Source organism: Methanoculleus sp. 10, from assembly GCF_913757945.1.
GTDB lineage: Archaea > Halobacteriota > Methanomicrobia > Methanomicrobiales > Methanoculleaceae > Methanoculleus.
Genome location: NZ_CAJYDP010000004.1, coordinates 110,733 through 221,967, shown reverse-complemented (window position 1 = coordinate 221,967; position 111,235 = coordinate 110,733). Strand labels below are relative to the sequence as shown.

110 protein-coding genes and 1 tRNA gene (2 of these 111 only partly in view) are annotated in these 111,235 nt (G+C 63.7%); 56 read left to right on the top strand and 55 right to left on the bottom strand.

Translation table 11 applies throughout. The features are described 5' to 3' along the window. The 8 genes from sepS to QZ408_RS06355 all read right to left on the bottom strand — a co-directional run. Positions 1 to 1,022, bottom strand: the 5' portion of a protein-coding gene (gene sepS, locus QZ408_RS06390; protein WP_292490396.1) for an O-phosphoserine--tRNA ligase. 574 nt of this gene lie to the left of the window's left edge; 1,022 of the gene's 1,596 nt are visible here — the first part of the coding sequence; its start codon is at positions 1,020 to 1,022; its stop codon lies beyond the left edge, outside the window. Continuing rightward, positions 1,019 to 1,912, bottom strand: a complete 894-nt coding sequence (gene twy1, locus QZ408_RS06385; protein WP_292490394.1) for a 4-demethylwyosine synthase TYW1 — start codon at positions 1,910 to 1,912, stop codon at positions 1,019 to 1,021. Before twy1 ends, sepS begins: the two co-directional genes overlap by 4 nt. Next, the gene (gene argS / locus QZ408_RS06380) at positions 1,893 to 3,557 is read right to left on the bottom strand and encodes an arginine--tRNA ligase (protein ID WP_292490393.1); all 1,665 of its coding nucleotides are present in this window, start codon (positions 3,555 to 3,557) and stop codon (positions 1,893 to 1,895) included. The genes twy1 and argS overlap by 20 nt, the downstream gene beginning before the upstream one ends. Further along, positions 3,557 to 4,828 (bottom strand): peptide chain release factor aRF-1, encoded by a 1,272-nt coding sequence (prf1, locus tag QZ408_RS06375; RefSeq protein WP_292490392.1) that lies wholly within the window; start codon positions 4,826 to 4,828, stop codon positions 3,557 to 3,559. The genes argS and prf1 overlap by 1 nt, the downstream gene beginning before the upstream one ends. 69 nt (positions 4,829 to 4,897) lie before the next feature. Continuing rightward, positions 4,898 to 5,458, bottom strand: coding sequence for an NUDIX hydrolase (locus QZ408_RS06370; RefSeq protein ID WP_292490391.1), 561 nt, complete (start codon positions 5,456 to 5,458; stop codon positions 4,898 to 4,900). A gap of 2 nt (positions 5,459 to 5,460) precedes the next feature. Further along, positions 5,461 to 6,126, bottom strand: coding sequence for a 7-cyano-7-deazaguanine synthase QueC (gene queC, locus QZ408_RS06365; protein ID WP_292490494.1), 666 nt, complete (start codon positions 6,124 to 6,126; stop codon positions 5,461 to 5,463). Continuing rightward, on the bottom strand, positions 6,126 to 6,734 hold the full coding sequence (locus QZ408_RS06360) for a radical SAM protein (RefSeq protein WP_292490390.1): 609 nt from the start codon (positions 6,732 to 6,734) through the stop codon (positions 6,126 to 6,128). Before QZ408_RS06360 ends, queC begins: the two co-directional genes overlap by 1 nt. Beyond that, positions 6,721 to 7,134: a 6-carboxytetrahydropterin synthase gene (locus tag QZ408_RS06355; RefSeq protein WP_292490389.1), complete on the bottom strand. Its 414-nt coding sequence runs from the start codon at positions 7,132 to 7,134 to the stop codon at positions 6,721 to 6,723. The genes QZ408_RS06360 and QZ408_RS06355 overlap by 14 nt, the downstream gene beginning before the upstream one ends. A gap of 173 nt (positions 7,135 to 7,307) precedes the next feature. On the opposite strand from QZ408_RS06355, the gene QZ408_RS06350 reads away from it, so the two are divergent. The 5 genes from QZ408_RS06350 to ppcA all read left to right on the top strand — a co-directional run bounded on the left by QZ408_RS06350 (position 7,308) and on the right by ppcA (position 13,203). Next, positions 7,308 to 7,736, top strand: a complete 429-nt coding sequence (locus tag QZ408_RS06350) for a 30S ribosomal protein S12 (RefSeq protein WP_214077967.1) — start codon at positions 7,308 to 7,310, stop codon at positions 7,734 to 7,736. A gap of 5 nt (positions 7,737 to 7,741) precedes the next feature. Then, complete coding sequence (locus QZ408_RS06345; RefSeq protein WP_292490387.1) at positions 7,742 to 8,341, top strand: 30S ribosomal protein S7; 600 nt, start codon at positions 7,742 to 7,744, stop codon at positions 8,339 to 8,341. A 27-nt stretch (positions 8,342 to 8,368) separates the two neighbouring features. After that, positions 8,369 to 10,561, top strand: a complete 2,193-nt coding sequence (locus QZ408_RS06340) for an elongation factor EF-2 (protein WP_292490386.1) — start codon at positions 8,369 to 8,371, stop codon at positions 10,559 to 10,561. Positions 10,562 to 10,877: 316 nt separating this feature from the next. After that, the gene (locus QZ408_RS06335) at positions 10,878 to 11,648 is read left to right on the top strand and encodes an MBL fold metallo-hydrolase (RefSeq protein ID WP_292490385.1); all 771 of its coding nucleotides are present in this window, start codon (positions 10,878 to 10,880) and stop codon (positions 11,646 to 11,648) included. A 97-nt stretch (positions 11,649 to 11,745) separates the two neighbouring features. Then, positions 11,746 to 13,203: a phosphoenolpyruvate carboxylase gene (gene ppcA, locus QZ408_RS06330; protein ID WP_292490384.1), complete on the top strand. Its 1,458-nt coding sequence runs from the start codon at positions 11,746 to 11,748 to the stop codon at positions 13,201 to 13,203. Positions 13,204 to 13,267: 64 nt separating this feature from the next. Here ppcA and QZ408_RS06325 read toward each other — a convergent pair whose 3' ends face one another. Next, positions 13,268 to 13,729, bottom strand: coding sequence for a protease inhibitor I42 family protein (locus QZ408_RS06325; RefSeq protein WP_292490383.1), 462 nt, complete (start codon positions 13,727 to 13,729; stop codon positions 13,268 to 13,270). Between the two features lie 227 nt (positions 13,730 to 13,956). Here QZ408_RS06325 and QZ408_RS06320 point away from each other — a divergent pair, with 227 nt between their 5' ends. Next, entirely contained in the window at positions 13,957 to 14,565 is a 609-nt protein-coding gene (locus QZ408_RS06320) for a hypothetical protein (RefSeq protein ID WP_292490382.1), read from the top strand. A gap of 116 nt (positions 14,566 to 14,681) precedes the next feature. On the opposite strand, the gene QZ408_RS06315 is transcribed toward QZ408_RS06320, so the two are convergent. From QZ408_RS06315 to QZ408_RS06295, 5 genes are all read right to left on the bottom strand, one after another. Continuing rightward, a complete protein-coding gene (locus tag QZ408_RS06315) occupies positions 14,682 to 15,245 on the bottom strand; it encodes a class I SAM-dependent methyltransferase (protein ID WP_292490381.1) in 564 nt (187 codons plus the stop codon). Between the two features lie 109 nt (positions 15,246 to 15,354). Further along, entirely contained in the window at positions 15,355 to 15,531 is a 177-nt protein-coding gene (locus QZ408_RS06310) for a DUF1059 domain-containing protein (RefSeq protein WP_292490493.1), read from the bottom strand. Between the two features lie 148 nt (positions 15,532 to 15,679). Next, positions 15,680 to 16,390, bottom strand: coding sequence for an ABC transporter ATP-binding protein (locus QZ408_RS06305; protein ID WP_292490380.1), 711 nt, complete (start codon positions 16,388 to 16,390; stop codon positions 15,680 to 15,682). Between the two features lie 3 nt (positions 16,391 to 16,393). Then, positions 16,394 to 17,596 carry an FtsX-like permease family protein gene (locus tag QZ408_RS06300; RefSeq protein ID WP_292490379.1) on the bottom strand — a complete coding sequence of 401 codons (1,203 nt, stop codon included), beginning with the start codon at positions 17,594 to 17,596 and terminating at the stop codon, positions 16,394 to 16,396. Between the two features lie 5 nt (positions 17,597 to 17,601). Beyond that, positions 17,602 to 18,873, bottom strand: coding sequence for a CARDB domain-containing protein (locus tag QZ408_RS06295; protein WP_292490378.1), 1,272 nt, complete (start codon positions 18,871 to 18,873; stop codon positions 17,602 to 17,604). A gap of 485 nt (positions 18,874 to 19,358) precedes the next feature. On the opposite strand from QZ408_RS06295, the gene QZ408_RS06290 reads away from it, so the two are divergent. Together QZ408_RS06290 and QZ408_RS06285 are read left to right on the top strand one after the other, a co-directional pair. Then, positions 19,359 to 19,559 (top strand): hypothetical protein, encoded by a 201-nt coding sequence (locus QZ408_RS06290; protein WP_292490377.1) that lies wholly within the window; start codon positions 19,359 to 19,361, stop codon positions 19,557 to 19,559. A 90-nt stretch (positions 19,560 to 19,649) separates the two neighbouring features. Beyond that, positions 19,650 to 20,309, top strand: a complete 660-nt coding sequence (locus tag QZ408_RS06285) for a hypothetical protein (protein WP_292490376.1) — start codon at positions 19,650 to 19,652, stop codon at positions 20,307 to 20,309. Between the two features lie 11 nt (positions 20,310 to 20,320). On the opposite strand, the gene QZ408_RS06280 is transcribed toward QZ408_RS06285, so the two are convergent. Continuing rightward, the gene (locus QZ408_RS06280) at positions 20,321 to 20,713 is read right to left on the bottom strand and encodes a hypothetical protein (protein ID WP_292490375.1); all 393 of its coding nucleotides are present in this window, start codon (positions 20,711 to 20,713) and stop codon (positions 20,321 to 20,323) included. A 348-nt stretch (positions 20,714 to 21,061) separates the two neighbouring features. Here QZ408_RS06280 and QZ408_RS06275 point away from each other — a divergent pair, with 348 nt between their 5' ends. Continuing rightward, the gene (locus tag QZ408_RS06275) at positions 21,062 to 21,901 is read left to right on the top strand and encodes an MBL fold metallo-hydrolase (protein ID WP_292490374.1); all 840 of its coding nucleotides are present in this window, start codon (positions 21,062 to 21,064) and stop codon (positions 21,899 to 21,901) included. On the opposite strand, the gene QZ408_RS06270 is transcribed toward QZ408_RS06275, so the two are convergent. The 3 genes from QZ408_RS06270 to QZ408_RS06260 all read right to left on the bottom strand — a co-directional run bounded on the left by QZ408_RS06270 (position 21,902) and on the right by QZ408_RS06260 (position 25,744). Beyond that, a complete protein-coding gene (locus QZ408_RS06270) occupies positions 21,902 to 24,736 on the bottom strand; it encodes a M1 family metallopeptidase (protein ID WP_292490373.1) in 2,835 nt (944 codons plus the stop codon). It lies immediately after the preceding gene. A gap of 8 nt (positions 24,737 to 24,744) precedes the next feature. Further along, positions 24,745 to 25,275 (bottom strand): HEAT repeat domain-containing protein, encoded by a 531-nt coding sequence (locus QZ408_RS06265; protein ID WP_292490372.1) that lies wholly within the window; start codon positions 25,273 to 25,275, stop codon positions 24,745 to 24,747. A gap of 115 nt (positions 25,276 to 25,390) precedes the next feature. Continuing rightward, positions 25,391 to 25,744: a hypothetical protein gene (locus tag QZ408_RS06260; protein ID WP_292490371.1), complete on the bottom strand. Its 354-nt coding sequence runs from the start codon at positions 25,742 to 25,744 to the stop codon at positions 25,391 to 25,393. A gap of 261 nt (positions 25,745 to 26,005) precedes the next feature. Between QZ408_RS06260 and QZ408_RS06255 the strand changes: the two genes are divergently transcribed. Both QZ408_RS06255 and QZ408_RS06250 read left to right on the top strand, forming a co-directional pair. Continuing rightward, the gene (locus QZ408_RS06255) at positions 26,006 to 26,491 is read left to right on the top strand and encodes a GTP-binding protein (protein WP_292490370.1); all 486 of its coding nucleotides are present in this window, start codon (positions 26,006 to 26,008) and stop codon (positions 26,489 to 26,491) included. Positions 26,492 to 26,533: 42 nt separating this feature from the next. After that, complete coding sequence (locus tag QZ408_RS06250; protein ID WP_292490369.1) at positions 26,534 to 27,358, top strand: hypothetical protein; 825 nt, start codon at positions 26,534 to 26,536, stop codon at positions 27,356 to 27,358. A 33-nt stretch (positions 27,359 to 27,391) separates the two neighbouring features. Here the strand turns inward: QZ408_RS06250 and QZ408_RS06245 are convergent, their stop codons facing one another. The 4 genes from QZ408_RS06245 to QZ408_RS06230 form a co-directional block, all read right to left on the bottom strand. Beyond that, positions 27,392 to 28,132: a hypothetical protein gene (locus QZ408_RS06245; protein WP_292490368.1), complete on the bottom strand. Its 741-nt coding sequence runs from the start codon at positions 28,130 to 28,132 to the stop codon at positions 27,392 to 27,394. Between the two features lie 53 nt (positions 28,133 to 28,185). Then, positions 28,186 to 28,773: a transposase gene (locus tag QZ408_RS06240; protein ID WP_292490367.1), complete on the bottom strand. Its 588-nt coding sequence runs from the start codon at positions 28,771 to 28,773 to the stop codon at positions 28,186 to 28,188. Positions 28,774 to 28,866: 93 nt separating this feature from the next. Further along, positions 28,867 to 29,529 (bottom strand): HAD family hydrolase, encoded by a 663-nt coding sequence (locus QZ408_RS06235; RefSeq protein ID WP_292490366.1) that lies wholly within the window; start codon positions 29,527 to 29,529, stop codon positions 28,867 to 28,869. Further along, on the bottom strand, positions 29,505 to 30,437 hold the full coding sequence (locus QZ408_RS06230; protein WP_292490364.1) for a phosphotransferase: 933 nt from the start codon (positions 30,435 to 30,437) through the stop codon (positions 29,505 to 29,507). Before QZ408_RS06230 ends, QZ408_RS06235 begins: the two co-directional genes overlap by 25 nt. A 149-nt stretch (positions 30,438 to 30,586) precedes the next feature. Between QZ408_RS06230 and QZ408_RS06225 the strand changes: the two genes are divergently transcribed. The 3 genes from QZ408_RS06225 (at position 30,587) to QZ408_RS06215 (ending at position 32,214) form a co-directional block, all read left to right on the top strand. Continuing rightward, on the top strand, positions 30,587 to 31,522 hold the full coding sequence (locus tag QZ408_RS06225) for a polyprenyl synthetase family protein (RefSeq protein WP_292490362.1): 936 nt from the start codon (positions 30,587 to 30,589) through the stop codon (positions 31,520 to 31,522). An 88-nt stretch (positions 31,523 to 31,610) separates the two neighbouring features. Beyond that, positions 31,611 to 31,796 (top strand): 4-oxalocrotonate tautomerase family protein, encoded by a 186-nt coding sequence (locus QZ408_RS06220; RefSeq protein WP_292490361.1) that lies wholly within the window; start codon positions 31,611 to 31,613, stop codon positions 31,794 to 31,796. Between the two features lie 70 nt (positions 31,797 to 31,866). Then, entirely contained in the window at positions 31,867 to 32,214 is a 348-nt protein-coding gene (locus QZ408_RS06215; protein ID WP_292490360.1) for a hypothetical protein, read from the top strand. A gap of 250 nt (positions 32,215 to 32,464) precedes the next feature. Here the strand turns inward: QZ408_RS06215 and QZ408_RS06210 are convergent, their stop codons facing one another. After that, entirely contained in the window at positions 32,465 to 32,674 is a 210-nt protein-coding gene (locus QZ408_RS06210) for a hypothetical protein (RefSeq protein ID WP_292490359.1), read from the bottom strand. Between QZ408_RS06210 and QZ408_RS06205 the strand changes: the two genes are divergently transcribed. After that, on the top strand, positions 32,673 to 33,155 hold the full coding sequence (locus QZ408_RS06205) for a DUF2124 domain-containing protein (protein WP_292490358.1): 483 nt from the start codon (positions 32,673 to 32,675) through the stop codon (positions 33,153 to 33,155). The genes QZ408_RS06210 and QZ408_RS06205 overlap by 2 nt on opposite strands. Here the strand turns inward: QZ408_RS06205 and QZ408_RS06200 are convergent. Beyond that, entirely contained in the window at positions 33,139 to 34,557 is a 1,419-nt protein-coding gene (locus QZ408_RS06200) for a HAMP domain-containing sensor histidine kinase (protein ID WP_292490357.1), read from the bottom strand. The two genes, QZ408_RS06205 and QZ408_RS06200, sit on opposite strands and share 17 nt — an antisense overlap. A 627-nt stretch (positions 34,558 to 35,184) precedes the next feature. Between QZ408_RS06200 and QZ408_RS06195 the strand changes: the two genes are divergently transcribed. From QZ408_RS06195 to QZ408_RS06185, 3 genes are all read left to right on the top strand, one after another. After that, the gene (locus tag QZ408_RS06195; RefSeq protein WP_292490356.1) at positions 35,185 to 37,485 is read left to right on the top strand and encodes an ATP-binding protein; all 2,301 of its coding nucleotides are present in this window, start codon (positions 35,185 to 35,187) and stop codon (positions 37,483 to 37,485) included. 43 nt (positions 37,486 to 37,528) lie between these two features. Continuing rightward, a complete protein-coding gene (locus QZ408_RS06190; RefSeq protein ID WP_292490355.1) occupies positions 37,529 to 38,122 on the top strand; it encodes a DNA polymerase ligase N-terminal domain-containing protein in 594 nt (197 codons plus the stop codon). A 654-nt stretch (positions 38,123 to 38,776) separates the two neighbouring features. Then, positions 38,777 to 39,223 carry an S-adenosylmethionine decarboxylase gene (locus tag QZ408_RS06185; protein WP_292490353.1) on the top strand — a complete coding sequence of 149 codons (447 nt, stop codon included), beginning with the start codon at positions 38,777 to 38,779 and terminating at the stop codon, positions 39,221 to 39,223. 455 nt (positions 39,224 to 39,678) lie between these two features. On the opposite strand, the gene frhB is transcribed toward QZ408_RS06185, so the two are convergent. The 5 genes from frhB to mptA all read right to left on the bottom strand — a co-directional run bounded on the left by frhB (position 39,679) and on the right by mptA (position 44,625). Then, on the bottom strand, positions 39,679 to 40,566 hold the full coding sequence (frhB, locus tag QZ408_RS06180) for a coenzyme F420 hydrogenase subunit beta (RefSeq protein WP_292490352.1): 888 nt from the start codon (positions 40,564 to 40,566) through the stop codon (positions 39,679 to 39,681). 10 nt (positions 40,567 to 40,576) lie between these two features. After that, a complete protein-coding gene (frhG, locus tag QZ408_RS06175) occupies positions 40,577 to 41,338 on the bottom strand; it encodes a coenzyme F420 hydrogenase subunit gamma (protein ID WP_292490351.1) in 762 nt (253 codons plus the stop codon). Positions 41,339 to 41,540: 202 nt separating this feature from the next. After that, positions 41,541 to 42,080 (bottom strand): coenzyme F420-reducing hydrogenase, FrhD protein, encoded by a 540-nt coding sequence (frhD, locus tag QZ408_RS06170; protein WP_292490350.1) that lies wholly within the window; start codon positions 42,078 to 42,080, stop codon positions 41,541 to 41,543. A gap of 10 nt (positions 42,081 to 42,090) precedes the next feature. Then, a complete protein-coding gene (gene frhA / locus QZ408_RS06165) occupies positions 42,091 to 43,458 on the bottom strand; it encodes a coenzyme F420 hydrogenase subunit alpha (RefSeq protein ID WP_292490349.1) in 1,368 nt (455 codons plus the stop codon). A gap of 225 nt (positions 43,459 to 43,683) precedes the next feature. After that, on the bottom strand, positions 43,684 to 44,625 hold the full coding sequence (mptA, locus tag QZ408_RS06160) for a GTP cyclohydrolase MptA (protein WP_292490348.1): 942 nt from the start codon (positions 44,623 to 44,625) through the stop codon (positions 43,684 to 43,686). Between the two features lie 127 nt (positions 44,626 to 44,752). On the opposite strand from mptA, the gene ilvC reads away from it, so the two are divergent. After that, the gene (ilvC, locus tag QZ408_RS06155; protein WP_292490347.1) at positions 44,753 to 45,742 is read left to right on the top strand and encodes a ketol-acid reductoisomerase; all 990 of its coding nucleotides are present in this window, start codon (positions 44,753 to 44,755) and stop codon (positions 45,740 to 45,742) included. 63 nt (positions 45,743 to 45,805) lie between these two features. Further along, entirely contained in the window at positions 45,806 to 46,300 is a 495-nt protein-coding gene (locus QZ408_RS06150; protein ID WP_292490345.1) for a flavodoxin, read from the top strand. Here the strand turns inward: QZ408_RS06150 and purL are convergent. Beyond that, positions 46,294 to 48,366, bottom strand: coding sequence for a phosphoribosylformylglycinamidine synthase subunit PurL (purL, locus tag QZ408_RS06145; RefSeq protein ID WP_292490344.1), 2,073 nt, complete (start codon positions 48,364 to 48,366; stop codon positions 46,294 to 46,296). The genes QZ408_RS06150 and purL overlap by 7 nt on opposite strands. A 94-nt stretch (positions 48,367 to 48,460) precedes the next feature. Between purL and QZ408_RS06140 the strand changes: the two genes are divergently transcribed. Further along, positions 48,461 to 49,078, top strand: a complete 618-nt coding sequence (locus QZ408_RS06140) for a translation initiation factor IF-2 subunit beta (RefSeq protein ID WP_292490343.1) — start codon at positions 48,461 to 48,463, stop codon at positions 49,076 to 49,078. 7 nt (positions 49,079 to 49,085) lie between these two features. Here QZ408_RS06140 and QZ408_RS06135 read toward each other — a convergent pair whose 3' ends face one another. The 3 genes from QZ408_RS06135 to QZ408_RS06125 all read right to left on the bottom strand — a co-directional run bounded on the left by QZ408_RS06135 (position 49,086) and on the right by QZ408_RS06125 (position 50,666). Further along, entirely contained in the window at positions 49,086 to 49,697 is a 612-nt protein-coding gene (locus QZ408_RS06135; protein WP_292490342.1) for a class I SAM-dependent methyltransferase, read from the bottom strand. A gap of 40 nt (positions 49,698 to 49,737) precedes the next feature. Then, on the bottom strand, positions 49,738 to 50,022 hold the full coding sequence (locus QZ408_RS06130) for a DNA-directed RNA polymerase subunit L (protein ID WP_292490341.1): 285 nt from the start codon (positions 50,020 to 50,022) through the stop codon (positions 49,738 to 49,740). A 248-nt stretch (positions 50,023 to 50,270) separates the two neighbouring features. Next, positions 50,271 to 50,666 carry a hypothetical protein gene (locus QZ408_RS06125; RefSeq protein ID WP_292490340.1) on the bottom strand — a complete coding sequence of 132 codons (396 nt, stop codon included), beginning with the start codon at positions 50,664 to 50,666 and terminating at the stop codon, positions 50,271 to 50,273. A gap of 515 nt (positions 50,667 to 51,181) precedes the next feature. Here QZ408_RS06125 and QZ408_RS06120 point away from each other — a divergent pair. The 3 genes from QZ408_RS06120 to dapF all read left to right on the top strand — a co-directional run bounded on the left by QZ408_RS06120 (position 51,182) and on the right by dapF (position 53,502). Next, positions 51,182 to 51,628: a pre-peptidase C-terminal domain-containing protein gene (locus tag QZ408_RS06120; protein ID WP_292490339.1), complete on the top strand. Its 447-nt coding sequence runs from the start codon at positions 51,182 to 51,184 to the stop codon at positions 51,626 to 51,628. Positions 51,629 to 51,668: 40 nt separating this feature from the next. Continuing rightward, a complete protein-coding gene (locus QZ408_RS06115; RefSeq protein WP_292490338.1) occupies positions 51,669 to 52,484 on the top strand; it encodes a winged helix-turn-helix transcriptional regulator in 816 nt (271 codons plus the stop codon). Positions 52,485 to 52,683: 199 nt separating this feature from the next. Next, positions 52,684 to 53,502 (top strand): diaminopimelate epimerase, encoded by an 819-nt coding sequence (gene dapF / locus QZ408_RS06110; protein ID WP_292490337.1) that lies wholly within the window; start codon positions 52,684 to 52,686, stop codon positions 53,500 to 53,502. Here the strand turns inward: dapF and radB are convergent. Together radB and larC are read right to left on the bottom strand one after the other, a co-directional pair. After that, positions 53,489 to 54,166 carry a DNA repair and recombination protein RadB gene (radB, locus tag QZ408_RS06105; RefSeq protein WP_292490336.1) on the bottom strand — a complete coding sequence of 226 codons (678 nt, stop codon included), beginning with the start codon at positions 54,164 to 54,166 and terminating at the stop codon, positions 53,489 to 53,491. The two genes, dapF and radB, sit on opposite strands and share 14 nt — an antisense overlap. Continuing rightward, positions 54,163 to 55,356 carry a nickel pincer cofactor biosynthesis protein LarC gene (gene larC / locus QZ408_RS06100; protein WP_292490335.1) on the bottom strand — a complete coding sequence of 398 codons (1,194 nt, stop codon included), beginning with the start codon at positions 55,354 to 55,356 and terminating at the stop codon, positions 54,163 to 54,165. The genes radB and larC overlap by 4 nt, the downstream gene beginning before the upstream one ends. 46 nt (positions 55,357 to 55,402) lie before the next feature. Between larC and QZ408_RS06095 the strand changes: the two genes are divergently transcribed. Beyond that, the gene (locus QZ408_RS06095) at positions 55,403 to 57,820 is read left to right on the top strand and encodes a CDC48 family AAA ATPase (protein ID WP_292490334.1); all 2,418 of its coding nucleotides are present in this window, start codon (positions 55,403 to 55,405) and stop codon (positions 57,818 to 57,820) included. A 151-nt stretch (positions 57,821 to 57,971) separates the two neighbouring features. On the opposite strand, the gene QZ408_RS06090 is transcribed toward QZ408_RS06095, so the two are convergent. Together QZ408_RS06090 and QZ408_RS06085 are read right to left on the bottom strand one after the other, a co-directional pair. Further along, positions 57,972 to 58,580 (bottom strand): plasmid pRiA4b ORF-3 family protein, encoded by a 609-nt coding sequence (locus tag QZ408_RS06090; RefSeq protein WP_292490333.1) that lies wholly within the window; start codon positions 58,578 to 58,580, stop codon positions 57,972 to 57,974. Positions 58,581 to 58,766: 186 nt separating this feature from the next. After that, the gene (locus tag QZ408_RS06085; RefSeq protein WP_292490332.1) at positions 58,767 to 60,209 is read right to left on the bottom strand and encodes a transposase; all 1,443 of its coding nucleotides are present in this window, start codon (positions 60,207 to 60,209) and stop codon (positions 58,767 to 58,769) included. Positions 60,210 to 60,252: 43 nt separating this feature from the next. Here QZ408_RS06085 and QZ408_RS06080 point away from each other — a divergent pair, with 43 nt between their 5' ends. Further along, on the top strand, positions 60,253 to 60,753 hold the full coding sequence (locus QZ408_RS06080) for a type I-C CRISPR-associated protein Cas8c/Csd1 (RefSeq protein WP_292490331.1): 501 nt from the start codon (positions 60,253 to 60,255) through the stop codon (positions 60,751 to 60,753). After that, on the top strand, positions 60,750 to 61,673 hold the full coding sequence (cas7c, locus tag QZ408_RS06075; protein ID WP_292490330.1) for a type I-C CRISPR-associated protein Cas7/Csd2: 924 nt from the start codon (positions 60,750 to 60,752) through the stop codon (positions 61,671 to 61,673). Before QZ408_RS06080 ends, cas7c begins: the two co-directional genes overlap by 4 nt. Before the next feature lie 120 nt (positions 61,674 to 61,793). Here the strand turns inward: cas7c and QZ408_RS06070 are convergent, their stop codons facing one another. Further along, the gene (locus QZ408_RS06070) at positions 61,794 to 63,419 is read right to left on the bottom strand and encodes a S41 family peptidase (RefSeq protein ID WP_292490329.1); all 1,626 of its coding nucleotides are present in this window, start codon (positions 63,417 to 63,419) and stop codon (positions 61,794 to 61,796) included. A gap of 366 nt (positions 63,420 to 63,785) precedes the next feature. Between QZ408_RS06070 and QZ408_RS06065 the strand changes: the two genes are divergently transcribed. After that, entirely contained in the window at positions 63,786 to 65,336 is a 1,551-nt protein-coding gene (locus QZ408_RS06065; RefSeq protein WP_292490328.1) for a class I adenylate-forming enzyme family protein, read from the top strand. A 60-nt stretch (positions 65,337 to 65,396) separates the two neighbouring features. After that, a complete protein-coding gene (locus QZ408_RS06060) occupies positions 65,397 to 65,981 on the top strand; it encodes an ATPase domain-containing protein (RefSeq protein ID WP_292490327.1) in 585 nt (194 codons plus the stop codon). On the opposite strand, the gene QZ408_RS06055 is transcribed toward QZ408_RS06060, so the two are convergent. From QZ408_RS06055 to QZ408_RS06045, 3 genes are all read right to left on the bottom strand, one after another. Then, positions 65,978 to 66,880, bottom strand: coding sequence for a methionine synthase (locus tag QZ408_RS06055; RefSeq protein WP_292490326.1), 903 nt, complete (start codon positions 66,878 to 66,880; stop codon positions 65,978 to 65,980). The two genes, QZ408_RS06060 and QZ408_RS06055, sit on opposite strands and share 4 nt — an antisense overlap. Further along, positions 66,877 to 68,166, bottom strand: coding sequence for an aspartate--tRNA(Asn) ligase (gene aspS / locus QZ408_RS06050; RefSeq protein ID WP_292490325.1), 1,290 nt, complete (start codon positions 68,164 to 68,166; stop codon positions 66,877 to 66,879). The genes QZ408_RS06055 and aspS overlap by 4 nt, the downstream gene beginning before the upstream one ends. Before the next feature lie 145 nt (positions 68,167 to 68,311). Beyond that, complete coding sequence (locus QZ408_RS06045) at positions 68,312 to 68,854, bottom strand: arginine decarboxylase, pyruvoyl-dependent (protein WP_292490324.1); 543 nt, start codon at positions 68,852 to 68,854, stop codon at positions 68,312 to 68,314. Between the two features lie 593 nt (positions 68,855 to 69,447). Here QZ408_RS06045 and QZ408_RS06040 point away from each other — a divergent pair. The 6 genes from QZ408_RS06040 to nifU are packed head-to-tail and all read left to right on the top strand — an operon-like array spanning position 69,448 to position 72,115. Further along, entirely contained in the window at positions 69,448 to 69,690 is a 243-nt protein-coding gene (locus QZ408_RS06040) for a sulfurtransferase TusA family protein (RefSeq protein WP_292490323.1), read from the top strand. Between the two features lie 10 nt (positions 69,691 to 69,700). After that, complete coding sequence (locus tag QZ408_RS06035) at positions 69,701 to 69,949, top strand: sulfurtransferase TusA family protein (protein WP_292490322.1); 249 nt, start codon at positions 69,701 to 69,703, stop codon at positions 69,947 to 69,949. 4 nt (positions 69,950 to 69,953) lie between these two features. Continuing rightward, positions 69,954 to 70,184 carry a sulfurtransferase TusA family protein gene (locus tag QZ408_RS06030; protein ID WP_292490321.1) on the top strand — a complete coding sequence of 77 codons (231 nt, stop codon included), beginning with the start codon at positions 69,954 to 69,956 and terminating at the stop codon, positions 70,182 to 70,184. A gap of 5 nt (positions 70,185 to 70,189) precedes the next feature. After that, positions 70,190 to 70,549, top strand: a complete 360-nt coding sequence (locus tag QZ408_RS06025; protein WP_292490320.1) for a DsrE family protein — start codon at positions 70,190 to 70,192, stop codon at positions 70,547 to 70,549. A 12-nt stretch (positions 70,550 to 70,561) separates the two neighbouring features. Next, a complete protein-coding gene (locus QZ408_RS06020; RefSeq protein ID WP_292490319.1) occupies positions 70,562 to 71,716 on the top strand; it encodes a cysteine desulfurase family protein in 1,155 nt (384 codons plus the stop codon). 9 nt (positions 71,717 to 71,725) lie between these two features. Continuing rightward, on the top strand, positions 71,726 to 72,115 hold the full coding sequence (nifU, locus tag QZ408_RS06015; RefSeq protein ID WP_292490492.1) for a Fe-S cluster assembly scaffold protein NifU: 390 nt from the start codon (positions 71,726 to 71,728) through the stop codon (positions 72,113 to 72,115). A gap of 9 nt (positions 72,116 to 72,124) precedes the next feature. Here the strand turns inward: nifU and cofD are convergent, their stop codons facing one another. After that, positions 72,125 to 73,027 (bottom strand): 2-phospho-L-lactate transferase, encoded by a 903-nt coding sequence (gene cofD, locus QZ408_RS06010; protein WP_292490318.1) that lies wholly within the window; start codon positions 73,025 to 73,027, stop codon positions 72,125 to 72,127. Positions 73,028 to 73,099: 72 nt separating this feature from the next. Further along, a complete protein-coding gene (locus tag QZ408_RS06005; protein WP_292490317.1) occupies positions 73,100 to 74,008 on the bottom strand; it encodes a 2-phospho-L-lactate transferase CofD family protein in 909 nt (302 codons plus the stop codon). Positions 74,009 to 74,054: 46 nt separating this feature from the next. On the opposite strand from QZ408_RS06005, the gene QZ408_RS06000 reads away from it, so the two are divergent. Genes QZ408_RS06000 through QZ408_RS05985 form a run of 4 tightly spaced genes read left to right on the top strand, consistent with a single transcriptional unit; the run spans position 74,055 to position 78,230 of the window. Further along, a complete protein-coding gene (locus QZ408_RS06000) occupies positions 74,055 to 75,263 on the top strand; it encodes an HD domain-containing protein (RefSeq protein WP_292490316.1) in 1,209 nt (402 codons plus the stop codon). A gap of 14 nt (positions 75,264 to 75,277) precedes the next feature. Further along, a complete protein-coding gene (locus QZ408_RS05995) occupies positions 75,278 to 75,832 on the top strand; it encodes a UbiX family flavin prenyltransferase (protein ID WP_292490315.1) in 555 nt (184 codons plus the stop codon). Continuing rightward, on the top strand, positions 75,825 to 77,066 hold the full coding sequence (locus QZ408_RS05990) for a UbiD family decarboxylase (protein ID WP_292490314.1): 1,242 nt from the start codon (positions 75,825 to 75,827) through the stop codon (positions 77,064 to 77,066). Before QZ408_RS05995 ends, QZ408_RS05990 begins: the two co-directional genes overlap by 8 nt. Before the next feature lie 3 nt (positions 77,067 to 77,069). After that, complete coding sequence (locus tag QZ408_RS05985) at positions 77,070 to 78,230, top strand: aconitase X catalytic domain-containing protein (RefSeq protein WP_292490313.1); 1,161 nt, start codon at positions 77,070 to 77,072, stop codon at positions 78,228 to 78,230. A gap of 115 nt (positions 78,231 to 78,345) precedes the next feature. On the opposite strand, the gene QZ408_RS05980 is transcribed toward QZ408_RS05985, so the two are convergent. From QZ408_RS05980 to QZ408_RS05965, 4 genes are all read right to left on the bottom strand, one after another. Beyond that, on the bottom strand, positions 78,346 to 79,029 hold the full coding sequence (locus QZ408_RS05980) for a hypothetical protein (RefSeq protein WP_292490311.1): 684 nt from the start codon (positions 79,027 to 79,029) through the stop codon (positions 78,346 to 78,348). Between the two features lie 142 nt (positions 79,030 to 79,171). Next, positions 79,172 to 79,405: a hypothetical protein gene (locus tag QZ408_RS05975; RefSeq protein ID WP_292490310.1), complete on the bottom strand. Its 234-nt coding sequence runs from the start codon at positions 79,403 to 79,405 to the stop codon at positions 79,172 to 79,174. 9 nt (positions 79,406 to 79,414) lie between these two features. Beyond that, positions 79,415 to 80,923: a glutamate synthase-related protein gene (locus QZ408_RS05970; RefSeq protein ID WP_292490309.1), complete on the bottom strand. Its 1,509-nt coding sequence runs from the start codon at positions 80,921 to 80,923 to the stop codon at positions 79,415 to 79,417. Beyond that, on the bottom strand, positions 80,920 to 81,978 hold the full coding sequence (locus QZ408_RS05965; RefSeq protein ID WP_292490308.1) for a glutamine amidotransferase family protein: 1,059 nt from the start codon (positions 81,976 to 81,978) through the stop codon (positions 80,920 to 80,922). Before QZ408_RS05965 ends, QZ408_RS05970 begins: the two co-directional genes overlap by 4 nt. A gap of 127 nt (positions 81,979 to 82,105) precedes the next feature. Here QZ408_RS05965 and QZ408_RS05960 point away from each other — a divergent pair, with 127 nt between their 5' ends. The 3 genes from QZ408_RS05960 (at position 82,106) to QZ408_RS05950 (ending at position 84,376) form a co-directional block, all read left to right on the top strand. Next, positions 82,106 to 83,431: a glutamine synthetase beta-grasp domain-containing protein gene (locus QZ408_RS05960; RefSeq protein ID WP_292490307.1), complete on the top strand. Its 1,326-nt coding sequence runs from the start codon at positions 82,106 to 82,108 to the stop codon at positions 83,429 to 83,431. Between the two features lie 313 nt (positions 83,432 to 83,744). Beyond that, complete coding sequence (locus QZ408_RS05955) at positions 83,745 to 84,005, top strand: HEAT repeat domain-containing protein (protein WP_292490305.1); 261 nt, start codon at positions 83,745 to 83,747, stop codon at positions 84,003 to 84,005. A gap of 92 nt (positions 84,006 to 84,097) precedes the next feature. After that, a complete protein-coding gene (locus QZ408_RS05950) occupies positions 84,098 to 84,376 on the top strand; it encodes a HEAT repeat domain-containing protein (protein WP_292490304.1) in 279 nt (92 codons plus the stop codon). 12 nt (positions 84,377 to 84,388) lie between these two features. Here QZ408_RS05950 and QZ408_RS05945 read toward each other — a convergent pair whose 3' ends face one another. Then, on the bottom strand, positions 84,389 to 85,669 hold the full coding sequence (locus QZ408_RS05945; RefSeq protein ID WP_292490303.1) for an ArsB/NhaD family transporter: 1,281 nt from the start codon (positions 85,667 to 85,669) through the stop codon (positions 84,389 to 84,391). 166 nt (positions 85,670 to 85,835) lie between these two features. Continuing rightward, the gene (locus QZ408_RS05940) at positions 85,836 to 88,583 is read right to left on the bottom strand and encodes an HAD-IC family P-type ATPase (RefSeq protein ID WP_292490301.1); all 2,748 of its coding nucleotides are present in this window, start codon (positions 88,581 to 88,583) and stop codon (positions 85,836 to 85,838) included. A gap of 164 nt (positions 88,584 to 88,747) precedes the next feature. Here QZ408_RS05940 and QZ408_RS05935 point away from each other — a divergent pair, with 164 nt between their 5' ends. The 9 genes from QZ408_RS05935 (at position 88,748) to QZ408_RS05895 (ending at position 99,069) form a co-directional block, all read left to right on the top strand. Beyond that, positions 88,748 to 89,302 (top strand): type 1 glutamine amidotransferase domain-containing protein, encoded by a 555-nt coding sequence (locus QZ408_RS05935; protein WP_292490300.1) that lies wholly within the window; start codon positions 88,748 to 88,750, stop codon positions 89,300 to 89,302. A gap of 67 nt (positions 89,303 to 89,369) precedes the next feature. Next, positions 89,370 to 90,575 carry a HEAT repeat domain-containing protein gene (locus QZ408_RS05930; protein WP_292490298.1) on the top strand — a complete coding sequence of 402 codons (1,206 nt, stop codon included), beginning with the start codon at positions 89,370 to 89,372 and terminating at the stop codon, positions 90,573 to 90,575. 26 nt (positions 90,576 to 90,601) lie between these two features. Next, the gene (locus QZ408_RS05925; protein WP_292490297.1) at positions 90,602 to 91,138 is read left to right on the top strand and encodes a HEAT repeat domain-containing protein; all 537 of its coding nucleotides are present in this window, start codon (positions 90,602 to 90,604) and stop codon (positions 91,136 to 91,138) included. A gap of 29 nt (positions 91,139 to 91,167) precedes the next feature. After that, positions 91,168 to 93,048 (top strand): ATP-binding protein, encoded by a 1,881-nt coding sequence (locus QZ408_RS05920; protein ID WP_292490296.1) that lies wholly within the window; start codon positions 91,168 to 91,170, stop codon positions 93,046 to 93,048. Positions 93,049 to 93,125: 77 nt separating this feature from the next. Beyond that, positions 93,126 to 93,512 carry a response regulator gene (locus QZ408_RS05915; protein ID WP_292490294.1) on the top strand — a complete coding sequence of 129 codons (387 nt, stop codon included), beginning with the start codon at positions 93,126 to 93,128 and terminating at the stop codon, positions 93,510 to 93,512. 8 nt (positions 93,513 to 93,520) lie between these two features. Beyond that, positions 93,521 to 94,114, top strand: a complete 594-nt coding sequence (locus QZ408_RS05910) for a CheB methylesterase domain-containing protein (RefSeq protein WP_292490293.1) — start codon at positions 93,521 to 93,523, stop codon at positions 94,112 to 94,114. An 89-nt stretch (positions 94,115 to 94,203) separates the two neighbouring features. Continuing rightward, a complete protein-coding gene (locus tag QZ408_RS05905; RefSeq protein WP_292490490.1) occupies positions 94,204 to 98,067 on the top strand; it encodes a DNA-directed DNA polymerase II large subunit in 3,864 nt (1,287 codons plus the stop codon). Between the two features lie 9 nt (positions 98,068 to 98,076). Further along, a complete protein-coding gene (locus tag QZ408_RS05900) occupies positions 98,077 to 98,943 on the top strand; it encodes an alpha/beta hydrolase (RefSeq protein ID WP_292490292.1) in 867 nt (288 codons plus the stop codon). Between the two features lie 43 nt (positions 98,944 to 98,986). After that, positions 98,987 to 99,069, top strand: a tRNA-Leu gene (locus QZ408_RS05895). 280 nt (positions 99,070 to 99,349) lie between these two features. On the opposite strand, the gene QZ408_RS05890 is transcribed toward QZ408_RS05895, so the two are convergent. After that, on the bottom strand, positions 99,350 to 99,484 hold the full coding sequence (locus QZ408_RS05890; RefSeq protein ID WP_292490291.1) for a hypothetical protein: 135 nt from the start codon (positions 99,482 to 99,484) through the stop codon (positions 99,350 to 99,352). A gap of 1,659 nt (positions 99,485 to 101,143) precedes the next feature. Here QZ408_RS05890 and QZ408_RS05885 point away from each other — a divergent pair. Further along, entirely contained in the window at positions 101,144 to 101,767 is a 624-nt protein-coding gene (locus QZ408_RS05885) for a nucleotidyltransferase domain-containing protein (protein ID WP_292490290.1), read from the top strand. Positions 101,768 to 101,791: 24 nt separating this feature from the next. Here QZ408_RS05885 and QZ408_RS05880 read toward each other — a convergent pair whose 3' ends face one another. Next, positions 101,792 to 101,929 carry a hypothetical protein gene (locus QZ408_RS05880; protein WP_292394915.1) on the bottom strand — a complete coding sequence of 46 codons (138 nt, stop codon included), beginning with the start codon at positions 101,927 to 101,929 and terminating at the stop codon, positions 101,792 to 101,794. 258 nt (positions 101,930 to 102,187) lie between these two features. Here QZ408_RS05880 and QZ408_RS05875 point away from each other — a divergent pair, with 258 nt between their 5' ends. From QZ408_RS05875 to QZ408_RS05855, 4 genes are all read left to right on the top strand, one after another. Next, positions 102,188 to 102,367, top strand: a complete 180-nt coding sequence (locus QZ408_RS05875) for a hypothetical protein (protein ID WP_365995642.1) — start codon at positions 102,188 to 102,190, stop codon at positions 102,365 to 102,367. Positions 102,368 to 102,880: 513 nt separating this feature from the next. Next, a complete protein-coding gene (locus tag QZ408_RS05865) occupies positions 102,881 to 105,247 on the top strand; it encodes a PAS domain-containing protein (RefSeq protein ID WP_292490287.1) in 2,367 nt (788 codons plus the stop codon). Between the two features lie 79 nt (positions 105,248 to 105,326). Continuing rightward, a complete protein-coding gene (locus QZ408_RS05860; RefSeq protein WP_292490286.1) occupies positions 105,327 to 107,096 on the top strand; it encodes a PAS domain S-box protein in 1,770 nt (589 codons plus the stop codon). A 348-nt stretch (positions 107,097 to 107,444) separates the two neighbouring features. Continuing rightward, a complete protein-coding gene (locus tag QZ408_RS05855) occupies positions 107,445 to 107,882 on the top strand; it encodes a YkgJ family cysteine cluster protein (RefSeq protein ID WP_365995639.1) in 438 nt (145 codons plus the stop codon). Positions 107,883 to 107,946: 64 nt separating this feature from the next. Here QZ408_RS05855 and QZ408_RS05850 read toward each other — a convergent pair whose 3' ends face one another. From QZ408_RS05850 to QZ408_RS05835, 4 genes are all read right to left on the bottom strand, one after another. Next, the gene (locus QZ408_RS05850; RefSeq protein WP_292490284.1) at positions 107,947 to 109,209 is read right to left on the bottom strand and encodes a hypothetical protein; all 1,263 of its coding nucleotides are present in this window, start codon (positions 109,207 to 109,209) and stop codon (positions 107,947 to 107,949) included. Positions 109,210 to 109,253: 44 nt separating this feature from the next. Continuing rightward, a complete protein-coding gene (locus QZ408_RS05845) occupies positions 109,254 to 109,469 on the bottom strand; it encodes a hypothetical protein (protein WP_292490283.1) in 216 nt (71 codons plus the stop codon). 330 nt (positions 109,470 to 109,799) lie between these two features. Then, positions 109,800 to 110,672: a cache domain-containing protein gene (locus QZ408_RS05840; RefSeq protein WP_292490282.1), complete on the bottom strand. Its 873-nt coding sequence runs from the start codon at positions 110,670 to 110,672 to the stop codon at positions 109,800 to 109,802. A gap of 140 nt (positions 110,673 to 110,812) precedes the next feature. After that, positions 110,813 to 111,235: the 3' portion of a hypothetical protein gene (locus QZ408_RS05835; RefSeq protein ID WP_292490281.1), read on the bottom strand. The gene runs 72 nt beyond the window's last position; the window shows 423 of its 495 coding nt (coding positions 73-495); its start codon lies off the right edge, out of view; it ends in the stop codon at positions 110,813 to 110,815.

Genomic DNA, 111,235 nt, shown 5'->3' with positions numbered 1-111,235 from the left:
GTGAGCTCGCGGATGTCGTTAGACTGGTAGGCGATCATTGCGAGCCGCTCCACCCCGAGACCGAGGTTCATCACCGGCACCCCGATCCCGTACTCCGCGAGCGCCGAGGGCGAGTAGATGCCGAAGGTGGCGACCTCGACCCAGCCGAGGACCGGGTGGCGGGCGTAGACCTCGGTCTGGGTCCCGGGCATGTAGTACTTCGACCGTTTCTCGTCGGGCTGGAACCGGAACTCAGTGAACCCGAACGCCGAGAGGAGGGCTTCGCTGATGGCTTTGCCCTCTTCGAGGGTGACGTCCTCCCCCGCGACGACGCAGGAGGCCGAGTGGTAGGCCATCAGGCGGGTGGGCCCCTCCTCCTGTTCCCGCCGGAAACAGCGGTCCACCGAGAAGAGCCGGATGGGGAGGTGGCGTCTCTCCCAGAGGGCCGAGAGCGTCAGGAACCAGCCGCTCGTCATGTGGCTCCGGAGGGTGTTGCGCGACGACTCGGGGGCGAGCGCCCGGAACTCGGGGAAGACCGCGTCAAGGATGTGCACCACGGCGGCGTCGTCGGCCTCGAGGACGGTCGCGAGTTCGTGCGTCAGTTCGTCGCCGTCGATCGTCCCCTTTTTGTAGCCGTGGAGGGTCTCGCGGAGTTTCTCCTCAGTCTCTGGCGATATCGCGCGGCCGAGGATCGCCTCGATCCCCTCCACCTGTTTTCTCGCTATCCCGACGTTCGGGCGGGGCAAGCCGCCGAGGTAGAAGACCCGGTCGAGGACGGCCATCGCCTCGGGCCCGAACTGCCGGTAGATATCCGATTCCTCGACGATCAGGGGGTTCATCGCCTCGTCAAACCCCATCGAGAGGTAGGTCTCGCGGAGCCGCTGCATGATCTCAAAGATCGGGTGCGGGGCCGCCCGGGTGTACTTCAGCCGGGGATACCGGTCTGAGATCCCCGGTGGGGTCAGCACCGACGGCCCTTCATGCCAGGCGTGTTCGAAATCCTCTCTCGCTCTCTTTTTGAACTCTTCCACATCGAATCTCATACGTTCCGCTCCAGGCAGACGACCCGGCTCGCCGGGCTCTCGTCCCTGATGGTATAATCGCAGTGTTGTGCAATCTTCTCGGCAAATGCCCGCACATCGCTGTGTTCAGGCATCTGGTCTCTCTGCAGTCGATTTCTACTGTATCCCAGATACATATAACCCTTTACTTCAACGAAACGGGCGCCGGAATCCTGGTAGAGCGCTGCATACCGTTCAGGCGCAAAGTCGTTGTAGCCGTGCACGACGGTGGTGCGGATTGCGGACCGGCGGCCGGCAAGTCCGGCAAGGCTCTCCTGCACCCGGTCCCAGTAATCCTCTCTCGGCCGGCAGAGGCCAAGGTAGGTCTCCCGGTCGGGAGCGTCCAGGGAGACGTAGACCTGGTAGGGCCGGCACCGCGAAAGGACGTCGGGCCGGGTGCCGTTCGAGACGAGGAACGTCGTGTACCCACCGGTGTTGAGGCCGTCGATCAGCTCCGGGAGACGCGAGTAACAGGTCGGCTCCCCCGAAAGGGATATCGCGACCATCGTGGGGCGGAGAGCCTCCGCGAACCGCTCCGGCGCGACGTAGGGCGAGACCTTGTAGCCCGAGAGCGCCTTCTTCTGGAGGCGCCGGAGATTCTCGATGATCGCGGGGGGAGGGCACTCTTCCTCCTCCACGACCTCGTGCTCGAACGACCGCCAGCAGAAGAGGCAGTGCTGGTTGCACCGGAGGGTCGGGGTCATCTGGACGCAGCGGTGGCTCTCGATGCCGTAGAACTGCGCCTTGTAGCACATCTCCCCGCCCCTGAGCGCCCGCTTGTTCCACATGCAGGGCTTGACGGCCGCTGACGAGGCGGGGCTGACGAACTGGTAGCCCTGCCTCCGGAGGGCCTTACATGCTTCTGAGTGCATCGATACCGAGGGTCACAAGGGATTCCTGCAGGGTGTTCCTGACCGCATCCACGAGCGCGAGCCGGCTGCTCCGGGTCTCGCCCTCGCTTTTGAGCACCGGGTCGTAGTGGTAGAAGGCGTTGAAGAGGTCGGCAAGCTCGCGGGCGTAGGCGGCGAGCAGGTGCGGGCGGAGTTCCGTCACGGTCTGCTCGATGACGACAGGGAACCGGGAGAGGTGCCGGGCGAGCGCGATCTCGTGCTCCGTCTCGTAATGATACGCCGGCTCGAACTCCCCCGCCTTCTCGAGGATGCTGCAGGCGCGGGCGTGGGCGTACTGGATGTAGGGGCCGCTCTGCCGCTCGAAGTTCAGCGCCTCCCGCCAGTCAAAGACCGTGCTCTTCTCGGGGGAGACCTTCACGATGTCGTAGCGGATGGCGGCGACGGCTACCGACCTCGCGATAGTCCGCCGCTCCTCTTCGGGGAGTTCCGGGCGGCGGACGGTCACCTCGTCGTATGCCTTCGCCGTCACCTCCTCGATCAGTTCGTCCGCCGAGACGAACTTGCCCGCCCGGGTGCTCATCGAGCCCTCGGGGAGGGAGACGAACTCAAAGTAGACAATCTCGGGCGGATGTTCGCCAAGGAGTTCGAGGGTGGCCCGGAGCTGGGCGCCGATCAGTTTGTGGTCCGCCCCGAGGACATCGATCATCCGGTCGAAGTTGCGCGCCTTCCAGGTGTGGTAGGCGAGGTCGCGCGTGCTGTAGACCGACGTGCCGTCGCTCCTCCGGAGGATGTACTTCTTCTCGAAACCCCGCTCCGAGAGGTCGACCCAGAGGGTCTCGTCCTCATGGGCCTGCGGCAGGTGCCGGACCCGCCCGATGATCCGGTCCACGTCGCCGATCCGGACAAAATCGCTCTCCCAGACGAACCGGTCGTGGTGGGCGTTCAGGGCGGCGAGGGTCGCCCGGATCCCTTTCGCACAGAGGGAGACGGCCGCCCGGAACTTCGCGACGGTCTCTGCATCGCCGCGCTCCACCTGCTGCATGAGGTGATCGATCTCTTCCGTGATCTCCGGGTTCTTCTGGAGTTCCCGGTTCGCCGCGACGTAGACCCGGGCGACGTAATGATCCTCCTTCTCGTCCTCCCCGCGGGCGAGGCCGAGGTGGTCGAACCCCCAGGAGACGATGGCGATCTGGCGGCCCATGTCGTTTAAGTAATACTGCGCCTCGAGCGGGTACCCGGCCTTCCGGAACGCCCGGACCAGGGTGTCCCCGATGACGGTGTTCCTGATATGGCCGACGTGGAGAGGGCCGTTCGGGTTCGCGCTCGTGTGCTCGAGCACCACCCGCTCGGTGCGGCGCTGGAGGTTCCCGTAGCCGGGCCCGGTTGCCGCCCTGACCGCCTCCGCGAGAAGCGAGGGCCCGAACCGGAAGTTGATGTAGGGGCCCGCCGCCTCGACCCGGATATCCCCGAGTCCGGGATCGGCCGAGAGCCTCTCCGCGATATCGGCGGCGATCTTCTGGGGCGCCCGTTTCTCAACTTTCGCAAGTTTAAACGCTACGGTCGAGGCGATGTCGGCGTGATCCCCCCCTATCGAGAGGAGGACGTCCTCTTCGCCTGTGCATGCCCGGAGCATGCGCTCAACCTGGTGGTACTTCTCCTGAAACATCAGTATCCGGTCCTGTAACGAAGTATTGCCGCGATCCCGCCGAACGCGTTGTAGAGCATCGAGCCTTCTTCGAAGTCGTCTGAGATGATCCGGACCGTCGCGCTGCTCTGGTCCGCAAGCGCGGTCAGCTCATCGATGATATCGACCTCTTCCTCGACGTAGAGGGATGCCCCGTCGTTTGGACAGGTGCCGAAGTCGAGATCCCTGATGTGTTTGCCCGGTTCGATGCTGATCGTCCTCTCCTCGGTGTAGTCGCCGTTCGGACAGGCGAGTTTCAGCCGGGCCCTCCGGAGCTTGTCGGAGAGGAGGAGGGTGTCGACGGCGCCGAGTTCCAGGTTCTTCCGGACGCTCTCCTCACCGTAGGCGGCCGGTCCGTCGTCCTTGACCAGTTCCTGGAGGAACCGGTTCATGACGTTCTTCTCCTTGATGATGTCGAGGCCCTTTAAGGCGTCCGACGCGTTCTCGACGAGCTCGGCAAGCCCGGACTCGTTTGTGTAGGCGACATCGAAGAGCCCGATGATCCGCTTCTGGAGCTCGTGGTGGAGGTAGCCGCCTGCCTCGAACTCCTCCTTGGTCGGGGTCGGGCCGCCGATCAGCACACCTTTGAACTTCTCGAAGAAGTCCTTCTCGGCAAGGAAGATATCACTTGCCCGGTCGCCGATCTTCTTGTAGAACTCGTTGATGGCGATCAGCCGCAGCCGCTGGAACCTGACGCTCGACTGGCCGCCCTTTCGCTGCTTGCCGGGGACCGTCGAGGTGACGCCGTGGACCGGCTCGATCCGGTTGCCCCGGAGAAAGCCGATGTAGGCCTCCCGCCGGTCGAGGACGATCAGGCCGTAGACCTCCTTCTCCCCGAGCATCTGCTGCAGGGGTTCGAGCTCGAACGAGGAGCTGCACCGGTACAGGTAGGTGTTGAGCGGCTCAGGCGGCTCGATGATCTCGCATTCAAGGTCGGTGCGGTCGCCACCGACGTTGATCGTGCCGCAGAAGACCGCCATGCCGTTCTCCGGCGGGCGCTTGTAGTACTTCAGGCGGGAGAGGATGGAGGATATGGCACTCTGGACGTTTGTCCGGGTCTGTTTGCTCTTGATGTTTGCGCACTGCCCGAACTCGTCACGGAGCTGGGCGGTCACGTCGTATATCTGCTTATCCGGAGGTATATAGAGTGTGATCAGCTCGGTGCCGCTTCCCTCCTTCTCGGCAAGCCTCTCAAGCATCTTTTTAAATTCGTAGCGCTTTCGCGCGGTATCCATCTCTTGCGTCTCTTCCATTGGACGTTCACCAGGCTCGCTGAATAGTATTCATTGGTCGAAGCTACTATGTGTTTCTCCGGAGAAGGCTTAAATCTGCGCACATTTGCCGTCCCCCTCCCGCGCCCGCTCCGGGCCGGGTGTCCCGCGCTCCGCCCGGAGCAGGCACCGGCAGATGAGGCAGATCGTCTTTGCGTCAACGATCCGTTCATCCGCGATCATCGCCGCGAGATCCTTGACGGGGATGCGGACGACCTCGATCACCTCATCCTCGTCCATACCGTAGTCCGAGCAGGGCGAGAGCCCCTCTGCGAGGTAAAGCCATATCCGCTCGTCGGTGTAGCCGGGGGAAGAGTAGATCCAGCCTTTCGGGACAAAGGTTTCCGCCTTCATCCCGGTTTCTTCGATCAGCTCCCGGCGGGCGGTCTCGTGCGGCTCCTCGCCCTCGTCGATGGTGCCTGCCGGTGCCTCAAAGATGTAGGCGTCGACGGCGTAGCGGTACTGCTGGATGAGGTAGCAGTCGTCTCCCTCGACGGGGAGGATCGCGACCGCCCCGCCGGGGTGGATGATCACCCGCTCCTTTCTCTCCCCATCCGGGAGGGTGATCTCCTTTCTCTCGACGGTGAGCCTTCCGGTGCGGTAGACTTCCATGGTCAGCCCTCGTACTCGATCGGGTCGGGCACCCCGAGCTCGCGGAACGCGGCTCTCCTGTAGTGGCACGAAGAGCAGATCCCGCACGCCCGGTCATTGTTCTGGTAGCAGGACCAGGTCTCCTCGTAAGGGACGCCGAGGCGAAGGCCCACGCGGAGGATATCCGCCTTCGTCATCCGGATAAAGGGCGTCATCAGGGTGATACGGGGGTCCGCCGCCGTGCCGAGATCGACCACCCGCTGGAACGCCTCGATGAACTCCGGCCGGCAGTCGGGGTACCCCGGGTAGTCGCCGGTCTGGACGCCGATGAAGATTGCTTCCGCTCGCCGGGCCTCCGCGAGGCTGGTCGCTATGGCGAGGAGGTTTGCGTTCCTGAACGGAACGTAGGTGTTCGGCACCCCCTTCTCCTCCCCGGTATACTCCTCGACCGCGATCGCGGTGTCCGTCAGGCTCGAGGCCCCGATCTTCTTGAAGTGCTCGAGGCTGATCTCGACAAAGTCGCGCGCGTCAAGCATCCGGGCGATGGTCCGGGCGCACGCCCGTTCCTTCTTCTCCGTCCGCTGGCCGTAGGTGAAGTGGAGCGCGATGATATCGTAACCCATGTCCTTTGCGACATAGGCGAGCGTGGCGGAGTCCATGCCGCCCGAGAGGAGGCAGACCGCTTTCATCATTTCATCCCCAGGATCTTGTGCAGTTGCAGTTGAAACCTCACCGGGAGGTTCTCGTCGACGATGTAGTCCGCGATGGCGCGGTAGTCGGACCCCTCCACCGGCGTTATGAAGACCTCGCCCCGGATATCGTAACGGGCCATCACCGCCCGGGCGTAGAGGAAGTCGTCCTCGTCCGCCACCACGAACTTGACGCAGTCGCGGGGGGTGATGAAGGGGAGGAGCGATAGATCGCTCCTCTCCCCCGACGAGGGGCATTTGACGTCCATGCAGATGGAGGCGAAAGCCTGCATCTCCCGGAAGTCGCGGGTGCCGTTCGTCTCGATCTCGACCGTATATCCATGAAGGCTGAACTTCTTGAGGAGCTCGATGACCTCATCCCGCTGCAGGAGCGGCTCCCCGCCGGTGATGCAGATATGGTTCCCGTTCAGGAGCCAGACCCGGTCGAGGACCTCCGCAACGCTCATCCTCACCCCGCCTTCCCATGCGTAGGAGGTGTCGCACCAGGCGCACCGGAGGTTGCACCCGGCGAGCCGGATGAACGTGCAGGGCCGCCCCTGGTTTCTGCCCTCTCCCTGGAGGCTCCGGAAGATCTCACTGACGATCATACGTGCGCTCTGCGTAACAGGTCGTCGACTCCCAGACCCGGATCTTTGCCACGCGGGCATCAAGCCCCTGCCGTGCGGCTTCGGCATCGATCATCTCCGCGATGAGGCCGGCGAGGAGTTCGCTTGTGGGATCGCCGGGCGTGGTGACGACGGGATGGAACGCCTCGATGCACGCCGCCATGGGATCGCCGGCATTCAGGATCACCTGGTGGTCGAACCGCCCGACGACCTCTTTTACGCAGTTGTAGTCAAGGACGATCCCGGTGCGCTCATCCGCCGTCCCTTCGATCCAGACCTCGACCCGCCACTGGTGGCCGTGCAACCGGAAGCATTTCCCCCGATAGTGGATCAGGCGGTGGGTCGCCTCGAAAAAAACCTCTTTGTATATCCGGGTTGTCATCCATGAAGGTTGCCCGCCGGGATATAATATTATATCAGCTCCCGATCAAATAACTAAGGCGAAAGATCGGCGCGCGGATGGGTTCCACAATATATAAATCCGTAACGCGCGTTGCTTTATAGCACACCGGGAGTTGCTCCTATCTACAAATTCAACCGATACGAGGGTATTCAATGGGAAACGGTAAATTCGCAGCCCGAAAACTGAAGCGCGACGCTAAAAGAGACAGGTGGCATGATCCTGTCTACGCCCGGCGTCAGCTTGGACTTGATGTGAAATCTGACCCCCTTGAGGGAGCGCCGCAGGCACGCGGGATCGTTCTTGAGAAGGTGGGTGTCGAGGCAAAGCAGCCGAACTCTGCGATCCGTAAGTGCGTCCGCGTGCAACTGATCAAGAACGGCCGTCAGGTGACCGCATTCGCCGTCGGCGACGGCGCCATCAACTTCATCGACGAGCATGACGAGGTCGAGATCGAGGGTATCGGCGGCAGGCTGGGCAGGTCGATGGGTGATATCCCCGGCGTCCGGTTTGTCGTGACCAAGGTCAACAACGTCAGTCTCAGCGAAATGGTCATCGGGCGCAAGGAGAAGCCGCGGAGGTAAGTGGTATGGCAGAAGCAGAAGCAGTAGAGGCAGGGACCCAGGACCAGAAGCTCCTCTTCAACCGCTGGGACATGAGCGAGGTGGAGATCAAGGATCCGAGCCTTGCTCGCTACGTGAACCTGCACGCGATGATCGTGCCGCACTCCTGCGGCAAGCTCGCCGGCCAGCAGTTCAACAAGAGCAACATGCTGATCGTCGAGCGCCTGATCAACAAACTGATGCAGACCGAGCACAACACCGGCAAGAAGGAGCTCGCCATCCGCATCGTCCGGGACGCCTTCGAGATCGTCAACAAAAAGACCAAGAAGAACCCGGTCCAGGTGCTGGTGGACGCCGTCGAGAACACCGGCCCCCGCGAGGAGACCGTCCGGTTGAAGTACGGCGGTATCAACGTCCCGAAGTCGGTCGACACCGCACCCCAGCGCCGTGTCGATATCGCTCTCCGGTTCATCACCGACGGCGTCCAGCAGGCGAGCCACAAGAAGAAGAAGACCGTGAGCGAGGCGCTCGCCGAGGAACTGATCGCAGCCGCGAACGGCGACACCCGCTCTTACGCCGTCTCGAAGAAAGAAGAGAGAGAACGTATTGCAAAGGCTGCCCGGTAATACTCCCTATTATTTTTTTGGTGTTCCATGACCAGACGAAAGAAGATGGTAGAGCGGGTTACGGACCTGATGGACAAGCCGGATCACATCCGGAACATCGGTATCGTCGCCCACATCGATCACGGAAAGACGACCCTTTCAGACAACCTGCTCGCGGGAGCGGGCATGATCAGCGAGGAGCTCGCCGGCAGGCAGCTCTTCATGGATTCTGACGAGGAAGAACAGGCACGCGGCATCACCATCGACGCGAGCAACGTCTCGATGGTCCACGAGTATGGCGGCGAGGAGTACCTGATCAATATGATCGATACCCCCGGCCACGTGGACTTCGGCGGCGACGTGACCCGAGCCATGCGTGCGGTGGACGGCGCCGTCGTCGTGGTGGACGCGGTCGAAGGCACCATGCCCCAGACGGAGACGGTGCTTCGCCAGGCGCTCAAGGAGGGTGTCCGCCCTGTTCTCTTCATCAACAAGGTGGACCGGCTGATCAACGAGCTGAAGGTGGACGAGCAGGAGATGCAGATCCGTCTCGCGCGGGTGATCGATAAGGTCAACAGGTTGATCAAGGGGATGAACGAGAAGATGTACGACGCGGGCTGGAAACTGGATGCCGCGAAGGGCACCGTCGCCTTCGGCTCCGCGCTCTACAACTGGGCGGTCTCCGTCCCCTACATGAAGAAGAGCGGGGTCTCGTTCAAAGACGTCTACGAGAAGTGCAACACCGGCGACATGAAGTGGCTGGCGAAGTCGAGCCCCCTGCACGCCGTGCTCCTCGACATGGTGGTCAAGCATCTCCCTAACCCCCTCCAGGCCCAGGAACGGCGTATCCACATCATCTGGCACGGGGACTACGCGAACCCCGAGGGCAAGGCAATGCTCAACTGCGACCCGAACGGCCCTGTCTGCATGATGGTCACCGACATCACCTTCGACCCCCACGCAGGCGAGGTCGCCACCGGTCGTCTCTTCTCGGGAACGCTCCGCCGGGGCACCGAGTGCTACATCATGGGTGCGGCGAAGCGCTCAAACCGCCTCGCGCAGGTCGGCATCTTCATGGGTGCCGAGCGGATCGAGGTGGACGAACTGGCCGCCGGCAACATCGCCGCCGTCACGGGCCTAAAGGACGCCATCGTCGGTTCGACCGTCACGACGCTCGTTGACATGGTTCCCTTCGAGTCGCTGAAGCACTACTCCGAGCCGGTCATGACCGTCGCCGTCGAGGCAAAGAACATGAAGGACCTCCCGAAGCTTGTCGAGGTCCTCCGCCAGGTTGCAAAGGAAGACCCGACGGTGCAGGTCTCGATCAACGAGGAGACCGGCGAGCACCTGATCAGCGGCATGGGCGAACTCCACCTCGAGATCATCACCGGCCGTATCAAGCGCGATAAGGGTGTCGATATCATCACCTCCCCGCCGATCGTCGTCTACCGCGAGACGATCACGGGCGGGGCGGGCCCGGTCGAAGGGAAGTCCCCGAACCGGCACAACCGGTTCTACCTTGAACTCGAGCCGATGGACCCGGAGGTCGTGAAGCTGATCCAGCAGGGCGACGTCTCGATGACCCAGCAGGCGGTGGAGCGGCGCGACGCCCTCGTCGCCGCCGGTATGGACAAGGACGAGGCCAAGAACGTCAAGGCGATCGAGGGCACCAACATGTTCATCGACATGACGAAGGGTATCCAGTACCTCAACGAGACGATGGAACTGGTCCTCGAAGGCTGGCGTGAGGCACTCCGCGGCGGCCCGCTCGCCGACGAGCTGGTCCAGAACCTGAAGATCCGGCTGGTGGACGTGAAACTCCACGAGGACGCCATCCACCGCGGTCCCGCCCAGGTCATCCCGGCGGTCAGAAGCGCCGTCAAGGCAGGCCTGCTGATGGGCGGCGACTCGCTCCTCGAGCCCATCCAGAAGATCCAGATCACGGTCCCGAGCGACCAGATGGGTGCGGCGACCTCGCAGATCCAGGGTCGGCGCGGCCAGGTCTTTGATATGTTGAGCGAAGGCGACACAATGACGGTCGTCGGCAGGGCACCGGTCGCCGAGCTCTTCGGGTTTGCCGGGGATGTCCGGTCGGCCACCGAAGGCCGCGCGATGTGGAGCACCGAGTTCGCCGGGTTCGAACTCGTCCCCTCCGGTATCGTGGACGACGTGGTCAAGAGCATCCGGCGGAGGAAGGGCTTAAAGGAACAGCTCCCCCGGCCGGAAGACTACCTGGCGTAACCGTCAATCGAATACCCTCCGTTCTTATTTTTTCTGCGGCAGGCGGGCCCGGCCGTCCGGGACAATCCGGTGATAAGCCTGCTGTTCTTCCCGAACGCGGCGCCCGGGTCCCTGGAGCAGTCTGTCTTCCTGCTCCACTCGCCCGGCCCGGCACCTCCGGCGGCTGCCCTCGCCCTGTTTCCCGGGGCGTGTGCGTGAGCCTGCCGGCAGAAGCGCCGCCTGTCCCCGGGCGACAGCCCGGCCATCCGCCCCCGCTCTTTTCCGTCCCGACCGAATCATTGATGTGGAGAGAGGGTATCTCACGGTGGGTGATGCCATGACGACCGCAGACCTGAGTGTGCAGGACCCCGCCGTGAGGGGGCAGGCTGTCCGGGCTCCGGCGCCGAGGATGGAGCGCACCGCCGCCCGCTGCCTGCCGGCGGTCATCCCCGTGCCGCTCGGCCTGACCACCGCGTTCATCGTCAGGGACCGGGGGGTCCTCCTCGTCGACGCCGGCAACCCCGGGGATGAGCCGGCCATTCTGGCCGCGATGAGACGTGCGGGTATCCGGCCCGACGAGGTTTCGCTGATCCTCGTCACCCACGGCCACCCGGGCCACTACGGGAGCGCCGACGCGCTCCGGGACCGGACCGGCGCACCGGTCGCCGTTCATGCGGCCGATGCCGGTGCCGTGCGCCGCGGGGTCGCCGGGCTGCTCTCCTCCGCCCGGATCGTCCCGCGCCTGATCGGGTTTGCGGCAGGGAGGGTGAGCGCCCCCCATCCCGGGGGCATCGAGCCCGACATCGTCATCGAGAGCGCCGCCGACCTTGCGGTCTTCGGGATCCGGGGTAGGGTCATCCCCACGCCGGGCCATACCCCGGGCTCGGTCTCGGTCCTCATCGCCGGGGGCACCGCCATCGTCGGCGACCTCCTCTCCGCCCTCCTCCCGGGCGGGAGGCCCCGTCTGCCCTTCCGGACCGGCGACCCCGCGGCGGCGCGGCGGAGCCTCCGGGCCCTCCTCGCCTTCGGGCCGGAACGGGTCTACGCGGCGCACGGGGGCCCGTGGTCGGGATCGGAGGTCTCGCGGCGGTTCGGGAACGGGTGGTGACGCCGGGGTCTACCGGAGGGCTTTTTTGGTCGACCATGATACCAGGGTATGGTTGACAGAAAGGGCCCCGCCCCCTGATACGACGGAGTGTAACGAGATGATACGGATACCGCAATGCATGAGCACCCAGCACCCGGATAACGTCACCCTGCCGTTCTTTGCCGAGAGCCCGGAACTCGGCGGGGAGGACGAGGTCCAGGAGGCCTACTACGCCTACTCCCACCTGGGGTGCCGCGAGCAGATGTGGGACTGCGAGGGAAAAGAGGTCGACAACTTCGTGGTCCGGAAACTCCTCTCCCGCTACGACACGTTCTTCCGGGAGAAGAAACTCGGCCGGGACATCTTCCTGACGCTCCGTGTCCCGAACCCCGAGGTCGAGACGGCCGAGGCGAAGATCCTCCTTGAGACGCTCGAAAGCATCCCGCGGTCGTTCGATACGGCCTGCCTCTTCTACGGGGACGACTGCCCGCCGATATTTGAGGTGATCCTCCCGATGACGGCGTCCCATACTGCCATCGACAACATCTACCGCTATTACACCGATATCGTCGTCGGGAAACAGGAACGGAGCCTTGGCGAGGGCGGGATGACCATCGCAGACTGGATCGGGAGGTTCCGGCCGGACCGGATCAACGTGATCCCGCTCTTTGAGGAGATGGACCATATGCTGGATGCGCACAACGTCGTCAGGCGCTACCTCGAGGACAAGGATATCGCCCACCAGCGCGTCTTCCTTGCCCGGTCCGACCCGGCGATGAACTACGGGCTCATCAGCGCGGTGCTCCTGAACAAGATCGCACTCCGGCACCTTCAGGAGGTCTCGGAGGAGACGGGGGTCCGGCTCTACCCGATCATCGGCGTGGGTTCGGCGCCGTTTCGGGGCGGCCTCTCGCCCGGGACGGTCGACCGGGTTACCGCGGAATACCCGAGCGTCCACACGTTCACCGTCCAGTCGGCGTTCAAGTACGACCACTCGCTTGAAGACGTCCAGAACGCGGTCCGGAGGCTCGAAGGGCGGATGTCCGGCCGGGCCCGGCCCGTCGACGAGGCGGCGGCGCTCGACCTGATGGAGAGGTATACGCAGGCATACGAGCGACGACTCGGGCCGCTTGCCCCCCTGATCAACCGGGTTGCCCGGTATATCCCCGAGAGGCGGAAGCGGAAACTGCATATCGGCCTCTTCGGCTACGCGAGGAGCACCGGCGGGATCACCCTGCCGAGGGCGATTAAGTTCACCGCCGCACTCTACTCCGTCGGCCTCCCTCCTGAGTTCCTCGGCCTGGATGCCCTGGATGAGGCGGATCTCGGGTTCGTCAGGGAGAACTACGTCAACTTCGATGAAGACCTGAGGACAGCCGCCCGCTTCCTCAACGCGGAGACCGGGTTCGTTCCGCGTGAACTCGCGAGCCGGGTGGCCGATATCGTGGATGTTGAGCCGGACGAGGAGCATACGGCGATCACGGGTGAGATCGCCAGGGTGCTCCGCGACAATGATACCGGGAGACTGACGTCGCTCATCCTCTCGGCGGCGCACCGGCGCAGGTTCCTGGGGTGAAACCGGGAGCTCAAAAGAGAAAGTGCCTGCCCCGCCCGCACGGTTGCGGGGAGGGCACGCAGGGTCACTCGATGGTGAACGCCATCGAGAACGTGGTCTCGTTTCCGGTCACGTTCTCCCAGGGCCGCTTGTAGGTCGCGGAGAACTCAGCGGAACCCTTCTCGGCCGCGATGTACTCCCAGACATGCACGCCGCCGGCGCCGACAAGCTCGGTCTGCGGAGCGTTGTACGTGTCGTTCACATACTGAAGCCCCCGGGAAGAGGTGACGTTCCACGCATAGCCGGTCGTCGGGTTCTCGGCGAGGCTGATGATGATCTCGCTCCCGGCCGGGAGGGCGACGGTTTCGTTGTTGTTTGTCTCGTTGAAGGCGAACCGTTCCGCCGGCGCGGGCGTGGCCGCCGTGGTTGCCGCCGGGGAGGGTGTCCCGGTCGCGTTCCCCGGTTCCGCCGGCTGCGACGTGCAACCGGCCATGAGCATGCAGACTACCAGGAGTCCTGCAATCACGATACCATGGATTCTCTTCATCTGAACCATGGAGTAGCGTCCGTATATCGGTATAAAAGTCTTCCTAAATCGCTCTGTCCGCCGCCTTCCGCCGCAGGGGCCCATGTGAGCGCCCCCGGGGAGAGACGGACCTCCGTTCACAAAAAAACCGGAGGCCGGCCTGAAGTGTATTCCGGTCGGGGGATCCGCCGTTTGCGATAAACAACAACGCATAAATACGTTAGTCCCGTTTATCATCTCCTGAGGGCATGATTGTGAAAAACTCTTCCTCAAAACTGCTCTTCCCGGCGCTCATTGTGGCGCTCGGGATCTGCCTTTGCATGACGGCGGGCTGCACATCGGGTTCATCGGATACGACCACGCCGGAAACGACCACTGCGGCCACGACGGCTCCTGCCACCGGCGTCTCCGGGGCTGCCAGGGGGAGCGTAAGTGCAGTCCCGTTTGCGACTCTGATATCGTTCCTGCCGGCCGCTCCCGCTGGCTGGACGGCAGACGAGCCTGCGGGCGTCACTGCGATGGTTGAAGACGGCCAGTGGACCTGGGCGTCACGGGAGTACACCAGGGACGACGCCCGGGCAGCGGTCGTGATCCAGGACTCGGCCTACTACGATGTGGGCTACTGGGAGTCGTGGGACTCGCTCGTCTCGTTCGAGACGACTGAAGGTTACTACAAGCAGAAGAAGGTCGGCGGCCACCCCGCCTGGGAGATCTTCAGCAAACCCGACACCTACGGCACCTGGGTCGGCGTGAATGAACGGTTCATGGTCTACGTCAGCGTGGACGGCGGTTCCAAACAGGACCTTGATGCATTCGTAAACGCCGTCAACTACGGCGGCATCGCGAACCTGAAGTAGCCCAAAAACCCTTTTTTCACAACGTCCCCGTTGCAAGCCCCGGGGTTCACCGGAGGTCGTTGACCACCGCGGTTTTGCGCGAGAATGCTGGACCGATTCCGGATCATCGCCCCCTGTCACCCCGGCACGGCCGTGATGATGTAGTGGTACGGCCCCGACTCTGCCACCGTCGTGACCTCGAGCCCCGCTTCCGCCATCAACGATGCGGCATACTCCGTGCTGAACTTCTTTGCGACCGGCGGGCCGAGAGGAAGGGGCTCCTTCTTCCAGTCAACGTCGACGATCACGCCCCGGGGCGCCGTCATCCTCTTTGCGTTCAAAAGCGCCCGGACCGGGTCGGTGAAGTCGTGGAGGTCGATACCGAAGAAGACGACGTCGGCGCAGCCCTTGCAGAGGACAAGTTCCTCGGCCCTTCCGCGGTGGAGGACGACATTGTCAAGCCCCTCGCGCCGGGCTCTCTCCCGCAGGCGGTCGAGCGCCCCGGCGTCGATATCAATCCCGCAGACGCGGCCGCGCGGCCCGACTATCCGGGCCGCGGGAAGCGCGAAGAAACCGTCTCCGCACCCGACGTCGATGAAGGTGGCTCCGGCGGCAAGCCCGATTCTCTCAAGGATGGACTCGGGATCCTGCCAGAGCCGCCGTGCGGCTTCATCCCCGGGTGAGTGTCTTTCTGGGCGCATAGGACGTATCGACCGGTTCCGGTGGCGTGCAGCAGGTTTTAGCCTGCTGCTCCCCCGGGCAACCTCCGGTAAACCGCCGGTGATAGAGTGTCCGCGAGGGGCGCTCCCCTCACCTCACTGCCTTACGGATCTTCTCCTGCACTTCCGGCTGTTCCGGGTTCATCTGGTGGGCGGTCTGGACGTGCCCCTCTATCCGCTTCATCAGCTCGTTCTCGTCCTCCGCCTTCTCCTCAAACTCGCACGCAAGGCCAAGATCTTTGCACCTGAATGTCCTGACGTTCTGCATCCCTCTCACCGGACGGACCTGTATAATGGGAATTATATAAAAATATTGCCGTCGTTTTTCCTCCCGCAAGCCCTCAGGAGCAGTTTTTGCAACCGGATGCACCGTTTCTGCGAACACCGCATCGGGGCAGTATACGGCGATGATCGAGTCAGGCCGTCCGGCCCGGGGGCGGCCTCTCCTTCCTGCACTCCGCCATATCCCCGATCAGCCCGTCCCGCAGGGTGACGACCCGGCAGAAGTACTCCTTGTGCCACTCCTCGTGCGAGACCATCACGATCGTCTGGTCAAGGTCCTCGTTTAACCGTGCAAAGAGGTCGAGGATGCTCTTCGACGTCTGGCTGTCGAGGTTCGCGCAGGGTTCATCGGCGAGCAGGATGCTCGGGTTGTTCACGAGCGCCCGGGCGATCGCCACCCGCTGCTGTTCCCCGCCCGAGAGTTCGCTCTGCCGGTGGTCCATCCGGTCGGCAAGGCCCACCCGCTCGAGGATCCCGGCACTCCTCCTGAGGTACTCCTCCCTTGGAGCCCCCCTGACGAGCGACGTTAAGTAGACGTTCTCAAGGGCCGTGAGCTCCCCGATGAGGGCGTAGTCCTGAAAGACGTAGCCGAGCCGGTTCAGCCGGAAGAGGGTCCGCTGGTGGTCGGAGAGGGCAAGGACGTCGGTCCCGTCGACCGTGACCCTGCCAGAGGTGGGGCGGTCGAGGAGCCCGAGGATGTGAAGGAGCGTCGATTTGCCGCTGCCGCTCGCCCCCATGATACCGACGAACTCGCCTTTCTCGACCTCAAGCGAGACGCCGCGGAGGGCGCGGACCTCCACCCTGCCCATAGTGTAGACCCTGGTGAGATTCTCTGCGACGATCATGGTTCACCCCCTGATTGCTGTGAGGATATCCTCGCGGGCGATCTGCCACGCGGGGATGTAACCTGCCACCACCGAGACCGCAAAGAGGCTTGCGATGCTCCGGAGGACAGCCGGCGCCTCCACGACCGGGTAGACCGGGCCGCCGGGGAAGACGAGCGGGTAGGCGGTCAGGTAGGTCGTCACGCCGGCGGCGAGAGCCATCCCGGCCAGCGCCCCGACGGCGGTGATAAAGAGCACCTGGAGGACGTAGGAGTTGATGATGATCCCCTGGTCGATACCGATCGCTTTCAGGATCCCGATCTGCCGCCGCCGGTTCACGGTGTTGATGAAGATCACGATGAAGACGACGACGATAGCGATGATCAGGCTGACCAGAGTGGAGATGGTGTTGATGATGTTGAAACTCTGGACCGCCTGGTCGACGAACCCGGCCGCCTTCTCCCGGTACGTCCGGACCTCTTCCTGGATGCCGTAAGAGAGGAGTTCTGTCTTGTACTCCTCTTCTCTGCCGTTGACATCGGTCTTCACCAGGATCGCCGAGGCCTGGTCGTTGAGCCCGAGCACCCCGCTCATCTCGCGGCCGGTGACGAAGGCCGCCGTGTCGACGTTGAAGGACTGGGTCTCGTAGATCCCCTTCACCCGGTAGGTCCGCACCTCCCCGTTCGGGTAGGCCACCTCCACCGAATCGCCGACCACGACCCCCTGGAGCGAGGGGAGGCCGCCCGCCTCTTCGCCTTCCTCCCCCGCGAGCGTCGTGCCCATGATGATTGCATTGGTATCCCCGTTCGAGAGGAACTCTCCTGCGAGCATGTGGTCGGCGATCTTCGTCACCGACCGCTCATCCTCCGGCGTTATGCCGTAGAGGGTGCTTGCGGCGTTGCGCCCCTTGTAGAAGTAGGTCACCCCGGCGACTATCCGGGGCGATGTCCCGGCGATCCCGGGGATCCGCTCGACCTTCTTCTGGAGGCTGGTCACGTTCTCGATGTACTGGCTTCCTTCCCTGGGTTCGATGATGAGGTTCCCGATATCGAAGTCGATCGACTGGGTGTTGAAATTCTCGACAACCCCGGAGATGATCGACGGCAGAAAGATCAGGTTCACGAAGATGAGGGCGATGATCATGATCGTGAGGGCGAGCGTCCCCTTGCTCCCGCGCTGTATGGACTTCCAGGCAAGGAACGCGGAGACCTGGAGGCCCGAAAACATGGCGGTCACTCCTCCTTTCGTCTCCGGTACCAGTAGAACGCGGCCGCGATGACGACGACGAGGACGACCGCCGCGATGACCAGGGTCGGGACCGAGTTTGATTCTGCAACGACAAGGTTCAGGGCCTGCTCGGTTGTGTGCGCCCCGTAATCGTCGGTATACTGGATGGTGAGGGTATAGGGGTAATCCCCCTCCTGGCCGGCCTGCAGGCTGAATACCGCGGGACCATCGTTGCCGGGCTCTATCGTACCGAGGAACGCCTCTTTCGTCCCCGGGAGCGCGAGGCCTTCGATGGTCGCCCGGACCGATGTTGCATCCGCCGTCCCGGTGTTCTCTATCCGGATCGTCAGGTCCACGGGGGTTCCGGCGGTGACCCGGGAGGGTTCGGTCCTGATGGAGGCGACGCTCATCTCGGCACGGCCGACGATGGGGATGCCGATCGTCGCCACCTGCCGGAACGCCGCAAGATCGGCGCTCCGGTAGTCGATGGTGACGACGACCGGTTCAAGCCCGAGCGGTGCGCTGGTGTCGGTCTCAAAGGACAGGTTCAGGACCGCCTCCTCTCCCGGTCGGAGTTCGGGGATGTAGTAGTTCTCCGCGCTCTTCGGGGTGATCGAATCGGAGGTTGCGTTGATGCCGACTGAGACCTCGCTTGCGCTCGCCTGCCCATCGTTGTGGAGCGTGAGGGTGACGTTGAAGGAGTCGCCCGGGTCGACGGATGCCGGGACGGTCCTCTCCACCCGGAGCGAGGGTTTCTTGACCAGGGCGTATGCCGAGTTGACGTTCACCGGTATGGGGTACTTCACGCCGGTCGCACCCCGCACACTGACCCAGACCTCCGGGAAATAGATGCCCTCCTCCCCCGGAGCGCGTATCTGGAACGTGAGCGGGAAGGACTGGCCCGGGCCGATCTCGCCGATATCCTGGAAACTGCCGGTCCGGACTTCAAGCCCTTTGCCGTTTAAGAGCACGTTCTCGATGTAGGCGTTGCCCGGCATCTCCTGGGTGGTGTTTACTCCTCCGGCATCCACCCGGACGTTGAGCCCCGACCCCGTGGCTGCGGACGCCGTGCTCGTGAGCACCACCGTGATCGTCCCTTCATCCCCGGGCATCAGGACGGCGGGGGTGACGGTGTAGTTGGAGACGATCACCGTCGGGGCAACTGCCGCCGCCGCTGCCGGGATGAGCACCAGAATTACGATGAACATGCCGGGCACGCAGCCCAGCGTGCGCCTCCCCATGCCCCTGCCGGGGGCAGTCGCGGGTTTCCGGACCATCTCTCCTCTCCCTGGTGCGGTTCTTTTGAGCTCCAGAGTCCCGGGTGCCTGTATATATCTGTTGTGCACGGGTACTCCCCGCCGGTCTCGGGATGATACTGCAGTGCGATGAGGGTATTCACCCAAAAATATTTTTATGGTTTCATGTGTATAATACACCCGGGATACGGGGGAGATAGTACCGGGCGGATTGATCAGGCAGGTCGCGACACGTGTTTTCGCTCACGCTCCAACGCTCTATACCTCCCTAAACAACGTCACGGTCCGGATACACCGCAGCCGTACTGCCTCTCCGTTCTCATCTAATGGTTCTCCAGCTTTTTTTCCTGTGCAGGGAGGGGCGCTCATCATCAGGCCCGATGGGTATGCGGGGGAGGAAGCGCATGAGAGAGGCGATCCACGGCGGCCGGAAGTCCTCCGGCCGCAAGCTGCCTTTATGTCCTCTGGTGGTATACTCCGTCCACATTACAAGGAGAGGAGAGGAGATGGAGATGACCCAGTGGCTGGTGACGCTGACGTTCAGGGTGACGGTGAGCGGTGTCCGGTCGAAGGATGATTCGGTGGCTGCCGGTCTTGAGCAACTGAAACAGTCCCTGAACAGCGGAGAGGATGTCCCGATGGAGGCAAGCGTCAGGAGGATCACCAATATCGTCGAGGAGGAGCCGATTTTTGGCGTGAAATGGTGATCGGCGCCCGGCGCGAACCGGCGAGATCGTGGTTGCAGCTGCCGATCCCCCGGGAAAACCTTTTTTTATCCCTGCCACCTGTTCGGCCCCATGCACGAAGTTCCCGATACGGTTGCCATCGACATCGTCCTCCTGCCGCCCGGGCCGATCATGGAGATGGCGATCAGCGCGAACCGGACCCTGCTTGCCGGCAACCCGGGCGGGGAGATACGCCTCGGTGGAGAGGACTGCTTCCCGCACGTCTCGGTCGCGATGCTCCCGGCGAGGCGCGGGGATATCCCTGAGATCATCGCGAAGGTGGACCGGATTGCCCGGCAGTGCTCTCCCATGACCATGACCATCGACGCCGTCGCAAAACACCGCTCAAGCACGGGGGAAACCGTCTCCGTCTTTCATATCCTGCGCTCGGAGATCCTCGCGCTCTTCCACAAGACCGTGATGAACGCCTTAAAGCCGTATACGGCGCTTCCGGTCGGGCCCCCGATCTTCTTTTCGGAAGCGCCCGCGCCCTCCATCGACTGCCTCCTCCGGTTCCAGAAGACATCCGCGTATGAGCGCTACTCCCCGCACATCACGCTCGGGTTCGGCGACCTTCCCGGGTTGCTCCCCGGGATCGATCTCCCCGTCAGGTTCGAGGTGACGAAGGCCGCCATCTGCCGCCTGGGCAGTCACTGCACCTGCCGGCAGGTCATCGCCGGGTTCGGCCTCGGGACCGGCGTCTTCACCGCTCACGGGAGGACGGCCCGGTGAGAGAAGGCCGGCTACAACAGCAGCGCCTTGACGTACTCCTTGGTACAGTGGACGCACCCGGAGTAGCGGTCGATCGTCCCGGTCTCAAGGATCTCGACCTTGAGGGACTCTTCCTGCATTCGTCGGGCGAACTCCGGGTCCCGCTCCTTTATCATCCGCAGAAACATCGAAAGCGGCATGAACGGCCGGGCCTGCGCCGGTACGATCCGGAAATCCGCATAGTCCGCATCGAGCGTCGAGTTCCGGGCGAGGTCCTCATCGAAGTAGAGGATGGCTTCAAACGCGTGGCGTTCCTGCAGTTCCATAAGGCGGTCGAGCGGGAGCCGTAATCCTGCGGCAAGCCCGAGCGATCCGAGTTCTTCCCGTCTTCCCGGGGAGAAGACTGCATCCCATGCTTCCATCATGGTATCACTCCAGAAGAGTGGTTTCACGGGCGATGACTTCTTTCCTCCGGCCCGCACCGGAAGCGGCACCGGGTGTGGCTGCCGTCCGGGGGGTGACGGCCCCGGGTTTCTCCGGGCCACAGCCTTCACAAGGTTCCTCCCGGCGGCCCGCCCCGGGTTCCCGCCCGTGAACCGGGCGCCCGGGAGAGTTCCCGGAGCGATTTCGCCGCCGGGAAACCTTCTTAACCGCGACGTTCCCAGTATCTGCATGGATCCGTTCACAGCCCGAGCGGCGTTCCGGCGCCTTCTTCTCCCCGCTGCTCCCGGGATGCCGGCGACGATCGGTGAGACCCCGGACGGGCGGTGCGTATGAGGCTGACGGTCCTCGTGGACAACGCCACGCTCACCGACCGTTACTTCCTCGCGGAACCCGGACTCTCGATCTACCTTGAAGACGGTGCAACACGTGTCCTCTTCGATGCCGGCTACTCGGGCATCGTCGTCGCCAACGCAAGGAAGATGGGGATCGATCTCCTCCGCGTTGGGGAGATCGTCCTCTCGCACGGCCATCTTGACCACACCTGGGGTCTCGATGCGCTGCTCCGGCTCCACACCGAGGCCATCATCGAAGGGCGCGAGCGGATCGAGCCCACGTTCATCGCCCATCCCGACGCATTCCTCACCCGGAGCCTCGGCGGCGCGGGGGAGATCGGGTGCCACCTCTCAGTCGAGGAACTCTTCCGGCACGGGAAGGTTCTCCTCACGGCGGCCCCCCTCTGGCTGACCGAGAACCTGGTCTTCCTCGGCGAGATCGAGCGCCGGTTCGAGTTCGAGCAGGCGCCTTCAGGCGGCTACATCTACACGCCCGACGGTATCCGGGACGACACCGTCGCCGATGATACGGCGCTCGCCTGCAGGACGCCTGCGGGGCTCGTCATCATAACGGGGTGCTCTCACGCGGGTATCTGCTCGATCGTCGAGCAGGCACGCGAAGTCTGTGACGAAGACCGGATCGCCGACATCATCGGCGGGTTCCACCTCCTCGACCCCTCGCCGGGAGAGATGCAGGGAGTCGTCGACTATTTCTCGGAGGTGCGGCCGGCGGTCCTCCACCCCTGCCACTGCACGGGTCTTGCGGCGAAGATTGCGCTCTCGAGGGTCGCGGACGTCCGCGAGACGGGCGTCGGGCTGCACCTTGAGTACGGCTGATCAGGGCGCGGGTCCCCGGAGCGCCGGGATCGCCCCGTGCTCCGCCTCGTAGGCCCGGACGGCCGCCGGGGCACCGAGGAGGAAGCGGCGGGCGTTGTTGTAGACGGCCGGGTGCGCATCCGGGTCGAGCGAGGCGAGGAGGTCTGCGAGCACGCCTGCCGCCGGCGCCCGATGGCGGGGCTCCATCGCGTCGATGAACGCGAACGCGTCGAGAGCCCGGACGGTGCTGTACTCGTTCACCCGGGCGAGCCGCCGGAGGACCTCCGCAAGGTAGGCCCGCCCCTCTTCCGTCTCAAGCGACCGTTTCCTGTTCAGCGCGAACCGCCCGTAGAGTGCCCGCTGCTCGCCGGCCTGCTCGACCGTGAAGGCGGGGGAGGATTCGATCCTGCGGAGGATCTCTACAAGGTCGTCGCAGTCGCTCCCGGCGACCACGGCGAGGAAGGACTCCCACGCTACCGGGCTTTTCGCCGATTCGGCACAGAACGCCCGAAGGATATCCAGGCGCTCCGGGGCGCTGCTCTCGAGGATCAGCCCAAACGCGGCGAGGCGGTCGGTTGCGGCCGCGGCCTCACGGAACTGCCCGGCGATCAGGCGGTGGACCTCCGGGGTGTCGCAGGCGGCGAGGATCTCGAGGCATGCATTCCTCCTCTGCCGCCGCCGGATCGCTCTGGCTTCGTCCTCCAGGTACCCGGCCCCGCCCCTGACGCGCGCCGCCGCCCGCCGGTAGACCGAGAGGAGGGTGTCCGTGTGCCGTGCGCCGACGGCGGCAAGGATCTTCTTTCTCGCGTCGTAGAGGGCGCGGTAGTGGTGGGCAAACCGCTCGTCGTCCACCGCCGGGAAGATGGTCAGGAACTGACCGCCCGCCTCCTCCATGAGGTGGTCGTCGGCGAGGAGGCCGGCGCAGAGGTCAATGATCCGGCCCGAGACGGCCGCGTCCGGATCCTCGAGGAGACGGAGCATCTCCCGGCCGGCGAGCGCGTTAAACGCGGTGAAACGGCCGACGATGTCGGCATCCTTCATTGCCTGGAGGTAGAGTTCGTCCTCTGGCGGCCGATAGACCACCTTCCCGTAGAAGGAGTGGCCGCGGTTGAGCGAGAGGTACGCGGGCCGATCGACGCCGTCGAGGACGACCTCGCCCTCCTCATCCTTGACGCGGATGATCCGCTCCGCGATCTCTTGGCCGTCGGCGTCGACGAGCGCGAACCGGAACGGGAACTCCCAGAGGCGGCCGCCGGGCGAGCGGCTCTGGCGATAGGTGAGGGTGAACCGCCGGGCCGCCGGCTCGTAAGAGGGGGTCACAGTGACGACCGGGTACTCCTTCTCCTTCAGCCAGACCGCCGCCATCCTTGAGAAGTCCTCCCCCGAGACCTCCTCCATGCAGCGGATCCAGTCGTCGCGGGAGGCGTTCGCGTGCCGGAACCGGTCGTGGTAGAGGGCGAGTCCCTCTGCAAACGTCTCCTTTCCCGTCAGCGTCTCGATCATCCTGACGAACTCGGGGGCTTTCACGTAGGTGACGCCCGTGATCAGGTCGTTTGGGTCGTCAAAGCCGTCCGGCTCGATCGGCATCGAGCCCGCGCCCCGATCGAGGACGAGCGTGCCGGCCCCGGGGTCGAGGAGGTCGAGCACGGTCTGGAGGCGGGAGTAGGCCTCGCCGAAGAAGAACGCGTGGTGCTGGTTCTCGATATGGACCGTCACCGCCTCGTTCAACCAGATCTCAAACGGGCTCCTCCCCGTCACTTCAGAGCCGTTCAGGTTATGGTAATACTCGTGGACCTTCACCCTGACCATGTACTCGAAGGCCGGATCGGTCGCCTCCGGGTAGGGCATGATGCGGTTTGCGGCGATCGTTGTGTTCCCGACGTTCTCCATGCCGCCGAAGTCGGAGTTCTGCATGGCGATCTCCCGGTAGACCGATCCCGTGTAGGCGTAACCCGGGGTGACGGTTGCAAGGAGCCCGGTAAGTGCTTCCCTGGTTCCTGCGAGGGTTTTTTGGTCCCCGGTTCGCTTCGCCGCGTCCCGCACCCGGGTGAGTCGCCAGATCTCCTGCCGGGTTTCCCGGTTGCGGTACTGTTCCGGGCCGGTGAAGAGGTGGACCCACATCACCGCGTCCGCAAGGATCTCGAGCGCGCGTTCTGCGGCCGTCGGGTCGGAGCCGGGTTTCGCAAGGAGTTCGAGGGTGAACGTCCGGCCGTCGGGGTACTCGAACTCCCGCCGGCAGGTGTCGTAGCACCCCACGCCGAGGAAGAAGAGATAGGGGGCCATCGGGGTCGTGGTGTTGCGGTACTCCTGGACGGAACGGCCGGGCCCGAGGGAGTAGCGCGGCCCTCCCGGGTCGCCGTTTGAGAGGATGTTCGTATACCCGTCGTCCGCGATGATCGCCGTCGTGTAGGTGCATTTCGCCGTCATGTCGTCGAGGCAGGGGACCAGCCGCTGGAACCCCCACTGCTGGCACTGGGTGATCTGGACGGGCGATCCTGCGGGGCAGGACCCGTCGTAGTAGAGTCCTTCGAGGACGTGGCTGCTCGGGCGGCAGATCGTCTCGGTGTTGAGGGTGAACCGGGTCCGTGGCGGGACGGGAGGGTCGAAGGTGACAGTGAGGGTCGCGGCGCCGCGGTTGTAGGTAGAGGCGACTGCGTGCCCGTCGCAGGCAACCTCGAGAATATCCAGGTCGCGGGCGTTCAGGGCGAGGGATGCGAGCGGCGCATCAAGGGTCTCGGCGGTGAGGGCCGAGACGACCCGCGTGTGGTCGTCGTAGACGTCGAAGGTGAGGTCCATGTGGACGACCTTCACGGTGAGCGCCCCGAAGTCCTCCGGGTAGTAGCGAAAGAGCCTCATGCCCGGCGTCAGAACCCGGTTTCGCCGGTGATCTCGTGGAGCGCACGGCGGATAGCCGTCCTGACCTCCGGCTCCTCCTCTCCCTCGAGCGCGGCGGCGAGAGGGCCGGCCGCCCGTGCGTCGCGGAGTTTCCCGAGCGCGTCGGCGGCGGCCACCCTGACATCCTTCTTTCTGTCCGTAAGGAGGGGGAGCAGCGGTTCAACCGCACGGGGGTCGCCGATCTCGCCGAGCGACCAGGCAGCGCCGCGCCGCACCCACCGGTCGGGGTCGGCGAGGAGGGGGAGCAGTGCCTCGACGGCCCGTACGTCGCGGAGTTTCCCGAGCGCCTGCGCCGCAACCCAGCGGACCTCGTTCTCCAGGTCGTGCAGGGCGGCGATCAGCGGTTCGACCGCCCGGGCGTCGGCGCATCCCCCGAGCGCCTCGGCAGCCCGCAGCCGGTAGGGCGTGCTCTCGTCCGAGAGCTGCTCGATGTATTTGCCGATGTTCTCCTCGCGTCGCTTCTCCCTATCTTCCATGAGGCGTTTTATCGAACGTTCCATCTCCATCCCTTCGCCCGTTTCTGCCGGACACCAATGTTATTTTTGGTATATTATAATGCCTGGTGCGACACCCCGCCCTTCATGCAGGTTACGGATGTGCCGTTCTCCGTAATCCTTACGCCCCCTCTTCCCCGTCCTCGCCGACGACGTCGAAGGCGACGATCCTGTAATTGTAGTACCGCCCGTCTGGGGCGGTGAACGAGAGGAAGACCATCAGCCCGTGTTCTTCCGATATCCAGAGTTCGGCATCGTCGTCGATGGTGTAGTAGCCGAACCCGAACCCGGCCAGGGCCTCCTCGATGGCGTTGTCGACCTCCATCTCCTTGACCATCCGAAACGTCGTGGCCAGGGCGTACTGCCGCTCCTCGAGGGCGGATACCTGGAGCCTTGCACGCTTCTCTGCAAGGATGAGGTTGTCCAGGGCGGTCATGATCTCCTGCGCGACGGTATCCGTCTCCTCCGACCCCATACCCGGTACCTTGGGTGTGCCGGTATATCATCGTATCAGTGCGCGGAGATCCCCTGTCCAGGCCGGGAGCAGCCGGCTCTTCGGGATATGGGGGTTTTCGCACCTCGCGGCGCGATCGGGGGCTGACCGTGCCTCCGGAGTGGCCGCCCCCGGGCCGCGGGGTAACAACCTATCTCCTGGAAAACCCGGGGTGCGCCTCCATCCCGCCGCGGCGCCCTCGATAGCGAAGGTCTAAACCATTCCGGGGCCAATACAAGGCTGATGGCAGAAGGCAGGCTCAAGATCGTTGTGTTCGGTTCGTTCAACGCCGGCAAATCCAGTCTCATCCAGGCGCTCGATCCCCGGAGCCGCCATATCGAAGCAGCCTCGGATGAAGGCTCCACGACCGTCGCCTTCGATTTCGGCAGGCTGCAGGTGAGGGACCAGGCGGTCTACCTCTTCGGGACACCGGGGCAGGAGCGGTTCGAGTTCGTCCGGCAGATCCTCTCGCGGGGGATGGACGGCGCGATCATCGTCGTGGATGCGACCACCGGGGTGGACCCGATGACGAGGCACCTCTACGACCAGTTGAAGGCCCTCGGGGTGCCGCTCGCGTTCATGGCGAACAAGTGCGACTGCCCGGGCGCAGTGCCCGAGGCCATCCGCCGGGAGCTTCCGGGAGAGACGGTGCATCCCATCTCGGCACGGAGCGGCGAGAACGTCCACGCGGCACTCGACGCCTTCGTTGCAACCCTGGCCGCCCGGTAGCGATCATTTTTACTGCCGGCGGGTCGTTGAATTCTTGAGATCTTGACCCGTAAAGAAACTTACATCAGGGATGTTGCCCGGCTGCTCTCGGGCTTTCTCGCGAACGGGAACGCCGCGGACCTTCTCGACTGCCTGGTCGCGGGGAGCGGCCTGCCCGGGTCCCGGGCAAACCGGGAGCTCGCCGGGGCGTTCACCGAGACCGTACGGGAGTTTGCGGCTGCCGACCCCGACGACCAGCGTATCCTCTGGAGCCTCTGCGTCGGGCTCGCCGGCGTCTCCCCGGAGGATGCACCGACAGGCGACCCGCACGAATTCCTTGCGTTCTGCGGCATCAGGGGCGTCGGGGCGATCGGCTCCCTGTCGCCGGCGTGCGCGGGGCCGGCATTCACCCGCCTCGTGGCGGCTTCCGCCGATCCCCGGTGGCGGATCCGGGAAGCGGTGGCGATGGGGGTCCGGGACCTCCTGTCCCGGCAGCGGAAGGCTGTGATTCCGGAGCTCGACGGGTGGGTGGAAAGAGGGTCCTGGCTTGCCATGCGCGCCGCGGCCGCAGGGATCGCCGATCCGGACCTGCTCGGTGAGCGTGATATCGCGGCGGCCGCCCTCCAGCTCCACCGGAAGATCCTGATCCGTGTCTATACGGCGCGGGAACGGGAGTCGGAGGGGTTTTTGGCGCTCAGGACGGCGCTCGGCTCCACGCTCGCCCCGGTCGTCGCCGCCCTCCCCGGGATAGGATTCGAATACCTCCGGCAGCTTGCAACCCTCGACGATCCGGATATCCGGTGGATCGTGAGGGAGAACCTCGAAAAAGGCCTGCTCCCGGAGCGGTACCCAGAGACGGTCCAGCACATCCGGGCACAACTGTCGTAGCAGGGGGATGCGGGCCGCCGGCCCCCTCCCTTCTCACCCGACGATTGCCGATGCCGTCTCGTCGAACGGATTTGTCCGCATCGCAAACGAGAAGAGGTACGGGTAGTTTTTCTGCAGGTAGCGCATGTACCTCAGCCACTCCCGGATCAGGAGGCCGTAAATCCGTTCGAGGTCGTGGGCGAGGTGGGCCGTGTCGGTCGCCGGGAGGCCGGAGAAACCGGGCCGGCGTTGCAGTTCCTCATTGAAGTGGAATATCGCCCGGAGGAGTTCGGTGAACTCCTCGTGTTCAAGGAGCGCCTGGTTCTCCATTAACCTCAGGAGAAACTCCTCGCGGGGCCCGAGAAACCGTTTGACGGCCTCGAGGTCGACCTCCTCGATCCTGATGCGGCAGGGGTGCCGCTTCAGCCGCTCTTCCACCTCCCGAAACGTCTCATCAGTCCAGGCGTCGGTGACCACCAGGTGCGGCCGGACCGCATCCAGGTCCGGGTCGTTGTTGGAGATGTAGGTCAGGAGTTCCGTCCCGAGCATCGAGTAGAATGCCCCGATGACCATGTTCAGTTTCTCCATCCTCTGCTGCCGGTCGCGGGATGCGAGCACCTGGTGGAAGACGAGCGTCACCAGGAGGACCTCGATCGGGAGAAACGCGATGTCGGCGAGCGTGTAGATGCCGATATGATGGAGATCGTGAAATATCAGGAAGTGCAGGGCATAGAGTGCGACCGAGAGGATGACAAGCCCTGCCCCGAAGGCGATCGGCCATCGCCAGTTGTTCATCGTGAGGACTATGCCCGCCACCCCCTATAAAACCAGCGCCACCCGCCCCCTCGCTACGTGCGGCCGGTACCCGGCGCCGCCGCTATGTTGAACGCCGCGTTCGCGTCGGCGTGATCGGTGTACCCGCAGTGTGGGCAGAGAAACTGCTTCCTCCTGCGGATACCCCGCTCGCCGCACCGGCTGCAGCACCGGGATGTGAGCGCCGGGTCCACGAGGACGACCGGGACTCCGGCGTCGTGCGCCCGTGCCTCGACAAGGTTCTGGAGGTGGTAAAACGACCCGTCACGCCGGGAGAACGGGAGGGGGACACCCGGCTTCTGCCTTCCTGCAAACCCCGCGCCAGAGAGGTCCTCGAGTTTGATGCCGCACTGGAGGTGCCGGGCCATCTTCACGATCTCTCTTGCTATCCGCCGGTTCAGGCCTCCCCTGACGCTGCTTTCGCGGTCCCGGGCCTCCTTGAGCTTCTTATGCTTTCCGGCGCTGCTGCCCCGTTCCCGGATGCCGGCGTCTTCCGGCTGCTCACCGAGCATCACCACGCCTCCGCTCGCCGGGTGGGCCACGACGGCGATGTAACCGGTGGTGTTCAGGTCGACCCCGATCCAGCCGTCGGGCGGCGGGCTATCGGCAGAAACCGGTCTCATCCCTCTGTATCCGGGCTTTCGATCTCATGCGCTTCCGCACCAATGTGAAGAAACTGGTCGCCCGGACACCATATAGCCACCGGGCCTGCCGTTTCAGGTTCCGTAGCGCCTCCAGGCCTCCGCCACATGCAACGCCTGCATACCGAGCCTCAGGGGTGCCGCGACGTCGTTTTCGTGGTCGTCCCCGATGAAGAGGACGCCGCAGGCCGGGACCCCCATCTGTTCGAGCGCCGCCGTGTATATCCGGGGGTCGGGCTTCTGGTAGCCGAGATCGGAGGAGAAGACGACGACGTCGAAGCGGTCGTAGAGGCCGAGCACCCGCAGTTCCTGCTCCGAGAAGACCCGCTGCCCGTTCGAGACGACACCCGTCTTCATCGTCCCGAGGAGGTCAAGCAGTCTCCGGCTCTTCTCTATGACACCGAGGCGCCGGAGGGATGCGGCCCGGAACGTCCGAGCCGTCTCGATCCCGAGCCGTTCCGCATCGACATCCCAGGCGCTGTGTTCGGCGCAGATGCCGGCGAAGACCTCTTCGACCCGCACCTCCGGATGCCGCCCCCCGACCCGGTCGGCCGCCTCTTGCACCCGCCGGGGGTAGCACTCCCGCAAGGATTCAGGCGAGATCTTGACGCCTTGATAGAGGAGCCACCGGGAGAGGTACCGGTAGGTTTCGATGTCGCGCTCATCGGTCAGGATATCGATGAGCGTTCCATAGCAGTCGAAGAGGACTCCTGCTACCCTGGGGCTGCGGCGAGACATGCCTCTGCCTCCTGGAGCAGCCGGTCGCGTTCCGCTGCCCGCCAGGGCAACCTGGCGATCCTGAGGTAGCCGAGCGCCATGAAGAACGGAAGATCGCGGGTATAATGCCGGAACTCCTCTTCGCCGTTGCTGTAGTGCCAGAGCAGGTGGCCGATCCAGTCCTCGGCCCGGGAACCGTTCCCGTGCGGCGCCTTGAGCTCCGCCGCGAGGATGCCGAGGTCGCGGATGGGGTGCGCGTGGTTCCGGGAGCCTTCGAAGTCGATAGCCCAGACACCGTTGCCGACGAGGTAGTTTGCGGGCGTGGCGTCGCCGTGAACCATGCACCCTTCGTCTCGTCTGATCCTCGGGCTGTGCCACCAGGCCCCGAGCAAGTGGTTGAACCGCTCCCTTCGGTGTTCCGGGAGCTGGTTCTGGTCGAGCATCTTATGGAAATAGGAGAATTCACGTGCCCGGTTGCAGGAGGTCCGCGTGTTGTCGTGGAGCCGCCGGAGCAGGTGCGCTACGCCGGTCAGGTGGTCGTAGAGGGAGACCTTCGCCGCGATGAGTTCCCGTATGGTCGGGCCTGGGATGTAATCGGTCACGAGGACTGCATGAAACCGGCTCTTCGCCGCGAGCGCATGGGGGACGCGGACCAAGCCGGATACGCGCTGTATCCGGTAATACTCGTTCTTCATTGCTTTCCTGGGGTCATAGCGGGAGTTCGCGCCTGTCGGCGCGCCGAAGAACTTGCCGATCACGCTGACCCCGCCGGAAAACTCATACCGACAGACGACGTGCGACGCGGGTTCTATCCGGTAGACCCGGACGTCGCCGTCAGGATCCGGCAGCCGGTCGGCGAGGACGCCGACCAGCCAGCCCCTGAATGCATCGTGGGGATCAAGAAACCCCACTTCTCTCTCAATCTTCACCTGGCTTTCCCATCCTCCCTCGGCACGGTGAGGGCTCATGAGATCCGCAGCGGTAATGAATATACCTGCGTGGGGGATCGACCCACACCTTTTTACGTTCCGCGCACCTTAACGGGATGCACCGGCGCCCCCCCGGGGAGTAACGAGCCATGATACCGTTTCGCGAGTTCCTTGAGAGCGTCAGACCTGCCGTCAACCGGCGGATCGCGGAGGTGGCGGGAGAGGGGAGTGCGATCGACCCCGGCGTCGTCCCGCTCCTCCTCCGGGGGAAGAGGATGCGGGCCGGGCTCCTCCTCCGCGTCCACGCGACCCTCGCCTGCAGGAAGGCGCCCACCCGCCGGGCGCTCGACCTTGCCTGTGCCGTCGAACTCGCCCACGCCGCAAGCCTCATCCTCGACGACATGCTGGACGGCGACACCGTCCGGCGGGGGATCCCTTCCCACCACCTCACCCGGGGGGAGGGGCGGGCGATCCTCGACGCCGTCGGGGTACTCGCCCTCCCGTACGCGCTCGCCGCCCCCTACGGCGCCGGGTACGTGGCAATGCTCGCGTCGGCCCAGCAGAGCATGGCCCGGGGCGTGGCCTGGGAGATGATTGGGGGGCCTGAACTTCCGGTGGTTGAACTCTATGACGCGATCGTCGCGAGAAAGACGGGATGCCTCTTCTCGCTCGCGGCCGCCTGGGGTGCCATGGCGGCGGGCGAGGGCGATGACGTCGTCGCCGCGTTCGCGGACTTCGGCCTCTGTGTCGGGAAGGCGATGCAGATCGCCGACGACATCGCCGACCTGCACACGCTCGCGGCAGGGGTCCCGGGCCGCCGGGCCGGGTCCGAGGCGCTCCTCCTCCTGGGCATCGCTCCCGGAGGGGACGGGACCGATCAGGCGCTGGCGTCGAGGCTCGATGCGGAGGTCGCCCGGGCAACTGCCCGGCTCAGGGATGGGGCCCGGCAGCGGGTGCCGCCCAAAGAGCAGGAGGCCTTCGAGCAGGTGGTCCGGGATATCGCGGGGCTCGCGATCACGGGAGTTCCGCCGCCCGGCACCGCCACGTTTCGGGTCGCCTGCCCCGACGCTCTTGCGCACCGGTGAACTACTCCGTCCTTACGGATGGGGTCTCCCGTCCGTGCCCCGCGAGCCCCGCAGAGATAAATACCGTCCCGTCCCACACTCTTTCAACATGCCGGTCGTAACCATTCGTATGGCAAAGGGACGGACACTTGAGCAGAAACGAAGACTCGCCGCCGAGATCACCGCGGCGATCACGGGGACGCTCGGCGTCGATCCGGAGCGTGTCACCCTCTTCTTCGAGGAACTCGAGACCGAGAACATCGCGCGGGCGGGCAGGCTCCTCCCGGAGTCGTAATCCCGCGGCGAGCGAACGTTTTTGTAGCCGCCCAGGCGATGCCTCATATTCCCCGGAAGTGAACGAAACCATGGCACGAGAATTCGACGAGAGAGACTTTGCAATCCTGCGGAAACTGGCGCCGGAATACAGCGGGATCCTCTGCCCGGAGTCGGGGCACGAGTTCCACTCGATCCTGCCGCCGGTCTCAAACCATATCGCGGCAGATGAAGAAGACTTTGCGGAGCGGGTTGGCCGCCTCTCGGGCGAGGACTGGAGTTACCTCACCGCCCAGATCCTTTCCGGCCGCGAAGACCTCGGGTGCATGCCCGAGGAAGACATCGACACCATCCTCATCCGGATCGGGGAGACCGTCTCGGAGGAGGCGGCCGAACAGGTCAAGAGGCTCTACCACCTCTCCGGGTGCGGTATGCTCTGACCCGCCGTCACCCTTTCCGGCCGGCGGCCATCTCCGCGTAGCGAGCAAGCCTTCCTGACCAGACGGGCCAACCACATCCCTTCATGCCCGAGCATGACCGGGAGGGGCTGTGCCCGCTCAGATCCATCTCACCGGAACCGCACGATTCCTCAGTGCATACCCGCGGACAAGCAGCGCGGCAACGGTGCTCTTCCCGCTGCCCCCTTGCCGCAGATAACAATCTTCACCGTTCTTCTCTCCAGAAGCACTTCTACAATCGTTTGACATCCCGTCCGCCCGTCGCGGTCACCCGTTCTGCCGGCCGGCACCCATCCACCTCCCACCAGATCTTCACCCGCGTCGTCATCACCGGGTGCAGGAAACCGCCTCCGTCCTCCGGGTGCACGGGGACGACGGCGGGGTGCTCTGCCCCTGCCCCATCCGGAACCGGTATATGCCCCGGCGATAACCAGACCTTCATGGAACTCAAAGAGGAACTCTCCGGCGTCCCGGGGATGCTCCGGCCGTTCAAGGCCTACCTCCGCGGGGCGGGGCTTGGTGCGGGCGACCAGGTCGTCTACTACGGCTGCCCCGGCACCTGCACCCCGTTCATCGAACTCCTCGGGTTCGCTGTCCGGGACCTCCCGGTCGAGCAGGTCTACGTGCCATACGCGGACGAAGCGGGGGCAAAGGTCATCCGCCCGGTTGGGGGCGTCGGGATGCAGGTCTCCGCCGACGCGGTCCGCGTCAACCCGGAGGTGATCGTCCTGATGGGCGGGCTTGCGATGCCGGGCGTCCCGGTCACGAGAGAAGCGGTGCAGGCGGCCGTCGGAACCCACCCGGGAGCGAAGATCGTGGGTGTCTGCTTCATGCAGATGTTTGAGAAGGCGGGCTGGCTCGACGCTTTCGACTTCGACCTGATCATCGATGCCGCCCTTGACCCGGTCAGGGTCTGGGGGTGACCGCCTGTTTTACGGCCGGCTCCCACGGTTGGTCGGAGCGGGGCAGGGTGAACCGGAATGCAGCGCCGCGCTCCGGGTGGCCCGGTACCCGGTCGTCGACCCAGATCCGGCCGCCGTAGCGCGAAATAAGCATCTTCGTGATGTAGAGCCCGAGCCCTTTCCCGCTCCTGGCATTCGTGCCCCGCGCGAAGCGGGTGAAGAGGAGGGGTTTCTCCCGGTCCGGCACGCCCGGCCCCGTGTCCTCGACCGAGACCTTGACCGCCCCATCGCCCTCCTCGACCCGGACGGTGACCTCGACGCCGGGCTCCCCGAACTTCTCCGCGTTGCCGATGAGGTTCGCAAAGACCTCCGGGAGGAGATCGTCGGCCATGACCCCGACGGGTCTTCCCTCGTAGACGATCCCGGCATCGGGATGGTGCGCGATCCCGGCCCTGATGACGGCGTCGAGGTCGACGGGTCTCGTCACGGTCTCGCGGGAGACGAGGCGCCGGAGCGTCGAGACGTTCTGGATGATCTCGATGCTCCGGCTGATTCCGTTCCTGAGTTTCAAGACCATCTGCCTCTCCTTCCCCTCCAGCACCTCGGTGAGCAGGTCGGTGTAGCCGAGAGCGACGGCGTTGGCGTTGTTGATGTCATGCACCATGATGTCGAGGTAGAGGTTTGCCTCTTCGTGGGCTGCCCGCAGTTCCCCTTCCACCCTGATACGGTCGGTGATATCAGAGCCTGAGCCGATGATCCCGATCGACCTGCCGTCATCGCCGGTGAGCACCGTATCCTGCCACGTGAGGATGAGTTCCTCCCCGTTCCGGGTGATGACCGGGTTCTCCCGCGGGCCGGGGAAGGCGGTGCCGTTAGCAATAGCGGCGTCAAAGATCTGCCGCCGCGCCTCCCGGGATGATTCAGGGACAACGGTTGCAAACCAGTCCCTCCCGGTCAGCTCCTTCTCGCGGTAGCCGAGCAGCTCGCAGCCGTGGCGGTTGACGAGCTGGATGGTGTGGTCGGCGTTGATGACGACGAAGAGGCCGCCCGCCACGTCCAGGTAGCGTTGGGCGAGATTTCTCTCTTTCTCCACCTCCTGCTCCCGTCTCTTGAGCTGCCCGGAGAGGGAGGCGACGACGAGGGCGACGACGACGAACATCAGGACACGGGCGTAATCGTTCAGGACCAGCGGGTCCGGGCTGAAGGCGAGGGTGCCGACGACGACGAGCCCGCCGAGGAAGAGAGCGACCGGCACGCTCCGCTTCTCCCACCAGAGTGCGGTCAGGATGATCGGTACGTAGAAAAAGTGCGAAAAGACGGTCCCGAGCATCAAGACGGTATGGAAGTAGTAGGTCAGGAAGACCGATATGGCAAGGAGGGTTATGAGGACACCCACTCGCTGCTGTTCGGTAAGGGTAATCACGGGACACCCACCTTGACTGCTGATATATATAACTTTAAAATATAAAAATCTCTTCATGTAAATGTTCGGCCGATTCCGGCAGGTTCTCCGGCGGTTCAGGGGAGAGAGACGCGGCACCGGGGGAGGATGGACAGCCCGCGCCGGCCGGTTCCACACCCGGCCTTCCCACGCTCCCTTTCCCCGGTGCGGCGGGCATCCTGCCGGACTGCAAGCCGGCTTTTACAGATCTGGGGTTTCCAGGGAGCGAAGGCCGTGGAGATGCGCTGCGGCCCGCGGTCGCTGCGCCCTCTCCCCCACGGGTCCTGTGCGAACTGTCGATGTGGGTAGCGACGCGGTTTCATGCGACGGGGTGGGGCGAGGCGCACCCGATCCCCTCCCGGAAAGGTCATGGGACCAGAAATCTCTGGGATTTAACCCTGTAGAGGGTCAAAAACAGCCTATATTTAATAGATCGTAGAACAAAACTAGTTCAACCGCCCGCTTCAGTGAAGCGGCTGCCCGCAGACCCGCACCGTGCCGCGCACTTGCCGGTGCCCGGTCGGAACGGTTCTCAATCAAACAGAAGGGCCGGGAGGGCAGATGCCCGGAGCATCCTGGTGCCGCGAGAACGCATCCGCTGGTGAACCCGTGTCAAGAGATCTTACCGAAGCACTCAAAGCGATGGGCTATGTAGATACCGGGCTCCCCGCCCTGGTAGAGTCGTTCCCTCCCGGCGTCGTCGAATACCTGCGGGAGTTCAGGACGCAGGAAGTCCGCGACATCATCGAGACGCTCCTCTACATCTACATCGCCCAGAACAGCTCGTCGTCCCGTGGGGAGGGGATGGGCGTGGTCGAGCAGAGTTGTTACGCTTATACGTCCGGACCGCTCTTTGCGCTCGCAGAAGTCGGTCTCATCGAGTCCTCCTCCCGGCACGGGACGACGGTGGTACGGGTGACCCCCGCCGGAGAGGGGATCGCCCGGCCGCTGACGGAGGCCCGGATCCGGGCACTGGACCTCCGGACGCTCGCCCGCGAGACCCACGAGGTCGTCCCGGCCCTCCTCGCGGGAACGGTGAGGGGCTCTTACGTCAACAAGACCTTCCCATCATCGCTCCCCCGCACCGAAGAGACCTTCATCGGTTTTCTCCTCAACAACAACCCTGCGCTCTTCGAGGAGTGCGAGCGGTTCGCCGCCCGGCTCAAGGCCGCCGGGTGTGCGGTCCTCGCCCACGCCTACGACCTCGACGGGGCCGGGGTCGGCGGCGTCGTCTACACCTTCCCCGCGGAGTTCGCGTACATCCTCAAGGGGATGCTTGAAGCGATCGACCCGGAGGTCCGGGAGCACTACGATATGCTCCTTGAGTCGTTCCACTCGACGTTCACCGTTCTGCGTTACCTCGCCTGCGGCGAGGACTGCGACCGGATCCGGGCCTCGGCAACTCACCGCCGCGAACTATCGAGGGTGCTCTCCCTCATCGCCGATTCGATCTACGTCCTCGAGCAGGCGCCCCAGGACGACGGGGTCGGCCTTGCCCGGTTCATCGTCAAGGACCGGGACCGCTACGACGCCCACCTCCGCGACCTCGGGCGGGCGCTGATGGCCGACGTCGCCGCAAAGATCGTCATCGGCCGGCCGGCCCCGGCGGCAGAGCCCCATCCTGCCGAAGGAGAGGCCTCTCCCGTCCCAAAGATGGCAAACACCGCAACGTCCGTGCCTCCGGCCGAAGAGGGGGCAGAGCCGGAGGAGGACAGGTGGGACGACGCCGTCTTTGCCGATGATGAGGAGGAAGAGGCGCCGCCGCCGCCGCCGCCTGCTCCCCGCCGGATCGTCGCACCCCGCCCGGCCCCGGAACCGGTGGCGGAGCCACCCCGCCCCGGCGGGCTCGACATCTTCCTCGGCCACGCCCAGGGCGGGCACCGGGTCAACTGGTCGCCGGGACGGCTCAACAACGGCCACATGATCATCCTCGGCGGCTCGGGTGCCGGGAAGACCGAGACGATCCGGTGCATCGCCTCGGAGCTCGCGGCACAGGCGATGCCGGTCGTCCTGATCGACTTCCATGGGGATATGGCCGCGAGCACGGGGAGTATTCGGTCCTACAAGATCCGCGAGGGCGGGGAGTACTTCTTCAACCCGCTGGAGCTCGATCCTGCCATCGACGAGATCACCCCGCTCCGGGCCACCTCGGACTTCGTCGACGCCATCTCCATCAACTTTCCGACGCTCGGCATCCAGCAGCGGAGAAAGATCAAGAACATCATCAAGGATTGCTACCGGATGTCGGGGATCACGGGAAACACCGCGACCTGGACGCGGGTGCTCGACTTCGACGACATCGAGGGTGAGATCATGTCCTGCGAGGACGAGGCGATCCCGGCCTACCTCGAGGACATCTTCGACTACAAACTCTTCTCGGGGGAGGAGAAGATATCTCTCCCCACGATCCTCTCCGGCGGAATCACGCACATCAACTTAAACGCTCTCCCGGAGAACCTGCGCTACCTCTTTGCGGACCTCTTCCTCCGGCGCATCTACTACACCCTCCAGGCGACAGGCGAGATCCCGCGCGGGGCAGGGGACGAGCGGGAGAAGTTCCGGCTCTTCGTGATCGTCGACGAGGCGAAACTCCTGGTGAGCCAGAAGAGCGGCTCGAAGACAGCGATCAAGGCGGTGCTGAACAAATACGCCACCGAGATGCGGAAGTTCGGGGTCTCGCTGATCCTCGCGTCGCAGCTGATCGCCCACTTCAACGAGGAGATCCTCGCTAACATCGCCGTGAAGTTCTGCATGCGGGCCGAGAACAAGAAGCAGGCCCAGGAGAACGCCAAGTTCTTCGAGGTGAGCGAAAAAGATCTCCTCAACTTCCGGCCCGGGGAGGGGATCCTGATCATCGGTTCGGAGAAGATGAACGTCAGGATCGTCCCCTCATCCGGGCGAAAGGTGTAGGCCGGGACAAAACCCTTATCCCCGGCGCCGCCGGTGTTCATGCATGGATACGCTCGACGATTACCGGGGGAAGCGGGATTTCTCCCGGACGTCGGAGCCACCGGGAGATGGGGCGGATGCGAGAGATCGCCCTATCTTCGTCATCCAGATGCACGACGCGACCACGCTCCACTACGACTTCCGCCTGGAGGCCGACGGTGTTCTGAAGTCCTGGGCGGTCCCGAAGGGGCCGTCCGTGAACCCGAAGGAGAGACGCCTCGCCGTCCCCACCGAAGACCACCCGATCAGCTACGCCGACTTCGAGGGCGTCATCCCAGCGGGAAGCTACGGGGCGGGGACGGTCCTCGTCTGGGACCGGGGAACCTACCAAAACCTCGCACGACAGGGCGGGCGGGAGATCGGGGTCGCCGAGGCGCTCGGGCGGGGCCACGTGTCGGTCTGGCTCGAGGGGGAGAAGCTCCGCGGCGGGTATGCCCTCACTCGCTTCAGGGCCGGGAAGGGCGAGGCCTGGCTCCTTGTGAAGATGGATGACGCGGAGGCGGATCCCGGCCGCGACCCGGTCGCGACGGAGCCCTGGTCGGTCGTCTCCGGGCGGACGCTTGCGGAGATCGCGGCAGGAAGGGTTCTGGACAGGTGAGTTCACCTGCCCAGTCTGCGGCAGGCGGTATCCCGGCCCGGGAGATCGCCGCGCCCATGCCCGGCGCGCGCACCAGGGGCCCGATCGCCCGGTGAGAGCCCGGGCGTGCGGCATGTCCCCCCTCCGCCTCCCGGCGGGGTGCTTGATGAGGGAGCGCGGAGGTGCGCGGCGGGAAGTGGAGATACCCGGTATCTGGACCCGGGAGGATGGCCCCGTAGCCACTGTCCGGTTGCCTTTCGGTCGGGGTACTGGCTGGTTCTGGGGCAAAAGTTTATACATCCCCTGATATGGGTTTTTCATCCTCGAAAATAAACCAGGTGACCGTACCGTAAAAAGAGGTTTTTTTCACGGCCCCGATCGTCCATGAGTCCCCGGAGCAGAGGCCGCCGGAAAATTCTAACGCTGAATGAAAATCATACTAAGTATTATTTAGAATGGGTTATTTACATACGAATCGTCAGATAAACGGTGTAAAGTCATCAATTTAACAATATGGCGTAAATTAGGCGTAGTATTTCCGATAGGGAGATATTGCTCTGGGGTAACGGGGAAATAACGGTTATTCTCCATTAGTGCGAGGGATAAGTTTAAAATCTGAACTATCAAAAATTACAGGGATCAGATCGATCACGAGATCCTCTCGAAGGTGATATCATGGCAAGTAAGGTAATGACAAACAACGCTGTGGCAAACAACGTTATGGCAGAGGCAGTAAGCGACGCAGAGATCGTTGCGCAGTTCAGGCAACGCGGGTGCTGGGGACTGTATACGAGCGTGGACCTGAAGGGATGCGACCCGGCATCGATCAGGGACGCGGAGAAGATTCACCGGTTCATCATCGAACTGTGCGACCTCATCGACATGCACAGGTTCGGCGAACCGCAGATCATCCACTTCGGCCCGAACGAGAGGGTCGCAGGGTTCTCCATGACCCAGCTCATCGAGACATCGCTGGTCTCGGGGCACTTCGCAAACGAGACCAACGCCGCCTACCTTGATATCTTCAGCTGCAAGGAATACGAACCCTCGAAGGCGGCGGAGTTCTGCAGGACCTTTTTTGGAGCAGAAACAGCAACCTACCAGGTACTGTTCAGGGACTGAATACGAACACGGCACCCGGCATACCCTCTAACGATACTCTATGACGGCAGAGAGCCACTGCCATCTCCCGCCGGCGTAGACCCGGGACTGGGGCCGGAAGGCCCCCATCCTCGATTTTCACGTTTTTCCGGAGTATTCACCCGCGATTTCCGGGTCGAGAGGACCGACCGCATGGTTCCGGCAGGAAACCCCGGTGTGCCATAGCGATGAGCCTCGCGCGAAGACACGGTGGTTTGCGGAGTCAGGCAATATGGGTGTTGACGACATCTCTCTGTGGCCTTCGCGTCCTCGCGATCCGACAGTGTAGGGGACGGCGAGACGGTCTGGTGAGAAGGAGAGACCAGCGGTTGCCGGGTACCGGTCAGGCGGGCGCCTACCGGGCTCGCAGCCCTGCGTTTGCCGGCAGCTGGCCCTTCGCGTGCGCCGTCCGTTCGGGCGACTGAAAAAAGAGAGTTTCAGGGGGACTCGTAGGGGTTCCGGAGACCCTTCGGGGTTCCGTCCGCCTTGAGGCCCACGGTCTTACGTGCATCCACGTTCTTCTGGTTCTTCGTGATCTTCTCGGTGGCGAGCTTCCTCACGAGGTCGAGGCCCGGCTTGACCTGGTCCATCGGCTTCGTCTCGAAGCAGCCTGCCTTGATGGCACCGTCCCAGACGGCGTTACCCTTGGTGCTCCGCACAAAGACCGTGCTCCAGCCGTCGGGGCTGCCCACGGAACCGCTGGAGATGTCGGCGAGGTTCGCGACGTAGTCCAGGCAGACGTGGCAGCCGGGCTGCACGTACTTGTGGATCAGCTTCAGGGGCATCTGGCTGACGGCACCGCGCTCGGTGTAGACCGTGAACTTGCCCTTGCCGATATCCATCTTCTTGACGGACTCCATCTTCTGGTTGCAGTGGTCCTCGACCATGGCCTCGAGCGCCTGGTAGGAGAGGTTCTCCATGCAGTAGATCCCGAGCGCAAGAGCGATCTTGTCGTCGACGTCGCGCATGCCGATCGGGTAGAGCTGCGCCTTCCGGACTGCCTGGATCTGGCAGGGCGTACCGACGATACCGACCCTGTCCAGGCCGTAGCTGCGGGTCGCCTCCTTGATCAGGTAGAGGTTCGGGCTGATGGTGTAGCGCGTTCCGGCAGCGGCCAGGAGCTCCGCCTTCGTGGTCGCGACCATGGGCTCGGGCTTCCAGGGCTCGTTGCTCGGGCCTGCGACGATGGCACCGTCGATGATGCCTTCTTCGAGCGCATAGGCAAAGAGCGTCGTGATGATACCGCCGTCCTGGGCCTTCTTCAGGATATCCTTATCCGTCGAGCGTGCCGAGATCGCGGACTTGTAGTTACCGAGTACGTCCATCTTTCTCACCTCACTGCATGGCTCCCTTGATGGCATCCATGATGCCCTCGTAGTTGTTCATGACGTCGAAGTTGAACCAGCTCCGCGGGCACTGCGAGTAGCAGGCGCCGCACTTGATGCAGAGGTCGCGGTTCACGTTCGGCCTGCCGTACTCCATCGTGACAGCGCGGACCGGGCAGGTTCCGGCACAGGTTCCGCACCCCATGCAGAGCCCCTGGTTGATGACGTCATACATCAGGTCGCAGCCGCAGGCCTCGTTGCCGCGCTGTGCAAGCTGCATCAGCGGGGTCAGGTAGGCGGTCGCGAGGTTCTTCTGCTCGTCGTTGCCCCGGAGCAGCAGGTAGGCCATGACGGCGACGTTCCTGACTTCCTGGGGGCACGGGGGACACGACGGGATGTAGAGGTCGACGTCGACGACCTCACTGATGGGCACAAACGCCTCCTGACCGGGCTGGTTCCACTGACCGCCCCGGCAGAACCGGGTGATGTTGCCGTAGGCCGCGCAGGCGCCGTAAGCGACGAGCACCTTCGACTTCGCCCTTGCTTCTTTCAGTTCTTCTACCGAGAGTTTGTCGTCAAGACAGCACGACCCCTCGACCAGGCACACGTCCATCTCGGGGACGTGGCGCACATCGACCAGGGTCAGTGCGTAGACCAGGTCCGCATAATCATCGAGCAGCTTGAAGAGACCCTCGTAGTTATCCGCAAGCGTCACGAGGCATCCCGTACATCCGCTCAGGTGTAATTCACCTATCGTAATCTTCTCTGCCACAGGCTTTTCCTCCTTTTGTACAACTTCCACCTTTTTTTCTACAATCACATCAGTGGGTTTTACCGCGGGTTTCGCCTGCGGCTTGCTTGCGGCAGGCTTCATCTCCGGTTTTGCCTCGGGCTTCGCCTCAGGTTTCGTCTGCGGCCTACCCGTTGCAGGTTTCGCCTCAGGCTCTGTCGGCTGACTCGCGGCCGGCTTCGCCTCAGGCTTGCTCTCCGGGATTTTCTCCGGGCGACGCCCAAAGATGCGTTCCTTGATGGTTGATAGCAGCCCCATATTCTACCCCAATTTCCTCCAGTACGATCCGCACCGTCTTGGGAATGGCCCCTTCAACCTCCTCAGTGAGCCCCAGTTCAAACTCATGGCTCGCGACACGCTTCGGCTGGCACCCGATGATCGTGATATCGATGACGTCTTTTAATCGCTGCAGCGGCTCGGAGAGGTCCCACGAATGGGCATCCCGGTAAGCGCCCGGCGGCAGGTCTTCGGGCCGGAGTTTCACCAGATCACCGGGTTTTCCGCCGAAATCGGCGATATCAATGATGATCAGCTTCTTCACCGGCACCTGTGCATCCTCCATCAACGTAAAGAGGAAGTGAGGGGCGCCAAGGCCGGCATCGATGACCTTGACGTTGTCGGGCAGTTGTAACTTCTGAAGTTCCTCCACGACTGCAGGGCCGAATCCGTCGTCCCCGAAGAGGGGGTTGCCGCACCCTGCGATCACGATCTCACGGAATAGCATGCGTGTACGCTCACTGAATGAGTTTCTGGGCCACTAACCTCTTGTCTTCGTCGATCACCAGCATGTGCGTCGCACAGGAGACGCAGGGGTCGTATCCGCGCATGACGACTTCCGCGAGCCGCCAGGGTGCGCCCTCAAGCGCACGGCTGCAGGTGGGGAAGTTCCAGGTGGTCGGGACGAGCATCGAGAAGTACTGCACCCTGCCGTCCTTGACCCGGGCCAGGTGGACGTCGGTTCCACGAGGAGCCTCATTCGCGGCCCATCCGAGGGACCCATCGCCCTGCGGGATGGTCTCCGCGACCACCGCTCCGGAGGTGTCGAGCGCGTCGAGCGCATCGATGATGCCGTAGGCGGTCTCGGGGAACTCCATCTGGCGTGCAACCTGCAGGCCGATAGTGCCCTTCTCGTCGTAGTTCTTGAAGATGGCCTGGCGTGCGCGCGGCCCGACCTCGATCGGCTGGCCGTCGTAGAGCGGGACGCCGGTGCAGGCCTCCATCTGGGGCCAGGCTTTTGTGCCTACGGGGGTGGTGCCGCCGATCGGGTAGTTCGGGTCGGCCTCGCTGATCTCCACCTCACCCATATACCAGTCCCAGGGCCGGACCTCGGTGAACCGCTCGGGGAACCAGGTGGGGTTCTCGTCGAGGCTGGAACTGCCGTAGACCGGCGCGGTGGCCATGTAGCCCTGGTTGTGGTAGCCGAGGTCCTTCGGGATCGGGACCTGAACGCCGCCGACTTCGGCCCAGTCGCGCCTCTGGTAGTTCCGGAAGACCGCGATCATGAACTCCATCTGCTGCTGCGTGAGAACCCGGGCCTCCTTCGCGAGGTCGTAGATCTTTGCTTTCGCGCGCGGGCTGATGTTCCTGTACATACCGCCGACGCGGGGGTTGCTCGGGTGGATGGCCTCTCCGCCGACAGTCTCGCCGATCGTCTGAGCGATCTCACGGATCCGCTGGATCCGGAGGGCAACGCTCCTGACCGGTTCTTCCTTCGTGAACGGGTTGATCTTCGTGTCGGTCCCGGGTATGTACATGTCCGGGAGGGAGAGGATGTTATGCAGGGCGTGGCTGTGCATCCTGTTGGCACACTGCAGGATGTAGCGCAGAAGTTTTGCATCCTCGGGGATCTCGCACCCGATGGACGCTTCCATCGCCTCGACAGCTGCCAGGGTGTGTGCGATAGGGCAGATACCGCAGACGCGCGATGCAATCTTTGGAACCTGCTCCATCGTCTTGCCGATGGCGAGCTTCTCGACTCCCCTCACCGGGGTAATGCTGAGCCAGTCTCCACGCTCGACGATGCCGTCATCGTTGACCTTCAGAACGAGCTTCGAGTGGCCTTCGTGTCTCGTTGTTGGGGAAATCTCTACAACTTTCGACAAATATATCGCCTCATTCCGATATTATGGTGTTCTGAACACGGTACCTGTGTTACCACACAATTGTGTACTGGAAACGTACGTGGGTACGTCAAAAGGGAATATGAAGGAAACAGAGTTTATAACTTTCGTTTCGGTACATTTTCAAATATTACGGATTTAAGTTCCTGTAATATTTATTAGTAAAATAGGTTAACTTATTATAAAAACATATGAATAATATTAACCTTATAATGCCCCCTCATCCATCTCCGCGACGAGTTCGGCTATTGTCGCCTTCCGCTCCGCGTATGCGTTGTGCTGGTGGATGCTCTCCTCATTCGTCTGTTTTATGGTAACCACGGAATCTCCGGGGAGATCGCGGAACTGCGCGATCACCTTGCGGGCCATCTCGCGGACACAGTCTTCAACGAACCGGGGGTTTTTGTGGGCTTCCATCACCACGTAACTCTCGTCGCCCCGCTTGAGGAGTTCGTAGATGCGCGCACTCATGGAATCCTTCAGGATCTTGATGATCTTCTCGAGGCTGACGTGCTGGTCGTCGTCGGTCTCGATACAGAGGAACCCCCGCCCGCGCTGGTTGTGCGTGGCCATCGGCACCTCCTCGAAGAACGCATCGATCTTATCCTCCGCCACGCCCAGGTTCTCAAGGACGTGCAGGGCATGATCCTTCATGATGTTCTGGGCGCAGGGGCAGGCGGTCATTCCGGTCACTTCGGCCCCGATGCTCTTTCTGATGATCGGGCTCCCGTCGTTCCTCTGGGCTATCGCGCTCGCGTGAACGTTCACCACCTCGTGGCAGCTCGTCTCGCTGATCGGCGTCTCCCGCCGGACCATGAACTGGCTCTGCATCCGGACTTCGGTCCGCTCCGCGTACTCGTGCCGGTCGAGGAGCTTCCTCGCCACCACGCTGCAGAGTTCCTCGATCACCTTCACCTCCCCGTCGATGGCCTGCTGGAGCACATCGTCGATCACCTCGAAGTTCCGGGAGAGGTTTGCACCTTTGAGACTTCCCGGCAGGTCGACGAAGACGTCGAAGTTGGAGATGAAGATGACCGGCCGCTTGCCGGGTCGGGCGACTTCAACGAGTTTTTGAACGTTCTTCACACCCACCCTGGTCAGGTTGATACGGACCTCCGGCAGGCTGGACTGGACATCTGGCAGTTCCATTACAAATCCTCAATAGTGTATAGAGAATAAGGTTTCTCTTCATCAACATTAAAATAATCCCCGGGGTGAGAGCAGTTTCTCCATATAATATTTATCTGGTTTGCTGCCCAACCGGGAGTGAGAATCTATGGTCCAGAAATACTATGAGTCCGACGCAGACCCCCGCCTCCTGGGGGGCAAGACCATCGCCGTCATCGGCTACGGCTCCCAGGGACGCGGGCAGGCGCTGAACCTGCGTGATTCCGGCTGTCAGGTCGTCATCGGCCTGCGGCCCGGCAGCAGCTGGCAGAGGGCATCCGAAGACGGTTTCGATGTTTATCCCGTGGCGGACGCCGTCAAGCACGCCGATATCATCCAGATCCTCCTCCCCGACGAGAGCCAGGCAGCGGTCTACCGCGCCGAGATCAGCCCCCACCTGAAAGAGAACGCCTGCTTGATGTTCTCGCACGGGTTCAACATCCACTACGGGCAGATCGTCCCCCCGCCCGCCGTCGACGTGGTCATGGTTGCCCCGAAGGGGCCCGGTCACATGGTCCGGCGGACCTACGAGGAAGGGAAGGGAGTCCCGGCCCTGATTGCCGTTCACCAGGACTACAGCGGAAAAGCACGTGCTATCGCGCTCGCCTACGCCCGCGGCATCGGCGCAACCCGGGCGGTGGTGCTCGAGACGACGTTTGCCGAGGAGACCGAGACCGACCTCTTCGGGGAGCAGGCGGTCCTCTGCGGCGGGGTGACCTCGCTCATCAAGGCAGGGTTCGAAACCCTGGTGGACGCCGGGTACGCGCCGGAGATGGCGTACCTCGAGGTCCTGCACGAGATGAAACTCATCGTCGACCTGATCTACGAGGGCGGGTTTACGAAGATGCGCGACTCGATCAGCAACACCGCCCAGTACGGCGACCTGACGCGCGGCCCCCGTGTCATCGGGCCGGAGACCTACGCGGCGATGCAGGAGATCCTTGAGGAGATCCAGAACGGCGAGTTCGCGCGGGAGTGGATGCTTGAGAACATGGTGAACCGCCCGGTCTTCACTGCGTTGACAAGAGCGGACGAGGAGCACCTGATCGAAGAGGTCGGGAAGGAACTCCGCGGGTTTATGCCGCAGTTCCGGAAGTAACCACCTTCCGTTCTTTTTTTCTCCGGTCGATACCCGTTTATACCCTTCGGCCAACCGGAGGGTATGTCTGTCTGCATCATCTATCATTCGGAGACCGGCAACACCCGGACCGTCGCTGAACGGCTCGCCGCCGCGATCAAAGGCGATCTCGTCGCGGTCAGGGATCTTGCGGGCTACTCGAAGATGGGAATGTACCTCAAAGGCGCTCCGCGGGCCATGAGGGGGGAACTCGCCGCTATCGAACCCGCCACAATCAACGTTGCCGGCTACGAGGTCGTCGTCGTCGGGACCCCCGTATGGGCGGGCAACCCGACACCCGCGGTCAACGCGGCGTTCAAGGCTCTCGTGGGCATCGAGGGGAAACCCGCGGTCGTCTTCTGCACATCACGCGGGATGCCGGGAAAGACCCTTGAGCGGCTGCAGGCGATGCTTGCCGGCCGGGGCGCCGACGCCCGGGGCGTGGTCGGGTTCACGGTGCGGGATGTGCGGACAGGAGAGGGCATGGATGCCCTTGTCGATCTCGTCCGCCGGTCGGAAAAAGAGAGGGTTGTTCAGTAACGCATCAGCCGGGTCGTCGAGGTGAGCGCCGTCTCGAGCTCGCCGGGCGTGATGACGACCGTCTCACCCTTCAGCCGGAGGGTGAGGGCGTCGCCGCCGACCGTGCCGATGGTCCTGTGCTCCACCCCGGCAAGGGCCGCTTCGTCCCGGACCGCGACCAGGAACCGGCCGTAGGTCTCGGAGAAGAGTTCTTCGAGGGGATCGCCGGCGAGGCTGACGTCCGCGCGCGGCGCGACTTTCACGAGCGCCGCAAGGAGCCCACCCCGGGAGAGGTCGGTCGCGACCGTGACCCGGTTGTCCCGGACAAGATCCCGGACGAGGCTGACCGCGGCCGGGTCGGCCATCGCGGGCGCCGGGCCGCCGCACCCCGTGACGGCGTCGAGGACCGATCCCCCGAAGACGGGCAGTGTCTTCCCGATCAGGGCGAGGAGTTCGCCTTCGGCGGGGGGCACCCACTCCCGGACCTCCCCCCGTCCCGCCATCCCGAGCGACGGCGTGGGCTTGATCTGCGTCCCGAACTCATCGCTCTCGTTATAGAGCGAGACGTTGCCGCCGACGATCGGTATCGCCATCCTCCGCGCCGCGTCCCCGAGGCCGAGGACGCACTGCTCAAGCTGCCAGAAGACCTCCGGGTGCTCGGGGCTCGCGAAGTTGAGGCAGTCGACGATGCAGAGCGGGTCGGCACCGAGGCAGGCGAGGTTGCTTGCGTTCTCGATGACGGCGTTCGCCGTCCCCTCGAAGGGCCTCAGGTAGATGTGCCGGGGGTTGCACCCGCAGGAGAGGACGAGCGCTTTGTCTTCGAGGCGGAGGACCGCGGCGTCGTGGCAAAGCGAGACCGACCGGAGCTGGACGTCCCTGTCGTACTGCTCGTAGGCCCAGTCCTTGTTTGCCACATCCGGGTGCGCGAGGACCGCGAGCGCGAGGTCCTTTACCGCGGTCTTCGGGCGGACGAACGGCGTCTCTGCCGCATACGGTTTCTTCTCCCAGGCACAGAGCGGCGCCCCGCCGACCAGAAGGTCGATCGGAAGGTCGGCGACGACCTCGCCGTGGAACTTCACGATGTAGCGGGGGTCGGCGATCACCTCGCCGATCTCGCTCCACCGGAGATCGTACTTCTCCGCGATCGCTCCCATCAGGGCGACGTCGCCGGGAGCCACCTCGATGAGCATCCGCTCCTGGGACTCGGCGAGCATGATCTCCCGGGGCACCATCCCGGTCTCCCGGAGGTGGACCCGGTCCGCGTAGATGACCGCCCCGAACGTGCTCGCCATCTCGCTCGACGCCCCGGCAAGCCCCGCCGCCCCGAGGTCACGGCAGGAGAGGACTTTCCCGGTCTCTGCCATCGCAAGGATCGCGTCGATGAGGAGCTTCTCGGTGTAGGGGTCCCCAACCTGGACGCTCGGCCGGTCGGCGGCCTCTGCATCCAGAGAGAGGTCGCGGGAGGCAAACGACGCCCCCCCAAGGCCGTCCCGCCCGGTCGAGGAGCCGATCAGAACCAGGCGGTTGCCCGGCACCTTCACCCGGGCGGTGATGTAGCGGTCCGGGTCCACGATGCCGACACAGACGACGTTCACGAGCGGGTTTCCCGAGTAAGAGGGATCGAAGACGAGCTCGCCCCGGACGACCGGCACTCCGATGCAGTTGCCGTAATCACCGATCCCGGCGACGACGTGCTCGAAGATGTAGCGGTTCTTCTCGCTCTCAAGAGGGCCGAAGTACAGCGGGTCCATCAGGGCGATGGGGCGGGCGCCCATGGAGAGGATGTCGCGGACGATCCCGCCGACGCCGGTCGCGGCGCCGTCGTAGGGGTCGACGTAGCTTGGGTGGTTGTGGCTCTCCATCCCGATGGCGAGGGCGCAGGTATCACTGAACCGCACGATCGCGGCGTCGTCCCCCGGCCCGAGCAGCACCTCGCTTCCCTCCGTCGGCAGCGTCTTGAGGAGAGGTTTCGTGGACCGGTAACTGCAGTGTTCGCTCCAGAGGTTTTCAAAACAGGCAAGCTCGACGTCGGTCGGGTCGCGCCCGAGGGTTTTTCGCAGCAATGCAAGGTCCTGAGCCGATAACATACTGTAAAACTGGTGGGCTGCCTATCTACATAAGCGTGTGCAAGCCCGTTCGTGAGGTACTCACTTTTTGACGTGGCGCGACCAATACTGGGGTATGACCCCGTCATATGAAGACCTTCTGAAGAAGGCGTATACCAATATCACGGAGCCGACGGAGTTTGAAGATCGGTTCACGGTTCCTGTCGCCCGTGCCTTCATCGAGGGGAAGACCACGGTCCTTGAGAACTTCGCCGAGATTGCGGGCATCCTCCGGCGCGACCAGGACCACCTGATGAAACACCTCCTCGGCGAGCTCGGTACCGCCGGCAAGATCGAGGGGACGCGGGCCGTCTTCTCCGGGAAGTTCGAGCAGGAGCAGATCAATGCAATCATCCGGGGCTACGTCGAGGACTACGTCATCTGCTCGGAGTGCGGTAAGCCCGACACCCGTCTCGTGAAGAGCGACCGGATCCTGACGCTCCGGTGCGACGCCTGCGGCGGCCACCGGCCGGTCAGGAAGCGGAGATCGACCGTTGACCCCTCTGCGGCGGCGAAACCGACCGAAGGCGCCATCATGGACGTCACCCCGCAGTTCCTCTCGAAGCGCGGCGACGGTGTGGTGAAGATCGACCGCTACACGATGTATGTCGCGAATGCAAAACCGGGCCAGACGGTGAAGGTGAAGATCACCCGGATCGCCGGGACGATCATCTTCACCGAGCGTGCCGACTAAAAGGGGATCAGACCTTCCTGATCTCTACCCATAACCCTGCTTCTTCTTCCCGGACGCGGGAGGAGACGACCCCGCTCGCCGCAAGTTCCCGGCGGAGCACCCCGGGGGTCGCCCACCCGCTCCTTCTGGCGACATCGCGGTCCCAGTCCGGGTTTCGCCGCCGCATCTCGCGAAAGATCTCGTCCCGGAGTGCGGAGGTTCCAAAGCTCCCGCCGACGAATGCGGCGCCACCGGGCCGGAGGACCCGCTCGATCTCGCGGAACGCCTGCGGCCGGTCTCTCCAGAAGTAGATCGATCCGCGGCTGACGATGAGGGAGACGGAGCTGTCTCTGATCGGCATACAGTGGACATCGCCGGTGACCGGGATTATCCGATCTGTGTAACCGGCGGCAGTCTCCCGGGCGATCCGGGCCATCGCCGGATCGGTATCAAGCGCGATGACAGAGAGACTGCTCTTCTCGGCAAGTGCGGCGGCAAGGAGGCCGGGGCCGCTGCCGAGGTCCAGCGCGAGACCTTCCTGTATCCCCGACCACGCGAGCACCTGCTCTGCGATGACAGGATAGATGGGGGCAAAGACTTCCCGGGCGATCCGGGTGAAGCCTTCGGCGCTCTTTGTCATGGCTGCCCCGTGCAGGTCCCCGGCCTGTGCGGATTTCCGCCTATGCGGCCTCGAGGGCTTCCATCTGCCGGAGGAGTTCGCTTGCTGTGCCGGAGAGCCGCTTTGCCGCGTCGGTGATTGCAGGAAGAGGATGCCGGCCGCCGATCGTGGTGACGACCAGTTCGGGGTCTGCGAATCGGAATACCTGCCTGTGCTGCGCCACGTCCACCCCGGGATCGTTGAGGAGTTCGGCGGCGAGTGCATTGACATAGGTGATGCCTTCACCTTCGAAGAGTATCCGGGCCCTGTCGTCGGTCAGCTCCAGGAGTTTGAGTTTCATGGCCATACGCACCCTATGGTTGGTTTCGGGAGGGGTATATAGGTATGGGTGGAGACCGGACGATCCCGGGCGTTCTTATTCAGGAGCAGGGCGAGAACGACCCGGCAGGGCCGGCCCGTGGCATGGTCGGCAAACTGCCTTTGGGCTCGCGGTAAAGACCCGTTCCGCCGCCACGCGATCCCCCGAAGAGTCCGGTCTGCCCCGAACGGATCTCCGCTCTGGTCTGGTGCAGGTATCTGTAATTATTGCTCATCCTACCGGATGCCCGTCGCAGAGATCCGAAACGCTCCTTCACCCGCCTCCTCCGCGATGAGAGAGATGGATATGGTCTTTGTACCGGCCCGATCCAGGGTGACGGATTCGCTGTACGGCCTGCCCGCGGCGTCCCGGACGGTCAGCGTAAACGAGGCGCGGGCGGGATCGAAGAGGCCGTGGTTCCGGTTGATGCAGGTGATCGTAAACGTGTTTCCGCCAAGCCCGGTCACGACATCCGCGCCTGGAGAAGCAACCGTCTCGTTGAGGTCTGAATCGATCCAGGCTCGCCCCAGAGCATGGGTGCCGGTGGTGATGTTCTCGCAGAAGACGATACGCCCGCTCGTAGTGTCTATAACATGTACCTCTCCGTCCGGCCAGAACAGGGTAATTGTCATACAGATCACCGCGATGAGAAGAACTGCCGGGACCACGGCTCGGGTGTACGTTCCCGGTTCGGTCGTCATAGCAGGTCTCTTGTACGATTGTGGTGTCGGACGGGCAGGGACTACCCTGCCCGTCACTCTGGCCGCCGTTCACATTACGGGCAGTCCACTGCGAACGCGTTCCATCCCGCCAGCACAAAGACGACGCTGGCGATCGACAGCCCCACGATAAGGGCGCCGATTCCGGAGAGGTGTTTCAGGTTCCGGACCTCCATTCGCACGTATCCCTGGAGGCTACGGGACCGCAACGGCTATCCTCATGCAGCCAGCAGCACCATTAGCCTCAAGGCACGATGCCAACCGAGGATCCCGGCCATCGCGGGATACCGTTCAGGCATCCACGCTCTTTTGTCAGGGAACAGGATTCAATATAGTTTACGGCCACCGCAGCTACACGTCGTGCGACATGTAGCTGCGGTGGCCGTAAAAGGCATATAGTTGTTGTAGAAATTCCTCTACGATGCTCTATGGAACTTTGCAAAATCGCAACGTTTATTGTGATCGCTGCGGCGCTGCTGGTCCCGACAGTGGCGGCGCAGGGGACTGGAAGTCATAACTACATCGTAACCCCGGCCGGGGATACGATGCTCGAAGACGGCCCGGTGTTTATGCCGATGAACGTCGGCAGCATCACGCAGGGCGAGACTGACTGGTACTCGCTCAATGTTGCCGCAGGCACAACGAAGCTCACCATCGACCTGAACTGGGGCGACTCGTCCGACTCGCTTCGGCTGACGGTGTACGCACCGGACACCGTGCTCGGACCGTATTACGATTCATACGACGGCACGACGAACGGAAGAATATACATGAGCATAGAGGATTCTGTCGGCCTGTATCCCGGAACATGGTGGTTCGAGGTCTATGGCGCCGATGTGGACGGGACCGAGGACTACACGTTCGGCTGGCGGTGAATATCGAAACATTGAACAATTCTTCCGGCGACTATCCAGCATGGTGCGGTGGGGCCGGATCTTTTCCATTCTCCTCGTTGCCGTGACCCTCACAGACATTGCGCTCCCGGGCACGGCAACCGCCGGTTACATAACCAAGCCTGCGACGGAAGAATGCCCCAACGAGATGTACGACTTTGAGGAGAACATGGTCCAGAGCCTGCCGCTCCGGGTGATGATTTCCCACGTTTTGCTCATGGTCCTCCCCGCATGCTTCTTCCCCGGCGAACTCCTCTACCTCCTTAGCGCTCTTGTGCCGCTCGGGTTCCGGCGGGTGACCAGATGCACCATCCTCAATGACGACTTCCGGTTCGACCTCTACCAGCGGATCGCCGCAAACCCGGGTGCCGGTGCCTGGGAACTCGGCGAGTTGACGGGTGTATCGAGAGGAAGGCTCCGATACCATCTTAGTACGCTTATCAGGGAAGGCAAGGTGGCCGCCGTGGGCTACCGGAACCGCACCGGGCACTTCGCCCGAAACCAGAGGTATACCGACCTCGAACAGCGCATTTTCATCAGCCTGCGGGAAGATTCCTCCCGTGCGGTACTCGGGTGTCTCCTCGGATCTCCGGACACAACCCGGAGCGATCTTGCAGAACACCTCGGGCTCTTCGGCTCGGCGATCTCCCGGCAGATGCAGGAGCTCAAGGCCGGAGGGATCGTCACCGCAGAGAGGGACGGGCGGTTCGTCCGCTACCGGCTCTCTGAGGGCGCCCGGGATTTTCTCAACCGGTATACGGGAGGCCTTCCCACTCCCGGGCACCCCGGCACGGAGGGTTACCCCGTCGAAAAGGGGCACGAGGTATCGTCGAGTTAGGTCCCGAACTGTTTAGGCACAACATCCCGGACCCAAGCAAGCCCTTCCCGACATACTGTAAGATCCGCGACCTCTCGACCGGGATCGATACTCTCTACAGGGAAGATAGGAGACCGTATCAAAGATCCTGCCATCCCTCACCCAACCCCCACGGTTTATCTCCCGCCGCTCCCAATACCTACCATAGAGAGGCTACACCATGGAGATCGCGTTCACCAAACTGCAGGGAAACGGCAACGACTTTATCCTGATCGACGAATCCCAACAGGAGATCATCCCTGAAGAGATGAAGGGAGGGTTCGCGGCGCTCTACTGCGACCGCAGGTTCGGCATCGGCGCCGACGGGGTCCTCTTCCTCCAGGCGTCCGATAAAGCCGACGTCCGTATGCGGCTCTTCCAGCCCGACGAGAGCGAGGCCGCGATGTGCGGGAACGGCATCCGGTGCCTCGCAAAGTACGCCCACGACGCCGGTTACGTCAAAGAGTCCTGCTCGGTCGAGACCGGGGCCGGGGTCGTCCCGGTGACGATGCGGTACGCGGACGACGAGTTCACCGCGACGATCACCATGCCGACACCCGCGTTCGAGCGGAGAGCCGTCCCCGCCGTCGGGAACGGCGAGTACCGGGAGGAGATCCGCGGGTTCACCGTTTATGCCGCAAACACCGGGGTCCCCCACGCCGTTGTCTTCGTCAAAGAGATCGGCGCCGTCGATATCGGCGCCGTCGGCCCGGCCATCCGGAACCACCCCACCTTCCCGGAGGGTGCGAACGTCAACTTCGTCGAGAGCGCCGGCAACGACACCCTCCGGATCCGGACGTTCGAGCGCGGCGTCGAGGCCGAAACATTCAGCTGCGGCACCGGCGCCACGGCCTCGGCGGCGGTCGCCCACCACCTCGGGAACGTCGGGGAGACGGTAAGGGTCGAGACGAAAGGCGGCCCGCTCATCATCCGCTTCGGGGAGGCCGTCACGATGGAAGGCCCCGCCGAGACGGTCTTTTCGGGCGTTATACCGTTCTGATCCCGTCCTCGGTGATCACAAAATCGAACGAGAGCCCTTCCGGCCGGGACCGGTGCTTCCGGAGCATGGCCCGCCGGACGCTATCTCTCTTTTCGAGCCTCACGATGGCCTTTGATATATGCTCAAGCGCCGTCCCCCCAAGGCCGGAGACCCGATCCCGCTCCACATCCACGTAGATCTGGTTGGTGATCAGGACGGGGATATCGTACTTCTTTGCGAGGCCCAGGAGTTTTATCGTGTGGTGCGAGAGTTTCCGCACCGCCTCCCGCCCGAGGTCGAGTTCCGTCCGGTAGAGGGCGGTCGCCGAGTCCATCACCAGGAGGTCGACGGGGGCGCCATCCTTCTTCCTGAGCAGCCCTTCCGTATCGGCGATCATCGCCCCCTGCTGGGCAAAATCGATCGGTTCAAAGAGGTAGAGCCGGTCCGCAAACTCCGCGGCATGCCCCCCGGCTACCTGGGTGAACCGTTCCACCGAGAATCCTTCGGTATCGATGTAGACGACCGCGTTCCCCGCCCGGAGGCTCGCGACCGCCGCCAACAGGCAGAGGGTGCTCTTGCCGCTCGCGGGTTCGCCGTAGATCTGGGTGATCGTCCGCCGCTCGAGTCCCCCGCCCAGCAGGTCGTCGAGGGGCCGGCTCCCCGTGCTGACCCGGTCCGGTTTCATGGCGCGAGCACGCCCCGCTCGATGAAGAGGCGGCGTGCCGCCGCTTCGACGGCGCCGGTGACCTCGCGGAGCGGGATGCCGAGGTCCCGGGCGCACGCCGCCGCCTGCTCGTACTCCGCCTTGAACGAGGTGATCTTCCCCCCCGACCACCCGCATTTGACGTCCACGGCGAGCTCCCGGCCACGGATGGACACCGTGACCTGCTCAACCGTCCGTTCGGCGACCGCCCGGTGGACCATCGGTATGCAGCGGATGCCGAGCGTCCCGAGTTCGGCGCCCATCACCCCCACGAGGCGGTCGGTCGCATCGGGGCAGCAGACGACCCGGACGAGGTGGCCGCTCCGCCCCTTCTTCATCACCACCGGGATGGCGCTTGCGTCCCGTGCCCCCTCCTCCATCAGGCGGTTTATCGTGTAGGCGAGAGCCTCCCCGGTGACGTCGTCCACGTTCGTCTCGAGGATGTCGACCCGGTCGCCGCCGGCCCGCTCCTCCGCCGCAAGAAGCATCGAGCGGAGGACGTTCGGCCTTCCCCGGGGGTTCCTGCTCCCGGCCCCGTAGCCGACCGCCCTGATCGCCGCCGGGCCGAGGTCCTCCGGCCGGACCGTCGAGAACTCGGCGAGGAGAGCGGCCCCCGTCGGGGTACAGAGTTCCCGCTCCTCGTCGCCGGGGACGGTTCGAAGATCCGACCCGGCAAGGATCGCGACAGTCGCGGGAGCCGGGATGGGGAAGGTGCCGTGAGCCCCGACGGCAAACCCCCGGCCGAGGGCGACCGGGAGGACGGTCACCCCATCGACGTCGAGGGAGTGGAGGGCGGTGCAGGCGCCGACCACGTCGGCGACGGCGTCGTCCGCACCCACCTCGTGGAAATGCGCCCCGGTCCCGTGGATGCTCTCTTCGGCCCGGTGGATCCGGAGAAAGACCCGCCGGGCCATCTCCCGTGCGCCGGCGGGGGCGTCGCTTTCGGCCACCCGGTCGAGCACCTCGTCAAGCGTGCGGTGGTCGACCGGGGCATGCGCTCTCACCTGGACTGCACGGATCCCGGAGCGGTCTACCCGTTCTATTGTCGGTTCGCCGACGACGGAACGCATGGCTGCCCGGACAAGCCCCTCGTCCGCCCCCAGATCGAGAAGCGAACCGATGATCATGTCGCCAGCGGCCCCGTTGAACGGATCGAAGAGAAGTACGTTCATGCGCCTCCAGTACTTATAAATCCCCGAAATATAAGAATTAGAGGTAATGCCCGAGATATACTTGAAGGTAGATAGCGCTTATCCGGAGGATCAGGGGGCGGGCAAGGCACGGCTCGACCCCGACACCATGCTGCAGCTTCGGCTCAGCCCCGGAGACCTTGTCGCTATCGAAGGAAAGCGCCGCACCGTGGCCAAGGTCTGGCGTGCCATGGTGAACGACTGGCACCAGGGGAAGGTCCGGATCGATAATTTTACCCGGCTCAACACCGGTGCCAGCATCGGGGACCGTATAAAGATAAAGACGCTGGACGAGGAGGTCGAGGCGAAACGGGTGGTGCTCGCGCCTCCCGAAGACCTCCCGAAACAGCTCCCCATCAATTACAGCAGCGTCGTCAACAAGCTGATCGACTTTCCCGTCGTGAAGAACGATTCCGTGCCGATCCAGGCGGGGCTCCCGTTCATGCAGCCCCAGCTCGTCGCGTTCAAGGCCGTGGTGGTGGAGCCGGAGAACGCCGTGATCATCACCAAGAATACGAAGATCGAGTTCTCCGAGAAACCCGCCGCCGGGTTTGAGGGCGTCAAACGGATCAGTTACGAGGATATCGGCGGCCTGAAGGGCGAGCTGCAGCGTGTCCGCGAGACGATTGAGCTTCCCATGCGCCACCCCGAGATCTTCCGGAAGCTCGGTATCGAGCCTCCGAAGGGCGTCCTCCTCTACGGCCCGCCGGGGACCGGGAAGACCCTGATCGCAAAGGCGGTCGCGAGCGAGAGCGGAGCCCACTTCATATCGATCGCGGGACCCGAGGTGATCTCGAAGTACTACGGCGAGAGTGAACAACGGCTCCGCGAGGTCTTTGAGGACGCCCGGCAGCATGCGCCGGCCATCATCTTCATCGACGAACTCGACTCGATCGCCCCCCGGCGCGAGGAGGTGACCGGGGAGGTCGAGCGGCGTGTGGTGGCCCAGCTCCTGACGATGATGGACGGGCTCGAGGAGCGGGGGCAGGTCGTGGTGATCGGGGCCACGAACCGGCTCGACGCCATCGACCCCGCCCTCCGCCGTCCCGGCCGGTTCGACCGGGAGATCGAGATCGGGGTCCCGCCGGAGGACGACCGGGTCCAGGTGCTCCATATCCACACCCGGGGTATGCCGCTTGGGGAAGGCGTGGACATCGCCTCCATCGCCCAGCAGACCCACGGGTTTGTCGGGGCGGACCTCGCCGCTCTCGCCCGTGAGGCGGCGATCAAGGCGCTCCGGCGTTATCTCCCCGAGATCGACCTCGAGGCCGAGGAGATCCCGCCGGAGATCCTCGAGAAGATGGAGGTGCAGGGCAAGGACTTCCGTGACGCCCTCCGCGACGTGGGCCCGAGCGCCATGCGGGAGATCCTCCTCGAGGTGCCGCACACCACCTGGGAGGACGTGGGCGGCCTTACCGAGGCGAAACAGGATATCCGCGAGGCGGTCGAGTACCCGCTCACCCGGCGGGAGCAGTTCGAAGACCTCGGTATCGAGCCCCCGAAGGGTGTCCTCCTCTACGGCCCGCCGGGGACCGGGAAGACCCTGATCGCAAAGGCGGTCGCGAGCGAGAGCGGGGCGAACTTCGTGCCCGTCAAAGGCCCCCAGCTCCTCTCGAAGTGGGTCGGCGAGAGCGAGCGGGCTGTCCGCGAGGTCTTCAAGAAGGCCCGGCAGGTGGCGCCGTCCATCATCTTCTTCGACGAACTGGATGCTCTTGCCCCCGCCCGCGGCGGCGGCACCGAGTCGCACGTGATCGAGAGCGTCTTAAACCAGATCCTCACCGAGATCGACGGGCTTGAGGAACTCCGGGGCGTGGTGGTGATGGGAGCGACGAACCGGCCGGATATGGTCGATCCGGCGCTGCTCCGGCCCGGGCGGTTTGACCGGCTTGTCTACATAGGCGAGCCCGGGCGGGACGACCGGGAGAAGATCCTCAAGATCCACACCCGCTACATGCCGATCGAGGGTTCTGCGATCGAAGACCTCGTGGACGTGACCGAGGGGCTCTCGGAGAACGAGATCGAGGACCTGGTGCTCGCGGTCGGTGCCGGCCGCCGTGCGAGCGTTGAGGATGTGCGGAGCCATCGCGCCGCGGTTGCGGCGAGCGACGACGAGGGGCTCCGGCGCTCTCTCCGGAGGAGGAAGATCGTCGACCTCTTCTCCCAGCAGAATATCGACCTCGACGATCCCACACGGGACCGGCTCATCCGAAAGATCGCGGCCGATGCGGAGGGGTTCGTCGGCTCGGACCTCGAAGCGCTCGGCCGGGAGGCGGCCATGCTCGCGATGCGGGAAGGCGCTACCCACGTGAACGCGTCGCACTTCGACCGGGCGCAGGAGAAGGTGCACGCGACGATGAACGAACGGCTGCGGCAGTACTACGGGAAGGTGCAGCAGCACTTCAAAGGCGGGCTGCCAAAAGAGATCCAGCCGCCGGAATACCAGTAGGCGGGCATCCGGGGAAGACCCCCGGAGAACTGTTTTTTGCACGGGATATCTCCCCTCACTATCGTCCGGGCAAATTCTATCGCTCCTGATAATCTCTCCCCCGTCCGATCGGGGGTCGCATGCCGGGATTCCAGCAGATCAATCAGCGGTATCAGAAACTATCCACGACGCCGCTCAGCCTCAACCTCTCTTCGGGGTCGTCAAAGACAACCTCCGCGCAACTGAAATGTTCGGGGTCGTGATCGAAGTCGTAGTACGCATCATCTTCATCACGTGCATCCGGATTTCTGAGTTTCTCCAGGTATTCCTCGTATCCCCACACACCCCCGATGTCCTCAGGAGGGCATGCCCGCTTTCCCTTGATGCATCTGGGATACCTGATGCCGGGCTCCTTTGGGAGGATCTTCTCAAGGATGATCATGTGCTTCCAGTCGTCGCCGAAATCGTAGGTATACATCGCCCGGGGATTATTTATGGCGAAGAAGTCGGCCATGGCGATCTCCCAGCCGAGCAGTGTCCCGGGAGCGAATTCGTTCGGGAACCCGATCTCTACCTCGGCATGGCTCTTTGGGTCTTTCATCTGGAACTCGTGCAGGTGGCTGTCGGTCCATCCCATCGCGTCCTGGATTGCAACATGAAAGTCCCAGAAACTGTAGGTCTCCGGCACCTGAATCCTTCTCCAGATAGGAGGGCGGATGTCCCGGAGAGTAATCTTGAACTGATACACGTTCTCGAATGCTTTCTTCTTTTTTCCCGGCATACGCCTCATGCTCCTTGAGATCCCGCAGGCGCGTCGGATGCAGCGCATCCCCGGTCGTGCGGACTCTCATTCATCAGTAGATATTCATTCCCGTACCGCCGGAAAAAGGTTCCTGCCGTGGTTCCGATCTCCTGCCATATCCGCCGGGCGATGCACGGCACTCCCGGTACAGCCCAAACGATTCTCTCACTTAGGGAATAGCTCCACCCCCAGTTTCTGTTCGAGGTCGCGTACCTTCTTTGGGACCTCGGTGATCTGGTCGAACCCCTCATAGGACACTCTCATCACCTTCGAAAAGATCAGTAAGAGATCCTTGGGTGAGTACTCCGCCGTCAGGTCTGCTTTCTTAATGCGTGCCAGCAACCTGCAGTAGAGATACAGGCAGAGGAACCCGACGAAGAGATGGCCGCAGACCGCACTCCTATCCGAAAGATACAGGATATCTGCCTGGATCTCGTTCTTCAGGGTATCGAAGTGCTTCTCCACCAGATCGCGAGTCTTGTAGAGTTCATAGATCTGCTGCGGCGTCTCATCAAGGTTCGAGAGAAAGAGGATGCGGCCGGCGCGTTTCTCCTGTTCCCTGGCTACCTCCTTCGTGATCGTGCCCTCAGTGAGTCGTTGGAAGAGGGTCTTCCTCTCCTCGAGTCGCAGATCCTCATCCTCGAAGAGGTAGAGGGTCCTGTCCCCGATCTCCCTCCTTCCCCCCCGGATCAGGCGCTTGTGGTACAGGAACCGGTCGTTGAGGTGGATCCGGGTTGCATAGTGGACACTGTCACGACGGAGCGGGAGGAGGTACGAGCACTCACGGCTGATGATCCCCTCGACCACCTTTCCGGAGATGAACCCGCGATCCAGGATCAGGATGGCATCCGCAAGGTGCAGACCATCCATGGAGGGGAGGAGCGTCGTGACATCCTTTACCGACCCCGGGAGGGGGCGCAGCATCACCGGCAACCCCGTCTCTCGCCCGGAGAAGAGAGCGAGGTTCACCTGGGGAAGGGCGATCTCTCGGGCATTGTGGCCCCACTCGGCAAGAGAGAGGTTATCGGAGAGGGAGAAGACAAAGGAGAGATCGTAGATGAGATGGCGGTTGCCGGTGCGAAGGTGCTGGAAGATCCTGTCCTGACCGATGCGGTCGTCGCCGATGGCCCGGAGCATGGTAGAGAGGGTTCTGGGGGAGCAATCGGGCTGGATATTCAGGGAATTGTCCAGTTTCTCCCAGGATGCCTTCACGCGTTTGAGGGGGAGATATCCGGTGATGCGGGTGAAGACAAGAGCGATAATCTCCTGCCAGTGGTCAGGGAACGCTTCGGTGAGAACCGGGATGAGATCCTGGAACTCCAGGGCGAGAAGATGGGCGTTACCGTATTCGTGCACAAATCGAGGCCGCTGCAGGGCAGTCACAGGACGTTCTTCCTGCGATGGCCGGGAAGAACCCCTGGCGAGGAGACCACGATCCGGGGTGAGCCGGCCAAGATAGCGTGAGACTTTCCGGGTCTTTTTTGTCTCCCGGTCGTAGACACTTGTCGAGTGATACACATACGGTTTACCCTGGATGTATTTGATCTCAAGGCACTTCTTCCCCATCTGCCGCTGCTGCTCAAGCCAAGCAGCTACCCACTCTTCCATGCCATAATATTAGGGAGTATAAGTATATAGATCTTTCGTTGTTATGGTGGCCGAGAGGCAAATGGAGCGCAGAGTGCGGAGAACAATCCCTAATCACAGAAATGTTTGGGATCGGAACTACCTCTTTGGCAGGCTGCTTGCCTACGCAAGGAAAATCGAAGAACTGTCTATAAAAAGCAGTGGGAACACGCCACGACAAACGAACGCGGAACGGGCGATGCCGAGGATCCATAAGTACCCGGCAAGAACCTGGAGCGAACTGTACCAGAAACTTCTCCCGTACATGGCAAAGTTCCGGACCGCAAGTCCTGATGCTGTGGGAAACAGGTATGAAGCGGAAATGAATGCCATAATGGAGGGGCTGAAAGTCGATCCTGTGGGTTTTGATGATACGCCTCTCACGTCGCTATATCTGCTGGGGTATCAGAGTCAGTTGAATCAGTTTGAGATTGAGAGAAAAGAAGCAATAGCCCGAAAAAAATCAAGAGAGGAAGCCGAAAGAGCAACTCAGGCTAGATCTATAGACAGAGATGATGGGAAATGACACAACTGGAAAACAAGATTGATTTTGCCGTGATTGTATCAGCGAAGAATGCAAACCCAAATGGAGATCCGTTAAACGGAAACTGCCCGCGTACCACTTATGAAGGGATCGGAGAGATGTCTGATGTCTGCATCAAACGCAAAATCAGAAACAGGTTGCAAGACATGGGTAACTGCATCTTCGTACAGTCTGTTGATCGCCGTTCGGATAATCATTTGAGCCTGAAAGATCGTGCAGACGGGTATGAACCATTAAAAAAAGCGTTAACTGATGGGAAAAAAGAAGATGCAGAGAAATTAGCCTGTGGGCGGTGGATTGATGTCCGAAGTTTCGGCCAAGTGTTCGCTTACAAGGCTAAAAAACCCGGTAAAAAGGCTAGTAAAAAGCAGGACAATACAGAGGTGGATCAGACAGATAATGCTGAGCCCGTGTCAATAGGTATCCGTGGACCGGTATCCATTCATCCAGCATTCAGTGTCGATCCCGTTGAAATCACCGCCCTACAGATAACTAAAAGTGTTAATGGGGAAACTAACGAAAAAGATCCATACAAGAAGGCTCCCGACACAATGGGCATGAAGTACCGCGTGGACTTTGGGGTGTATGTGTTTTACGGAAGCATCAACTGCCAGCTCGCGGAAAAGACCGGTTTTTCGACAGAGGATGCAGATAGCATCCGCAAGGCTCTCATTACGTTATTCGAGAACGACAGTTCATCGGCCCGCCCGGAGGGCAGTATGGAGGTGTACAGGGTGTTCTGGTGGAAACACAACTCAAAGAGCGGACAGTATTCTTCGGCGAAGGTCCACCGGACGTTGCATGCGCGGCCAAAGACGGATGCGCCGAAGTCCATCGAGGATTATGATATCACGGTAGACAGGCTGGAAGGTCTCGAATCCGAGATCTTTGAAGGAAGGTAACGAGTGAACCCGCGGTGAGAGTCGCCGGTGCAGACTATCCCAACCGTCGGGATGGCATATCGGTGAACATCGGTTCGATCGATTTTGATCCCGCACGGTAAAGGTGGGAGGGCTCCCCCCTCACCGCCGGCCAAGCCAGACCGCGAGGCTCACAATCGCCACGAGTGGAATTATCCATCCCGGCGCCGCCTTCTGGGACGGCTCCGCGGTCCCGTTCCCCGCCTGCGCCTCGATCCACCCGACCGCATACGTGAGCTGGACATCCTCCCCGGCCATCGCCCGCGCCAGGGTATCCGCATCGAGCGGCACCCGCACCGTCGGGGCGACTCCGCCGACCATCGACGCGTTGCTGTCCACCTGGATCCGGCCGTTCTCGTCGAGCGATGCACCCGCCGGGAAGGCCGTCATGATCCCGGGGGGCAGCACCGGCCCGAGCGTCTCGATGCCGAACGCCCCGTTCGTCCCGTACCACGAGACGATCGCACCCGTCCCTGACTCTGCAAAGACCTTCGGGAGACCCTCGCCCGAGCTGATGGTGTAGGGGCTGACGAGGACCGCGACCGGGCCCTCATAGCGGTCGGGCCGGGGCTCGCTCCAGGACTCCCAGAGGGGCGCGAACTCCCCGGTCCCGGGGTCGTACATGGTGCCGTACTCGTAGAAGACCGGCCGGTCCACGAACCAGGCCGCGAGAGCGGCGGCCAGGTTGTCGTCCCCGCCCCGGTTGAACCGGAGGTCGATGACGATGCCGGGCGCCCTATCCGCGATCGCGCCCTTCACCGCCGCCTTGAAGGGCTGGTAGGTGTTGTGGATATCTTCCTCGTAGACCGCGATGTAGACGATACCGCCGGAGAGGGTCCGGGTAGTCACGGTCTCGTTCGTGATCATCGCTTTGAGTTCCGCCCCTGACCCGGCAGCTCCGTCGTTCGCCTCGCGGCCGAGGAAGATGCTCGTCCGGGCGAGCGTGTCATAGCCGTCCTCCGCCGCGGTCAGGTTGACCGTGCGTGGCACCGAATCCCCGGGACCGGCTATCCCGACCGTCGCCCCGGCCCCAACCGGCGCCCGGGTCAGGAACCGCTGCTTCTGGAGGAGAACTCCTTCAGTGGTCGAAGGCTTGACCGGGGTCCAGATGATCGATGTCGCGTCGATCGCCTCCCCGACCGGCCGGCCGTTCCAGGAGACCACCTCGTCGCCGAACCGGATCCCCGCCTTCTCTGCACCGCTCCCCTCCGCGACGTAGGTCACGATCACCTTCCCCGTATCGAGTCGTGCGACGACAAACCCGTAGCCACCCCCGATATCAGCATACTTCGCCCCGAAGTCGTCGGGGGAGAGGACCATCACGTGCCCGTCAGGGATGGCATACGCAAACTCCCGGAGCGTCCGGTAGTACGCGGCGTTGTCGCGGTTCTTCTCGGCATCCGCGATCCCGGGGGCATACGTCGCGTAGAGCAAATCCCAGTCGACGCCGCGCCACTCCGTGAAGGCATAGCGTTCTTCCATATAGGCGCACGTCTCACGGAAGGCGTCGCTCCAGGACATGTTGCTGAAATCAGGAACCTCTCCCGTCAGGTTGGCCATGATGGGTGCGTACGACGCCATCAGTTCCTCGTTGTAGGCCGTCTCGTTGTCCCGCTCGAATATGATGGAGGTATCCGTCCATACCATCCCGCACGAATCGGTGTAGAGGCCGGCGGATACCGGCGACACGAGGGCGAGAAGCAGGACCAGAGCCGGCAGCCCTGCCAATATTGCGCGTAACCATCTTAAGTGCACGATAATCTTCCCTAAACATCCGTTTCTCACCGCGAGATTTGACCGTTGCGTTTTCCCACCCCGGGACCAGCAGGGAGCCGGGAGAATAGGCACGAGGGCAAACCTCCCGCTGCCGCGAAGGCCGTGGGATTGCTGTCCCCCGCATCTCCCCTTCGCGAGCGCCACCCCGCGCCGGAGGCCGGGACCGGGCCGCACACGAAGTTCAGGGGACGCTCGCGATCCGCCTCACGCGCCCCGGAATACGGTGGCCCGGTCCGCTGCTGCCATTGGGGCAACCTATTTACAGCACTATGAACAAGCATATACATCAAAGAGCACACCTGCAACACGGAGTACCCCATGCCGAACTGCACCACGTTTCTCGACGCCAACGCCTGTAACCCCACAAAAACCGCTCTCGTCGTCCCCTCCCGGGGGGAGTCCTATACCCGCGCCAACCTCCTCGACCTGGTCGCCCGGGCCGCAGGCGGCCTCCTCGCCCTCGGGATCGGGCGCGGGGAGCGGGTCTGCATCTACCTGGACAGTTCGGTGGAGTACCTGGTAAGTTACCTCGCCCTCTGGCGGATCGGCGCCGTCGCGGTCCCGACGAACCGGGTCTACCGGGAGAACGAGGTCCTCTACGCCGTCCGCGACGCAGGAGCCGCCGCCGTCATCACCGACGCGGAGGGTGCGGCCCTCGTCGGCCGCATCCGGGACCAAACACCGGCGCTCCGGCACGTCGTCGCCGTCGGCGGCAAGATCGCCGGCGCCACGCCGTGGACCGAGCTCCTCCGTGCGGACCCGTGCCGCCGCGCCGCCCACTGCCGGTTCGACGACCTCTGCCAGATCCAGTATACCTCCGGCACCACCGGGAAACCCAAAGGCGCCATGCTCACCCACGGCAACTGGATCGCGGCGATGGATGCCGAGCGGGACGTCCTCCGGATCACCCCTGACGACATCTACCTCGGCATCTACCCGATGGGGCACGTCGGCATCAGCTGGGGCATCGCCACCCTCCGGGCGGGCGGGACCTACGTCGTCATGGAACGGTTCGACCTCGCCCGCTACCTCGACCTCGCCCGTGAATACCGGGCCACGATCGTCGCCGGCATGCCGCCGGTGATCCACTCCCTCCTCCAGACCCCGCCGGGGACCGAAGCGGCGCTCGCCACCGTCCGGGTGATGATCAGCGGCGGCGGCCCCCTGACGCCCGGCGTCTGGAAACCCTTCCACGAGCGGTTTAATATTCCCGTCGTCAACGCCTACGGCCTCTCCGAGACGGTCGTCGTCGGTACCGGGACCGCCATCCGCCCCGAGCACTACGCGACCGCCGACGAGTTCCGAAGCGTCGGCACCCCGGTCGGGTTCTCGGAGGTGAAGATCGTCGACGCGAACGATCCCGCCCGGGAGCTCGGTCCCGGCGAGGACGGGGAGATCGCCCTCCGGGGGCCGGGGGTGGCGCTCGGCTACTGGCAGATGCCGGAAGAGACCCGCGCCGCCTTCCTCCCCGACGGCTGGTTCCTGACCGGCGACGTCGGCCACCTCGATGCGGAGGGGATGCTCTCCATCACCGACCGGAAGAAGGACATGATCGTCATGTCGGGCTGGAAGGTCTACCCGACCGAGGTCGAGGACGTCCTCGTCCAGCACCCGGGTGTCCGCGACGCGGCGGTCTTCGGGTGCCCCGACGAGCACCGGGGCGAGGTCCCGGTGGCCGTGGTGGTCCCCGCGGAGGGCGGCGTCACCCCCGACGGCATCATCGCCTTCGCCCGCGAACGCCTTGCCGGCTACAAGGTCCCCCGCCGGATCATCCTGGCGGCCGAGATCCCCCGGGTGAACGGCTGGAAACTCCTCCGGAAGCGCCTCAGGGAGGAGTACTGCGGTGCCGCCGGCATCGGCCACACCTGAGGGTATTATTAAGGAAAAAGCGGTGTATAGATACTCCTGACGTACACCCGAGGTGCAGACGTGGCAGACACCAGCAAACGTTCGACAGGTATCGCGGGCCTGGACCTTGCGCTCGACGGGGGATTCCCGCCGGGCGCCCGTATCATCATATCCGGATCGCCCTTAAGCGGCCTTGAGCTCCTGGCGCAGCAGTTCTGGCGGACGGGGAACGCGGCGGGTGCATACCTGATGCTTGACGCCGTGCCCCGGGAGGGTATGACCGATGCACGGGGCATGGATACAGCGGCGCTGGCCGGGGCCATGCAGGGTGAGAGGATCGTCGTGGACTCTCTCTCCACGCTGATCGCCACCCGGGGTATCGATGCGGCCACCCGGTTTGTCCTGCATGATACCCGGGCGATCGTCGAAGGAGGGGCAACCATCATCTACCTCCTCTACACCGGTCTCCACAGCCCCCTTGAGGAGGCGCGGATGATGCGTGCCGCGGACGTCTTCATCACCCTCAGGCACCAGGTCCACGGCAACGAGGTCGAGAGGACGCTCGCCATCGAGAAACTCAAGGATGCGAACGTGCCGCAGCGGGTGATCCCCTACCACATCATCGCAAAGGGCCTTGAACTCTCGACGACGAGCAGGGTGGTCTAGTCCGCATACTCAGCCCGGACCAGCCCTGCCGCAATATTCATATTCTTCAGTTTGGAAAACGCCTCCTCGCGCGTCCGCATCCGCAGGCCGCAGTCGGGATCGATGAGCATCGCCTCCGGCGAGAAGAGATCGACCCCCGTCTCGATCCTTTTCCGGATGACCTCGACGCTCTCGACGCCGGGGTCCGCCGAGTCCACGCAGCCGTAGCCGATCATCCGGCCGCGCAGGTCCTTTGCCGAGAGCACGTCGAGGTTGGATGGGTTGTTTGCAAACTCAAAGTCAAAGACGGCGACGTTTGTCCTGAGGATGTCGTCCACGACGTTCCTGAGGTTCCCGCAGACGTGGAGAGAGACCGGAACCCGGAGCCTCCCGGCGATGGCGTTCACCGCCTCGCGGCCGACGGCGATGTTTGCGGCCCCCGTGGAGAAGATGGGCTCGTCGATCTGGAGGAGCGTAACGCCGGCGTCCTGGAGGTAGCCCGCCTCGACCGCGAGCGCCTGCGCAAGGTCGAGGACCAGTTCGTCCCTGTTCCGGTAGAACGGGGTCTCTAACTTCAGGCCGTGCGCGAGCGTGCTCGGGCCGGTGAGGATCCCCTTCACCTTCGGGTGCCGGGAGAGGGCATACTTCGTATCCGCGACGGTGATGGGCTGCCGGGCCGGCTGGACCTTCCCGACGACCGCGGAGCCCCGGATGCCGGGGAGACGGGAGGTGAAGGCGTGGATCATGTCGCCGCGGACCTGGCCGTCGGAGATGATATCGATCCCGGCAGCGATCTGGTCGGCGACCGCTACCTCCACCGCGTGCTTCAGCGGGTCCACAAGGCCCATAATCCCCGAGCCTTTCACCACCGGGTAACTCCCGACCACCGTGGTCGGGAGGCGCATGCTTGTCAGGGTCATGGCGTCAGTCTGTGCCGGTCGCGCGGGAAGAGCGCCGCCTCGCGGATGTTGCCGAGGTTGAGCATCGTCATCACCAGGCGCTCGATGCCGAGCCCCCATCCGGCGTGCGGGGGCATGCCGTAGCGGAACGTCTTTAAGTAGAACTCGAAACTCTCGGGGGAGAGGCCTTTTGCGCGGATCCGCTCCACGAGGAGGTCGTGGTCGTGAATACGCTGGGCGCCGGAGGAGAGCTCCATCCGGGGGTGCATCATATCGAACGCCTTGCAGAACTCCGGTCGGTCCGGGTAGGGCATCGCGTAGTAGGGCCTGATATCGGTCGGCCAGTCGACGATGAAGTAGTGCTGCCCGATCACGTCGCCGATCGCCCTCTCGGCCGCCGGGGTGAGATCGTCGCCGAAGGAGAGTTTCTCCTCGATGGTCCGGTTCGCGATCTCGATCGCCTCCACGTAGGGTATCCGCGGGAACGGTGTTGCCGGGACCTCGAGGTCGACCCCGAGCTCCGCGAGGTGCTCGCCGCAGGTCTTTTTGACGCAGTCATAGACGTGGACGATCAGGTCTTCGAGAAGGTCCATGACGCCGTTGTGGTCGGCAAACGAGACCTCCACGTCAAGCGACGTGGCCTCGTTGAGGTGCCGGACGGTGTTGTGCTCCTCGGCGCGGAAGATGGGGCCGATCTCAAAGACCGCCTCAAACCCGGCCGCCATCATCATCTGCTTGTAGAGCTGCGGGCTCTGGTTCATGAACGCTTCTTTCTCGAAGTAGGCGATCGGGAAGAGCTCGGTGCCGCCCTCGGTCGCCGCCGCGACGATCTTTGGCGTGGTGATGTTGATGCAGCCGCGGGAGGCGAGGAACTCCGTCGCGGCGCAGGTCACCGCCGAGCGGATGAAGAAGATGGCGCGGACACGGGGTTTCCTCACGTCTAAGAACCGGGAGTCGATCCGGGTATCCATCTCGGCGGGCACTTTCTCCGCGACGTCGAGCGGGAGCGGGCTCTCTGCGATGCTGATGATCTCAAGCTCCTCGGGGACGATCTCGCGCCCGCCCGGGGCTTTCTCGATCGCTTTGACCGTTCCCCGGACCCTGACCACGGACTCGCGCGAGACGTCCCGGGCAATATCGAGGATCTCAGCCGGGACCTTCTTCTTCGGGATGGTCACCTGGATGATGCCGGTCCGGTCGCGGATCAGGAAGAACGAGAGTCCTCCAAGATCGCGGACCTCGTGCACCCAGCCGATGATCTCGGCAGATTCGGTCGTTGGGGTTACGGCCCGTATTGGTAAACGCATATGAAAAACCTGGGTACAATGTGGGCCCCGGGAGGTATTTTGTCTTGCGCTCCCGGCCGGGGGATTGCTCCGGCAAGGCGACGGGATTATGGCCTGCACCGGCGGGAAGCGGGAAAAAAAGGCGGCTGCCCCGGGGGGTGCGGGGCTACAGGAAGACTGCGGCGGCGATGACCGTCGTCCAGCGGCCGTCCATAACCCCTTCCGCTGCCTGGCAGGTGTGGGTCGTGCTGATGATCCGGCCGCTGGCCTTGTAGATCTGTTCACGCTCCTGCCATGCCCGGTCGGGATCGAACTCGATACCGAGCGTTGTCGCAAGCATGGTTGCCGCAAGGTCTTCGGCGTACTCGCCCGAAACCTCTGCCGTCTCCCCGAAGGCATGGTGCTCGGAGAGGTAGCCGTAGGTGTTGCTCTCCTTCGGCATCGCGTGGCCGATAGCGGCGGAGGCGAGCCTGCTCGGTTCGTTGGTCTCATTCCGGGCCATGACGACGTAGACGATGCTGCCTGGGGAGAGGTGCTGTAACCCTTCCTCCTTCGAGACCAGCTGGCAGTTCGGGGGGAAGATACTCGAGACGTAGACGAGGTTGTACTTCTCGATGCCCGCCTGGCGGAGAGCCAGCTCGAACGATGCCAGTTTGTCTTTGTGGATACCCACACCCTTCGTGAAGAAACACTTGGTCGGAACGAACATTAAGGATCTTCTTATCGTTTGAATTTTTTAAAATTTTCGGTGATAACAGGCACAAATTGAGAATGGATTGAAATTTCGTCAATTTTTTGCATTAGGTCGGTAATATGCCAGCAAATGGTAAAACAGGCTAAAAATTGATGGCTTTCAGGGCTCGCCGGAGTGGCCGCGACAGCCCCCGCGCCTGCCGCTCTTCACCTGCAGAACCGCCCGAACCGGGATCACTGCCGTATTCTTCTCTATCGGGGAAGATCCGGGCGGTCGGGGGAGAGAGCGGTTGAGCGCACCTGATGAGCGATCCGGGAGAGGGAGCGCACCCGGGGTTGCGAGATCCCGCCATCCGCCGGGGATACCAGCTCACGGAGATCGGGCGCCCCTGCCGGTACCGGGAGGTGCGGCCGCCGCCTCCCGCCCTGCGTATGCTCCTCCTGATCCTCCGGGGAGTCGCCGGGGTTCTCCGGTGCCGCCCCCGCCATAGGCCCTCCTCCCGGAGGAACGCTTATATGGAATGGTGCATGATCCGGTGCAACCGGGCGTGCGCCCGGGCGTCACGGCACCCGGATCCCCGGGCACGTCCCACCACGGGAGATGGAGAAATGCAACAGGATATCAAACCCTCTGCGGTCGTCGATTGTCTCGGGCTCTACTGCCCCATGCCGATTGCGATGACCAAAGAGGCGATCGAGAAGATCGGCGTCGGGGAGGTGCTCCTTGTTGAGGCGGACGATCCGGCAGCAGAGGAGGATATCCGGCGCTGGGCGAGCCGGGTGGGGCACGAGATCGTGAAGTTCGAGAAGGATGACAGAATCATGAGGTTCTTCATCCGGAGGATGAAGTGAGGTGATGTGAGTGTACGCGGATAAGGTTGTCAGTTGCATCGGCATATGCCAGTCGCCCATGCTGTCGATCGAGGGAGAGATGAATGCGCTCAGCGAGGGGCAGGTCCTGCAGGTGATGACCGACAAACCGGATCTCATCGAGACGGTCAGGTCCTGGGCGGGCGAGAACGGACATACAATCGAGGAGGAGCACGTCGCCTCGGGCGTGACGACCCTTATTTTACGCAAGGGAGCGGCGGCAGCGGCGAAGGCGACGTGATCCGATGGATGCCGAAGGCTACGTGGATGCCCGGGGTGCCTACTGCCAGGCGCCGGTCATCCTGCTCAAAGAGGGGATGGACCGACTCGCAACCGGCGCCGTCCTGAAGGTCGACGTTGACAACCAGCCCACCGCAGAGGACGTCAGGGTCTGGGCGAGAAGGATGGGCCACGATATCGTGGGCGAGGAGAAGGAGGGAGAGAAGATCACCTTCTCCATCCGGAAAGGAGTGTGAACCGTATGGCACGGATACTCTACATCCAGACAAGCGGCACCGAGACGCCCGAGCGGCTCTACGCACCGTTCGTTCTCGCGATGACGGCACGCGCGATGGATATGGACGCCGACATCTACTTCATGATCAGGGGGGTGACGGTCGTGAAGAGGGGGGCGGCGGAGGGGATCCAGGTCGGGAACTTCCCGAAACTCTCGGAGATGCGCGACCAGGCGATCGCCGCGGGGGCCAAGATCTACATCTGCGAGCAGAGCACCCAGCTCCTCGGTATCGCACGGGGCGACTTCATCCCGGAGGGGCAGGTCGTGGGCGCGCTCACCTTAAACGATCTTGCCATCGACGCGGACGCGGTCATAACGTTTTAGAGGCAGCCGGAAATGGATGGACGGATCTATCTTGACCACGCGGCGGCGATGCCGGTCCACCCCGGGGTCGCCCGGTTCGCGAGGCAGTTTCCGGAGAGTTTCGCCGGCAACCCCTCCACGATCTACCGGGAAGGGCTCGCGGCGCAGGCGGCCGTAGCCGGGGCGCGGGAGAAGGTGGCGGCGCTCATCGGCGCAGAGGACCCGGCCTCGATCATATTCACGAGCGGGGCGACCGAGTCGAACAACATCGCCATCCGGGGGACCGCGCTCCGGAACCAGAAGCTCGGGAAGAGGGTCGTCACGAGCGCCATCGAGCACATATCCGTGCTGAACCCGGCAAGAGACCTGCAGAAGAACGGGTTTGTCTACACGCAGGTCCCGGTCGACCGTTTCGGCGTCATCGATCTCGACGCCCTCAAAGCGGCGGTCACGCCGGGGACCGTCGTCACGTCGGTCCACTCCGCGAACAACGAGATCGGGACGATCGAGCCGATCCGGGACGTGGCGGAGATCGTCCACGACCGGGGCGGTCTCCTCCACGTCGACGCCACCGACGCCGCGGGGAGGATACCCGTCGACGTCGGGCGTGACGGCATCGACCTTCTCACCCTCTCGGGAAACCAGCTCGGGGGGCCGGACGGCGTCGGGGCGCTCTACATCCGCCCGGGGGTCCGGGTCCAGCCGGTCCTCGTCGGGGGCGGGCAGGAGCGCGGTCTCCGGCCCGGGACCGAGAACGTCTTTGGCATCGCCTGCATGGGTGAGGCGGCCCGAATCGCAAAGGAGGAGATGCCGGAGGAGAGCAGGCGCCTCCGCACAATCCGGGATAGTCTCATCGACGGCATCACCGGGATCGAGGAGGCCTACCTGACCGGCCACCCGGCAGAAAGGCTCCCGCACCATGCCAGTTTCCGGTTCTCCCGGATCGAGGGCGAGAGCATCCAGCTCGCCATGGACATGCTCGGCATCGCGGTCGCCACCGGGTCGGCGTGCACCTCCCGGACGCTTGAGGCCTCGCACGTCCTCCTCGCCATCGGGCTCGCCCACGACGAGGCGCACGGATCGATGGTCGCGACGCTCGGGCGCAGAAACAGCCTCGATGAAGTGCCCCGGGTCGTCAACGCCGCAAGAGAAACAGTTAAACGCCTGCGGGCCATTACACCGCTATAGGTGAAGAGTTTGGCAGACCAGATCGGATACAGCCAGAAGGTGATGGAGCACTTCATGAACCCGCATAACGTCGGGGTTATCGAGAACCCTGACGGCTACGGCAAGGTCGGCAACCCCGTCTGTGGAGACCTCATGGAGATCTTCATCAGGGTCAGGGATGACGTCATCGAGGATATCAGGTTCCGGACGTTCGGGTGCGGTTCGGCGATCGCCACAAGCAGCATGGTGACCGATCTTGCCAAGGGAAAGACGCTCGATGAGGCGATGAAGATCACCCGCGACGACGTGGCGACCGAGCTTGAGGGGCTGCCGCCGAGAAAGATGCACTGCTCGAACCTCGCGGCGGACGCGCTCCACGCGGCGATACAGGACTACCGGGATAAGCAGAAGAAAGAGTGACGCTGCCCCTCAGCACCCGTAGATCAGCGTCAGTATATTTTTCGCGAGATCCAGGCTTTTCCCCCGGTAGACCATCAGGGTATCGAGGCGGAGTGCCCCGTCGATCATGACCGGGTCCCGGATATCCTGGATGAAGATGTCCACAAAATCCCGATAGAGACTGTAGGTCCCGGCGGACGAGGGTTCTTTCCCGAAGGCCCGCATCAGGGCCGCCGCCGGGCCGCTGACCGGCGCGTCGCCGATGAAGGGGCTGACCGCGATGACGAGCTTACTCCTGAGCGCCTCCCGGACACCGGCGCACTCGAGGATCGGCGATATGCTCGTGACCGGGTTGCTCGGCCCGATCACCACGGCATCGCTCGCGTCGATCGTCCGGATCACCTCGTCGGTCGCGACCGGCGGTTGCCGGTACCGCCGGACCACGCCCTCGATCGCCACGTCGCCCCGGTGCTTCACCCAGTATTCCTGGAAATGCATCTCGCCCCGGCGTGTCTTGACGTAGGTCGTCACCACGGAGTCGGTCATCGGGAGGACGGTCGCGAGGACGTCGAGCTTCGTGCAGAGGGCCGCCGTCGCCTCGGTGAGCCTCATCCCGCTCCTGAGCATCTCCCCCCGGGCGACGTGGACCGCCCGGTCCCGGTCCCCGACGGCGATGAACTCCTCGACACCGAGTCTCGCGAGGAGGTCGTGGGTGATGTAGGTGTCGTCACGGATTCCCCACCACCGGCCGGTGTCGAGGATATCCGCAAAGAGGTACATGACCGTGTCGATATCGGGCGAGAGATGGTTCCCGGAGAGCCACATGTCCTCGGCAGTGTTGACGACGACCGCGATCTCCTGTTCGTCCAGTAACTCCTGCATGCCGCGGAGGAGTTTCGGGGTCCCGGTCCCGCCCGAGAGGAAGGTTATCATGGGATAATTAGCGTATCAAGCGCAACCGTATATGAATTTTCCCAAATCCTGCCGGGCGGCACTCCTCTCTTCTTACGAAACCGCGTGCCGTATGACCGCCATGATATCCCAGGCGAGCGATTCGGCCTGCCGCTCGTGCAGGAGGCGGGTCTCCAGGCGGAGCGAGCCTTCGACTACGTCCGGGTCGTGGAGGTCCTGGACGAAGACGTCGACGATGTCCCCATAAAGCCGGAAGACCCCGGGGGATGTCGGTTTCTCGCCGGCGGCGTACATCAGGGCGGCGTCCTTTGGGTCCGGCAGAACATCGCCCCGGAACGGCGAGACCGCGACGACGAACGTATCAAGGAGGAGACGGCGCATTCCCTCGCAATCGAGGATGGGAAGGATACTTGATGCCGGGTTTGCCGGGCCGATCACCACGGCATCGCTCGCCTCGATCGCTGCCTGCACCTCATCCGTTACCGCCGACGGTTCGGGGGCGGTGCGGATGAGTTCCCGCACCTCGGTATCGGTTGCGGCGCACGTCCGGTAGGTGAAGAGCGGCAGGTGTCCGGTCCCGGTATCGACGAGCATCCCGGCCTCCGCGTCGGTCGCCGGGAGGACGGTCGCCCCGATGCTGAGCGCCCGGCACTGGATCTCGACCGCCTCCGTCAGGGTCTTTCCCTCCTTCAGGAGGGCCGCCCGGGCGATCTGGACCGCCCGGGCGCGGTCGCCGACGGGGAAGGGTTCGCTGCCCGCCACCTTCGGGAGGTAGTTATGGGTGGCGTAGGTGTCCCCCTTGATCCCCCACCCGCGGTTTGTGTCAAGGATCCCGGCGAAGAGGAAGACGGCGGCATCGATGTCGGGGGCGGCGTGGCTCCCCGAGACCCAGAGGTCCTCGGCGGTGTTCGCGATCACGGCAATCTCACTGTCGTAGAGGATCTGCCGGGCGCCCCGGATGAGCGCGGGCGTTCCGGTTCCGCCCGAGAGGAAAGAGATCATTCTCCATACCTTTATCGTTCCCCTCTCAAGAATCTTAACAGAACGGATGAAGATCATCAAGGATCCGGTCCACGGCTACGTCGAGGCGGACGAACCGGTGCTCAGGCTGCTCGACTCGGGAGTTGTCCAGCGGCTCCGCCACGTCACCCAGCTTGGGTTTGCCAACCTCGTCTACCCGGGCGCCAACCACACCCGGTTTGAGCACTCGCTCGGGACGATGCACCTTGCCGGCCTCATGTGCCGGGAGCTCGGGCTTGACGACGGCGAGATGAAACTCGTCACGACAGCCGCCCTCCTCCACGACATCGGCCACGGCCCCTTCTCCCACGTCACCGAGCCGGTGATGGAGGAGTTCGTCGGGCGAGGCCACCACCAGATCGACTGTCTCGTCAGGGAGGGAGCGATCGCCGACATCCTCGAGGCGGAAGGGATCGACCCTGCCGAGGTCTGCGCCGTCGTCGCAGGCAAGCACCGCTTCGCAAGCATCATCCACGGGAGCCTCGACGTCGACCGGATGGACTACCTGATGCGGGACGCCCACTACACCGGCGTACCCTACGGGACGGTCGACGCACACCGGCTTATCCGGTGCTCGGTCCTCGCCGAATCGGGCATCGCGCTGCGTGAAAGCGGTATCAACGCCGCCGAATCGCTCCTCATCGCCCGGACCCTGATGCGCCCGGCGGTCTACTTCCACCACGTGAGCCGGATCGCGACGAGCATGTTCGTCCACGCCCTCCGGGAAGAGGTGCTGAACGTCCCGGGCACGGACGCCCGCGAACTCGTGCGGATGGACGACGCCGCCTGCATGGAGCGGCTGAAGCACTCACCTTGCGAGATCACCCGCGACCTTGCCAACCGGGTCTACGCCCGGGACCTCTACAAGCGGGCGCTCTACGTCGGTGAAGACCGGGTGAACGCCGCAGCCCTCCGGCAGGACCCCGGGCCCGCCCGGGAGCGGGACCTTGCCCTCGCCATCGCCGAGACCGCCGGAGTCCCGGCGGCGGAGGTCCTCGTGGACATCCCCCCGCTCCCGCGGGCCCTCTCGATGGAGGTCCGGGTCAGGAACAGCCACGCCATGGTGGATATCGAGGAGGTCTCGCCTCTCATCAGCACCTTAAACGACACCCGGCGGCAGCAGTGGCGCCTTGGGGTCTACACCGCCCCGGAGCACCGGCGGGTGGTGGAGCAGGCGGCGACAGAAGTCCTCCGGGTGAAGCGGGCGACAAAACAGGATAAACTCGTAGTGACATAACTGATGGGGAAGAGATGAAGAAGGAGTTTGTCATCGGGGTCACCGGGGCGAGCGGGGTCATATACGCCCATCGCCTGCTCGAGGTGCTCTGCGACCGGGCAACGGTGCATATCGTCGTATCCGACACGGCCCGGCAGATCGCCGGGATCGAGGGCGTGGACCTTACCGGGTTCGACGCCGTATACGCCGAGAACAGTAACCTCGCGGCGGATATCGCGAGCGGATCGTTTCGCTACGACGGCATGGCGATCGTCCCCTGCAGCATGAAGACGCTTGCAGCGGTCAGCAACGGCCTCGCCGACAACCTGATCGCCCGGGCGGCGGACGTCTGCCTCAAGGAGCGGCGGCCCCTCCTCCTCCTCCTCCGGGAGATGCCGCTCTCCCGGGTCCACTTAAAGAACATGCTCGCCGCCGACGAGGCCGGCGCGACCGTGATGGTCGCAAGCCCTCCCTTCTACCAGCACCCGGAGACGATCGACGACCTCGTCGATATGGTGGCGGCCCGGGTGCTCGACCACCTGGGGGTCGAACATGCCCTCGGGTCCCGATGGAGCGGATACGATGCGTGAGTTCATAGCAATGATGCGGGAGCAGGGCCGGGTCGAGGAGATCGAGCGGTCCTGCTCGACCGTCTACGAGGCTCCCCGGATGGCGAGCCGGGCCGGCAAGATCCTCTTCTTCCACGACCTCGACGGGCACCGGGCGGTGATGAACCTGCTCGCCGACCGGAGCGCGCTCGCGGCGGCCCTCGGCGTCGGGGAGCGGGACCTCGTCCGGCACCTCGCGGCCGCGACGTATGGCGGCCGCATCGTGGACGCCGGGCGGTGCCCCGGCGGCATCCCCGCCGACCTCTCGCGCCTCCCGGTCATGAAGCACTTCCCGGGCGACGCCGGGCGCTACTTCACGGCAGGCGTGGTCTTCTCCCGTTTTGACGGCGTGGAGAACGCCTCCATCCACCGGATGATGGTCCTCGACGACCGGAGGGTTGTCGCCCGCCTGGTGGAGGGGAGGCACACCCACACGCTGCTCAAGGCGGCGCTTGCCCGGGGGGAACGTCTCCCGGTCGCGGTCACCGTCGGGACGCACCCCCTCGTGACGTTTGCCGCCTGCACCCGCGTCCCGGATGGAAAGGAACTCGCCTACGCGGCGGAGCTGATGGGCGGGGAACTCGCCATCCATGAGTGCGAGAACGGTGTCCGGGTTCCCGGCGCCGAGATCGTGCTCGAGGGTTCCATCGGGCCGGAGACGGCGGCGGAGGGGCCGTTCGTCGACATCACCGGGACCTACGACCCCGTGCGGCAGCAGCCGGTGATCGAGTTCTCCCGGATGTACCTCAAGGAGGACCCCATCTACCACGGCATCCTCCCTGCCGGCGACGAGCACAAGCTCCTGATGGGAGCCCCGTATGAGCCCAAGATCTACCGCGCGGTCAGCGAGGTGACGACGGTGAAAGATGTCCTCCTCACGAAAGGCGGCGCCGGCTACCTCCACGGTGTGGTCCAGATCCGGAAGAACACGCAAGGCGACGCGAAGAACGCCATCATGGCGGCGTTTGCCGCCCATACGTCCTTGAAGCACGTCGTGGTGGTGGACGAGGATATCGACATCCACGATCCCTACGACGTCGAGTACGCGATTGCCACAAGGGTGCGGGGCGATACCGACATCATGATCGTCACCGGGGTGCGGGGGTCGTCGCTTGACCCGATGCGTCTTGCAGACGGGACGAACGTGAAGGTCGGGGTCGACGCCACGATGGTTATGGGCAGAGAGGACGAATTCAGGAGAGCGGAGTGGCCATAGTTCATGTACCTGGACGAAGATGACGAGAAGGTGCTCGCCGGCGAGTTCGGCGGGACACGGCAGAAGATGATGGAGATCCTGGTCGCGCTCGGCAATGTCTACGGGGCCGAGAGGCTTGTCCCGATCACGAGCGCCCAGGTGAGCGGTGCGTCGTATAAGACCATCGGGAGGTGGGGGCTTGCCTGGCTGCAGAGCCTCGGCGCCCGGGTGGCGGTCCCGACCGTCTTAAACCCCATCGGTATGCCGCAGGAGGGGTGGCGGGAGTTCGGGATCAAGGAGGAGTTCGCCCGCCGCCAGGCGGAGGTCGTTGAGGCCTACCGGAAGCTCGGGATCAAACTCGAGTGCACCTGCACCCCGTACTACCTCCGCATAACGGAGTACGGGGAGCACCTGGCCTGGTCGGAGTCGTCGGCGGTCGCCTACGCAAACTCGGTCCTCGGCGCCCGGACGAACCGGGAAGGCGGGCCGAGCGCCCTTGCGGCGGCGATCATCGGGAAGACCCCTTACTACGGCCTCCACATCGTCGCGAACCGGCGGCCGCAGGTCGTCGTCGAGGTCGAGGGCGGCACGGGCCCACGTTCCGACCACTGGGGCGCCATCGGCCATGTCGCCGGGAAGAAGGTGGGGAACCGGATCCCGATCTTTTCCGGGGTCCGGCCAAACCGCGACCAGTTGAAGGCGCTCGGGGCGGCGATGGCGGCGACCGGCGCGGTTGCGCTCTTCCACGTCGATAAGATCACCCCGGAGGCCCGGGTCTTCTCCTTTGAGACCGGCGACCTTGACCGGGTGACGGTGAGCGAGGACGAGATCGAGGCACTCTTTGCGGAGAGCGAGGTCGAGGCGGTCGCGGTCGGGTGCCCGCACTGCTCCCCGGACGAACTCCGCGAACTCGCCGACCTCCTCAAGGGGAAGAAGACGACGAAACCCTTCTACATCTTCGCCGCCCGGGGGGTCACAAAGAACAACCCCGACCTTGTCGTCGCCATCGAGCGCAGCGGCGCCCGGGTGATCACGGACACCTGCATGGTCGTCTCGCCCCGGATGGACGAGTTCGGCTCGATCATGGTGGATTCGGGCAAAGCCCTTGCCTACGTTCCCGGGATGTGCGGGGCGCTCGCCCGGATCGGGACACGGAAAGAGTGCGTCGAGGTCGCGACGTCGTGAAGGGGGGCCGGCGCTCCATCCCGCCCGCCCCTCTCCCTAAACCGCATGCTGCCCTTTCGCGAAGTCGCCCGGGGGTATCCGCGGTCCGCCGCAGGCGCCGGGATGACCCGGTGCGTTACGGGACCAACCCCCCGAACGGCCCGGTCAGGCCGCCTGCATTCAGGGGCCGGGACCAGAAGGACATGAAGTACTGGTCCGTCTTCTCGGTGTACAGGAGGACTGTCCCGTAGTCGGTGTCATACGATATATACCGCCGGATCCCCGGCCCCCTCATCTCCATCTGGTTCACGGACTGTTCGGTGCCGGTGAAGGGGTTGGGCATCTTCAGGCCCATGGGGTCCCCAAGGAGTTGCCAGGTACCTTTTCCATACGTTCCCGCGGACTCTGCCGGGCTTCCCGGGTCAACCCAGAGCGGGGGGCCGTACCAGTCCGGGTTCTGCTGCCCTTCTATGTACGACCACCGGTGCACCTGACTCTCTACCGTCCCGCTGCGCGGGATGAGCTCCGCAGTTCCCGCGTAGTGGCCGCCTGACGCCTCCTCGACCTTCACGACCCAGTCGAAGGATACGACAGGGGACTGGCTCGATATGCCGTACTGGTCGGTCGTGATCTCGGAGACGTACGCATCATATGTCAGAATCGTCCCGGGTTTGATGATATTCTCCATGCCTGAAGCGGTGGGGCCCGCGGGGCCTCCCGGGATCTGCGGCGGCCCCACCGGCACCGCCGTCACGGCGGATGCGCACGTGACGATGAGAATACTTAACAGGATACTGCCCCTCAGCAACGTTTTTTGCATATACGTCACATCCTATGACTGGTTCCAATCCAACCCGGCTATTTTCACAGTGTGCGGGACATACGCACGATGAAGCATCCTCCCGGGTCAGACGGAATGCACGGCCGGTATATGCGATACTATATAGCCCTATGTCCCGGGATCATCCTGCCCCGGAGACCAGGGCTGCTACGCCCACGTCGCCAAAATCCTCCCTGAAGAACGAACCGAAGACGTACCCAGCCTCGATCCCGGAGAAACCCGCAAGAGTCGTGCGGATGGTGCGGAGGACCGCCTCTCTCACCGGCGTCCGGCAGATGGCGGCGCCGTATCTCTCCGTGCAACCCTTCTTGGCATCATGCCTCCTGATTGCTACTCTTCCGCGATTGCACGTCACTCTCTGACCTCACGCCCCCACCGATCTCACGTCGAGCACCTGCATCAGGCTCTCGTCCAGCATGTACCCCCGGAGCCGGTCGCGGTTGCCCCGCAGGCTCTCGATGCTGTTGATCCCGGCAGCGCCCAGCAGTTCGGCGAGTTCGAGCGTCCACGCACGGATCAGGTTCGTCACCTGCTTTGCCGCGATATCCGGGTCCAGGCGCTCGACCAGGTCCGGGCGCTGGGTGGCAATCCCCCAGGGGCAGAGCCCCCGGTAACAGTTCCCGCAGACCCGGCACCCCATCGCCACAAGGGCTGCTGTCCCGATATAGACCGCGTCGGCGCCGAGGGCGATCACCTTCGCGACATCGGCGCTCCCCCGGATGCCCCCGCTTGCGATGACCGAGACCTCGTTCCTGATCCCCTGGTCGCGGAGTTTTGCATCGACGCTTGCGACCGCCGCCTCGATCGGTATGCCGACGTGGTCGCGGAAGACGCGCGGCGCGGCACCCGTCCCGCCGCGGAACCCGTCAATAACGACGGCATCTGCCTGGGAACGGGCGATGCCGGCGGCGATCGCGGCCGCGTTGTGGACGGCTGCTATCTTCACAAAGACCGGTTTCTTCCACTCCGTCGCCTCCTTGAGGCCCCGGACAAGCTGGGCGAGATCCTCGATGCTGTAGATGTCGTGATGCGGCGCAGGGCTGATCGCGTCGCTCCCTTCCGGGATCATCCTTGTTCTGGAGATCTCCGCGCAGACCTTCTCGCCGGGAAGGTGCCCGCCGATCCCGGGCTTCGCCCCCTGGCCGATCTTGATCTCGACAGCGGCGCCGCGCTCCAGGTAGTCGATGTTCACGCCGAACCGCCCGGAGGCGACCTGGACGATCATCCGGTCCTGGTAAGGGTGGAGGGCAGCGTGGAGTCCGCCCTCCCCGGTTCCCATGAACGTCGCAGCCTCTTTTGCCGCCCGGGCCATCGCTACCTGGGCGTTGAGGCTGATCGCCCCGTAACTCATATGCCCGATCAGGATCGGGGTCTCGACCCGGAGGTTCGGGGTGAGCGGTGTCCGGAGTTCGATGTCGCCGCCCTCCCGCCGCCGGAGGTCGAGCTTCGCCGGTTTCTTTCCTATGTGAGTCACCAGTTCGATCGGCTCGCGGAGCGGGTCGAGACTGGGGTTCGTGACCTGGCAGGCGTCCAGCACCAGGCGGTCGAAGATGACCGGGTAGTCGAGAGCGTTCCCCATCCCGGCGAGGATGATCTTTCCCGTCCGGGCCTGGTTGTAGATCGCTTCCCGGGCCTCGCGGGTCCAGAGGGGGTGGCTCCGGTAATCGCAGGGGTGCTCTTCGAGCATAATGGCGTCCCGGGGGCAGCAGGCGAGGCAGCGGTGACAGGCGGTGCAGTTCCGGGAGTTGATGAGGATCCGGTCGCCGTCCCACCGGAAGACGCCGTAAGAGCAGTTCTCGATGCACCGCCCGCACTCCATGCACCTGACGGGGTCGGCGCTGACCCGGTACCGGGGGGGAAGGCTCCCGATCATCCCGGGTCGATCCTCCCGATCACCGGTTCGCCTGCAGCCGGCATGGTGATCGACTCGATGTTGGGCTCCATCGCCCGGATCGCCGCCTCTTCGCTTGAGATATAGAGGCGGTCACCGCACTCGCCGGCGACCATCGGCCGGAGTTTGCTCCGGTCGGTGAACCCGACCATTATGTCGGGGTTCGCGGCCACGATGGCGAACGGCCCATTCATCATCGCGGGTGCGTAGGCGAGCCGGAGGGCGGCGTTCCACTCCCGCCCGGCATCGGGCATCCGGTCGATCTCTTCCCAGAAGGGGGGAGCGAGCGCCCGGAGCGCAAGATCGACGTCAAGCCCGTGCCGCCGCACCAGGAGGTCGATCAGGTAGGCGACGACCTCGGTGTCGGTATACATCGTGCAGGTGTAGCCGAAGCTCTCGATGTAGCGCCGGTTGGTCCCGTACGATGTGATCTCGCCGTTGTGCACGACGCTCCAGTCGAGGAGGTTGAACGGGTGTGCGCCGCCCCACCAGCCGGGGGTGTTTGTCGGGTAACGGTTGTGCGCGAGCCAGGTGTAGCCCTCGTAGTCCTCGATCCGGTAGAAGTTCGCCACGTCTTCGGGCCAGCCGGCTGCCTTAAAGACGCCGAGGTCTTTCCCGGAGGAGACGATGAGTGCGCCGCGACGGGCGGCGTTGACCCGCATCACGAGGGTGCTGACGATATCGTCTTTCTGGGTGGCGCCGCCCGGCACCGCGAGGGCGGGGTCCGGTTTGAAGAAGTAGCGCCAGGGGGTGTGGATCGCCCGGAGGTTCGGCTGGTCGCAGGTGGGGATCACCTCGTCGTGCTCGATCGTCCCCCACTGCGCGAGCGTTGCGTCGAGGGCCGGTTTGTTCTCACGAGGGTTGTCGAAGAAGACGTGGAGGGCGTAGCAATCCCGGTAGTCGGGGTAGATGCCGTAGGCTACATACCCCGCCCCCTCGCCGCTGCCGCGCTCGTTCATCATGGAGAGAGCCTGCCGGATGCCGGAACCATCCATCGTCCGGCGCTTCCTATCCATTACGCCAATTATGCCGCACATTGCCATCACGGTCGACCGCTCCCCTCCCGTATCTGCATCTCTCCGGGGGTCCGGGGTGGTCGGGGAACGCTCCGCTAAGTGTGTTATCACAATGTATAAATAACATTGGAAGGAATCTTCCTTCTACATGCCTTCCGAGATCTCAGCGATGCTCGAGCGTATCGAACGGGACAACGCCCGCTTCCTTCGCCTGCAGTTCACCGACCTCCTTGGTATGCCCAAGAACGTCGCCATCCCGGCGAAGCAGGCGGAAAAGGCGCTGACCGGGGGTATCGGGTTTGACGGGTCGTCGATCGAGGGGTTCGTCCGGATCGAGGAGTCCGATATGGTCCTGAAACCCGACCTCTCCACCTATGCCCTCCTGCCATGGCGGCCCAGGGAGAACGGGGTTGCCCGGTTTATCTGCGATGTCTGCACACCGGACGGTAAACCGTTCGAGGGCGACCCGCGTTATGTGTTGCGGCGGGCGATGGATGATGCGGCACGGGACGGATATGTCTTCAACACCGGCCCGGAACTCGAGTTCTTCCTCTTCCGGATGATCGACGGCGGACCGACCACGCTCTTCCAGGACGTCGGCGGCTACTTCGACCTCGCCCCCACCGACCTCGCGGAGGATCTCCGGCGCGAGATCATCATCGCCCTCACCGAGATGGGGTTTGAGATCGAGGCGTCCCACCACGAGGTCGCGGAGAGCCAGCACGAGATCGACTTCAAGTACAGCGACGCTCTCCACACCGCAGACAACGTCATCACGTTCAAGTTCGCGGTCAAGACGATGGCACTGATGCGTGGCCTGCACGCGTCGTTCATGGCAAAACCGATCTACGGCATCAACGGGAGCGGGATGCACACCAACTGCTCGCTCGAAAAGGACGGGGCGAACGCGTTCTACGACCCGGACGCCCCCCTGCAGCTCTCCGAGACCTGCATGCACTTCGTCGGCGGCCTCCTCCGGCACGCCAGGGCCGTCACCCGGGTCGCGAACCCGACGATCAACTCCTATAAGAGGCTCGTCCCCGGCTACGAGGCGCCCTGCTACGTCAGCTGGAGCGCAAGCAACCGCTCGGCCCTCGTCAGGATTCCGGCGCCCCGCGGCAACAGCACCCGGGCCGAGTTCCGGAGCCCCGACCCGACCTGCAACCCCTACCTTGCCTTCACTGCGATGCTCGCGGCCGGGATGGAGGGTGTCCGGAAGGGGATCGAGCCTCCGACCGATGTTCACAAGAACATCTACCACATGACGGCCGCCGAACGGGACCACAACGGGATCGAGACGCTCCCCGGGGACCTCTACGCGGCCCACCAGGCCCTGCTTGCCGACGACCTCATCTGCACGGCGCTCGGCCCCCACGTCGTCGACGCCCTCACGAGCGTTGCACAAGCCGAGTGGGAGTCCTACCGGGCGGCGGTCCACCCCTGGGAGCTCGAGCGCTACCTTGCGACGTACTGATGGCCCGGAGCCGGAGCACCGGGTAGTTCCGCCCCCTGCCCCTCTCCGGGCGCAGGATTTTCTCTTCGCATCCTTCGCGGCTTCGCGCGAGGCCGTATCGTCAGAAAAATGCCCCGCTCGGGCCGAACGGCAGCAGGTCACCGGTACGGCGGATCTCCAGCCTGCCGGTATCACTCGAAACCCTTCGGGTCTCTCAAGCTCCGGTTCTATGAACCGTCACACCCTTCGGGGAAGTCGTTCTCCGCAACGTTCTTAACGGGGCAGGCCATAAATGCGCCATACCAGCCAGCCGGGAAGGATTATGACGCAGAGTATGGATATCGACACAATGCGACGGAAGCGGGATGTCAACGGGCTGATCGGGGCTCTCTCGGACCCGGACACGGGGATCCGGCAGGCCGCGGCCGAGGCCCTCGGCTCCGTCGGCGACGAGCGGGCGCTCGAGGCGCTTGAGCGGTTGAAGTTCTCGGACCCGGACACGGAGGTCCGGCGGGCCGCATCGGTTGCGCACGCCCTGGTGGCGGGGAGGCTCGCGGAGAAGAAGACGGTGGAAAGCCTGCTCCTGAAGACGTAGCCGGTGCGGGCTCGTCCCCCGGGGAGGGCCATCGCCGGAAAAGCATATATACCGCCGGGAACGTCAACGCAAACGGCAATCAGGAGACCGCTATGGCAACACTGGACGATATCGACACCATGCTTGATGCCCGGGACGTCGCAGGGCTGATCCGGGCTCTCGACGACGCCGACGAGTTTGTCAGGGTGCAGGCGGCCCTCTCCCTCGGGACGATCGCCGACCCGGAGGCGAGAGAACCGCTCGACCGGATGCGAAGAGAAGACCCGAGCCCCTCGGCCCGGGAGGCGGCCGCGACCGCGTACAAATGGGTGGTCGGCCGGATCGAGGAGGTCGAGGCGGTCAGGGGACCCAAACCCCCGCCGCCCTGGTAGACACCCCCGGGCTCACAGGACGACGAAGTTGAGCCAGAGGATGGCGGTGCCGATCGCGACCGTGACGAAGAGCACGAGCATCCCCACCTTCAGGAACTCCACAAACGAGATGAAGAGGTTGTTCCGCGCCGCGATCCCGAGCACGACGACGTTTGCCGACGCCCCGATGGCCGTCCCGTTCCCGCCGAGGCAGGCGCCGAGCGAGAGCGCCCACCAGAGCGGGTAGGTGTCCATCGACGCACCCATATCCTGGATGAGCGGGATCAGGGTGGCGGTGAGGGGGATGTTGTCCACGATCGCAGAGGCGAGCGCCGAGAACCAGGCGATGATCAGCATGGCCTCGCCCGGCGAGTGGACGCTCTCGACCACGAACCCGGCGACGGTCGCGATGACGCCGGTCTCGACGAGAGCGCCGACGACGATGAAGAGCCCGCCGAAGAAGAAGAGGGCCGGCCACTCGATCTTCTCAAAGATCTCCTCCGGGGGCTGCCGGCTCCAGAAGAGGAGGATCGACGCACCGATCAGGGCGACGAGGGCGGGTTCCAGGCCGAGCTGGTCGTGGACGAAGAACATCCCGATGACGAGCGCGATGACGATGACCGATTTCCTGAAGAGCGATCGGTCGCGGATAGCCTCCTGCTCGTTTAATCCTGCAAACGTCTTTTCGATCCCCTCCTTCTCGTCGGGTGAGACGTGGAGTTCCTTCCTGTAGATGAGGGCGAGCATCCCCATGACGACGACGAGGTTGACAGCCATGATGGGGGCGAGGTTGACCAGGAACTCGTTGAATGTCAGCCCGGCGGCCGAACCGATCATGATGTTCGGCGGGTCGCCGATGAGCGTCGCCGCCCCGCCGATGTTCGAGGCGAAGATCTCGGCGATGAGGAAGGGCAGGGGGGTGATCCGCATGACGCTTGCGATGTAGAGGAGCATCGGGGTGATGAGGAGGACTGTCGTGACGTTGTCGAGGAACGCGCTGATGACGGCGGTCACGAGCGAGAAGAGCAGCAATACCCGCATCGGACTTCCTTTTGCCAGTTTTGCCGTCTTTATGGCGATATACTCGAAGAGGCCGCTCCCGCGGGCGGTGTTGACGATGATCATCATCCCCATCAGGAGGAAGATGGTGCCGAGGTCGACGTACTCCGGGATCATCTCCCACGGGACGATGTGGAGGAAGACGATGACCGAGGCGCCGAGCATCGCCGCCACCGCCCGGTGGATCCGCTCGTCGATGATGAGCGCGTAGGTGAAGAGGAAGACCGCGATGGCGATCAGTTCCGGACCGATCACGCCTCGCCACCCCGGCGACGGTTGGGGGTGGAGGTGGCAGGAAGGGTTATGCATGCCGTGAAAGATTGACGAATGGTCATACGGTTCCCCAAAAAGAATGAATTGTCGGGAGTTAGATTTGCGCGACCTCCCTCATAATCATGCCGGTCGCGCCACCCCTCCCGGTTCAGCCCGGCGTCCGTCTTTCTCCGGCGTCCGGCCCTTCCCGCCCGAACCGCAGCCGGAGGGCCTTGTAGACCTCCCCCACGAGGAGCACCGGCAGGCCGAGGAGGAGAAGCAGCCCCCAGTCGGCGAGGGTCAGGGGTGCTGTCCCGAGGAAGTCCTGGAAGATCGGGACGTAGACCACCAGCGCCTGGAGGGCGAGGCTCCCGAGGATTGCAAGGAGCAGGGTGGGGTTCGAGAAGAACCCGATCCGGTGGAGGGGGAACCGGAACGACCGGAAGTTCAGGACGTTGTAGAGCTCGAAGATGATCAGGCCGGAAAACGCCATCGTCCGCGCCCGGTCGAGGTCGACCTCGTAGAGGCCGGAGAAGACGTAGATGGTCAGGAGGCCGAGCCATATCCCGAGGATGAGGATGACCAGGAATGCGGATCGTGTGAGGATGGACTCGTCCGGATCCCGCGGCCGCCTCTGCATGACGTCCTGCTCGGCGGGTTCGAGACCGAGCGCAAGCGCGGTCAAGCCGTCGGTGATCAGGTTGATCCAGAGGATCTGGACGGGGATGAGGATCAGCGGCAATCCCATGAGGAGCCCGCCGACGATCGCGACGATCTCGCCGACGTTCGAGGAGAGAAGGTAGCGGGTGAACCGGGCGATGTTGTCGTACTCCCGCCTCCCCTCCTCGACGCCGGCGACGATGCTTGCGAAGTTGTCGTCCACGAGCACCATGTCGCTTGACTCCTTCGCGACGTCCGTTCCCTTGATGCCCATGGCTATCCCGATGCTCGCCTTCTTCAACGCCGGCGCATCGTTGACGCCGTCGCCGGTCATGGCGATGACCGCCTTCTCCCGGGCGAGGAGGTCGATCACCCGGAGTTTGTGCTCCGCCGTGACCCGGGAGAGCACCTTCGTCGTCCGGAGCCGCTGCTCAAGTTCGTCGTCGGTCATCGCTTCGAGGTCGGCCCCGACGAGCGCCCCCTCGCTCGAGAGGCCCAGTTCCTGTGCGACTGCGGAGGCAGTCAGGGGGTTGTCCCCCGTGATCATGATCACGTCGATGCCGGCGCTCCGGCAGAGCCGGATCGCCTCCGCCGCTTCAGGGCGCGGCGGGTCGAGGATGCCGGCAAACCCGAGGAAGATCAGGTCTTCCTCGACCGTCTCCGCCGTCCGGGGAAGGCCGTCGGGGAGCGGGCGGTACGCCGCCCCGAGCACCCGGAGCCCCCGCGACGCGTACTCGCGCAGGTCCCGGAGGATGGCGTCGCGGAGGTCGTCGGTGAGCGGCACGACCGACCCGTCCCGGAGCAGCCGGGACGAGCGGGAAAGGAGCACCTCCGGCGCTCCTTTCACGTAGGCGACGTCGCCGTCGCCCTCCCGGTAGACGATCGTCATCCGCTTCCGGGTTGAGTTGAACGAGAACTCCCGGACCGCTTCGGGGCCCCCCTCCCGGGAGAGGCCGGCTTTCGCCGCCGCGACCACGAGCGCTCCTTCGGTCGGCGTGCCGAAGATCCGCCACTCCCCCGCCCCGTCGCCGGCGAAGGTCGCGTGGTTGCAGAGGAGCACCGCACGCAGGAACTGCCGGAGACCCGGGTCATCGAGGGGGTCGACGGCGCTCCCGTCGCGGAGGAACTCCCCCTCCGGGGCGTAGCCGGTCCCGGTCACCGTCACCTCGTTCTCCGGCGTCCTCACCCGGACGACCGTCATCTCGTTTTTGGTGAGCGTCCCGGTCTTGTCCGTGCAGATGACCGAGACTGCGCCGAGGGTCTCCGAGGCCGGGAGGCGGCGGATCAGGCAGTTTCGCCGCAGCATGTTCTTGATCCCGATGGCGAGCGTCAGCGTCACGACCGCCGGGAGCCCCTCCGGGATCACCGCCACCGCGAGCGAGACCCCGATGAGGAACATCTCCAAAAACTCCCGCTGCTGGAGAAGGCCGACGACGATCGCGAGCGCTGCGATGCCGACGGCGATCAGCCCGATGTCGCGGCCGAGGACGTCCATCTGCCTTGATAAGGGCGTCGCTTCGGCCCTGACCCGCTGGGAGAGGCCGGCGATCAGGCCGAATTCCGTCTTCATCCCGGTGGCGACCGCGACACCCCGCCCCCACCCATTGACGACCGTCGTGCCTGCAAACACCATGTTGCTCCGTTCGGCAAGCGCGGTCCCGGAAGGGAGCGGTCCCGGCGCCTTATCGACGGGCGACGACTCGCCTGTCAGCGGCGCCTCGTCCACCTCAAGCGACGTCGCCTCGACGAGCGCGAGGTCGGCGGGCACCCGATCCCCCATCTCAAGGGCGACGAGATCCCCCGGCACGATCCCGGATGCGTCGATCTCCTGCTGCTTCCCGCCGCGGACGACCACGGCCCGCTGGACGAGCATCTGCCGCAACGCCTCGATCGCCTCCCCGGCCTGCCATTCCTGGGAGTACCCGAGTATGGCGTTCAAGACGACGATGATGAGGATGGCGGCGGCGTCCTGGGGTTCGCCGACGAAGAACGAAATCACCGCCGCAACGATCAGGATGACGATCAGGATGCTCGCAAACTGTCGCAGAAAGACCTGGAGACGCGTCTCCCGCTTCTCCTCCTGGAGGACGTTCTCCCCATAGCGCTTCAGCCGCGCCTCCGCCTCCTCCGCGGAGAGGCCTCGCGGGCCGGTGCCGAGCTCGCGCCGGACCTCCTCCGGAGAGAGGGTATGCCATTCGGGCGGCGCCCTTCCTCCTCCGGGCAGAACCTCGTCCCGGTCCTGAGTCGGCACGATCATACTTTTCCGGTTCTGCGCCGGGCTATAAAAAGGTATAGATATCCTTTTGGCGCCCTCAGGAAGGCCGCAGGGGCGGATAGCCCGGACCCCGCCGGTAACATTATATCCCCCGGAGGGGCTCCACAGTGGTCGGGCCAGAGATCCAGGCCCGGGGAGGAATGACGATGAGCAGAATAGCAGTCCTGATAACGGATATGTTCGAGGATATCGAGTACACAAAACCCGCGGAGGCGTTTTCGGGGGCCGGCCACGATCTCGTCCACGTCGGCCTCTCCGCCGGAGAGACCGTCCGCGGGAAGAAGGGAGAGGCGGAGGTCACTATCGACCGCGCCGCCTCCGACGTCTCGGTGGACGAGTTTGACGCGCTCTTCATACCCGGCGGCTACTCGCCCGACAAACTCCGGGCCCACGATGCGCCCGTGGAGTTTGTGCGGGAGTTCGTCCGGAGCGGCAAACCGGTCCTCGGCATATGCCACGCGCCTCAGCTCCTGATCACGGCGCAGGTCCTCGAGGGCCGCCGGATCACCGGCTGGAAGTCCATCGCCCAGGACATCAAAAACGCCGGTGCGGAGTACATCGACCGGGAGGTGGTGGTCGACGGCAACCTGGTCTCGAGCAGGAACCCCGACGACATCCCTGCGTTCATCAGGGCGTCGCTTGAGAAACTCGATGAGGCCGGCGGCGGGAAGGTGGAGGCCGCGGCTGCGCGGCAGCGGTGAGACCACGGGCCGGGGCGGGGACCCCGGCATATCCTTTTATCTTTACGACCGCACCTCATTCATTGAAATGAGGTTCACGGAACCGGTATGGAGCAGACCCGCGATCATCGTCCTGACTGCGGGGCTGATCGTCCTCCTGGGGGTCGCCGCCCGCGTACTCGCCGGCGTCGATCTCGCGTATGCCGACCTCCTCTACCTCGTGCTCATCCCGGCCGCGTATTGGTACCGGCGGCGTGCCGTATACGCGGGGATACTGGTTGCGGCGCTCCACATCGCCGCCGAGTACGGCATCACCGGGTACGTGGGCACGGATACGCTCGTGCGTGCGGGGATGTTCGTCGTCGTCCCCTATGTCCTCGGGTACTTCTTCGAGGTCACGGACCGGCGGGCCGGGAGCAGGCATTTCCGGGTCGGCGAGCCCGGTCCCGGCGCACCCGCGTGCGACCGGGATACGAGGAGGCTGATCGCCCGGTTGTCGAGCCGGAACCCGGACACCCGCTACGAGGCGGCCGGGTGCCTCGGCGACGCGGGCGAGCCCGCTGCGGTCCTGCCGCTCGCCGCCCTTCTCCGCGACCCGGAGGGCGGTGTGCGCTGGAAGGCGGCGGAGGCGCTCGGGAGACTGGGTTCCCCGGCCGTAGAGCCGCTCACGGAGAGCTTGCAGAGCGAGGACGTGGATGTCCGGTGGATGGCCGCGGTCGCTCTCGGGGATATCGGCGACCCGGCGGCGATCCCGGCGCTCGTGGAGGCGCTCGACGACGAGGACGCCTACGTCAGGAGCAGGGCGGCCCTCGCGCTTGCGGCCATCGGGGAGCCCGCGCGGGAGGTGCTCATCGCTGGCCTCCGCACCGGGAACGGCCGGGTCCGGGGAGGTGCGGCGCTGGCGCTCGGGAGGCTCGGGGGTGAGGGCGCCGCCTCAGCCCTCATCGGTGCCCTCCGCGACCCGGACGAGGAGGTCCGGCACCGGGCGGCGGGTGCGCTCGGGGATATCGGGGAGCCTGCTATTCCCGCTCTTCTTTCGGCCATCCGGGCTGACGAGACGGACCTCCGGCAAGGGGTGACCGCCGCCTTCGGCCAGATCGGGCGGCCCGCCGTCGCCTCGCTTGTTGCGGCGCTCGGCGACGGCGACTGGCGCGTCCGCCGAGGGGCGGCGGCAGCCCTCGGGGAGATCGGGGATCCCGGGTCCGTCGACGCCCTGATCGAGGCGCTCGACGACGGGCGGGAGGAGGTGCGGCAGGCTGCCCGGGAGGCGCTCGGCAGCATCAGGAAGACATAACACCGACGAAGGTGCACCTCAACGGTATGACTGACGAGACCCGGATCGATGAACTGATTGCCGACCTCCGGCAGGCCTCTCTCGCGGAGCGGCGGGCGGCGACCGCCGAACTCGGGGCGAGCGGGGGCGCGGCGGTCGAGCCGCTGATTGCCGCGATGCTTGACGGCGACAACGATCTCCGGTGGTACGCCGCCCGGGCGCTGGTGCAGATCGGGGAGCCTGCCATCGCCCCTCTCCTCGCGGCGATGCGTGCCCGGGAGGACCGCGACTTCCGGCGGTACGCCATGGCGGCCCTGACCGGGATCGGGGAGGCGGCCGTTGAACCCCTCATCGGCATCATCGAGAGCGCCGATCCTGCCCTCCAGCCGTTCGCCGCGGTGGCTATCTGCAAGATCGGGCAGCCGGCGGTCGAACCGCTCCTCCGCCTGATGCGGAACCCGGACCCGAAGACGCAGGAACGCGCTGCGCTCCTCCTCTGGAGGATGGGGGAGCCGGGCGCCGGGCCGCTCACCGAGGCGCTGGAGGCGAGCAGGAGCGGCAACAAATCCGAGAGTCATAAATGATCCGGAGGCCCTCAGATCACTAAGGTCTGATGGCACCTCACACAGTGGAGATCCTCCGCCGGTTCCTGCAGGGAGGGAGGCCCGGGAGAAACGCAACGGTTCCGGTCGCAGGCGCCTCACTTACCGCGGTTCTTGCTGCGCTCTTCGTGGTGCCCCCCGGCACCGGCCTCATCCTCTGGCCCTTCCTCTTCCTCTCCGCCGCACTCGCCGGCTACCACTACCGCGAAAAGGGGATTCTGGCTGCCGCCGTGCTCGGGTTCGCCTGCCTCGGCATCGCGTCGCTGCGCGCATACCCCGGACCGGTCTCCCCCCTTCTCGCGATGCTCCTCCCCTTCGTCGCCATGATCGCTCTCGCGTCGCTCGCCTCGACCGTCGGGTACTCGGTCCGCGAAGAACAGGCCCGCCACCGGGAGGCCGTGGAGTGGGCTCCGGGCGGCGCGTTTCTCATCAGGCGCGGGAACGGCACGGTAGCGGAGGCGAACGAGAACTTCGCGGAGACCCTGGGCTACGCACGAGGAGACCTGCAGGACCTGCCGGTTTCACGGATCTGGCCGTACGCCGGCGACCGCGAGCAGTTCTTTGCCCGGGCAAAACCGGACGGTAAGACCACGGTCGTCGAGACGCAGTTCGTCGGCCGGGACGGCTCCTCGCACTGGTTCACCCTCTCGGGACGCTGTCTCGATGACGATATCGTGTCCTGCCGGGTCTCGGGGGTGACCCGGTACAAAGAGGTGGAGACCGCTCTCGACGCCGAGCGCCGCCGCCTCTTCTCGGTCCTGGATACCCTTCCCGCCTACGTCACCCTGCAGAGCGAGGACCACACCTTCCGGTTCGCCAACAGGGCGTTCCGGGAGACCTTCGGCGATCCGGGAGGCAGGACCTGTTACGAGGTGCAGCGCGGCTCCCGCAGGCCCTGCAACCCCTGCCGGGGAACGCTCGTCTTCACCCTCAAGAGCCCGCAGCGGTGGGAGTGGGACCACTCGAACGGGAAGACCTACGAGGTCCACGCCTATCCGTTCACCGACACGGACGGATCGTGCCTGATGTTGCAGCTCGGGCTCGACATCACCCAGCGGGTCCAGGCGGAGGAGGCGCTCAAGGGATTTGCCGGCAACCTCCAGGCCAAGAACCGGGAACTGGAGGTGCTGCGAAGCCAGCTCTCGGTCGTCAACCAGGACCTCGATGAGATGGTCCGGGAACGGACCGCCGAGGTGGAGAAGCTCCTCACCCAGAAGGACGAATTCATATCGCAGCTCGGGCACGACCTCAAGACGCCGTTAACCCCGCTGGTCGCGCTCATACCCCGGATCCTGCAGCAGGAGCAGGACCCGCGACTGCGGCGCCTCCTTGAGATCACCGGCCACAACGTCACCTACATGAAGGACCTGGTCGAGAAGACCCTGAAATTGGCCCGCATGAACTCCCTCTACATCGAACTCGAACTTGAGCCGCTGAACCTGCGCACCGAACTGAACGGCATTCTCCGGAACTACGCGGTCCCGTTTAATGCGAAGGCCATAACCCTCGAGAACAACGTCCCGTCGGGGATCTTCGTCAGGGCCGACCGGGTCCTTCTCGGCGAGATCTTCGATAACCTGATCGCCAACGCCGTCAAGTACCTGCAGAACGGGACCGGGACCATCACCATCGACGCCGCCCGCGAGCAGGAGGTCGTTGTCGTCGCGGTCAGGGACACCGGGATCGGCATGACCCGCGAGCAGCTCGACCGGGCGTTCATCGAGTTCTACAAGGCCGACTCCTCCCGCCACGAACTCGATTCCCCGGGCCTCGGCCTCGCCATCTGCAGGCGGATCGTCGAGCGGCACGGGGGACGCATATGGGCCGAGAGTGACGGTGAAGGGATGGGTTCACGCATCATATTCTCGCTCTTCGCGGCAGACGGTTCGTGAGAAGAATCCATAGGTTTATATTCTGGTCCGGGTGAGAGAAACTACCAGGTACCCGGTGCGTGCCGGGGAGGGAGCAGATGGCGGAAGTGCCGTGCCGGCAGGTTATGGTCGTGGATGACGATGTGTTCATCCTCGAGGTGATGGAGGAACTCTTCGAACCGGAGGGGATCAGGGTCGTCGCCGCGGAGAGCGGGGATGCGTGCATCGCGGAACTGGAGAAGGGGTTCCGGGGCGTCATCCTGATGGACGTCATGATGCCCCAGAAGGACGGCTGGGAGACGATAGCGGAGATGATCGACCGGGGGTTGATGGAGGGAAACATCGTCGCGATGCTCACGGCAAAGGACATCCCGGACACGGAACTGGATTCACTCAAAGAGCACGTCATCGATTACATCACAAAACCCTTTGAAGCAGACGAGATCGTGGCCATCGTGAAGGGCTACCTTGATTACCTCGTGTGAGGGGGCGCATGGCGAACGTAGCATCTCTTCACCGGGACAGCCGGACGATCGTGGTCATAGGCTCGTCGACAGGTGGCCCGCGGACGCTGGAGACGATCTTTTCACGTTTCCCGCTTGTCGATGCCACCATCATCATCGTCCAGCATATGCCGCACTACATCAACAGTGCGCTCTGCAGGCGCCTGAGGGAGATCTCCCGGATGGAGGCCAAGATCGGAGAGGACGGCGAGCGGATTGAGCACGGCACGATCTACGTGGCGCCGAGCGACGTCCACCTGAATCTCGTTGGAAACCGGGTCATCCACCTCTTCAACGATGAGAAGGTGCAGTACGTCAGGCCCTCGATCGACGTCGCCATGATGTCGCTTGAGCGCAACGGCGACGATCGGTTCGTCGGGGTGATCCTTTCGGGGATGGGGAGCGACGGCGCCGAAGGGATCCGCCACATCAAGGCGGTTGGGGGCGTCACCCTCGCGCAGACCATCCGGACCTGCGCCATCCACGCCATGCCCCGCGCCGCGTTCGAGACCGGGCGGGTGGACCAGATGCTTCCCCCGGAAGGGATCCGGGAGCGAATCATACGGATCGCCGCGGTCCTCTGAAAATTTGGCCTCCAAGGTGATCCGGCGGGACCGGGACTCTGCGTCCGGGGAGGAGCCTCTAAATGCGTGAAGGGCTCAATAGTTCCTGCATGGAGGTCTCACCTGCTATCGCCCGGTACTTCGACGATCTCGCGGCCAATCTTGCGTCCGCCATGGAACTCGCCGCTGCCGCACGGGCCCGCGGGCTCGATCCAAGGACGGAGATCGAGATCCCGATAGCAAGCGACCTTGCCGACCGCGTGGAGGCGCTCCTCGGTTATCCGGGGATCGCGGCCCGGATCCGCGAGCTCGAACGGGAGATGTCCCGCGAAGAGGTGGCGCTCCGGATCGGCGACGATTTTGCGGCAAGGATGTTCGGCGAAACCACGACGGAGGAGATCCTCGACCACGCCATCCGGGGTGCGATGGCGCTCCTGACCGAAGGGGTGGTGGCCGCCCCGACGGAGGGGATCGCGAAGGTCAGCCTCGGGAAGAACGACGACGGGACCGATTATCTCAAGATCTACTACGCGGGGCCGATCCGGAGCGCCGGCGGGACGGCGCAGGCGCTCTCGGTGCTGGTGGGCGACTACGTGCGCCAGGCGCTCGGGATCAACCGCTACATCCCCCGCCCTGAAGAGGTGGAGCGCTACATCGAGGAGATCCGGCAGTACAACAACATCATGAGCCTGCAGTACCTCCCGAGCGAGAAGGAGCTCCGGACGATCATCGAGAACTGCCCCGTCTGCATCGACGGCGAGCCGACCGAACAGCAGGAGGTGAGCGGGTACCGGAACCTGGAGCGGGTGGAGACGAACACCGTCCGGGGCGGGATGGCGCTCGTGGTCGCGGAGGGGCTGGCCTTAAAAGCCCCGAAGATCGTGAAAAACGTCAAAAAGATGAAGATGGCCGGCTGGGACTGGCTTGAGGAGATGATCAGCGGCGGCGCCTCGGCAAAGAGCGATGACGACGACAAGGGCGCCGCCGTCAAACCGAAGGACAAGTACCTCCGGGACCTGATCGGCGGCCGGCCGGTCTTCTCCTACCCGATGCGCAAGGGGGGGTTCCGGCTGCGCCTCGGCCGGTCGCGGAACACCGGGTTTGCGGCCGCCGGCCTGAACCCCGCGACGATGCATATCCTCGGGGACTTCCTCGCGGTCGGGACCCAGATGAAGATCGAGCGGCCCGGGAAGGCGGCAGGGATCGTGCCGGTGGACTCGATCCAGGGCCCGACGGTCAAACTCCGGAGCGGGGAGGTCCGCCGGGTGGACGATGCGGCGGAGGCGCGGCGGATCGCCGGGCAGGTCGAGGAGATCCTCGACGACGGCGAGATCCTGATCAGTTTCGGGGAGTTCATGGAGAACAACCACCCGCTGATGCCCCCGTGTTACTGCGAGGAGTGGTGGCGGCTCGAGGGGGGTCCGCGGCACCCGGAGAACGAACTTGAGGCTATAGAGTTCGCGCTCGACGGCATCCCCCTCCACCCCGACTACACCTACCTCTGGGACGACGTCGCCCCGGCCGAGATCGCCCTCCTCGCGGACCGGATCAGCGCCGGCGGCCGGATCGAGGACGGGGTGCTGACGCTGCCGGATACCCCGGAGGTGAAGGCGATCCTCGAAGAACTCCTGGTGCCTCACCGTCTCTCCGGCGACCGGATCGCGATCTCCGAATACCTGGTGCTCCTCGCCTGCCTCGGGCTGACGCTGCACCTCGATAAACGGCCGGCTTGGCAGGACGCTCCCCGCGAGAACTCGCTCGACCTCGTGATGCACCTCTCGGGTTTCGTGGTCCGCTCACGGGCGGGCACCCGGGTTGGCGGCAGGATGGGGCGGCCGGGGAAGTCGAAGCAGCGGGAGATGAAACCGCCGCCCCACTCGCTCTTCCCGATCGGGGACGAGGGCGGTTCGCGCCGGTCGTTCCAGGCGGCCTGCGCCTCAAGACCCCGGTCAAACACGGACGGCGGCGTGATCGAGGTGGAGGTGGGCGAGCGGCGCTGCCCCGCCTGCGGCACGTTCACCTACAAGAACCTCTGCGACTGCGGCACGCACACGCGGCCGGTCCTCCGGTGCCCGAAGTGCAGCCAGGAGATCGGGAAGGACCTGTGCCCCCGGTGCAACGTGGCGACGGTCTGCCTCCAGAAGGTCTCGATCAACGTGAAGAACGAGTACGCGGCGGCGCTCGAGAACGTCGGGGTGCGCGAATCAGCGATCCCGCTCCTGAAAGGCGTCAAAGGGCTGATCTCCCGCGAGCGGCCGGTGGAACCGATCGAGAAGGGGATCCTCCGGGCATTGCAGAACCTTTATGTCTTTAAAGACGGGACCGTCCGCTACGATATGATCGACCTGCCCCTGACCCACTTCCGGCCGGACGAGGTCGGCGTCCCCATCGAGAGGCTCCGGGAACTCGGCTACACCCGCGACATCTACGGCCGCGATCTCGCCAGCGCCGACCAGGTGCTGGAACTCCGCCATCAGGACATCCTGGTCTCGGAGGACTGCGGCGAGTGGCTGGTCCGGGTGGCGAAGTTCGTCGACGACCTCCTCGTGAGGCTCTACGGGCTTGAGCCCTTCTACCGGGCGGAGAAACCGCTCGACCTCGTGGGCCACCTCCTGATGGGGCTTGCGCCGCACACGAGCGCCGGAGTCCTCGTCCGGCTGATCGGGTTCTCGAAGGCCGGGGTCGGCTACGGCCACCCGTTCTTCCACGCGGCCAAACGGCGGAACTGTTTTGCGGGCGACACGGAGATCACCGTCTCCGACGGCCGGCGGTGGATGACGGTGCCGATCCGGCAGTTTGTGGTGGAGAGTTTTGATCTCTCAAATCCCGGGTTGGACCACGTGGGGACGTTCTACTCCGACCCGCGGCAGCCGTTCTATGTCAGGAGTATCGACACCCAGGGGGTGACCAGCTTCAAGAAGGTCACCTCGGTCTCGGTCCACCGGGCCCCGGCGCACCTCGTCCGGTTCGTGACGAGGCGGGGGAAGGTTCTCACGGTCACCCCCGACCACGCGATGCTGGTCTGGGACACCGATTACCTCCGGAAGATCCGGGCGCTCGAGGTGAAGATCGGTGACCGTATCCCGGCGGAGGAGGGCGGGCTCGTCATCAGCGACGTGGTCGTGGCCCGGGAGACCGTCCAGGCGCTCGACGACCGGGTCTACTGTCTCTCGGTCGCAGAGAACCACACCCTGGTCGCAAACGGGATCTTCTGCGGGCAGTGCGACGGCGACGAGGACTGCGTGATGCTCCTCCTCGACGGCCTGATCAACTTCTCCCGCTCCTATCTCCCCGAGACCCGGGGCGGGACGATGGATGCGCCGCTTGTCCTGACCACCCGGATAGACCCGGCGGAGGTCGACAAGGAGAGCCTCAACGTCGACGTCTGCGACCACTATCCCCTCGAGGTCTACAACGGCTGCCTCGCCTACGCCCATCCAAAGGACCTCGATAAGTTCGTCGACCGGGTGGAGCGGCGGCTCGGGACCCCGGCCCAGGTCGAGGGGTTCTTCTTCACCCACCCTACAACGAACATCTCGGCAGGGCCGCTTGAGTCCACCTACACGAAGCTCGGGACGATGCTGGAGAAACTCGATGCGGAACTCGACCTCGCAAAGAAGATCCGGGCGGTGGATGCCGACGACGTCGCGGAGAGGGTCTTGAACACCCACTTCATCCGCGACCTCCAGGGCAACCTCAACGCCTTCTCGAAGCAGAAGGTGCGGTGCATGAAGTGCAACGCGAAGTACCGGCGGATGCCGCTTGCCGGGAGGTGCACCCGGTGCGGGGGCAACGTCATCCCCACAGTCCACGAGGGGTCGGTGAAGAAGTACCTGGAGATGTCGCGCAACATCTGCGAGACTTACGCGATATCGGAGTACACGAAGCAGCGGGTGGAGGTGCTCTTCATGCAGATCGAGTCGACCTTCGGCGAGCCCCCGGAGCGGCAGCTCGGGCTTGCGGACTTCATGTGAGGTGCGGGGATGGAGGCCGTGGAGGTTCTTCGGGTCCTCAAGGGGAGCGTCCCCCCGGGGTCTGCGGCGGGGCGGGCGGTCTTTTCGGGCGGCCGTATCGACCCTCCTCCCGCCGTGGGGCGGGTGGCGGTCCCGGGCGGGGTCCTCGCCTTCCGGGTGACGACGCCTGCGTCGCAGCCCGACCGGACCCTCCTCTTCTTCCACGGCGGGGGGTTTACGACCGGATCGACGGCCGAGTACCTCGGTCTCTCTGCCCGGATTGCGGATGCGGCGAGGGCGGAGGTCTTCTCGGTCGACTACCGGCTCGCGCCGGAGCACCCCTTCCCGGCGGCGGTGGAGGACTGCCTTGCGGCCTACTGCCACCTGCTCGGGGAGGGCTATGCTCCTGAACGGGTGGTGCCGGTCGGCATATCGGCCGGCGGGACGCTCGTCCTCTCGACGCTCCTTGCCGCGCAGGAACTCGGGCTCCCGATGCCGGCAGCGGCGGTCTTGCTCTCGCCGGCGGTCGATATGCTCTTCCTCGGCGAATCGGTCCTCCTGAACCGGGAGACCGACTGGCTCGCGCCGGAGCGATTCAGGGCGATGCAGGAGGACTACCTCGCCGGCCACGATCCAGGCGATCCGCTGGCGTCGCCGCTCTACGCGGACCTCTCCGGTCTGCCGCCGCTCCTCGTCCAGGCGGGGGGCGGGGAGGTGCTGGTCGACGGCATCGCGGCGTTCGTGAGCACGGCCCGGCTCCAGGGGGTGCCGGTCGCCTTCGACTGCACGGAGGGGATGTTCCACTGCTGGCAGATGTTTGCCGCCGTCCTCCCGGAGGGTGCGGCGGCAGTGGAGCGGGTCGGGGCGTTTGTGAGGCGGCACGTGCCGGGGGAGTAGGCGCCAGCAAGCTCATTACTCTAGAGGTTCAAGAAGTACAGGCGCGAGGGTAGCCAAGCGGTCAACGGCGGTCGACTCAAGATCGACTCTCGAAGGAGTTCGCGGGTTCGAATCCCTCCCCTCGCATTCTGGTTTTTGGGTTATATGCAACTGAAAAAAAATTTGACATTTACCACCTGCGGTAAGATCCTGTTGTGGGTGGTATCCCCTCTTGAGGTGGTGTGACATTCCCCACCTGAGGTACGGATCCGGCTGTGGGAGGTGGTCCCAGGAATGCCCCTACGGTGTGACCATGCGGTAGGGTGCGCCCGCATTCTGGTTTTGAGTTCTTCGGCCGTCATCTCGCTCTTCATTTTGGTGCGATATTTGCCGCACACGGGGCGTTTCCCTCTTTTTGCGCCCACCGTTATGTGGATTCCTTCCCCTGATACACCACCGTCTTGTTGAACCACCGGTTGACCTCTTCGGTGACTTTGCGCCCGCCGGTAGGCCGGAGGCGCAGGTTGTAGTTCTCGGTCATGATAGGGTCGCCTTTCGCCATAGCCTCACTCTCGATAAGCCGGGTGGAGTATCCAGTAGAGATCCCTCCCTGAGCTACCACTTTCGAGAAATCAGCCCGCTGAGGGCCCAAACATTGAGGTGCCGCCGGGGCTATGCGATCGCCAGGGTTGACCATGCACGGGAAATGACAGCAGATGACAGCAAGTGACAGCAGATGACAGCACGTTGACAGCAACTGCTGTCATTCAACGGACGGAGAACCGGAGGGAGTTCCCGGTTTTGCCCATGATCCTGGATTTTCCCGGTTTGGATGGCAGCAACGTGGGAAACACAGGGACCCCCATCGGCACCCGGAGTTGCTTCGTGCATGCTCTCCGTTCTCTCATTCTGCTGTACATATGTGTACCTGTACAGTACTTACCCTCAGATTGAGATCCGTTTTCAGAACCATCCCCGATTTGTGCGTTTTCTCATTGGCAGCAGTTGCTGTCATTCTGCTGAAAACTGCTGTCATTGCTGTCATCGTCGGGCTGTCATCCAGCCAGATGGCGGCATCACCGCCCCAGGCCCAATGGACTTCTCCATCGAATGTAAAGTACTGCTCCCGGCGGCGGAGTTGACCGGGGCAGTCGTTTGCACCTTTGCACCCGTTTGCACCTGAATTTGCACCACGAAAAACCGCCATATGCAGCCGGTTCGCCGATCCGTCGAATATCCTCAGGAATACCTGGCATGTTTGCACCAGTGCGGATTTCACAGAGACCAGATGAGAGGTCGCTCGCCCCTGCAGGCATGCTCTCCGTTCCCGGTAAATGGTGCAAATGAGTACCCTGATCTGTACATATCTCTGTACATATACCTCCAATAGAACAATTATGGCCGTTACGGCCGGGATATTCGTTTGCACTTTTCCCGAAATTCCGGTGCAAACCTGGTGCAAAGGTGTAAACATAGATGCCGCCAGGGGGGCAGGGTGACCGCGGGCAGCGTTGGCAGCAGTTGCTGCCAATGAACGCAACCAGATTCTGACCCGGATTTACGCTTCCGCCCGGATACACAGAATCTGCCGGATCATTGGCAACAATGCGGAAAACACAGGCACTCCGGTTCCTGGAGGGGGTCAACCGCCCATGCTCTCCGTTCTCCTACTCTGCTGTACATAGGTACATGCACAGATCCTCTACCCACATGCCGGACAGTTTTCCCGAAATCCACCCCATTCCGCACGATCTCCTGTTGGCAGCAACTGCTGTACATATGCTGCCATCGTGCTGCCACTGCTGCCATCGTCAGGATCGCTGTCCGGCCCCATCCGCAGCGGCGCCGTAGAGGCCGATCGCGAGGCATTTCCCCTTGAGTCCAGGGCCGACCCTCCCCGAGGGTCTGTTCGGGGCCAGATCCCCCAACTACTAATTTAGTGTAGCGATGCCCGGGGAGGCGCAGCGGGATCCCAGCCACCCGGCATGCCGGGAAAACGGACTTTCGGGGGCGACGTCATGCGGTCCGATGACTCCGCGCAACCTGTGCAAGCACCTCCTGCACAAATGCCCGACCCTGTTATGCACTGCTGAACGATCGTAGAGTCGGGCAATTTGTGCAACGGGTTGCTGCACAAATACCACATCAAGGTACGCCCATGCAAATGATGAGCCTCCCGGGGCATCATTATGCACTCTTGCTGACATATACTCAACAACTGATGAGAAAGAATCAACACCTGTTGAACAATATTCAACAATATGAGAACCCCGGCCGGCAGCTCCCGGATGAAGAGACGCAGGAACCCGCGGTAGAGGGGAGCATCCCGCCCGTATATCTTCATCCCTGGGACTTTCTGGACGCGTATGGATCGCTCTTACGGAGATCGTCGTTGATCCTCCTCGTCCTGCTCGGGAGGGACTATACGAGGAAGTTTCACGTCCGGGAGATCTCCCGGATAGTGCACCGCGATGTCTCGCTCGTCAGCAAAAACCTCAAAGACCTTGAGGCGATGGATCTGGTCACCCGCGAAGATGTGGGAAACCTCGCCTTTTACCAGGCGAATATGGAGAATATCCTCCTGCGGCAGATGAAGGTCTGGTTCACGCTCCTTGAGTTGCAGGCCCTTATACGGGACCTGCGGGGTATGACGACGAACGTTATCCTCTACGGCAGTTGTGCGCGAGGAGAGGATACGCCCGCGAGCGATATCGACCTCTATATCGAGACCCTCGACAAAGAGCCTATCCAGGAGATCTTACATATGCACCAGAACACCCTTGCGCGAGAACTCTCCCCGATCATCAACACGCCGGATGAAACCTACCAATTAAATGAAAATTAAAAACAGTTGAAAATCCCAGGCGGCTCACTTGATCTTCTTCTCGAGCTTCTTGAGCTTCTTCTTGGCGGCTTGGCTACCCGCAGCCGCCTGCTGCGCGAGTTCTTCTGCCTTGGCCTTCTTTGCTCTGTTCAACTTCTCCATTTGTTTCTTAGTCGTTGGCATACAGGTACCTTGCTACTTCTTTGACTGGTTCTATTCACCGTTTTCCTTCATATAAATATCTCTGAAAGGGCTGCATTTTTGAAATACCCTGACACCATCTCATTAGCAGCAGAATGACAGCATCTACTATCATCATCGGGATCGCATCCGGAACATCTCCCCCTTTCCGGGGGGCAACCTCCATACCCCATGGCCACCCGTAGCCCCCATGGTTCCACGATCCTGCTCCGGCCCGAGACCAGGGCCCGCCCGGATGCCGTGAAGATCCACCCACAGGAGACCTATGAAGAGGCGTTAAACCGCCTCCTGAATATGGCATACGATCCGGAACCCCTGAGCGTGGAGACGCTGCAGAAGATCGGGGGGGGAATCGTCGATATCCGCGCCGGCCGGTGCCGCCCGTTTGACGAGGTCGTCCGGGAACAGGGCCTCGAATGACCTGGCGGCTCGTCATCACCCCCGGCGCGGAACGTGATTTTGCGAATCTCAACCCATCTGACCAACAGCGAATCAGGGACGAGTTCTACGCACTTGCGAACGAGCCCCAGCCCCGGTGCCACCTCAAGAAACTGAGGGAGAACTGCGATAACCCGCTTTACTCCCTTCCGGGTGGGGCAGTTCCGCGTGATTCTCACCATCGAGGACGATGTATTGGTCATCTTCGTGATTGAGATCGGGAACCGGAGCAATAGTCTACCGGAAGTACCGAGTCATAGCCCCGGCCAGGCCGGGTAGACCTTCCCCCTCGAACGTGAAACCACGGCTGCGGACCGTGGCCTACCACCTGCTGTCCTCATGCACGGTGGCGCCGCAGGGACCAGGCAGGGGCGCTCATCTTGAGGGCCATGGCAAGACGGATCATTATATACTCTCCGTGACGTTATCCCTGTGGAGAACCCTGCATGAGGATCTCCCTGCCGATGGCGATCCTGCCGGACGGAGTTGGGCCGCATGCGGACCACTGAGCCGGATATGGAAGTACAACCCGAGATACTGCAGATACTGGAAGCCATAGAGGATGCCGTCATCCTCGCCGATTCTGACATGAACGTCCGCACCATCACCCCTTCCATGGAACACCTCGCCGGGATCTCCGCCGATGACGCCCGCGGTGTGGATACGGCCCGTATCGTCGCCGACCGAATCCTCCCTGAAGGGAAGGCGGAGGGGGAGCCGAGGGAGCGGATCCTCTCGCTGCTGCAGAACCGCACCGGGTCCGGCGGAGTCACGGTCAGGGTGTCCGCGGCCGGCGGGGAGCGGTGGTACGCTTTCTCCTCCAGGCGGGTGAGGCAGACCGGCGACTGGATCGTCCGCTTCCGCGACGTCACCCGCCGGGAGGCGGCCGAAAGAGAGGTGCGGCGGACATCAGGCGACCTGGCCTTCCTCTCCCGGGCGGCGACGGAGCTTGCCGCGATGCCGCCCGAGGCCGACCCCTTCTCCGCCATCGGCGCCTACCTCCACGAACTCGCGCCCGGTTCCATCGTCATCGTGAGCGCCGCCGATATCGAGGCGGGCACCCTGACCCCCCGGGCGTTCTTCGGCATCGAGCCGTTCCTGCCGGACATCATCGAGACCTTCGGGGAGGACCTCGTCGGGATCTCCCTCGAAATCCCCCCGCATATTCGGAACATCATGATCCACGGCGAGATCGAGGAGGTGAAAGGGGGGCTGCAGGAGATCGCCCTCGGGCAGATCTCGCAGGAGATCTGCCTCAAATTCGAGGTTATTGCCGGCATCGGGGCAATGTACTGCATCCCGTTCACCTGGAAAGGCGAAATCTTCGGGACGGCGGTGATCCTTACCCGACGGGAGGGCGGAGAGGTCAATTTCCGGGCCTTCGAGGTCTTCCGGAGCCTTGCTTCGATTGCCCTCCAGCGGCACCAGGCGGAGGCCGAACTGCGTGGGAGCGAAAAGACGTTCCGGGCCCTCGTCGAGAAGGGTTCCGAATTCATCCTCATCGTCGACGATCAGTTAAAGATCCGGTTTGCGAGCCCGCCTATCGAGCAGGTAGACGGTTTTCCGCCCGATAGGCTGATCGGGAAGCATGCGTTCGATCTGATCCAGCCCGAGGATCTGCCGCGGGTGAAGGAGGTGGTATCGACTCTGGTAGAGAGGCCGGGAGGGAGCGTGCAGTTCGAGGTCCGCTTCCGCGGCCCGCGCGGCATGCACGTGATCGAGGCAATCGTGACCAACCTCTTAGGCGACCCCCATATCAGGGGTTTTGTCGTAAACGCGTGGGACATCACGGAACGAAAGCGTACCGAAGAGGCCCTGTGGCGGGCAGAGCGGGAGAAAGCCCTTATTCTGGACTCGACTGCCGAGATGTTCGCCTACTATGGCACGGATCTTAAGGTGCTCTGGGTCAACCGCGCCACCGCCGCATTCATCGGCAGGGAACCGGAGGACCTGATCGGGCATCGATGCTACGAGATATGGCACAACCGCACAGGCGTCTGCGATATATGCCCGGTTGTTCTTGCCCGGGAGACCAGACAGCCCCAGGAGACCGAGATCGCCGCACCCGACGGGAGGGTCTTCTTCCTCCGGGGGTATCCCGTCACCGGCGAGACGGGAGAGCTTGTTGGTCTCATCGAGTTCGCGCAGGATATCACCGACCGCAAGCGGGCCGAGGAAGAACGGGCCCGGCTCCTCCACGATCTCGAGGTCGCGAACCACGAGGCGAACCTGTACCTGGACATCCTCACGCACGACATCAGGAACATCAACTGCGTCGCCACCCTGTATACCGACCTGCTGATGCAGATCCTGAAAGGAGAGCCCAAAACGTATGTCCGGAAGATGAAAGGGAGCATCGATAAAAGCACGGAGATCCTGGAGAATGTTGCAATGATCCGCAAAATTCATCAGGAACATGCGCCGTTGAAGCCGATCGACCTTCACGGCGTGATCGTCAGCGAACAAAAGGACTTCCCCGAAGCCGAGATCCGGTACGAGGGGTTTTCTCGCATGGTCTGGGCGGACGACCTCCTTGCCGAAGTCTTCCACAACCTCATCGGGAATGCCGTCAAGTTCGGCGGCCCCGGCGTCGTTGTTACCATCTCGGTCGAGACGCTCGACGGCAGCATCGTCGTCACCGTAGCCGACACAGGCTCCGGCGTTCCCGACGAACTGAAGGAGTCGATCTTCCATCGGTTCGAACGAGGGCGAACCAGGGTACGGGGGGAGGGGCTCGGCCTCTACATCTGCCGCACGCTCCTGGAGCGTTACGGCGGGCGCATCTGGGTCGAGGACCGGGTGGCCGGCACCACGGAAGCGGGCGCTGCGTTCCGGTTCACGCTCAAGGAAGTCGTGGCATGATCGGGGAGGGAGTCCCCGCCAGAGGCAGTCGGTCGGGGGCGGGAACGGAGAGCAATACAACTCGTGTGATCAGGGAACAATGACTTCCGTGCAGCAGATCGAAGAACAGCGTCTATTCAATGCCCTTGACGGAGAAGCCGGGGGCATCCTCGTGTTTGATGGGGGCCGGACGGTGATCTGGCTCAACAGGGCGCTTTCAGAACTCCTGGACGTGACCCCTGAGGAGGAGAGAGGGGCGAGCGCTTCAGACTTCATACGCAGGCACGTGGCACCGCTGTCGCCGGATACGGCATCCCTGCAGGAGGTCGCTATAGACCTGCAGAACGACAGGAGCATCCACCGGGCGCCGATACGGGTCCGGGACCGCACCGGGGACCTTCACTGGTTCTCTCTCGCCTACGACCGGAATACGACGTATGCAGGGACCGGATACAGGATCCTCCGTTTCCACGACACCTCCGGCGATACGACTGCCCGGTTCTTTCGGGCCGGCCTCGACCATTCCCCGGTCGTCGTCTTTGTCCAGGATCAGAACCTGCGCTACATCTGGTCATACAACCGGAAGTCCGGACTCCCCGATACGGAGGTGGTCGGCAGGACCGATGCCGATCTCTTCGGGCCCGAGGACGCCGACAGGCTGACCTCGCTCAAGCGCCGGGTGCTGGAGACCGGGGAGGTGCTGCAGGAGGAGGTGACGGTCACCCTCGGCGGCACGCGGCATGTCCTGGATATGACGCTGAAACCACTCCGGGATGCCGATGGAAGGATCGTCGGCATCTCTGGCACGGCGGTCGACGCCACCGGCAGGGTGCGGGCAGAAGAGGAGTGCCGGTCGGGCACGGATACGCTGAACCTCATGCTGCGCAGCGCCCGCGACATCGTCTATCGGATCGAGCTTGAACCGGTTCGCCGTTTCTCCTACATCAGCCCGGCCGTTACGCGGATCGCCGGCTATACCCCTGAAGAGGTCTATGCGGATCCCGAGATCGTATTACGTTTCGTCTATCCCGATGATCTGCCGCTCCTGGAAGCGGTTTTTCAAGGGGAGTTTGCTCCGGACAGGCCACTCATGCTCAGATGGCTCCGAAAAGACAGGAAGGTAATCTGGGTGGAATCGCAGAACGTCCCCGTCTGCGACGAGAAGGGGCTGCTCATCGCCATCGAAGGCATCGCCCGGGACGTCACGGAGCGAAAACAGATGGAAGAGGCCCTGCGAGAGAGCGAAGAGCGGTTCCGGAGCATATTTAACGAGTCTTCCATCGGGATCGAGTATTACAACGCGGCAGGAATCCTCATCGACGTCAACCCCGCCGCCCTCCGGATATTCGGCGTCCTCGACCGGGACGGACTTGTGGGTTTCAATCTGTTTCTGGACCCCAACATCCCTAAACCGGAGCTGGCCCGGCTCAGGGGCGGCGAGACTGTTCACTACACGTCGGAGTTCGATTTCGAACTGGTGAAACGGCAAAACCTCTACGCCACGTCGCGTTCAGGGACCCGGTACCTGGACACGCTCATCACGAAGATACGGCAGGCGGACGAGGCGTCTCCGGGCGGCTACGTCGTGCTCGTCCAGGATATCACCGCACAGGTGAAAGAGGATACTCTGCGGCGGCAGGCCTACGAGCAGATCCAGCAGAACATCGAGCAGTTCGCGATCCTCGGGGATCATGTCCGCCAGCCCCTGCAGGTGATCCTCGGCATGGTGGAGCTCTCCGAGGGCGGGAAGGAGATGGATATCATTCGCGACCAGGTCGACCGGATCAACGATATCATACGGCAGCTGGATCTCGGGTGGATTGAGTCGAGAAAGATCCGCGACTTCCTCCAGCGGCACGAACCGGCGTGAGCGCCGGGATCACGGCGACGGCGCCGACGGTCGTGCCCGAAGCCACGCTCAAGGCGGACCTGACGCCACCACCGGAGCCGGACGCCGCCGCCCCCTCGCTCTGCGTTGAGGCTCGTGCCCCTCCTTTCGGCCGGTCACGGCTCCCCCGCGCTGTGACCGGCATCGACGTGCCGGTGGCCGGAACCCGGCGGCTTGTCAATGCCCGGGCAGCTCTCCGGCAGGTATTATAATACTATTGCGGTGAAGAATACCGGATGATGAGCATGCCAGTACGCCAGCTGTCCGGTGCCCGGGGAGGGGAGCACTATCGCAGGTAAGTGCTGTCAGTGCGGCAGGTGCTGCACCCACATGCGGGACGTCCACAGGTTTATCGAAGAGCGTGGCGACTACACGTTTGTCGTGCACAACCACTATACCGGGGATGCAGAAGAGGTGCGGGTCGATCCGGACAAGATCGCCCTCTTTGAGGACAGGAGCAGCATCGGGGGACTGCCGAACGCCTGCCCCTTTCTGAGATTTGACGGGGAGACGGGAAAGGCGTGGTGCACGGTCCACCTGACACGCCCCGACCTCTGCCGCGAATACTGCTGCCGCCTGCTCATCCTCGATTCGCAGGGGAAGCTGGCGGGACGTGTGACGTACCAGAGGGCGCTCATTCCGGACACCGACGAACTCGGCCGGCTCTGGGAACGGGTGCAACCGACGCTGGACGGGCTCTGCGGCACAGAATGGGATGATGCCTTCATCACTATTCTCACGGCAGCCGGATACTGTGTCCGCCGGTAGTTTGCCCGGGAGACTTCGAACATGGGGACAGGCGACATTCAGACCCCACATGTGGGTCCAGGGATTACGCTGCCGCCTCGCCGGCACGGGTCCTTCCGCGGCCACCATCCGCTGTCTCGGCAACATGCATTATGGCACCAACGTCCGGTGTCACCATACAGACGGGGAAATAGCCGAATAGCGACGCGTAGTCGATCTTGAGCGCCCGGTACCGGGTCAGATCAAGGGTTATCCTCTTGAGGTCTTCTGCCATCCGGGGGGTCACGGCGTCGCGGGGCGACGCCAGGGCGAGGTCTGCGATGGCCAAAAGCACCTCCTCGCGGATCGTCTCGATCCTGGACGATAAGAGCGAGTAGACGAGTGTGCGGCTGTAACCTCCCTGGAGGTGCCGCACAGCGATCATCTGCGTCAGAAAGATGAAGGCAAACATGCCGGCCCCGAGCTCGATATCGGCTTCAGCGGAGGTGAAACTGTTGTACGTCACCCCGGGGAGAACGATCCCCGCGATGGAGATGATGCCGGCAGCGGTTGTCACGACGGCAACGGTGAGCGCATACTTTAGCCCCTGGCTCCAGGCCTCGTTATACCGTTCTTTGAACCGGGACTGCATACCGAGTATCCCTGCAAAGAAACCACGCGAATACGGCTGCACATACACGATCACACCATAGAAGACGATGATTGCGGCGGACTGGATGATGACGATCACGGCGGAGTACGACTCGAATTGACCGTTCGTGATCCAGCCTGCAAGCGCAAAGACCGAGGAGAGCACGAAGAGCACGAGAAAGCCCGGCGCGAGCGGCTGACAGTTGATGAAGAACAGGTTCCAGCTGAGTTCATAGAGAGCGTTCCTCTGCTGTGTGAGCCGCCTGAGTACCTCTATCGCATCGGCAGGGACGGCGGCGGTCTTCTCAAGACGCTCCCATGAGAGGATCTCCTCGATGCTCTTTCTCTCGCGGTTCTTGAGATCGATCAAATACCTGACATAGGACTTCAGATCGCCCGTATCGGTCGGGAGCAGGAGGAGGAAGGGATTGATCATCAGGAATATGAAGGACGCCATGATCCAGTAGAGATAATATTCCCCGGTATATGCGAGCAGGAGCCCCAGGTTGATCAGGACCGCCGCCCCAAGGATGGGCGACGTATAACGAAGACTCCACTTCATCCCGGTAAGGGTTGCGAGGTCGTCCTCTGCCGCGTTGAGGATCTTCTCCGCCTCGGTCCGGGAATATGCAAGCTTTTGTGAGAACTCGTCCGGTGACATCACCGGGACCTCTGCCTCCCTACTCCTCCCGAATCGATTCCCGTGCGGCAGTTTCATCGATCATAATTTCTCCGGGATTATCTATAAAAAAAGGGGTTTCCTCACCAGATGATCGGCCTCTCCCCGGCGTCCCCAGGAAGCGTGCCGCCGCCCCAGAACGTGGCAAACAGCGTCCCACCGATGAGCAAGGGACCGACGTTTCTGTTGGCGACCAGGTACCCCTTCGAGGTCTCGACGCCGCTACGGCGCTGGACGATGAAGCCGATGGCAAGCATCGCTGCGAGGTACAGCAGGATAATCAGGATCTCAAGGGTCATCCGGAAATTCATGTAGGTTTTCCTCTCGTGGTTTGAGGATTTCGGAATGCATCGCGTCGGGTTACGAGAAATATCCAGAGAAAACAGTGGAATAGGACATTACGGGAATTTAGGGGCCTGATAGGGCAATTCGTTCGATACCGTAAAGGAGCAGGAGAAGACCGCCTGCGCAGAATCGGGACGCCGTTTCAATCCTCCAGGAGAACCCGGGCAAACGGAAGGGAGTGGCCGCCGTCTCGTTGGGGACCATGCGGGAACAGCCGAACGATGTGTCCTCAGGGCGGCTTCGAAGATCCCGGTGCCGGGGATGTATCGGGAAAAAAGAGGATGTTATACGGTATTGTCCCGGTGCAGGGTCAGGACCCCCGCCATCGTTACCGTATCATCGCCCGGGTTCGTCCAGGCGATGAAGAGAGTGTCCTGGCCGGCCAGGGATCCCGTCGCCCATCCTCCCGGCTGGTCGATAAACGATATGGTCTCTCTGTCCGGGTTGAATATGCCTACAAACGTCTGGTTCTCTACCGTTCCGTCCGGCAGGGAGAACACCTTGAACCCGCTGATGACCCGATCGCTCTGCGCGTTGACCACCCACATGTTCTCTCCGGCGGACATCTCATCGATCGTGTCGTTCAGGAAGTACATGGCTCCATTGTCCGCTCTCCAGACTCCGACCATCGCAGGGTAATCGGATCGGACCGCCGGGATTGCTGCCGCGGGCAGATCGGCAGGCCCCGTGTAGATCCCGGACCCCAGCCACCATTCCTCGTCCACCTGCACCCCGTACGCCAGTTTCGACTCAAGCATCCGGTCACGCGTGGGGTTGATGTATGCAATCCGGCCGAAACCGTCCCCGTTCCTGACAGCATCGTTCATCTCCCGGAGGAACGTCCCCACATCCCCCTCGATCTCATTCAGGCGGTTGACGCCGACCTTTTCCGGGTTGACCGGGTGGGCGAGGGTGGTGCCATTGAAGTCATACGCGTAGATATAGAGTTCGCCCCGGACAAACGATCCATTCGGGTCGTTGAACTCGGCAAGAGCGGCCTCCTTGCCATTCTCTTTCACATAGGCAACCGCGCTCTCGACGAAGGCGACGAGCGTCTCGTTCGAGGTGTAGTGTGCCTGTGGTACAGTCAGGACGGCTGCACCGGACTCGCTCTGCATGCAACCGGCCGAGATCAACGACAGGCCGAGAACGAGCATGACAGTGAATGAAATCGTGAGAGATCTCATTTTTTTCAGGTTGGTTTTGCCCGCAGATAGATTTGCCGGCAGGCGGAGCCCCGATAGCAGCAGGGGCCGCGTCCTGGCCTTGAGGGGGACGCCGGGCGGGGGCCACGGTTCTACCTTCCCCCCGCCCCGCTCGCCGCCCGCTCCGTCAGCCACGCGTAGAACTTCCGGTGCCAGAACGGCACGTCAACCGGCCGGGAGAGCGACTGCCAGGCCGCCCACACGAGCCGATCGGAGACGCTCTGCCACTCGGCCGCCCGCCGGGCCATATCGTCTGCCGGTTGCCCGATCGCATGCAGGATCTCGTGCCAGATGCGGAGGACGAGCGCCTCGTCATCCGTGTCCTCGCGCGTGACCCGGATGCTCGCCCGCATGTCCATCCCGCCCCCGAGCGCCCTCGCGGGTATCGCGTCGTCAAAGACGTAGACGGTCTTTGCCGGGACCGGGAAGGGGAACCCCTTCCACATCGGGTCTTTCTGGTCGAAGTAGCGAACCTCCGGCGTCCCGGTCCGGACGGTGAACCGGAAGAACGGCGG

What these genes read in the sequence shown, in the direction of transcription:
- twy1 (WP_292490394.1), bottom strand. Translation starts at nt 1,912, where the DNA reads ATGCACTCAGAAGCATGTAAGGCCCTCCGGAGGCAGGGCTACCAGTTC.
- argS (WP_292490393.1), bottom strand. Translation starts at nt 3,557, where the DNA reads ATGTTTCAGGAGAAGTACCACCAGGTTGAGCGCATGCTCCGGGCATGC.
- prf1 (WP_292490392.1), bottom strand. Translation starts at nt 4,828, where the DNA reads ATGGAAGAGACGCAAGAGATGGATACCGCGCGAAAGCGCTACGAATTT.
- QZ408_RS06370 (WP_292490391.1), bottom strand. Translation starts at nt 5,458, where the DNA reads ATGGAAGTCTACCGCACCGGAAGGCTCACCGTCGAGAGAAAGGAGATC.
- queC (WP_292490494.1), bottom strand. Translation starts at nt 6,126, where the DNA reads ATGAAAGCGGTCTGCCTCCTCTCGGGCGGCATGGACTCCGCCACGCTC.
- QZ408_RS06360 (WP_292490390.1), bottom strand. Translation starts at nt 6,734, where the DNA reads ATGATCGTCAGTGAGATCTTCCGGAGCCTCCAGGGAGAGGGCAGAAAC.
- QZ408_RS06355 (WP_292490389.1), bottom strand. Translation starts at nt 7,134, where the DNA reads ATGACAACCCGGATATACAAAGAGGTTTTTTTCGAGGCGACCCACCGC.
- QZ408_RS06350 (WP_214077967.1), top strand. Translation starts at nt 7,308, where the DNA reads ATGGGAAACGGTAAATTCGCAGCCCGAAAACTGAAGCGCGACGCTAAA.
- QZ408_RS06345 (WP_292490387.1), top strand. Translation starts at nt 7,742, where the DNA reads ATGGCAGAAGCAGAAGCAGTAGAGGCAGGGACCCAGGACCAGAAGCTC.
- QZ408_RS06340 (WP_292490386.1), top strand. Translation starts at nt 8,369, where the DNA reads ATGACCAGACGAAAGAAGATGGTAGAGCGGGTTACGGACCTGATGGAC.
- QZ408_RS06335 (WP_292490385.1), top strand. Translation starts at nt 10,878, where the DNA reads ATGACGACCGCAGACCTGAGTGTGCAGGACCCCGCCGTGAGGGGGCAG.
- ppcA (WP_292490384.1), top strand. Translation starts at nt 11,746, where the DNA reads ATGATACGGATACCGCAATGCATGAGCACCCAGCACCCGGATAACGTC.
- QZ408_RS06325 (WP_292490383.1), bottom strand. Translation starts at nt 13,729, where the DNA reads ATGAAGAGAATCCATGGTATCGTGATTGCAGGACTCCTGGTAGTCTGC.
- QZ408_RS06320 (WP_292490382.1), top strand. Translation starts at nt 13,957, where the DNA reads ATGATTGTGAAAAACTCTTCCTCAAAACTGCTCTTCCCGGCGCTCATT.
- QZ408_RS06315 (WP_292490381.1), bottom strand. Translation starts at nt 15,245, where the DNA reads ATGCGCCCAGAAAGACACTCACCCGGGGATGAAGCCGCACGGCGGCTC.
- QZ408_RS06310 (WP_292490493.1), bottom strand. Translation starts at nt 15,531, where the DNA reads ATGCAGAACGTCAGGACATTCAGGTGCAAAGATCTTGGCCTTGCGTGC.
- QZ408_RS06305 (WP_292490380.1), bottom strand. Translation starts at nt 16,390, where the DNA reads ATGATCGTCGCAGAGAATCTCACCAGGGTCTACACTATGGGCAGGGTG.
- QZ408_RS06300 (WP_292490379.1), bottom strand. Translation starts at nt 17,596, where the DNA reads ATGTTTTCGGGCCTCCAGGTCTCCGCGTTCCTTGCCTGGAAGTCCATA.
- QZ408_RS06295 (WP_292490378.1), bottom strand. Translation starts at nt 18,873, where the DNA reads ATGGTCCGGAAACCCGCGACTGCCCCCGGCAGGGGCATGGGGAGGCGC.
- QZ408_RS06290 (WP_292490377.1), top strand. Translation starts at nt 19,359, where the DNA reads ATGGAGATGACCCAGTGGCTGGTGACGCTGACGTTCAGGGTGACGGTG.
- QZ408_RS06285 (WP_292490376.1), top strand. Translation starts at nt 19,650, where the DNA reads ATGCACGAAGTTCCCGATACGGTTGCCATCGACATCGTCCTCCTGCCG.
- QZ408_RS06280 (WP_292490375.1), bottom strand. Translation starts at nt 20,713, where the DNA reads ATGATGGAAGCATGGGATGCAGTCTTCTCCCCGGGAAGACGGGAAGAA.
- QZ408_RS06275 (WP_292490374.1), top strand. Translation starts at nt 21,062, where the DNA reads ATGAGGCTGACGGTCCTCGTGGACAACGCCACGCTCACCGACCGTTAC.
- QZ408_RS06270 (WP_292490373.1), bottom strand. Translation starts at nt 24,736, where the DNA reads ATGAGGCTCTTTCGCTACTACCCGGAGGACTTCGGGGCGCTCACCGTG.
- QZ408_RS06265 (WP_292490372.1), bottom strand. Translation starts at nt 25,275, where the DNA reads ATGGAACGTTCGATAAAACGCCTCATGGAAGATAGGGAGAAGCGACGC.
- QZ408_RS06260 (WP_292490371.1), bottom strand. Translation starts at nt 25,744, where the DNA reads ATGGGGTCGGAGGAGACGGATACCGTCGCGCAGGAGATCATGACCGCC.
- QZ408_RS06255 (WP_292490370.1), top strand. Translation starts at nt 26,006, where the DNA reads ATGGCAGAAGGCAGGCTCAAGATCGTTGTGTTCGGTTCGTTCAACGCC.
- QZ408_RS06245 (WP_292490368.1), bottom strand. Translation starts at nt 28,132, where the DNA reads ATGAACAACTGGCGATGGCCGATCGCCTTCGGGGCAGGGCTTGTCATC.
- QZ408_RS06240 (WP_292490367.1), bottom strand. Translation starts at nt 28,773, where the DNA reads ATGAGACCGGTTTCTGCCGATAGCCCGCCGCCCGACGGCTGGATCGGG.
- QZ408_RS06235 (WP_292490366.1), bottom strand. Translation starts at nt 29,529, where the DNA reads ATGTCTCGCCGCAGCCCCAGGGTAGCAGGAGTCCTCTTCGACTGCTAT.
- QZ408_RS06225 (WP_292490362.1), top strand. Translation starts at nt 30,587, where the DNA reads ATGATACCGTTTCGCGAGTTCCTTGAGAGCGTCAGACCTGCCGTCAAC.
- QZ408_RS06220 (WP_292490361.1), top strand. Translation starts at nt 31,611, where the DNA reads ATGCCGGTCGTAACCATTCGTATGGCAAAGGGACGGACACTTGAGCAG.
- QZ408_RS06215 (WP_292490360.1), top strand. Translation starts at nt 31,867, where the DNA reads ATGGCACGAGAATTCGACGAGAGAGACTTTGCAATCCTGCGGAAACTG.
- QZ408_RS06205 (WP_292490358.1), top strand. Translation starts at nt 32,673, where the DNA reads ATGGAACTCAAAGAGGAACTCTCCGGCGTCCCGGGGATGCTCCGGCCG.
- QZ408_RS06210 (WP_292490359.1), bottom strand. Translation starts at nt 32,674, where the DNA reads ATGAAGGTCTGGTTATCGCCGGGGCATATACCGGTTCCGGATGGGGCA.
- QZ408_RS06190 (WP_292490355.1), top strand. Translation starts at nt 37,529, where the DNA reads ATGGATACGCTCGACGATTACCGGGGGAAGCGGGATTTCTCCCGGACG.
- QZ408_RS06185 (WP_292490353.1), top strand. Translation starts at nt 38,777, where the DNA reads ATGGCAAGTAAGGTAATGACAAACAACGCTGTGGCAAACAACGTTATG.
- frhB (WP_292490352.1), bottom strand. Translation starts at nt 40,566, where the DNA reads ATGGACGTACTCGGTAACTACAAGTCCGCGATCTCGGCACGCTCGACG.
- frhD (WP_292490350.1), bottom strand. Translation starts at nt 42,080, where the DNA reads ATGCTATTCCGTGAGATCGTGATCGCAGGGTGCGGCAACCCCCTCTTC.
- mptA (WP_292490348.1), bottom strand. Translation starts at nt 44,625, where the DNA reads ATGGAACTGCCAGATGTCCAGTCCAGCCTGCCGGAGGTCCGTATCAAC.
- ilvC (WP_292490347.1), top strand. Translation starts at nt 44,753, where the DNA reads ATGGTCCAGAAATACTATGAGTCCGACGCAGACCCCCGCCTCCTGGGG.
- QZ408_RS06150 (WP_292490345.1), top strand. Translation starts at nt 45,806, where the DNA reads ATGTCTGTCTGCATCATCTATCATTCGGAGACCGGCAACACCCGGACC.
- purL (WP_292490344.1), bottom strand. Translation starts at nt 48,366, where the DNA reads ATGTTATCGGCTCAGGACCTTGCATTGCTGCGAAAAACCCTCGGGCGC.
- QZ408_RS06140 (WP_292490343.1), top strand. Translation starts at nt 48,461, where the DNA reads ATGACCCCGTCATATGAAGACCTTCTGAAGAAGGCGTATACCAATATC.
- QZ408_RS06135 (WP_292490342.1), bottom strand. Translation starts at nt 49,697, where the DNA reads ATGACAAAGAGCGCCGAAGGCTTCACCCGGATCGCCCGGGAAGTCTTT.
- QZ408_RS06130 (WP_292490341.1), bottom strand. Translation starts at nt 50,022, where the DNA reads ATGGCCATGAAACTCAAACTCCTGGAGCTGACCGACGACAGGGCCCGG.
- QZ408_RS06125 (WP_292490340.1), bottom strand. Translation starts at nt 50,666, where the DNA reads ATGACAATTACCCTGTTCTGGCCGGACGGAGAGGTACATGTTATAGAC.
- QZ408_RS06120 (WP_292490339.1), top strand. Translation starts at nt 51,182, where the DNA reads ATGGAACTTTGCAAAATCGCAACGTTTATTGTGATCGCTGCGGCGCTG.
- QZ408_RS06115 (WP_292490338.1), top strand. Translation starts at nt 51,669, where the DNA reads ATGGTGCGGTGGGGCCGGATCTTTTCCATTCTCCTCGTTGCCGTGACC.
- dapF (WP_292490337.1), top strand. Translation starts at nt 52,684, where the DNA reads ATGGAGATCGCGTTCACCAAACTGCAGGGAAACGGCAACGACTTTATC.
- radB (WP_292490336.1), bottom strand. Translation starts at nt 54,166, where the DNA reads ATGAAACCGGACCGGGTCAGCACGGGGAGCCGGCCCCTCGACGACCTG.
- larC (WP_292490335.1), bottom strand. Translation starts at nt 55,356, where the DNA reads ATGAACGTACTTCTCTTCGATCCGTTCAACGGGGCCGCTGGCGACATG.
- QZ408_RS06095 (WP_292490334.1), top strand. Translation starts at nt 55,403, where the DNA reads ATGCCCGAGATATACTTGAAGGTAGATAGCGCTTATCCGGAGGATCAG.
- QZ408_RS06090 (WP_292490333.1), bottom strand. Translation starts at nt 58,580, where the DNA reads ATGCCGGGAAAAAAGAAGAAAGCATTCGAGAACGTGTATCAGTTCAAG.
- QZ408_RS06085 (WP_292490332.1), bottom strand. Translation starts at nt 60,209, where the DNA reads ATGGAAGAGTGGGTAGCTGCTTGGCTTGAGCAGCAGCGGCAGATGGGG.
- QZ408_RS06080 (WP_292490331.1), top strand. Translation starts at nt 60,253, where the DNA reads ATGGTGGCCGAGAGGCAAATGGAGCGCAGAGTGCGGAGAACAATCCCT.
- cas7c (WP_292490330.1), top strand. Translation starts at nt 60,750, where the DNA reads ATGACACAACTGGAAAACAAGATTGATTTTGCCGTGATTGTATCAGCG.
- QZ408_RS06065 (WP_292490328.1), top strand. Translation starts at nt 63,786, where the DNA reads ATGCCGAACTGCACCACGTTTCTCGACGCCAACGCCTGTAACCCCACA.
- QZ408_RS06055 (WP_292490326.1), bottom strand. Translation starts at nt 66,880, where the DNA reads ATGACCCTGACAAGCATGCGCCTCCCGACCACGGTGGTCGGGAGTTAC.
- aspS (WP_292490325.1), bottom strand. Translation starts at nt 68,166, where the DNA reads ATGCGTTTACCAATACGGGCCGTAACCCCAACGACCGAATCTGCCGAG.
- QZ408_RS06045 (WP_292490324.1), bottom strand. Translation starts at nt 68,854, where the DNA reads ATGTTCGTTCCGACCAAGTGTTTCTTCACGAAGGGTGTGGGTATCCAC.
- QZ408_RS06040 (WP_292490323.1), top strand. Translation starts at nt 69,448, where the DNA reads ATGCAACAGGATATCAAACCCTCTGCGGTCGTCGATTGTCTCGGGCTC.
- QZ408_RS06030 (WP_292490321.1), top strand. Translation starts at nt 69,954, where the DNA reads ATGGATGCCGAAGGCTACGTGGATGCCCGGGGTGCCTACTGCCAGGCG.
- QZ408_RS06025 (WP_292490320.1), top strand. Translation starts at nt 70,190, where the DNA reads ATGGCACGGATACTCTACATCCAGACAAGCGGCACCGAGACGCCCGAG.
- QZ408_RS06020 (WP_292490319.1), top strand. Translation starts at nt 70,562, where the DNA reads ATGGATGGACGGATCTATCTTGACCACGCGGCGGCGATGCCGGTCCAC.
- cofD (WP_292490318.1), bottom strand. Translation starts at nt 73,027, where the DNA reads ATGATAACCTTCCTCTCGGGCGGGACCGGGACCCCGAAACTCCTCCGC.
- QZ408_RS06005 (WP_292490317.1), bottom strand. Translation starts at nt 74,008, where the DNA reads ATGATCTCTTTCCTCTCGGGCGGAACCGGAACGCCCGCGCTCATCCGG.
- QZ408_RS06000 (WP_292490316.1), top strand. Translation starts at nt 74,055, where the DNA reads ATGAAGATCATCAAGGATCCGGTCCACGGCTACGTCGAGGCGGACGAA.
- QZ408_RS05995 (WP_292490315.1), top strand. Translation starts at nt 75,278, where the DNA reads ATGAAGAAGGAGTTTGTCATCGGGGTCACCGGGGCGAGCGGGGTCATA.
- QZ408_RS05990 (WP_292490314.1), top strand. Translation starts at nt 75,825, where the DNA reads ATGCGTGAGTTCATAGCAATGATGCGGGAGCAGGGCCGGGTCGAGGAG.
- QZ408_RS05985 (WP_292490313.1), top strand. Translation starts at nt 77,070, where the DNA reads ATGTACCTGGACGAAGATGACGAGAAGGTGCTCGCCGGCGAGTTCGGC.
- QZ408_RS05980 (WP_292490311.1), bottom strand. Translation starts at nt 79,029, where the DNA reads ATGCAAAAAACGTTGCTGAGGGGCAGTATCCTGTTAAGTATTCTCATC.
- QZ408_RS05970 (WP_292490309.1), bottom strand. Translation starts at nt 80,923, where the DNA reads ATGATCGGGAGCCTTCCCCCCCGGTACCGGGTCAGCGCCGACCCCGTC.
- QZ408_RS05965 (WP_292490308.1), bottom strand. Translation starts at nt 81,978, where the DNA reads ATGTGCGGCATAATTGGCGTAATGGATAGGAAGCGCCGGACGATGGAT.
- QZ408_RS05960 (WP_292490307.1), top strand. Translation starts at nt 82,106, where the DNA reads ATGCCTTCCGAGATCTCAGCGATGCTCGAGCGTATCGAACGGGACAAC.
- QZ408_RS05955 (WP_292490305.1), top strand. Translation starts at nt 83,745, where the DNA reads ATGGATATCGACACAATGCGACGGAAGCGGGATGTCAACGGGCTGATC.
- QZ408_RS05950 (WP_292490304.1), top strand. Translation starts at nt 84,098, where the DNA reads ATGGCAACACTGGACGATATCGACACCATGCTTGATGCCCGGGACGTC.
- QZ408_RS05940 (WP_292490301.1), bottom strand. Translation starts at nt 88,583, where the DNA reads ATGATCGTGCCGACTCAGGACCGGGACGAGGTTCTGCCCGGAGGAGGA.
- QZ408_RS05935 (WP_292490300.1), top strand. Translation starts at nt 88,748, where the DNA reads ATGAGCAGAATAGCAGTCCTGATAACGGATATGTTCGAGGATATCGAG.
- QZ408_RS05930 (WP_292490298.1), top strand. Translation starts at nt 89,370, where the DNA reads ATGAGGTTCACGGAACCGGTATGGAGCAGACCCGCGATCATCGTCCTG.
- QZ408_RS05925 (WP_292490297.1), top strand. Translation starts at nt 90,602, where the DNA reads ATGACTGACGAGACCCGGATCGATGAACTGATTGCCGACCTCCGGCAG.
- QZ408_RS05920 (WP_292490296.1), top strand. Translation starts at nt 91,168, where the DNA reads ATGGCACCTCACACAGTGGAGATCCTCCGCCGGTTCCTGCAGGGAGGG.
- QZ408_RS05915 (WP_292490294.1), top strand. Translation starts at nt 93,126, where the DNA reads ATGGCGGAAGTGCCGTGCCGGCAGGTTATGGTCGTGGATGACGATGTG.
- QZ408_RS05910 (WP_292490293.1), top strand. Translation starts at nt 93,521, where the DNA reads ATGGCGAACGTAGCATCTCTTCACCGGGACAGCCGGACGATCGTGGTC.
- QZ408_RS05905 (WP_292490490.1), top strand. Translation starts at nt 94,204, where the DNA reads ATGGAGGTCTCACCTGCTATCGCCCGGTACTTCGACGATCTCGCGGCC.
- QZ408_RS05900 (WP_292490292.1), top strand. Translation starts at nt 98,077, where the DNA reads ATGGAGGCCGTGGAGGTTCTTCGGGTCCTCAAGGGGAGCGTCCCCCCG.
- QZ408_RS05890 (WP_292490291.1), bottom strand. Translation starts at nt 99,484, where the DNA reads ATGGCGAAAGGCGACCCTATCATGACCGAGAACTACAACCTGCGCCTC.
- QZ408_RS05885 (WP_292490290.1), top strand. Translation starts at nt 101,144, where the DNA reads ATGAGAAAGAATCAACACCTGTTGAACAATATTCAACAATATGAGAAC.
- QZ408_RS05880 (WP_292394915.1), bottom strand. Translation starts at nt 101,929, where the DNA reads ATGCCAACGACTAAGAAACAAATGGAGAAGTTGAACAGAGCAAAGAAG.
- QZ408_RS05865 (WP_292490287.1), top strand. Translation starts at nt 102,881, where the DNA reads ATGCGGACCACTGAGCCGGATATGGAAGTACAACCCGAGATACTGCAG.
- QZ408_RS05860 (WP_292490286.1), top strand. Translation starts at nt 105,327, where the DNA reads ATGACTTCCGTGCAGCAGATCGAAGAACAGCGTCTATTCAATGCCCTT.
- QZ408_RS05855 (WP_365995639.1), top strand. Translation starts at nt 107,445, where the DNA reads ATGCGGGACGTCCACAGGTTTATCGAAGAGCGTGGCGACTACACGTTT.
- QZ408_RS05850 (WP_292490284.1), bottom strand. Translation starts at nt 109,209, where the DNA reads ATGAAACTGCCGCACGGGAATCGATTCGGGAGGAGTAGGGAGGCAGAG.
- QZ408_RS05845 (WP_292490283.1), bottom strand. Translation starts at nt 109,469, where the DNA reads ATGACCCTTGAGATCCTGATTATCCTGCTGTACCTCGCAGCGATGCTT.
- QZ408_RS05840 (WP_292490282.1), bottom strand. Translation starts at nt 110,672, where the DNA reads ATGCTCGTTCTCGGCCTGTCGTTGATCTCGGCCGGTTGCATGCAGAGC.